General features: G+C 68.9%; 70 protein-coding genes, 2 tRNA genes and 7 pseudogenes. 49 read left to right on the top strand and 30 right to left on the bottom strand.

The features are described 5' to 3' along the window. Positions 1-559: 559 nt before the first annotated feature. Both ACWD6R_RS16320 and ACWD6R_RS16315 read right to left on the bottom strand, forming a co-directional pair. Positions 560-1,834, bottom strand: a complete 1,275-nt coding sequence (locus ACWD6R_RS16320; protein ID WP_451819275.1) for a hypothetical protein — start codon at positions 1,832-1,834, stop codon at positions 560-562. 41 nt (positions 1,835-1,875) lie between these two features. After that, positions 1,876-2,388 (bottom strand): SigE family RNA polymerase sigma factor, encoded by a 513-nt coding sequence (locus ACWD6R_RS16315; protein WP_451819274.1) that lies wholly within the window; start codon positions 2,386-2,388, stop codon positions 1,876-1,878. Positions 2,389-2,758: 370 nt separating this feature from the next. Between ACWD6R_RS16315 and ACWD6R_RS16310 the strand changes: the two are divergent. Further along, a pseudogene (locus ACWD6R_RS16310) lies at positions 2,759-3,208 on the top strand (tyrosine-type recombinase/integrase); the annotation flags it as partial. A 172-nt stretch (positions 3,209-3,380) separates the two neighbouring features. On the opposite strand, the gene ACWD6R_RS16305 reads toward ACWD6R_RS16310, so the two are convergent. Both ACWD6R_RS16305 and ACWD6R_RS16300 read right to left on the bottom strand, forming a co-directional pair. Continuing rightward, positions 3,381-3,454, bottom strand: a tRNA-Pro gene (locus tag ACWD6R_RS16305). Between the two features lie 98 nt (positions 3,455-3,552). Further along, positions 3,553-4,491, bottom strand: a complete 939-nt coding sequence (locus tag ACWD6R_RS16300; RefSeq protein WP_451819273.1) for a metallophosphoesterase — start codon at positions 4,489-4,491, stop codon at positions 3,553-3,555. A gap of 79 nt (positions 4,492-4,570) precedes the next feature. On the opposite strand from ACWD6R_RS16300, the gene ACWD6R_RS16295 reads away from it, so the two are divergent. Further along, positions 4,571-5,035, top strand: coding sequence for a GatB/YqeY domain-containing protein (locus tag ACWD6R_RS16295; protein ID WP_451819272.1), 465 nt, complete (start codon positions 4,571-4,573; stop codon positions 5,033-5,035). 82 nt (positions 5,036-5,117) lie between these two features. On the opposite strand, the gene ACWD6R_RS16290 is transcribed toward ACWD6R_RS16295, so the two are convergent. Then, positions 5,118-7,343 carry a transglycosylase domain-containing protein gene (locus ACWD6R_RS16290; protein WP_451819271.1) on the bottom strand — a complete coding sequence of 742 codons (2,226 nt, stop codon included), beginning with the start codon at positions 7,341-7,343 and terminating at the stop codon, positions 5,118-5,120. Positions 7,344-7,750: 407 nt separating this feature from the next. On the opposite strand from ACWD6R_RS16290, the gene ACWD6R_RS16285 reads away from it, so the two are divergent. Then, positions 7,751-8,098, top strand: coding sequence for a WhiB family transcriptional regulator (locus tag ACWD6R_RS16285; protein WP_037690812.1), 348 nt, complete (start codon positions 7,751-7,753; stop codon positions 8,096-8,098). 33 nt (positions 8,099-8,131) lie between these two features. On the opposite strand, the gene ACWD6R_RS16280 is transcribed toward ACWD6R_RS16285, so the two are convergent. Continuing rightward, the gene (locus ACWD6R_RS16280; RefSeq protein ID WP_451819270.1) at positions 8,132-9,502 is read right to left on the bottom strand and encodes an ArsA family ATPase; all 1,371 of its coding nucleotides are present in this window, start codon (positions 9,500-9,502) and stop codon (positions 8,132-8,134) included. Beyond that, complete coding sequence (locus ACWD6R_RS16275) at positions 9,499-10,485, bottom strand: ArsA family ATPase (protein WP_451819269.1); 987 nt, start codon at positions 10,483-10,485, stop codon at positions 9,499-9,501. Before ACWD6R_RS16275 ends, ACWD6R_RS16280 begins: the two co-directional genes overlap by 4 nt. A gap of 71 nt (positions 10,486-10,556) precedes the next feature. On the opposite strand from ACWD6R_RS16275, the gene ACWD6R_RS16270 reads away from it, so the two are divergent. From ACWD6R_RS16270 to ACWD6R_RS16255, 4 genes are all read left to right on the top strand, one after another. Then, positions 10,557-10,715, top strand: a complete 159-nt coding sequence (locus ACWD6R_RS16270; protein ID WP_019992579.1) for a DUF4177 domain-containing protein — start codon at positions 10,557-10,559, stop codon at positions 10,713-10,715. Beyond that, complete coding sequence (locus ACWD6R_RS16265; protein WP_366689322.1) at positions 10,715-11,185, top strand: RidA family protein; 471 nt, start codon at positions 10,715-10,717, stop codon at positions 11,183-11,185. Before ACWD6R_RS16270 ends, ACWD6R_RS16265 begins: the two co-directional genes overlap by 1 nt. Positions 11,186-11,356: 171 nt before the next feature. Next, positions 11,357-12,271 (top strand): NUDIX hydrolase, encoded by a 915-nt coding sequence (locus ACWD6R_RS16260; RefSeq protein WP_451819268.1) that lies wholly within the window; start codon positions 11,357-11,359, stop codon positions 12,269-12,271. Continuing rightward, entirely contained in the window at positions 12,268-13,098 is an 831-nt protein-coding gene (locus tag ACWD6R_RS16255; protein WP_451819267.1) for an MBL fold metallo-hydrolase, read from the top strand. The genes ACWD6R_RS16260 and ACWD6R_RS16255 overlap by 4 nt, the downstream gene beginning before the upstream one ends. Positions 13,099-13,225: 127 nt before the next feature. Here ACWD6R_RS16255 and ACWD6R_RS16250 read toward each other — a convergent pair whose 3' ends face one another. Next, the gene (locus tag ACWD6R_RS16250) at positions 13,226-13,900 is read right to left on the bottom strand and encodes a Crp/Fnr family transcriptional regulator (protein ID WP_030925113.1); all 675 of its coding nucleotides are present in this window, start codon (positions 13,898-13,900) and stop codon (positions 13,226-13,228) included. 424 nt (positions 13,901-14,324) lie between these two features. Between ACWD6R_RS16250 and nth the strand changes: the two genes are divergently transcribed. The 3 genes from nth (at position 14,325) to ACWD6R_RS16235 (ending at position 17,192) form a co-directional block, all read left to right on the top strand. Further along, complete coding sequence (nth, locus tag ACWD6R_RS16245; protein ID WP_451819266.1) at positions 14,325-15,113, top strand: endonuclease III; 789 nt, start codon at positions 14,325-14,327, stop codon at positions 15,111-15,113. 60 nt (positions 15,114-15,173) lie between these two features. Continuing rightward, the gene (locus ACWD6R_RS16240; RefSeq protein ID WP_451819265.1) at positions 15,174-15,899 is read left to right on the top strand and encodes an NUDIX hydrolase; all 726 of its coding nucleotides are present in this window, start codon (positions 15,174-15,176) and stop codon (positions 15,897-15,899) included. An 87-nt stretch (positions 15,900-15,986) separates the two neighbouring features. Next, positions 15,987-17,192: a MarP family serine protease gene (locus tag ACWD6R_RS16235; RefSeq protein WP_451819264.1), complete on the top strand. Its 1,206-nt coding sequence runs from the start codon at positions 15,987-15,989 to the stop codon at positions 17,190-17,192. Between the two features lie 54 nt (positions 17,193-17,246). Here ACWD6R_RS16235 and ACWD6R_RS16230 read toward each other — a convergent pair whose 3' ends face one another. The 6 genes from ACWD6R_RS16230 to ACWD6R_RS16205 all read right to left on the bottom strand — a co-directional run bounded on the left by ACWD6R_RS16230 (position 17,247) and on the right by ACWD6R_RS16205 (position 25,714). Further along, positions 17,247-17,450 (bottom strand): hypothetical protein, encoded by a 204-nt coding sequence (locus tag ACWD6R_RS16230; protein WP_451819263.1) that lies wholly within the window; start codon positions 17,448-17,450, stop codon positions 17,247-17,249. A 163-nt stretch (positions 17,451-17,613) separates the two neighbouring features. Further along, positions 17,614-18,630 carry an alpha/beta fold hydrolase gene (locus ACWD6R_RS16225; protein ID WP_451819262.1) on the bottom strand — a complete coding sequence of 339 codons (1,017 nt, stop codon included), beginning with the start codon at positions 18,628-18,630 and terminating at the stop codon, positions 17,614-17,616. Then, a complete protein-coding gene (locus ACWD6R_RS16220) occupies positions 18,627-19,166 on the bottom strand; it encodes a phage holin family protein (RefSeq protein ID WP_451819261.1) in 540 nt (179 codons plus the stop codon). Before ACWD6R_RS16220 ends, ACWD6R_RS16225 begins: the two co-directional genes overlap by 4 nt. Positions 19,167-19,213: 47 nt before the next feature. Next, positions 19,214-20,620, bottom strand: a complete 1,407-nt coding sequence (nhaA, locus tag ACWD6R_RS16215) for a Na+/H+ antiporter NhaA (RefSeq protein ID WP_451819260.1) — start codon at positions 20,618-20,620, stop codon at positions 19,214-19,216. Between the two features lie 252 nt (positions 20,621-20,872). Next, positions 20,873-22,831: an acetate--CoA ligase gene (gene acs / locus ACWD6R_RS16210; RefSeq protein ID WP_451819259.1), complete on the bottom strand. Its 1,959-nt coding sequence runs from the start codon at positions 22,829-22,831 to the stop codon at positions 20,873-20,875. A gap of 255 nt (positions 22,832-23,086) precedes the next feature. Continuing rightward, positions 23,087-25,714: a bifunctional SulP family inorganic anion transporter/carbonic anhydrase gene (locus ACWD6R_RS16205; RefSeq protein ID WP_451819258.1), complete on the bottom strand. Its 2,628-nt coding sequence runs from the start codon at positions 25,712-25,714 to the stop codon at positions 23,087-23,089. Between the two features lie 287 nt (positions 25,715-26,001). Here ACWD6R_RS16205 and ACWD6R_RS16200 point away from each other — a divergent pair, with 287 nt between their 5' ends. Then, a complete protein-coding gene (locus ACWD6R_RS16200) occupies positions 26,002-27,315 on the top strand; it encodes a hypothetical protein (RefSeq protein WP_451819257.1) in 1,314 nt (437 codons plus the stop codon). 57 nt (positions 27,316-27,372) lie between these two features. Here the strand turns inward: ACWD6R_RS16200 and ACWD6R_RS16195 are convergent, their stop codons facing one another. Then, positions 27,373-28,368 carry an ATP-binding protein gene (locus ACWD6R_RS16195; RefSeq protein ID WP_451819256.1) on the bottom strand — a complete coding sequence of 332 codons (996 nt, stop codon included), beginning with the start codon at positions 28,366-28,368 and terminating at the stop codon, positions 27,373-27,375. 102 nt (positions 28,369-28,470) lie between these two features. On the opposite strand from ACWD6R_RS16195, the gene ACWD6R_RS16190 reads away from it, so the two are divergent. After that, positions 28,471-29,292: an oxidoreductase gene (locus ACWD6R_RS16190; protein ID WP_451819255.1), complete on the top strand. Its 822-nt coding sequence runs from the start codon at positions 28,471-28,473 to the stop codon at positions 29,290-29,292. Positions 29,293-29,852: 560 nt separating this feature from the next. Here ACWD6R_RS16190 and ACWD6R_RS16185 read toward each other — a convergent pair. Next, complete coding sequence (locus ACWD6R_RS16185; RefSeq protein WP_451819254.1) at positions 29,853-30,692, bottom strand: HAD family hydrolase; 840 nt, start codon at positions 30,690-30,692, stop codon at positions 29,853-29,855. A 501-nt stretch (positions 30,693-31,193) separates the two neighbouring features. On the opposite strand from ACWD6R_RS16185, the gene ssd reads away from it, so the two are divergent. Genes ssd through ACWD6R_RS16150 form a run of 7 tightly spaced genes read left to right on the top strand, consistent with a single transcriptional unit; the run spans position 31,194 to position 36,327 of the window. Continuing rightward, positions 31,194-32,333, top strand: a complete 1,140-nt coding sequence (gene ssd, locus ACWD6R_RS16180; RefSeq protein WP_451819253.1) for a septum site-determining protein Ssd — start codon at positions 31,194-31,196, stop codon at positions 32,331-32,333. Beyond that, positions 32,330-33,478, top strand: a complete 1,149-nt coding sequence (locus ACWD6R_RS16175; RefSeq protein ID WP_451819252.1) for a TadA family conjugal transfer-associated ATPase — start codon at positions 32,330-32,332, stop codon at positions 33,476-33,478. Before ssd ends, ACWD6R_RS16175 begins: the two co-directional genes overlap by 4 nt. Then, positions 33,475-34,356: a type II secretion system F family protein gene (locus tag ACWD6R_RS16170; protein ID WP_451819251.1), complete on the top strand. Its 882-nt coding sequence runs from the start codon at positions 33,475-33,477 to the stop codon at positions 34,354-34,356. Before ACWD6R_RS16175 ends, ACWD6R_RS16170 begins: the two co-directional genes overlap by 4 nt. Next, positions 34,353-35,156, top strand: coding sequence for a type II secretion system F family protein (locus ACWD6R_RS16165; RefSeq protein ID WP_451819250.1), 804 nt, complete (start codon positions 34,353-34,355; stop codon positions 35,154-35,156). The genes ACWD6R_RS16170 and ACWD6R_RS16165 overlap by 4 nt, the downstream gene beginning before the upstream one ends. Before the next feature lie 55 nt (positions 35,157-35,211). Then, complete coding sequence (locus tag ACWD6R_RS16160) at positions 35,212-35,421, top strand: DUF4244 domain-containing protein (protein ID WP_451819249.1); 210 nt, start codon at positions 35,212-35,214, stop codon at positions 35,419-35,421. Between the two features lie 58 nt (positions 35,422-35,479). Further along, positions 35,480-35,809, top strand: coding sequence for a TadE family type IV pilus minor pilin (locus tag ACWD6R_RS16155; protein ID WP_451819248.1), 330 nt, complete (start codon positions 35,480-35,482; stop codon positions 35,807-35,809). A gap of 50 nt (positions 35,810-35,859) precedes the next feature. Continuing rightward, positions 35,860-36,327 carry an Rv3654c family TadE-like protein gene (locus ACWD6R_RS16150; protein WP_451819279.1) on the top strand — a complete coding sequence of 156 codons (468 nt, stop codon included), beginning with the start codon at positions 35,860-35,862 and terminating at the stop codon, positions 36,325-36,327. On the opposite strand, the gene ACWD6R_RS16145 is transcribed toward ACWD6R_RS16150, so the two are convergent. Next, the gene (locus ACWD6R_RS16145) at positions 36,221-38,746 is read right to left on the bottom strand and encodes a DEAD/DEAH box helicase (protein WP_451819247.1); all 2,526 of its coding nucleotides are present in this window, start codon (positions 38,744-38,746) and stop codon (positions 36,221-36,223) included. The two genes, ACWD6R_RS16150 and ACWD6R_RS16145, sit on opposite strands and share 107 nt — an antisense overlap. Before the next feature lie 78 nt (positions 38,747-38,824). Between ACWD6R_RS16145 and ACWD6R_RS16140 the strand changes: the two genes are divergently transcribed. The 17 genes and pseudogenes from ACWD6R_RS16140 to ACWD6R_RS16060 form a co-directional block, all read left to right on the top strand. Beyond that, positions 38,825-39,178: an STAS domain-containing protein gene (locus ACWD6R_RS16140; RefSeq protein WP_003967428.1), complete on the top strand. Its 354-nt coding sequence runs from the start codon at positions 38,825-38,827 to the stop codon at positions 39,176-39,178. A gap of 399 nt (positions 39,179-39,577) precedes the next feature. Next, positions 39,578-40,030 (top strand): ATP-binding protein, encoded by a 453-nt coding sequence (locus ACWD6R_RS16135; protein ID WP_451819246.1) that lies wholly within the window; start codon positions 39,578-39,580, stop codon positions 40,028-40,030. 287 nt (positions 40,031-40,317) lie between these two features. Beyond that, positions 40,318-42,747 (top strand): sodium-translocating pyrophosphatase, encoded by a 2,430-nt coding sequence (locus tag ACWD6R_RS16130; protein ID WP_451819245.1) that lies wholly within the window; start codon positions 40,318-40,320, stop codon positions 42,745-42,747. 301 nt (positions 42,748-43,048) lie between these two features. Next, a complete protein-coding gene (locus ACWD6R_RS16125; protein ID WP_451819244.1) occupies positions 43,049-43,675 on the top strand; it encodes a small secreted protein in 627 nt (208 codons plus the stop codon). A gap of 80 nt (positions 43,676-43,755) precedes the next feature. Next, positions 43,756-45,267: a DUF7059 domain-containing protein gene (locus tag ACWD6R_RS16120; protein ID WP_451819243.1), complete on the top strand. Its 1,512-nt coding sequence runs from the start codon at positions 43,756-43,758 to the stop codon at positions 45,265-45,267. A gap of 28 nt (positions 45,268-45,295) precedes the next feature. Beyond that, on the top strand, positions 45,296-46,303 hold the full coding sequence (locus tag ACWD6R_RS16115; RefSeq protein WP_451819242.1) for an ArsR/SmtB family transcription factor: 1,008 nt from the start codon (positions 45,296-45,298) through the stop codon (positions 46,301-46,303). An 80-nt stretch (positions 46,304-46,383) separates the two neighbouring features. Then, entirely contained in the window at positions 46,384-47,415 is a 1,032-nt protein-coding gene (locus ACWD6R_RS16110; protein ID WP_451819241.1) for an ATP-binding cassette domain-containing protein, read from the top strand. Further along, complete coding sequence (locus tag ACWD6R_RS16105) at positions 47,412-48,215, top strand: ABC transporter permease (protein ID WP_451819240.1); 804 nt, start codon at positions 47,412-47,414, stop codon at positions 48,213-48,215. Before ACWD6R_RS16110 ends, ACWD6R_RS16105 begins: the two co-directional genes overlap by 4 nt. A 57-nt stretch (positions 48,216-48,272) precedes the next feature. After that, the gene (locus ACWD6R_RS16100; RefSeq protein ID WP_451819239.1) at positions 48,273-49,094 is read left to right on the top strand and encodes an ABC transporter permease; all 822 of its coding nucleotides are present in this window, start codon (positions 48,273-48,275) and stop codon (positions 49,092-49,094) included. Between the two features lie 160 nt (positions 49,095-49,254). Then, a complete protein-coding gene (locus ACWD6R_RS16095; RefSeq protein WP_451819238.1) occupies positions 49,255-49,452 on the top strand; it encodes a hypothetical protein in 198 nt (65 codons plus the stop codon). 334 nt (positions 49,453-49,786) lie between these two features. Further along, a complete protein-coding gene (gene topA / locus ACWD6R_RS16090) occupies positions 49,787-52,642 on the top strand; it encodes a type I DNA topoisomerase (protein ID WP_451819237.1) in 2,856 nt (951 codons plus the stop codon). 152 nt (positions 52,643-52,794) lie between these two features. Continuing rightward, the gene (gene tmk, locus ACWD6R_RS16085) at positions 52,795-55,884 is read left to right on the top strand and encodes a dTMP kinase (RefSeq protein WP_451819236.1); all 3,090 of its coding nucleotides are present in this window, start codon (positions 52,795-52,797) and stop codon (positions 55,882-55,884) included. 119 nt (positions 55,885-56,003) lie between these two features. Continuing rightward, positions 56,004-57,209 (top strand): DNA polymerase III subunit delta', encoded by a 1,206-nt coding sequence (locus ACWD6R_RS16080; RefSeq protein WP_451819235.1) that lies wholly within the window; start codon positions 56,004-56,006, stop codon positions 57,207-57,209. Positions 57,210-57,297: 88 nt separating this feature from the next. Continuing rightward, positions 57,298-58,827: an alpha/beta hydrolase gene (locus tag ACWD6R_RS16075; RefSeq protein ID WP_451819234.1), complete on the top strand. Its 1,530-nt coding sequence runs from the start codon at positions 57,298-57,300 to the stop codon at positions 58,825-58,827. 124 nt (positions 58,828-58,951) lie between these two features. Further along, positions 58,952-59,025, top strand: a tRNA-Thr gene (locus tag ACWD6R_RS16070). 419 nt (positions 59,026-59,444) lie between these two features. After that, entirely contained in the window at positions 59,445-60,260 is an 816-nt protein-coding gene (locus tag ACWD6R_RS16065; protein ID WP_451819233.1) for a hypothetical protein, read from the top strand. A 32-nt stretch (positions 60,261-60,292) separates the two neighbouring features. Then, positions 60,293-60,376 (top strand): annotated as a pseudogene (locus tag ACWD6R_RS16060) (hypothetical protein); the annotation flags it as partial. A 67-nt stretch (positions 60,377-60,443) separates the two neighbouring features. On the opposite strand, the gene ACWD6R_RS16055 reads toward ACWD6R_RS16060, so the two are convergent. Next, positions 60,444-61,211 carry an EcsC family protein gene (locus ACWD6R_RS16055; RefSeq protein ID WP_451819232.1) on the bottom strand — a complete coding sequence of 256 codons (768 nt, stop codon included), beginning with the start codon at positions 61,209-61,211 and terminating at the stop codon, positions 60,444-60,446. 573 nt (positions 61,212-61,784) lie between these two features. Between ACWD6R_RS16055 and ACWD6R_RS16050 the strand changes: the two genes are divergently transcribed. The 3 genes from ACWD6R_RS16050 (at position 61,785) to ACWD6R_RS16040 (ending at position 63,624) form a co-directional block, all read left to right on the top strand. Then, positions 61,785-62,138 (top strand): hypothetical protein, encoded by a 354-nt coding sequence (locus tag ACWD6R_RS16050; RefSeq protein WP_451819231.1) that lies wholly within the window; start codon positions 61,785-61,787, stop codon positions 62,136-62,138. Between the two features lie 5 nt (positions 62,139-62,143). Continuing rightward, positions 62,144-62,278: a hypothetical protein gene (locus ACWD6R_RS16045; protein ID WP_451819230.1), complete on the top strand. Its 135-nt coding sequence runs from the start codon at positions 62,144-62,146 to the stop codon at positions 62,276-62,278. Between the two features lie 119 nt (positions 62,279-62,397). Further along, positions 62,398-63,624: a PIN domain-containing protein gene (locus tag ACWD6R_RS16040; protein ID WP_451819229.1), complete on the top strand. Its 1,227-nt coding sequence runs from the start codon at positions 62,398-62,400 to the stop codon at positions 63,622-63,624. Positions 63,625-63,830: 206 nt separating this feature from the next. On the opposite strand, the pseudogene ACWD6R_RS16035 reads toward ACWD6R_RS16040, so the two are convergent. From ACWD6R_RS16035 to ACWD6R_RS16000, 8 genes and pseudogenes are all read right to left on the bottom strand, one after another. Continuing rightward, positions 63,831-64,061 (bottom strand): annotated as a pseudogene (locus ACWD6R_RS16035) (transposase); the annotation flags it as partial. A 136-nt stretch (positions 64,062-64,197) separates the two neighbouring features. Further along, positions 64,198-64,551, bottom strand: a pseudogene (locus ACWD6R_RS16030) (transposase); the annotation flags it as partial. Between the two features lie 209 nt (positions 64,552-64,760). Then, positions 64,761-67,862: a restriction endonuclease gene (locus tag ACWD6R_RS16025; RefSeq protein ID WP_451819228.1), complete on the bottom strand. Its 3,102-nt coding sequence runs from the start codon at positions 67,860-67,862 to the stop codon at positions 64,761-64,763. Then, the gene (locus tag ACWD6R_RS16020) at positions 67,862-69,859 is read right to left on the bottom strand and encodes a site-specific DNA-methyltransferase (protein WP_451819227.1); all 1,998 of its coding nucleotides are present in this window, start codon (positions 69,857-69,859) and stop codon (positions 67,862-67,864) included. Before ACWD6R_RS16020 ends, ACWD6R_RS16025 begins: the two co-directional genes overlap by 1 nt. 49 nt (positions 69,860-69,908) lie before the next feature. Beyond that, positions 69,909-70,679: a DUF4391 domain-containing protein gene (locus ACWD6R_RS16015; protein WP_451819226.1), complete on the bottom strand. Its 771-nt coding sequence runs from the start codon at positions 70,677-70,679 to the stop codon at positions 69,909-69,911. Further along, positions 70,676-73,816 carry a helicase-related protein gene (locus ACWD6R_RS16010; protein WP_451819225.1) on the bottom strand — a complete coding sequence of 1,047 codons (3,141 nt, stop codon included), beginning with the start codon at positions 73,814-73,816 and terminating at the stop codon, positions 70,676-70,678. The genes ACWD6R_RS16015 and ACWD6R_RS16010 overlap by 4 nt, the downstream gene beginning before the upstream one ends. A 646-nt stretch (positions 73,817-74,462) precedes the next feature. Then, positions 74,463-75,822: pseudogene (locus ACWD6R_RS16005) on the bottom strand (IS1380 family transposase). 327 nt (positions 75,823-76,149) lie between these two features. Continuing rightward, complete coding sequence (locus ACWD6R_RS16000; RefSeq protein ID WP_451819224.1) at positions 76,150-76,602, bottom strand: hypothetical protein; 453 nt, start codon at positions 76,600-76,602, stop codon at positions 76,150-76,152. Between the two features lie 82 nt (positions 76,603-76,684). Here ACWD6R_RS16000 and ACWD6R_RS15995 point away from each other — a divergent pair, with 82 nt between their 5' ends. After that, positions 76,685-76,930: a hypothetical protein gene (locus ACWD6R_RS15995; RefSeq protein WP_451819223.1), complete on the top strand. Its 246-nt coding sequence runs from the start codon at positions 76,685-76,687 to the stop codon at positions 76,928-76,930. A 95-nt stretch (positions 76,931-77,025) separates the two neighbouring features. Next, entirely contained in the window at positions 77,026-77,316 is a 291-nt protein-coding gene (locus ACWD6R_RS15990; RefSeq protein WP_451819222.1) for a hypothetical protein, read from the top strand. Between the two features lie 396 nt (positions 77,317-77,712). Here the strand turns inward: ACWD6R_RS15990 and ACWD6R_RS15985 are convergent. The 3 genes and pseudogenes from ACWD6R_RS15985 to ACWD6R_RS15975 all read right to left on the bottom strand — a co-directional run. After that, a pseudogene (locus tag ACWD6R_RS15985) lies at positions 77,713-78,585 on the bottom strand (tyrosine-type recombinase/integrase); the annotation flags it as partial. A 54-nt stretch (positions 78,586-78,639) separates the two neighbouring features. After that, positions 78,640-79,230 (bottom strand): dihydrofolate reductase family protein, encoded by a 591-nt coding sequence (locus ACWD6R_RS15980; RefSeq protein WP_451819278.1) that lies wholly within the window; start codon positions 79,228-79,230, stop codon positions 78,640-78,642. Next, positions 79,225-79,695 (bottom strand): annotated as a pseudogene (locus ACWD6R_RS15975) (NUDIX hydrolase); the annotation flags it as partial. The gene ACWD6R_RS15980 and the pseudogene ACWD6R_RS15975, both read right to left, overlap by 6 nt. Before the next feature lie 341 nt (positions 79,696-80,036). Between ACWD6R_RS15975 and ACWD6R_RS15970 the strand changes: the two are divergent. The 8 genes from ACWD6R_RS15970 (at position 80,037) to ACWD6R_RS15935 (ending at position 89,644) form a co-directional block, all read left to right on the top strand. Further along, positions 80,037-80,225: a hypothetical protein gene (locus tag ACWD6R_RS15970; RefSeq protein ID WP_451819221.1), complete on the top strand. Its 189-nt coding sequence runs from the start codon at positions 80,037-80,039 to the stop codon at positions 80,223-80,225. A gap of 233 nt (positions 80,226-80,458) precedes the next feature. Then, positions 80,459-81,625, top strand: a complete 1,167-nt coding sequence (locus ACWD6R_RS15965; RefSeq protein WP_451819277.1) for an ROK family protein — start codon at positions 80,459-80,461, stop codon at positions 81,623-81,625. Between the two features lie 418 nt (positions 81,626-82,043). Next, on the top strand, positions 82,044-83,342 hold the full coding sequence (locus ACWD6R_RS15960) for an ABC transporter substrate-binding protein (RefSeq protein ID WP_451819220.1): 1,299 nt from the start codon (positions 82,044-82,046) through the stop codon (positions 83,340-83,342). A 106-nt stretch (positions 83,343-83,448) separates the two neighbouring features. Continuing rightward, positions 83,449-84,399, top strand: a complete 951-nt coding sequence (locus tag ACWD6R_RS15955; RefSeq protein ID WP_451819219.1) for a carbohydrate ABC transporter permease — start codon at positions 83,449-83,451, stop codon at positions 84,397-84,399. Further along, the gene (locus ACWD6R_RS15950) at positions 84,396-85,241 is read left to right on the top strand and encodes a carbohydrate ABC transporter permease (RefSeq protein WP_451819218.1); all 846 of its coding nucleotides are present in this window, start codon (positions 84,396-84,398) and stop codon (positions 85,239-85,241) included. Before ACWD6R_RS15955 ends, ACWD6R_RS15950 begins: the two co-directional genes overlap by 4 nt. 70 nt (positions 85,242-85,311) lie before the next feature. After that, positions 85,312-87,114 (top strand): glycoside hydrolase family 35 protein, encoded by a 1,803-nt coding sequence (locus tag ACWD6R_RS15945; RefSeq protein WP_451819217.1) that lies wholly within the window; start codon positions 85,312-85,314, stop codon positions 87,112-87,114. Positions 87,115-88,205: 1,091 nt separating this feature from the next. After that, on the top strand, positions 88,206-89,090 hold the full coding sequence (locus tag ACWD6R_RS15940) for an ABC transporter ATP-binding protein (protein ID WP_451819276.1): 885 nt from the start codon (positions 88,206-88,208) through the stop codon (positions 89,088-89,090). Positions 89,091-89,245: 155 nt separating this feature from the next. Next, complete coding sequence (locus ACWD6R_RS15935; RefSeq protein ID WP_451819216.1) at positions 89,246-89,644, top strand: GntR family transcriptional regulator; 399 nt, start codon at positions 89,246-89,248, stop codon at positions 89,642-89,644. Between the two features lie 180 nt (positions 89,645-89,824). Here ACWD6R_RS15935 and ACWD6R_RS15930 read toward each other — a convergent pair whose 3' ends face one another. Further along, the gene (locus tag ACWD6R_RS15930) at positions 89,825-90,505 is read right to left on the bottom strand and encodes a phosphotransferase (protein ID WP_451819215.1); all 681 of its coding nucleotides are present in this window, start codon (positions 90,503-90,505) and stop codon (positions 89,825-89,827) included. Positions 90,506-90,657: the final 152 nt, after the last annotated feature.

Raw genomic sequence — 90,657 nt, 5'->3', positions numbered from 1 at the left:
GCCCACGTCAGAGCGGACAGAAGCACCCCCGGCGCACTCCACGGGATTTACCACGCCCCCGGCGCGCACCGAAGGTGCGCTGGATCGCTGACCTGCTACTTCAGCTGTCGGGGTGGCGGGATTTGAACCCACGACCTCTTCGTCCCGAATAAGGTCCGGACAAGATCTACATCTTGCGCTTGAGATATCTGCGCAGGTCAGACCTTTGGTCTCAGTTGGTCTCACGTCGTCCAAGAGGGACTTTGGGAGAAGATCTTCTCCCAGTTTTCTCCCAGCACTAGACGGCATTTGTAACCGGTCACTCATCGACTCTGAGAGCGCTCAAGGCTGCTGCGGCGTCGGTATGGCCGGCGCTCGCTGCGCGGGTGTACCAAGTGCGGGCGCCTTCGGTGTCGTCCAGCAGCGTGGCGACGGTTTGCGGCAGCGGCTGCGAGGACGCCTGGGCAAGGTAACAGCGCCGCGCAACGCTCACCTGCGCAACACGAAGAGGCAGGCGGCCACCCCGAAGGGTGATCCGCCGCCCGAATTACCGGAAGGAGCAGGTGCGTTGCCTACGGCCCTACTTTCCGGCCCATTTCCCGCTCGTGGCGATCGACTCCAGCTGCTGCATGGTCAGCGCGGGTGTCTGCCGCGTGGCCTTCGCATTCTGGGACCCGGAGTTGAACGCGGACACCACGACCCGGAGGCCGTCCGTACGGATGGTGTCGGCGGTCCACATCACCACGCCAGCACCGCCCTTCTCGCCCGGGCCCTGATGCGTGACGACCTTCGTCCCGTCCGGCAGCACCTCCGCCCCGGACCCGAACAGCTCCCCCTCCACGTCGGACATGTTCGGCTGCACGTTGATCTGCACCAGGCTCGCGCCTTTGCCGTCATTCACGACGACGTACGCGTATCCGTCGGCACCGTGCTCTGAGGCCACCTTCGCGGACACGGGCAGCAGCGACTTGAGCTTTCTCAGGATCGCCTGGCCGTCCTGCCCCTGCGCCGGCGGCTGCTGTACCGGCTCCGGGGCCGCCTTTCTCAGAGCGTTCATCACGGGCCGCCACTCGTCGGAGATGACGAGTCCCTTCAACTGCCCAACAGTGAGCGGGGGTTCGGCCCGTGAAACGGCGGCGTCCTTCTCTGCGGGCGCGTTCCACTCGCTGGCATCGACCGTGTAGCCGTCGGGGGTCACGAGATAGGCGTGCCACCACTTGGTGTCCACGCGCTTGTCAGGGTATTCGTACCCGCGCAACACCATCAGGCGCGAACCGTCGGCAAGCGTCTCATTCCGGCAGGAGTCGTGCGGCACGAAGGTCTTGTCGGGGCATTCGAGCTGCTGCTCCGCCTGCGTGCCGTCCGGGTCGATGGCGCCGACGCTCACGCCGATCGCAGCCTTGCCCTTGCCATCGTCGAAGACGAGGTGCGCCGATGGCCCGAACCGGTCGGCCGTGCCGCGCCCTGCCTGCCCGCTGACCTTCCCCTCCGGCAGCAGCCCTACCAACCTCTCGATCACCTGCTGCGCCGAGAGCTGCGGCCCCTTGCCGGGCGACGACTTCGTCGAAGGGCCGGTCTCCTGCACCTTCGGCTGCGCGGCCACGCCCGCCCTGCCCTGCCCCGAGCCGTCGCCGAACGCCCCTGTGGTGTACGACGCCCCGAACCCCACGACGGCGAGCGCCGCGACGCTGCCGGTCACGGCCGCGACCCGCCTGCGTCGCAGCCTCCGCCGGCCGCGCACGACGCCGCCGTCCACCAGCGGGCGCCCCTCCACGGAGAAGTCCTCCCCGGTGCGGCGTAGCGCGTCACCGAGCCCGCCTTCGAACGCGTCCAGGTCCTCCCGCGTTCCAGACATGCCAAACCACCACCATTTCTCGTAAAAGTCAGTCGGACTGATCAGTGCGCGGCGAACTCTCCGATGCTGTCGCCCAGTTGCACCCTCATCCGGGCGAGTGCACGGGTGCTGCGGGTGCGTACGGCTGCGGAACTGACGTTGAGGACGTCCGCAGTCTCCGTGACCGACCGGTCCTCCCAGTACCGCAGCACGACCACCGCCCGGTCCTTCGCCGGCAGCTTCCGCAGCGCGTCCAGGAGCATGAGCCGCAGCGAGGCGTCTCCCGGCGCGGCCGTCTCCGAGACCTCGGGAATCTCGTCGCTCGGCCGCTCTCCCGACGAACGCCGCCGCTGGTGCGCCAGAAAGACACGCACAAGAACGGTCTGCGCGTACGCCGCCGGATTGCCGAGCTTCGACGACCGACCCCACACCACATACATCCGCCCGAGCGTCTCCTGCACCAGATCCTCGGCGAGATGGGTGTCGCCGCTGGTCAACAGGCATGCCGAACGGAAGAGATGCCCCATGCGGGCCGCCGCGAACTCCCGGAAGGCACTCTCCTGAGACCGTCTCATCCGCCTCCCTCCCCCTTGCCTCGTCGCCTACACCATTTAGATGCGGTGGGGGCGGCGGGATGTTTCACCCGAGTTGCTTACTCTCTCCGCGAGCTCATCGGCGAGTAGTTCCCGCAGCCCCCCGACCACCGAGGTGCCGGTCCCCTCCAGCGCTCAGAGACCGTGCGCCATCGCTCGTATGCCTCTTACGCGCGGAGGTGGACCTTCGCTCCAGGATGCCGATGCCACCGCTAGGCACGAGACACAGCTCTTGAACTGACGCCACCCGGCCCCGAAGCCAACCGGTAAGCAGGGGCCGGGGCCAACGCCGGCTCCGGCAGATTTACAGAGGGCGCCCGGTGTCGTGCTCCGTAGCACCCGTCTGCAGACCGCGGCGCACTGGCGGAGGACGGGATTCGCGACCTGGATCTTCCAGCCAGCGGCCACCGGCTGGTACCCGAAGAAGGCCCCGTACGAGGCTCATCCGGTCCCGGTACTGGCTGACCCATGGCCCGGAGCACCTGCCCGGGGCCGGAACGCCTCCGGCCGCGCGGACACGTGCTGGCTCCCGATCGCAAAGGGCCTCACCCCGCACGGTCTCCGTCACACGCACAAGACAGTGATGGAAGACCTCGGCATCCCGCCGAAGCTCATGGACGAGCGCCTGGGCCACGAGGACGGCTCGGTGCAGGCCCGCTACACCCACATCACGAAAGGAATGAGGGAGAGGCTCTTGGAGGGGCTGACCAAGCAGTGGGAAGAGTCGCTGGCTGCGAGACTGGCCATGTCGTCCGGCTCGCCGGTGGGTGTACTCAATGACCTTCTGAAAGCGCGGTCGTAGTCACCAGAGGCCCTGTCTCCGCGCTGCGGAGGCGGGGCCTCTCTGCGTTCGGGGCCAGGAGGCGCGGCGATTTCCATGATCCACTCCCCGCTCACTCCCGAGGAGCTCCGGAAACCACTCAGGGGCCCGACCCGCTCTCGCGGATCAGGCCCCTGACCTGGTGTTTCAGCTGTCGGGGTGGCGGGATTTGAACCCACGACCTCTTCGTCCCGAACGAAGCGCGCTGCCAAGCTGCGCTACACCCCGATCGCCGCCGGTCTCCCCGCGACATCGATTACTTTAGCCCACCGGCGCCCGGAGACGAAATCCGGTTTCTGCCCCGGTGGGCGAGGCGCCCCCGGGTTTCAGTCGCGGGGCGTCAGCGTCAGCAGGGTCGCCTCGGGCGGGCAGGCGAAGCGGACCGGGGTGTAGCGGTTGGTACCGCAGCCTGCGGAGACGTGGAGGTAGGCGCGCCGGTCGCCGACCGTGTGGCTGGAGAGCCCCTTGACCCGGTCCGTGTCCAGGTCGCAGTTGGTGACCAGGGCCCCGTAGAAGGGGATGCAGAGCTGGCCGCCATGGGTGTGACCCGCCAGGATCAGCGGGTAGCCGTCCGCGGTGAAGGCGTCGAGGGTGCGCAGGTACGGGGCGTGGACCACGCCGATGGACAGGTCGGCGCCCGTCTCGGGGCCGCCCGAGACCTCCGCGTACCTGTCGCGCTTGATGTGCGGGTCGTCGAGGCCGGTGAAGGCGAGCTCCAGGCCGTCGAGCTTGAGACGGCCCCGGGTGTTGCTCAGGTCCAGCCAGCCCGCCTCGTCGAACGCATCGCGCATCGGCTCCCACGGGTTGTGGACGACGCCGACCGCGGGGGCGTTGCCGTTGAGGCCGTGCTTGCCCTGGGTCTTCTCGAAGAGGTAGCGGGCCGGGTTGCGGAGCTTGGGGCCGTAGTAGTCGTTGGAGCCGAAGACGTACACACCCGGGATCTCCATCAGCGGACCGAGCGCGTCCAGCAGCTCCGGTACGGCCTCCGGGTCGGAGAGATTGTCGCCGGTGTTGACGACGAAGTCCGGGCGCAGGCCGGCCAGCGACTGCAGCCAGCCGCGCTTCTTGCGCTGGCCGCTCACCATGTGGATGTCGGAGACCTGCAGCACGCGCAACGGGCGTGCCCCGTGCGGGAGTACGGGGACGGTGACCCGTCGGAGCCGGAACGAGCGGGCTTCGAAACCTGCCGCGTAAACGAGCCCGGCGGCGGCGACCGCTGCGCCGGCTGCCGTGACTTTCAGGGGTACTCCGTAGCGTGCGCGCATGTGCCCATCGTCGCAGACACGATGCGGCGACAGGAAAACCGGCGGGCGGTGGCCACCCCGCACCTGCCACAATCAGCACATGACCACGCTCAAGTCCAAGCTCAAGGAAGACCTCACCACGGCCATGAAGGCGCGCGACGAGCTGACCTCGTCGACGCTCCGGCTGACCCTCACCGCGATCACCAAGGAGGAGGTCAGCGGCAAGACGTCGCGTGAGCTCTCCGACGACGAGGTGCAGAAGGTCATCGCCAAGGAGGCGAAGAAGCGCCGCGAGGCGGCCGAGGCCTTCGCCCAGGGCGGCCGGGCGGAGCAGGCCGAGCGCGAGAAGGCGGAGGGCGAGCTGCTCGACGCGTACCTGCCGAAGCAGCTCAGTGACGACGAGCTGGGTGCGATCGTCGCGTCGGCGGTCGACGAGGCGAAGGCCGCCGGCGCCGAGGGGCCGCGGGCGATGGGTGCCGTCATGAAGATCGTGAACCCGAAGGTCGCGGGGCGCGCGGACGGCGGCCGGGTGGCCGCCGCGGTGAAGAAGCTCCTCGCGGGCTGAGCGGACCGTACATACGAGGAGGTGGGGTGACCCGGAACATTCCGGGTCACCCCACCTCCTCGTTCATGGACCGAGCGGCCGGTCAGGGACCCTTCGTGCCGCCGTTACCCGGGCGCTGGGGTCCGTAGTTCCCGCCGGTGTTGTCCGGCGGGATGCTGTCGCCGGGGAACGGGTCGTTGCCGTCGCCCCTGTCCCGCCTCCTGTCCCGTCCCCTGCCCCGGCCCTCGTCCGTGTTGTCCGGCGGGTCCGGGATGTTGACGGTGTTGAACGACGGGGCGGGCACTCCGTTGAGGGCGTTCGTCATGGCGTCGCGCCAGATCGGTCCGGGGACCTGGCCGCCGTACACCTTGTCCTGGTACACGCCACCGATGGTGATGCGTTCCATCTCGACGCTCTGGGACGGGCTGCCGACCCAGACCGCGCCGGACATGTTCGGCGTGTAGCCGACGAACCAGGCGTTCAGACGCAAGTCGGTCGTACCCGTCTTGCCCGCGTTGTCGCGGCTCTGCAGGCCGGCCTCCCGACCGGTACCTGAGTCGGTCACACCGCGCAGCAGGGTGTTGACGGTGTCGGCCGTCGTCTGCGACATCGCCTGCGAGCAGGTGGTCTTAGGTACCGGGAGCGACTTGCCGTTCGCCGTCGTGACCGCTTCGATGGCGATCGGCGTGCAGTACGTGCCCCGGTTGGCGAAGGCGGCGTACGCGCTGGCCATCGTGAGCGGCGAGAGGCCGTTGGAGCCGAGGGTCAGTGTGGACGGGTTCTGCGGCAGCTTGGTGCCGTCGCCCTGCACCACACCGAGCTTGTCGGTCATCTGGGAGACCGGGCACATGCCGATGTCCTGGAGCATCTGGACGAAGTAGGTGTTGACCGACTTCTCCATCGCTTCCTTCAGGGCGTACGGCCCTTCCTCGGACTCGCTCTCGTTCTTCAGGTGGTACTTCGGCACAATGTTGTTGACCCACGGCTTTCCGCAGGTCTGAACCGTGTCCGGGTAGTCCATCTCGTACGGCGACGAGTACATCTGCGTCGCAGGCTTGCCACCCTCTATGGCCGCCGCGGCGAGGAACGGCTTGAACGTCGACCCGGTCGGGAAGCCGTAGTTCGAGCCGCCCATGTCCTTGTTGACCGAGTAGTTGTACTGGGTCTCGTTCGGCCCGAAACCGTACGGCTTGGACTGGCCCATGCCCATGATCTTGCCGGTGCCGGGCTGGACCAGCGTCACGGCGGTGGCGACCTTGTCCGTCTTGTAGACGTGACTCTTGATCGAGTCCTGCACGCCCGCCTGCGCCTGCGGGTCGAGCGTCGTGCGGACCGTGAGTCCGCCCTGGTTCCAGACCTTGGCCCGTTCCTCCTTCGTCTTGCCGAAGACCGGGTCGGCGAGGAAGACCTTGCGGACGTAGTCACAGAAGAAGGAGGCCCCGCTGACGGCCGTGATGCAGCCGTTCTTCGGCTTGCTGACCCTCAGCTTGACCGGTGTCGCCTGAGCCTTCTTTGCCGCCGTGTGAGTGATGTCCCCGACATCCGCCATCCGCTGGAGCACGGTGTTGCGACGCTTGGTCGCCTCCTCCGCGTCGTTGACCGGGTCGTAGCGGCTCGGCGACTGGACGATGCCGGCCAGCAGGGCGGCCTCCTCCAGCTTCAGGTCCTTCGCCGGCTTGGAGAAGTAGCGCTGGGAGGCCGCCTCGATGCCGTACGCCTGCTGCCCGAAGAACGTGATGTTGAGGTAGTTCTCCAGGATCTTCTGCTTGCCGAGCTCTTCCTCGACCTGGATCGCGTACTTCAGCTCCTGGACCTTGCGGCCGATCGTCTGCTGGGTGGCCTGCGCGACCTTGTCCGGGTCGTCGCCCGCCTCCTCGACGAAGACGTTCTTCACGTACTGCTGGGTGAGGGTCGACGCGCCCTGCGCGGTCCCGCCCGCCTGCACGTTGCGGTTCATCGCGCGCAGGATGCCCTTGAGGTCGATCGCCCCGTGCTGGTAGAAGCGGGCATCCTCGATCGCGACGATCGCCTTCTGCATGTACGGGGAGATGTCCTTCAGCGGGACGACGGTGCGGTTCCGCGAGTAGACCGTCGCAAGCATGTCGCCCTTGCTGTCCAGGATCTTGGTGCGCTGGCTCAGCGGCGGAGTCTTGAGGTTGGCCGGGATCTCGTCGAATCCCTCGACCGTTCCCTTCGCGGCGAGCCCCAGGGCTCCGGCGGCCGGCAGCGCGATGCCTGCGAGCACGACTCCGGAGAGTGCGGCGACACCGAGGAACTTGGCGGCCTGCTGGGTCGTGGTGAGACCCCCGCCCGAGCGGTTCTTTGGCATGGGGGCAGCCTACGTTCTCATTCGCCGGACACGCGTATATGCGTTGGCCTAAGCTGTTCCCAACTGTCACAGCAGTCCGGTTCCGTATCAACCCCATGCAGTATTCGGCCGTGACTCGATCACGGTTCGGCCAGCACCTCGGGCACCCCCGAATTCGCCCCATGTGTCATCGAACGTCCGTTGTGACTCAGGTGAATTGTCCCTATTTTGCAGGGATATTCTTGTATGTCCTCACCTCACTCCCCTGGGTGATCTGCCGCGTACGCATAGTCCGTTCGGGCCATTCAAGATTGGGCCCGAAGGGGGTGTTGTGCTGTCGCCACCTTCCGTAACGTCCTCAACTGGCAGCGGTGAATATGCCGCTACCGCCGTGGGGGAGCCTCGATTCGGGAGAGGACGGCGCCGGGATGGGCTGGGTAACCGACTGGAGTGCGCAGGCAGCCTGCCGCACTACCGATCCGGATGAACTGTTCGTACAAGGGGCAGCGCAGAACAGGGCCAAGGCGGTGTGCACCGGTTGCCCGGTGCGGACCGAGTGCCTGGCCGATGCGCTGGACAATCGCGTCGAATTCGGCGTGTGGGGCGGAATGACGGAACGGGAGCGTCGCGCGCTGCTGCGCAGGCGACCCACCGTCACGTCCTGGCGCCGGCTGCTGGAGACCGCTCGCAGTGAGTACGAGCGGTCCACGGGCATCCTGCCGGTGGCCATCGGTCTGGACGACGAACTGCACGAGACATACGCCGCCGTGGGGTAGACCGCCGGGGGGCCACCCGGCCGTTCGGGTGGGTTACGCAGCTCCGGCCGGAGCGGAATCGGTCGCGAGCCGGTCCCCGACGGCCCGCAGTCCTGCCAGGTCGTGCACATCTCCGGGCAGCGCCGCGACTTCGGTCACGGCGACCTCGGGGTGCAGTGCGGTGAAGCGGTCGCGGGTGCGCTGTTCGCGCGCGACCACCTGCATGCGTTCAGCGTGCAGCCGCAGCAGGCCTGCGGTCAGCTGCTCGACGGAGACGGCATCAGCCTCTGGTTCGGTGTCAGCATCCTGGGTGTGCTCGGAACGGGCGGGGGAGGGCGGCGACTCGGGGTCTTCGGGAGAGGTGACTGCCGAGTCGGCCGGGTCACGAAGTCCAGTCTTCCCGGTGGTCTGATCCACAATGCCGATGTCGTCAAGATTTTCTGCGGCTGCCAGGGCGCGCTCGGCGGAGAGCCGGGCGGCGTCACTGCCGTGGACCCGGTTGAGGACCAGACCGGCCAGGGGCATGTCCTCCGCGGCCAGCCGTTCCACGAAGTAGGCGGCCTCGCGCAGTGCGTCCCGCTCCGGTGTCGCGACGACGAGGAACGCCGTGCCGGGCGCCTGCAGCAGTCTGTACGTGGCATCCGCCCGGGTCCGGAAACCACCGAACATGGTGTCCATCGCCGCGACGAACGTCTGTACGTCGCGCAGGAACTGGCCACCCAGCAGCTTGCCGAGCGTCCCGGTCATCATCGACATGCCGACGTTGAGGAACTTCATCCCGGCCCGGCCGCCCATCTTCGCCGGAGCCATCAGCAGCTTGATGAACTTCCCGTCCAGGAAAGACCCGAGCCGCTTGGGCGCGTCCAGGAAGTCCAGCGCGGAACGCGACGGCGGGGTGTCGACAACGATCAGGTCCCACTCGTTGCGCGCCCGCAGCTGCCCCAGCTTCTCCATCGCCATGTACTCCTGCGTGCCCGCGAAACCGGCCGACAGGGACTGGTAGAAGGGGTTCTCCAGGATCGCGCGCGCCCGTTCGCCCTCCGCGTGCGCCTCGACGATCTCGTCGAAGGTCCGCTTCATGTCGAGCATCATGGCGTGCAGTTCACCGCCGCCCTCACCGGCGCTCTCGATGCCCGGAACCCGGCGCGGGACGTTGTCCAGCGAGAGAATGCCCATGGACTGGGCGAGCCTGCGGGCCGGGTCGATGGTGAGGACGACGACCTTCCGGCCGCGCTCGGCGGCGCGTACACCCAGCGCCGCCGCGGTCGTGGTCTTGCCGACGCCGCCCGAGCCGCAGCACACGATGATCCGGATGTCCGGATCGTCGAGCAGCGCGTCGGTGTCCAGCGCGGGCGCGGTGGCCGTGGCTGTGCCTGTACCGGCGTCCGTACGCGCATCGGTGCCCGGTTCCGTACCCGCTCTCATGCACCCACCCCTTGGCCCGCCTCTTCGCCCACGCCCTGCTTGCGGAGTTCGACCGCCAGGTCGTACAGACCTGGCAGATCCACGCCTTCGCCGATCAGCGGAAGTTCGTTGGCCGGCAGCTCCAGATCCGCGAGGGCCGCGCGCTGCTCGCGCTCCAGCTCGACCCGCTGGGCATGCTCGGCGGCCTGCTCGATCAGCGGACGTACCAGCGCCGCGGACCCGGTCACGCCCGCCCGGGTGAGCGCCTTGGCGATCTCCTTGCGGCGGCCCCCCGAGGCGGTACGCAGCGCGTCCTCGTCCAGCAGATGCGGCCGCACCATGTTCACGATGACCTTGCCCACCGGCAGTTCGGCCGCCCGCAGCTCCGCGACGCCGTCCGCGGTCTCCTGGACCGGCATCTCCTCCAGCAGCGTCACCAGGTGGACCGCCGTCTCCGGGGACTTCAGCAGCCGCATCACGGCCTGCGCCTGATTGTGTATCGGGCCGATCCGGGCCAGCCCCGCCACCTCGTCGTTCACATTGAGGAAGCGCGTGATGCGGCCGGTGGGCGGCGCATCCATGATCACGTAGTCGTAGCTGTACCGGCCCTGCTTGTCCTTGCGGCGTACAGCTTCGCAGGCCTTGCCCGTCAGCAGCACGTCCCGTACACCGGGTGCGATCGTCGTGGCGAAGTCGATCGCACCGAGCTTCTTGAGCGCCCGGCCCGCGCTGCCGAGCTTGTAGAACATCTGGAGGTAGTCGAGGAGTGCGCGCTCCGCGTCGATCGCGAGGGCGTACACCTCGCCGCCGCCCGGCGCGATGGCGATCTTGCGCTCCTCGTACGGAAGGGAATCCGCCTCGAAGAGCTGGGCGATGCCCTGCCTGCCCTCGACCTCGACGAGGAGGGTGCGCTTGCCCTCGGTCGCGAGGGCGAGCGCGAGGGCGGCGGCGACCGTGGTCTTACCGGTACCGCCCTTGCCGCTGACGACCTGGAACCTGCTCACGTATTCGAGCCTAACCAGTACGGCCCCGGGCTACGCACGAGCCCGTACGTGCCAGGCATTACAGTCGGCCTATGACCAAGTGGGAATACGCGACCGTGCCCCTTCTCGTGCACGCGACGAAGCAGATTCTGGACACCTGGGGCGAGGACGGCTGGGAGCTGGTCCAGGTCGTTCCCGGCCCGAACAACCCCGAGCAGCTCGTGGCCTACCTGAAGCGGGAGAAGCCGTAGTGGCGGGCGCCGTCGAGGCGAAGCTCGCCGAACTCGGGCTGACGCTGCCGGACGTCGTACCGCCGCTCGCCTCGTATCAGCCGGCCGTCCAGTCCGGTGTGTACGTGTACACGTCGGGCCAGCTGCCCATGGTGGAGGGCAAGCTTCCGGTCACCGGCAAGGTCGGTGCGGAGGTCACGCCGGACGAGGCCAAGGAGCTGGCCAGGACCTGCGCGCTCAACGCGCTGGCCGCCGTGAAGTCGGTCGCGGGCGACCTGGACCGGATCAAGCGGGTCGTGAAGGTCGTGGGCTTCGTCGCCTCGGCCTCCGACTTCACCGGGCAGCCCGCCGTGATCAACGGTGCGAGCGAGCTGCTCGGCGCGGTGCTCGGCGACAAGGGCGTGCACGCGCGCAGCGCCGTGGGCGTCGCGGTGCTGCCGCTGGACGCGCCGGTCGAGGTCGAGGTGCAGGTCGAGCTGGACGGGGCCTGAGCCGCTGCCGCAGTGAGGCGGGTACCTCCGTGATCCATGATCCCGCCCGGTCCGTGCGACCGGGCGGGATCACGCGTTTCACGGCCCCGGGTCCATGCGTGAAGCGTGTCGCGTCCCGTGCGCCCCTTGCTGCCTCTCGAACATCGTCGCGGTTCCGGATAGCCTCCGGCCATGTCCAATGGTCAGTGGTACCCACCGGAATGGCCCGACCGGATCCGGGCACTCGCCGCAGGCGAGCTCACGGCCGCGACGCCCCGGCGCGCCGCCACCGTGATGCTGCTCCGGGACCCCGCTGACACCGAGTGCGGGCCCACCGTCCACATGCTGCGCCGCCGCACCTCCATGGCTTTTGCCGGAGGTGCGTACGCCTACCCGGGTGGCGGCGTCGACCCGCGCGACGACGACCGCCTCGTCGGCTGGGCCGGACCCGCGCTGGAGCTCTGGGCCGAGCGGCTCGGCGTCGGTACGGTCACCGAGGCGCAGGCCATCGTCTGTGCGGCGGTCCGTGAGACGTACGAGGAGTCGGGTGTCCTCCTCGCCGGGCCGACCGCCGACACCGTCGTCAGCGACACCACGGGCGCCGACTGGGAGGCGGACCGCGAGGCCCTCGTCGCCCGCGAGCTGTCCTTCGCCGAGTTCCTGGACCGGCGCGGGCTCGTACTCCGCTCCAATCTGCTCGGGGCATGGGCGCGCTGGATCACGCCCGAGTTCGAACCCCGGCGCTACGACACCTGGTTCTTCGTCGCCGCGCTCCCCGAGGGCCAGCGCACCCTCTCCCATGCCCCTGAAGGCATGGGAGGTGCCCCCTCCGCCTCCACCGAGGCCGACCTCGCGCTATGGATCTCCCCGGCGGACGCCACCGACGGATACGACCGGGGCGAGCTGCTCATGATGCCGCCGACCGTGTCGACGTTGCGTCAGCTGCGCCCGTACGGCACCGCTGCCGAGGCGCTGAAGGCCGCGTCCTCCCAGGACCTCACCCCCGTACTCGCACAGGCTCGGCTGGAGGACGGCGAACTGGTGCTGAGCTGGCCGGGGCACGACGAATTCACCAAGCACATCCCGACCGGAGATGGTTCCGCATGAGCGACGCAGCAGCGCTGCCCGGGCAGCCGCGCGGCGGGGTCCTCTCCGGCCCCGCGACCGCCCGTACGGTCAACGTCCTCGCCCCCAACGCCTCGGCGATGACGCTCGACGGCACCAACACCTGGATCGTCGCCGAGCCCGACTCCGACCTCGCGGTCGTCATCGACCCGGGCCCACTGGACGACAGCCATCTGCAGGCTGTCATCGACACCGCCGAGCGCGCCGGCCGACGGATCGGCCTCACCCTCCTCACCCACGGTCACCCCGACCACGCGGGGGGCGCGGCGCGCTTCGCCGAGCTGACCCGTACGGCGGTGCGGGCGCTGGACCCGGCGCTGCGGCTCGGCGAGGAGGGGCTGACGACGGGCGACGTGATCACCACCGGAGGGCTCGAACTGCGGGTGGTCCCGACCCCGGGGCACACCTCCGACTCGCTCTCCTTCCATCTGCCCGCCGACCGGGCGGTGCTGACCGGCGACACGATCCTCGGGCGCGGCACCACGCTCGTCGCGCACCCGGACGGGCGGCTCGGCGACTACCTCGACTCGCTGCGGCGGCTGCGCTCGCTGGCGGTCGACGACGGGGTGCACACGGTGCTGCCGGGGCACGGTCCGGTCCTGGACGACGCACAGGGCGCGGTCGAGTTCTATCTCGCCCACCGCGCGCACCGGCTCGCCCAGGTGGAGACGGCGGTGGAGGCCGGGCACCGCTCGGCCACGGAGGTGGTGGCGTACGTGTACGCGGACGTGGACCGGTCGCTGTGGCCCGCGGCGGAGCTGTCGGTGCGGGCGCAGCTGGAGTATCTGGGCGAGCACGGGCTGATCTGAGCCGCTGTTACGCCCGTGGCGCTGATATCGGGGCTGCGAGGCGCCGACGCGTGGCCGAGGCGCCGTGACGCGCGAGAGGCCCCGCCGTCCGGCGGGGCCTCTCGCGTCGTGAGGGGGTGGTGTCCGGCTAGCGTGAACGCTTCGCCAGGCGCTCCACATCCAGCAGGATCACGGCGCGCGCCTCCAGGCGGAGCCAGCCGCGGCCCGCGAAGTCGGCAAGCGCCTTGTTGACCGTCTCGCGGGAGGCGCCGACCAGCTGGGCCAGCTCTTCCTGGGTCAGGTCGTGGACGACGTGGATGCCTTCCTCCGACTGGACGCCGAACCGGCGCGACAGGTCGAGGAGGGCGCGGGCGACACGGCCCGGCACGTCGGAGAAGACCAGGTCGGACATCTGGTCGTTGGTCTTGCGCAGTCGGCGGGCGACGGCGCGCAGCAGGGCCGTGGCCACCTCGGGGCGGGCGTTCAGCCAGGGCTGGAGGTCGCCGTGGCCGAGGCCGAGGAGCTTGACCTCGGTCAGCGCGGTGGCGGTGGCGGTGCGCGGGCCCGGGTCGAAGAGCGACAGCTCACCGATCAGCTCGCCGGGGCCGAGGACGGCCAGCATGTTCTCGCGTCCGTCGGGGGACGTGCGGTGGAGCTTCACCTTGCCCTCGGTGACCACGTACAGGCGGTCACCCTGGTCGCCCTCGTGGAAGAGAGCGTCGCCGCGTGCGAGGGTCACCTCACTCATCGAGGCGCGGAGCTCCGCGGCCTGCTCATCATCGAGCGCCGCGAAAAGCGGGGCGCGCCGCAGAACGTCGTCCACGAGTTCTCTCCTTGTCGGCCTGTTCAGGGAACCGTGGTCCCCATCATGCCGGACGGTAAAACAGTGCGATCAATCACAAACCAGTTTGACGCACGGGCGCGCCCCATCACGCGGCAGGGGGCCGATTGGGGGTGGATCCACAGTGACCGGGGCGGATGTCAGTGCCTGGCTCTAGGCTGGCCGGGTGTCCAACAAGCCGGTGAGAGCGCAGGCCAAGGGGGCTGATGGGGTGTCGGAAGACCGTAATTCCGCTGTGGGCGAACAGCCTGCGAGTCAACCGACAAAAGCCGCAGAACGCCCGACTGGGGAGTCGGTGAAGTCGGTGAAGTCCGGGGGGCCCGCAAAGGCGTCCAACGGGTCCGCAAAGAAGGCCGGGGCATCGGCGAAGACGTCCGGGGCGTCCGGGAGGAGGGTCGGGGCAGCGATGAAGCCGGGAAAGTCCGGGAAGCCGGAGTCGCACCTCGCGATGGTCCGCCGCGCCCGCCGGATCAACCGCGAGCTCGCCGAGGTCTATCCGTACGCCCACCCGGAGCTGGACTTCCGGAACCCCTTCGAGCTCCTGGTCGCCACGGTCCTCTCCGCCCAGACCACCGATCTGAGAGTCAACCAGACCACCCCAGCGCTGTTCGCCGCCTACCCGACCCCCGAGGACATGGCGGCGGCCGTCCCCGAGGAGCTGGAGGAGATCATCCGGCCGACCGGCTTCTTCCGGGCCAAGGCCAGGTCGCTGATAGGGCTCTCCGCGTCCCTCAGGGACAACTTCGGCGGTGAGGTCCCGGGACGGCTCGCGGACCTCGTCACGCTGCCCGGCGTCGGCCGCAAGACCGCCAATGTCGTCCTCGGTAACGCCTTCGGCGTCCCCGGCATCACGGTCGACACCCACTTCGGCCGGCTGGTCCGCCGCTGGAAGTGGACGGAGCAGGAGGACCCGGAGAAGGTCGAGGCGGAGATCGCCGCGATCTTCCCCAAGAGCGAGTGGACGATGCTCTCGCACCGCGTCGTCTTCCACGGCCGCCGCATCTGCCACGCCCGCAGGCCCGCCTGCGGTGCCTGCCCGATCGCCCCGCTCTGCCCCTCGTACGGCGAGGGCGAGACGGATCCGGAGAAGGCCCGGAAGCTCCTGAAGTACGAGATGGGCGGACAGCCCGGCCAGCGGCTGAGCCCGCCGCCCGACTACCCGGGCAAGCCCGCGCCGGCGCTGGGAGCCGGGTGACGGGGGCGCCCTTTCGGAACGAAATGCGCGACCGCAGGCGTTGTGAGACGAGGGGTGCCTATGAAGACGCACGAACAGAGCGACGTGGAGGATCACTCCGCAGGTGTGGGCCGGGACGACGCGATCGCCGTCTCGACGGAGGGGCTGCCCGAGTGGCTCGAGCCCGTCGCCCGCGCCGCACGGACCATCGAGCCCCAGCAGCTCAGCCGCTTTCTGCCGCCCGAGAGCGGCGCCGGGCGCCAGTCCGCCGTCCTTGTCCTGTTCGGTGAGGGCGAGTGCGGGCCCGAGCTGCTCCTGATGGAGCGCTCAGGCTCACTGCGTTCCCACCCCGGGCAGCCCTCCTTCCCCGGGGGAGCCCTGGACCCCGAGGACGGCGACCAGGCGACCGCAGGCCCGCTCAGGGCGGCTCTGCGGGAGGCCGAGGAGGAGACCGGACTCGATCCGCGCGGCGTCCAGCTCTTCGCTGCGCTGCCCCGGCTCTACATCCCGGTGAGCAGTTTCGTCGTCACGCCCGTACTTGGCTGGTGGCGGGCGCCGAGCCCGGTCGGGGTCGTCGATCCGGCCGAGACCGCCCGGGTCTTCACGGTTCCCGTGGCGGATCTCACTGATCCGGCCAATCGGGTGACGACGGTGCACCCCAGCGGTCACCGAGGCCCGGCATTCCTGGTCGAATCAGCACTGGTCTGGGGATTCACCGCCGGGGTGATCGACCGCATTCTGCACTTCGCGGGCTGGGAGCGCCCCTGGGACGGGACCAGGCAGGTGCCGCTCGACTGGCGCGCATGACAGGCTGACTTCCGTGCTGGGCCGTTCGGGCCTGCCCGGTCCAGCCGAACGAACGGGTCCGGTGACGAATCTGCGAGGCAATAGACGGTGAACGTGCTGGACATCCTGCTGCTGGCCGGCGCCGTGTGGTTCGCAGTGATCGGCTACCGCCAGGGCTTCGTCGTCGGCATCCTGTCGGTCATCGGCTTCCTGGGCGGCGGCCTGGTCGCCGTCTATCTGCTGCCGGTCCTGTGGGACCAGCTGACGGACGGCTCCGAGGTCTCCTCCACGGCCGCCGTGGTCGCGGTCATCATCGTGATCGTGTGCGCCTCCGTCGGCCAGGCATTCACCACCCACCTCGGCAACAAACTCCGGCGGTACATCACGTGGTCGCCCGCCCGCGCCCTCGATGCCACCGGCGGCGCACTCGTCAATGTGGTCGCGATGCTGCTGGTGGCGTGGCTGATCGGTTCCGCACTGGCGGGCACGTCGCTGCCGACGCTGGGCAAGGAGGTGCGTAACTCCTCGGTGCTGCTCGGGATCTCCCGGGTGATGCCCGCCCAGGCCTCCACCTGGTTCACGGACTTCTCCTCCGTCCTCGCGCAGAACGGCTTCCCGCAGGTCTTCAGCCCCTTCGCCAACGAGCCGATCACCGAGGTCAAGGCCCCGGATCCGGCCCTGGCCGGCAGCCCCGTCGCGGCCCGCGCCAGGCAGTCCATCGTCAAGGTCGTCGGTACGGCCCCGGGCTGCGGCAAGGTCCTCGAAGGCACCGGCTTCGTCTTCTCCGACCGCCGGGTGATGACCAACGCCCATGTCGTCGGCGGCGTCGACGAGCCGACCGTCCAGATCGGCGGCCAGGGGCGGCTGTACGACGCGAAAGTCGTCCTCTTCGACTGGCAGCGTGACATCGCCGTACTCGACGTCCCGGATCTCGACGCGAAGCCGCTGAAGTTCACCGGTACGGACCACGACGCCGCGACGGGGAACGACGCCATCGTCGCGGGCTTCCCGGAGAACGGCTCGTACGACGTACGCTCCGCGCGCGTCCGCGGCCGCATCGACGCCAAGGGCCCGGACATCTACCACCGGGGCACCGTCCGCCGCGATGTGTACTCGCTCTTCGCGACGGTCCGCCAGGGCAACTCCGGCGGACCGCTGCTGACCCCCGACGGCAAGGTGTACGGAGTCGTCTTCGCCAAGTCGCTGGACGACCCCGACACGGGCTACGCCCTGACCGCCGACGAGATCCGCCAGGACATCGCCCACGGCCGCACCGCCAACCAGCAGGTCGACAGCCAGGCGTGCGCGCTGTAGGGAAACGGACAGGGGTCGGCCCGGGTCCGTCCGTGTGATCAGGTCAGGACTGCGTCATCCGCGGGGATGGCGCAGCCGCGCCGAGACCCAGCGGGCCCGGCGGCGGAGAATGTGCGGAATGCCCAGCTGGGGATCATGCAGGTCATGCACACCGAGCACCCGGCCCTGAGGGCCGTCCCCCTCATGAATGCTCGGATCCGCCGTAGCGGTCGAGCGACGATTGCGTGCTGTGTCACCGAAGTCGTGCGTCCAGCCCATACCCCGACGTCTGCCCGTGCCTCATGGTCGGTAATCGTGCGGGCGCCAGCCAATTGGCCTATGCGCCAGGCAATTGGCTGTTCGTCGGACAACTGTGCTCTTCCGGCCACCGGTTGGTCGCGACCGGTTACCTGTCCGGCCACCCCAAGGGCCCGCCCCGGGGCTACCGGTCGGGCTCGGGATCCTTGAGCCAGTTGATGAGTTCGGTCGAGAATCCGGCCGGATCCTCCTCGTGCGGGAAGTGCCCCAGACCATCGAAAAGTCGCCAACGGTACGGCGCTTCGACGTACTCGCCGGACCCCGCCGCACTCCGCGTACGGGCCACCGGATCGAGCGAACCGTGCAGATGCAGCGTCGGCACCCGTACCGGGCGCTTCATCCGGCGGTTGAACTGGATGCCGTCCGGGCGCGCCATGGAGCGCACCATCCAGCGGTACGGCTCGATCGAGCAGTGAGCCGTCGACGGGATGCACATCGCACGCCGGTAGACGTCCACCGTCGCGTCGTCGGGGAACTCGGGCGTCCGCGGACCCGACCAGTCGCGGATCAGCCGGCCCACCAAGGCCCCGTCGTCCGCGACGAGCTGACGCTCCGGCACCCAGGGGCGCTGGAATCCCCAGATGTACGAGCCCGCCCGGGACTGCGCGAAGTCGGAGAGCATCGAGGACCGCCAGCGGCGCGGATGCGGCATCGAGGAGACCACCAGCCGACGCACCAGCTTGGGCCGCATCACCGCGGCCGTCCAGGCGAGGTATCCGCCCATGTCATGGCCGACCAGCGCCGCGTCCGGCTCACCGAGTGACCGGATCACGCCGGTGACGTCGAGGGCCAGGTTGGCGGGGTCGTACCCCCGCGGCGTACGGTCGCTGCCGCCCACCCCGCGCAGATCCATCGCGACGGCACGGAACCCGGCGTCCGCGAGCGCGGTCAGCTGATGGCGCCAGGTCCACCAGAACTGCGGGAAGCCGTGCAGCAGCAGTACCAGAGGGCCGTCGCCCAGCTCGGCGATGTGGAAGCGTGCCCCGTTGGCCGCCACATCCCGGTGGATCCAGGGACCGTCGATCCGTACGGGACTGCCGGAGCCGGAGGCAGGGCCTGTTGAGCCGGAGCCGGGGCCTGCCGGGCCGCGGCCCGGGCCGGAGCCTGTGGGGTCGAATGCGCTGGAATCGGGGACGGTCATGTGGACGAGCGTGCCACAGCGGACGCCTCGTCCTTGACTGCGGACTTTGCTCCGGCCTTCTCCGTCCGCGTGCTGCCCGAGGCAGTGACGGCCGGGAGACCGGCACTTGCGGTGATCGCCGGACGCGGGTGCGGCTTGACGCCCTGCAGCACGGCCGCCGTCTGCTTGGCCGACGCGATCGACTTCTCCGGCGGCTTGACCTTCTTGAACTTGGCGACGGCGAACAGCGCGAGCAACACCCCCAGCACGATGAAGGCGAGACCCACGATCCCGAAGCACCAGGCGAGGCCAAGTCCCGTGGTGTGGATCCAGTAGGCGGCTCCGAAGCTCAGCACGGGGATCGCGAACAGAATCAGCACTCCCGCGATGATGAACGCCACACTGCCGGTCACGCCCCGCTTGACGTCCTGCCGCACCTCGGCCTTGGCCAGGGCGATCTCGTCGTGCACCAGCGCGGACACCTCGGCCGTCGCCGAGGCGACCAGCTGCCCGAGACTGCGGTCGGCGCTGCCCGCGTAGTTGCCGGGGTCGCTCATCCCTGACTCCCTCTTCTGCTCTCCTGCTCAACACATCTGGTGTCAGATCATGCCGGACTGTCCGGCTTGCTGCTCGCCACCCCCGCCACTTGGGCAAGGCGCCGGTGCTCTGCGGCCTTCTTCTCGTAGATCGCGGCCATCCGGAGGTGGTACGCCGGATCATCCTGTTCGTAGATGTCGGGTACCCCGTCCTCGTCCTCGTCGCGCTCCTCCGCCTCGTACAGCGCCCGGTAGGTACGAACCCGGAGTTTGAGCAGCACACCGGAGAACATGGCTGCTATCAGCGACCCGAGCAGCACGGCTGCCTTGATCTCGTTCGTGATGAACGCGTCGCCCTCGAACGCCAGCTCGCCGATGAGCAGTGAGACGGTGAAGCCGATCCCGGCGAGTGAGGAGACCGCGAAGACGTCCGCCCAGGCCAGGTCCTTGTTCAGCTCCGCCTTGGTGAAGCGGGCGGTCAGCCACGTACCGCCGAAGATGCCGACCGTCTTGCCGACGACGAGCCCCAGCACGACACCGAGCGTCTCGGGCCGCGTGAAGACATTCGCCACCGCGTCGCCGGAGAGCGACACCCCGGCCGAGAACAGCGCGAACAGCGGCACGGCGAGACCGGCCGACAGCGGGCGTATCAGGTGTTCGATGTGCTCGCCGGGGGAGTGCTCCTCGCCCTCGCGCCGAGTGCAGCGCAGCATCAGCCCCATGGCGACACCGGCGATGGTGGCGTGGATGCCGCTGTTGTACATCAGGCCCCAGATGACCAGCGCGAGCGGGATGTAGACGTACCAGCCGCGCACGTTCTTGCGCAGCAGGAGGTAGAAGACGGCGAGGCCGACGAAGGCGCCGGCGAGCGCGGCGAGGTCGATGTCGTTGGTGAAGAAGACCGCGATGATCAGGATCGCGAAGAGGTCGTCGACGACGGCGAGCGTGAGCAGGAAGGCACGGAGCGCGGACGGCAGCGAGGTGCCGATGACCGCGAGCACAGCGAGTGCGAAGGCGATATCGGTGGCCATGGGGACGGCCCACCCTGCGGTCGAACCGCCGCCGATCACGGTCACCAGCGTGTAGACGACGGCCGGCACGGCCATTCCGCACACGGCGGCGATGACCGGCAGTGCGGCCGCCTTGGGATCGCGCAGCTCACCTGCGACCAGTTCGCGCTTGAGCTCGACGCCCGCGACGAAGAAGAAGACCGCGAGCAGCCCGTCGGCCGCCCAGTGCTGCACGGAGAGATTCAGTCCCAGGGAACCCGGACCGAAGTGGAAGTCGCTGAGGGCCCGGTAACTTGAGCCGAAGGTGTTCGCCCAGACCAGCGCCGCGATGGCGGCGACCAGCAGGATGACTCCGCCGACGGTCTCGGTGCGCAGGGCGTCCGCGAGGTAGTTCCGCTCGGGGAGGGAGAGGCGCCCCAGGAAGGTGCGGCGGGACGGCGGGGGTGTGGAAGTGGGCGCGGCCACGAGTGGAGACCTCCGGGTCGGTATGGCAGCGATGGCATAGCTGATGCACTTGCCGACCAGACTTCCCGGCACACCCTGTGGAGATTTCTTGATGTGTTGTTGACGTTGCTGCCACTGTACCCGGGGGTGTGCGGGGGCGTATCCAGTGATCTTCACCTTAAATGCCCGAGGGGCACCCGGCGCGTTGCCGGATGCCCCTCGGGTTCGTACACGTACGTCGGCCGACGCCCCGGCCTTCTGCCTGTGCCTCTGTCAGTCCTCGGACGACGACGTCGGCAGCTGCGTCTGGATGAGGTCCATCACCGAGGAGTCGGTGAGCGTGGTGACGTCGCCCAGCTCGCGGTTCTCGGCGACGTCACGCAGCAGACGCCGCATGATCTTGCCGGAGCGGGTCTTCGGCAGCTCGGCCACCGGCAGGATCCGCTTCGGCTTGGCGATGGGGCCGAGCGTGGCACCGACGTGATTGCGCAGGTCCGCGACGAGCTCGTCGGAGGCGGACGCCGTACCACGCAGGATCACGAACGCGACGATGGCCTGACCGGTCGTCTCGTCGGCCGCGCCGACCACGGCCGCCTCGGCGACCGCCGGGTGCGACACGAGTGCCGACTCGACCTCGGTCGTCGAGATGTTGTGCCCGGACACGAGCATCACGTCGTCTACCCGGCCGAGCAGCCAGATGTCGCCGTCCTTGTCCTTCTTGGCGCCGTCGCCCGCGAAGTACTTGCCCTCGAAGCGCGACCAGTACGTGTCGATGAAGCGCTGGTCGTCGCCCCAGATGGTGCGGAGCATCGACGGCCATGGCTCGGTGAGGACGAGGTAGCCGCCCCCGCCGTTCTCCACCTCGTGGGCCTCGTCGTCGACGACGGTGGCGGAGATGCCGGGCAGGGCGCGCTGCGCCGAACCGGGCTTGGTGTCCGTGACACCGGGAAGCGGCGAGATCATCATCGCGCCGGTCTCGGTCTGCCACCAGGTGTCCACGATCGGGCACCTGTCGGCGCCGATGTGCTTGCGGTACCACATCCATGCCTCGGGGTTGATCGGCTCACCGACCGAACCGAGGACCCGCAGCGAGGACAGGTCGAACTTGGCGGGGATGTCGTCTCCCCACTTCATGAACGTACGGATCGCGGTCGGCGCGGTGTAGAGGATCGTGACGCCGTACTTCTGCACGATCTCCCAGAAACGCCCCTGGTGGGGGGTGTCGGGCGTGCCCTCGTACATGACCTGCGTCGCGCCGTTGGCCAGCGGTCCGTACACGATGTACGAGTGCCCGGTCACCCAGCCGATGTCGGCCGTGCACCAGTAGACATCGGTCTCCGGCTTGAGGTCGAAGACCGCGTTGTGGGTGTACGCGGCCTGCGTGAGGTAGCCGCCGGAGGTGTGCAGGATGCCCTTCGGCTTACCCGTCGTACCCGAGGTGTAGAGGATGAAGAGCGGCTGCTCCGCCTCGAAGGCCTCGGGGGTGTGCTCGGCGGACTGGCGGCCGGTGATCTGGTGCCACCAGACGTCGCGGCCCTCGGTCCACGCGGTGTCCTGGCCGGTGCGCCGCACCACGAGGACATGCTCGACGCTGTCGATACGGGATACGGCGTCGTCGACCGCAGGCTTCAGCGCCGACGGCTTGCCACGGCGGTAGCCGCCGTCGGCGGTGATGACGACCTTGGCGTCCGCGTCCTGGATGCGGGCGGCGATGGCGTCGGCGGAGAAGCCGCCGAAGACCACCGAGTGCGCGGCACCGATGCGTGCGCAGGCCAGCATCGCGACGGCGGCCTCGGGGATCATCGGCAGGTAGACGGCGACCCGGTCGCCCTTGCCGACACCGAGCTCGGTGAGGGCGTTGGCGGCGCGGGAGACCTCGTCCTTCAGTTCCGCATAGGTGATCGCGCGGCTGTCGCCGGGCTCGCCCTCGAAGTGGATGGCGACCCGGTCGCCGTTGCCCGCCTCGACGTGGCGGTCCACGCAGTTGTACGCGACGTTCAACTTGCCGTCGGCGAACCACTTCGCGAAGGGCGGGTTGCTCCAGTCGAGCGTCTCGGTCGGCTCCGTGGCCCAGGTCAGGCGCCGGGCCTGGGCGGCCCAGAAGCCCAGCCAGTCCGCCCCGGCCTGCTCGTACGCCTCCGCTGTGACGTTGGCGTTCGCGGCCAGATCGGCAGGCGGTGCGAACCGCCGCTCCTCCTTGAGCAGGTTTGAGAGGGAGGAAGGTTCGCTCATACTCCCGTCTCCTCCTTGAACAGATTGGCCAGGCTTTCGTTGCTCACGACATCTCCCATTCCCAGGGTGTCCGTTGTGTCCCGGGGCATAGCTCATCAGTCCAGGGGCCGGGTGACAAGTGTCTGCCAGGAATTGGTTTAGACCTGTGTTTTCGTGTATGGGGCACGGTCCCGCTCCCCCACCTGCGATGCGGTGCAGCACAGTGCAATGGGGAAGCGGGACCACAAGGTCTCACGGACCCGAAGTGCGTGCGGTTCAGGCGCTGGTACGTTCCAACTCGCCGGAACCGGAAGGATCGCCGGGGCCCACGTGGTCGAAGACCTCGTCGATACATGTACCGGCGCTCGCGCCCTCGGTCAGGAGGTATGCCTGCGCCTCACCGACATGGAAGTACATCCCGTGGAGCTGCAGCGTGCCCTCGGCGAGTCGCCGTGCCACCGATTCGTGGGCGCGCAGATGGTCCAACTGCTGGACCACGTTGGTGAGGCAGAGCTGCTCCACGGCGTCGGCGGGCAGCCGGCCGGAGATCCGCGCCCAGGCGCGATGCCGGGACGTCATCCGCTCCAGGCTCGGCAGACCGTGCCGCAGCCACCGCCACAGGGATGTCTGCGGGTTGTCCGGCTTGGCGCCCAGCAGTGCCTGCATCGCGCCGCAGCCGGAGTGGCCGCAGACGGTGATGGATTCCACCTGCAGCACCTCCACCGCGTACTCGATCGCGGCGCCCACCGAGTCGTCGCTGGCTTCCGTGCCCGGTGGGGGCACCAGATTGCCGACGTTTCGCACGGTGAACAGGTCGCCCGGACCACTGGCCGTGATCATGCTGGTGACCAGCCGGGAGTCCGCGCAGGTGATGAAGAGCTGGGAGGGGCGCTGCCCCTCCCGGGCCAGCCGGGCCAGCTCCTCGCGCACCAGCGGAGCCGTATTGCGCTGGAACGAACTCAGACCACTGACCAGCCGCTGCGCGCCGGTCCGACGGGGAGCGGCGGCGGGTGTGGGGGATGACGGAGTACCGGGAAGAGGTTCGGCGGCCGGGGCCGCGGCGCTTGTGGTGGGAATTGCGTTGCTCGTGACGTCGGTCATGGTGTCGGCCGCCGTGGTGTCGGTTGTTCCGGGGCTGGGGCTGGGGCGGATGGCGGTGGCGTGATGCTCACCGCCGCCGGCGTCGGCTCGCGTGCCGCGGTCGTGGTGGACGCTTGCCGGCTCGGGCCGGTCGGGGCAGTGGTGATTGCGCCACGGCGTCCAGGGGCGGCAACAGGAGTGCGCCGCCGAGGCAGGCTCGGCGATCCGGCCACCGGATCTTCCGGTGAAGACGACCCGGCCGCCCTGGGCGGTCTGAGCGTTGCTCCAGTCCTGGATCGTCTCGTATGCCGCATGGTCCATGAAGAAGCCGTCCAACTCGACGACGGCATCACCGCCTTGGGGAAGCCGGCCGAGCGTTCGGCTGAGCCGTGGTACCGCGAGGAACGTCAACTGCCCGCGCACGACCACGAGATGCTGTTTGCCCTGATTCGTCACTGTGATCCGTGTCCGGGCCAGCCGGTGCAGGGCGATGACGACGGCCACCGCGATGCCGATCACCACGCCCTTCAGCACACCGAAGAGCACCACACCGGTGATCGTCGCCCCGTAGACCGGGAATTCGCGGTGCTTATGAACATTGCGGATATGGGCGAAGCTCACCATCTGGATGCCGACCATCATCACCAGCGCGGCGAGCGCGGCCAGCGGGATCCACTCCAGCGCCGTGACCAGCAATCCGGCTGCGAGCAGGACCCAGACGCCGTGCAGAACGGTGGAGGCGCGGCCGGTGGCCCCGGCCCGTACATTCGCCGAACTCCGCACCGCGCCCCCTGACACCGGCAGCCCGCCCAGCAGGCCGGACAGCACATTGGAGATGCCCTGGCCGCGCAATTCGCGGTCGAGGTCGGAGCGCCTGACCGGCGGGGCGGTCGGGGCTGCCGGGGCGGGAGGCTCGGCGCTCTGCCGTCCGGCGCGGTCGGTGGTCAGCTTGTCCACCGCGACCGCTGCGAGCAGTGATTCGAGGCTGGCCACCAGCGTCACGGTGAACACGGCGGTGGCGAGGGCCAGTACGGGGCCCTGCGGCAGTTCGGGCAGGGCGTGCGACCGCCAGGAGGGCAGATCCACCCGGGCGATCCCGGGAGCCGCCACCGCCGCCACCGCTGTTGCGATCGCCACCGAGGCGAGGGCCGCCGGAATCCTCCGTACCGCCCGCCCGATCGGCCCGGGGAGCCGTGGCCAGGCCATCAGGATGGCGATGGTCAGCCCGCCGATGAAAGGGGCGGCCGGGCTGATCCGGTCCAACTGGGCGGGCAGCGCGAGGGCATTGTCGACGGCTGAGCTCTGGGGCGAGCCGCCGAGCGCGATATGCAGCTGGGCCAGTGCGATGGCCACGCCGATACCGGCCAGGGTGCCGTGCACGATGGCGGGACTGACGGCGAGAGCGCTGCGCGCCGCACGCACCGCGCCCAGCAGGATCTGCAGCAGCCCGGCGCCGATGATGATCGCGCAGGTGGTGCGCCAGCCGTAGATCTGGATCAACTCGGCTGTGACCACAGTCAGTCCGGCGGACGGGCCACTGACCTGAAGGGGGGTGCCACCGAGCAGTCCGGCGACGATGCCGCCGACGGCCGCGGAGACGAGTCCGGCCTCCAGCGGGGCGTCCATGGCCACGGCGAGGCCGAGCGACATGGGGACGGCAATGAGAAAGACAGTGATCGATGCGGACAGGTCGGCGCCCGCGATACGGAATCGTCCGCCGCGGCGCGGCGGTGGCGGGCTGTGAGGTCGCTTGATTCCCGGGCCGTTGGACTGGCGCCAGCTGCGGGACGTGTGGTCATGACGAGTGGGGACGCAGGCAGACATGTTCCCGTCTCCTCCGGGGCAGCGCGGTCGCGGAACGTGGGGGACGCGGCCGTGGGTCACGGCGTGCAGCGGCGGGATTTCTCAACTCTCAGTAAATAGATCGTAATGGAGAGTAAAGAGCCGTGTCTACGATTGAGAGCAAATGGTCCATTCGATCACCCATTCACGTGAATAAGCAGCTTTTCGTACGGCCTGTCGTACCGATTCGCTCAGGGCCGCGTGCGAGCGTGGCCGCGCCGTGTCGGCGCATTCCACGCAAATTGCCCGAAAAGGAAGAGGGTGGGCGGATGATGGCCGCCACGAAGAGGGTTGCCCTGGGGGTCATGACCGTCGCGCTCGTTGCGGGAGCCGCCGGCTGTTCCGGCTCGGGCCCCGGTTCGGCTTTCGGGGCTGCGGGTCCAGGGGCCGAGAAGGGGGCTGCCGGGCCCAAGGGGAACGCCCCCGAGAAGACCTTCCGGCTCATCGGCGACGGCTCCACCTCCTTCACCGGCAGCCAGCCGAAGCAGCCCGTACCAATGCTCCTGAGGCCGGGTCAGAAGCCCCCGCAGTTCGTGGTGTTCTCCTGGGACGGCGTGGGTGGGGGCAGCCAGGAGCTGTTCTCCCGCTTTCGCGAGGTCGGCAAGAAGTACCACGCGAACATGACGTACTTCCTCAGCAGCGTGTACATGCTGCCGGAGGAGAAGCGGGAGCTCTACGACCCGCCCAAGCACAATGCGGGCAGCTCCGACATCGGCTTCAACGACATCAAGGGGATCCGGGACACCATCACCCAGATCCGGGGCGCCTGGCAGGACGGCGACGAGATCGGCACCCACTTCAACGGCCACTTCTGCGGCCCGGACGGCGGCGTCGGCACCTGGTCGGTCGCCGAGTGGAAGCGCGAGATCAGCCAGGCCAAGGCCTTCGTGAAGAAATGGAGGACGAACGTCCCGGACCTCGCGGACGAGAAGCCGCTGCCCTTCGACTACGACACGGAGCTGGTCGGCGGCCGCACCCCCTGCCTGGAGGGGCGGAAGAACATGGTGGCCGCAGCGCGGTCGATGGGCTTCCGCTACGACTCCAGCGGCGCCGACAAGCAGGTCTGGCCGAAAAAGAAGGACGGCGTCTGGGACCTCTCCCTGCAACTCGTGCCGGTGCCGGGGCGGGGGTTCGAGACTCTGTCGATGGACTACAACTTCATGTTCAACCAGTCCGGGACGGCCATGCAGGGCGACCCGGACCAGTACGAGTACTGGGGCGACCAGATGCGCGACGGCCTGATCCAGGCCTTCGACCGCGCGTACGAGGGAAACCGGGCCCCGCTGATCATCGGCAACCACTTCGAGTCCTGGAACGGTGGCACGTACATGCGCGCCGTCGAGGAGACCATCAAGACGGTCTGCGCCAAGGAGGGCGTGCGCTGTGTGTCCTTCAGACAGCTCGCCGACTGGCTGGACGCCCAGGACCCGGCGACGCTGGCGAAACTCCGCACGCTCGACGTCGGCCAGGCGCCGAAGGAGGGCTGGGCGGCCCATCTCGCCGCCCAGGCCTCCGGAACGGCCGGGACTCCGGGAACCGTCAAGGCTCCCGGTAAAGCCGGCACGAAGCCGGCGGAGCACTGACGCCGGTCGATCCGCCGCCCGCCGGGTCGTCGGTGGACGGGGCTTCGGGCGACCGGCTCACGCGGGCTGTACGGCGGCTGCCTGTGCGCTCCGCTCGTCGAGCACGAAGGCGGGGTCGACCTGGGCGGCCAGGTCGGCGCCCGTCTTCTCGTTGCCCCAGCTCTCCGCGTTCTTCAAGTGGAAGTGCACCATCTGCCGCGTGTAGCGCTCCCAGTCGCGCTGCTCGTACGAGTCCTCCGCGGCGTTCTGCAGAGCCTGCAGGGCCATCCGGTTGTCCGCCTCCAGAAGCTCGAAGCGGGCCGGACGTCCCTTCTCCATCGCCCGGACCCAGTCGGAGTGGCCGACCGTGACCAGCAGGTCGTCGCCGACTTCGGCCCGCAGGAAGTCCAGGTCGTCCTGGCCCTGCACCTTGTTGCCCACGACCTTCAGGGCGACCCCGAAGTCCCGTGCGTACTCCTTGTACTGGCGGTAGACGGAGACGCCCTTACGGGTCGGCTCGGCGATCAGGAACGTCATGTCGAAGCGGGTGAACATGCCGGACGCGAACGAATCCGAACCCGCGGTCATGTCGACGACCACATAGTCGTCGGGGCCGTCGACAAGGTGGTTGAGGCATAGCTCGACCGCGCCGACCTTGGAGTGGTAGCACGCCACCCCGAGATCCGACTCGGTGAACGGTCCGGTGGCCATCAGCCGGATGTCCCCGTCGTCGAGCCCGACCGTGCGGGCGCACACGTCGTAGACCGGGTTGTCCTCGCGGACCCGCAGCAGCCGCGAGCCCTCGCCGGGCGGAGTCGTCTTGATCATTGTCTCCACCGAGGCGATGCGGGGGTTGCTTCCCCGCAGATACTCCTTGATCAGGGGCAGGTGCGCACCCATGGCGGGCAGCGCCGCAGCCTCCTCCTCGTCGAGGCCGAGCGCGGCCCCGAGGTGCTGGTTGATGTCGGCGTCCACTGCGACGACATGGGCTTCATTGGCGGCAAGGTGGCGGATGAAGAGCGAGGACAGCGTGGTCTTGCCGCTGCCGCCCTTCCCCACGAAAGCGATCTTCATGTTCACCTAGGGTAGCGGTGCAACTGCGCTGCGCAGCCACACTTCGTGAAGAAGGCCACTCCGGGGTGGTAAGGGCGTAGGGGGCGCGTAGCCTCGCTACTTATGAGTACGACTGCCTCAGATCCGCTCGCCGCCCTGGGCGCCCTGCCGGGTGTCACCGATGCGGTGGACTCCGTACGCAAGGCCGTCGACCGGGTCTACGGCCACCGCGTCATGCGACGCCGCAGCAACGAGATCACCGCGGAGGCGGCGCTCCGCGGCGCCCGCGGCTCCGCCGCGCTCTCCGGCGCCGACTGGAACCTGGAGGAGGTGCGCCGACGCACCGACTTCAGCGACGAGGAGTCGCAGGTGATCGGCGCCGCCCTGCGGCTGACCGCGGAGGCGGGCCAACTGCTCTCCATCTGGCGGCAGTCGCCGCTGCGGGTCCTCGCCCGGCTGCACCTCGTGGCGGCAGGCGGGGCCGCGCCCGACGACGCGGTCGGCCGCCCGCGGCTGGCCGGTGAACCGGTTGACGAGCCGCTCATCGAAGCGCCGCTGCCCGATGCCGACGAGGTCGCCGGCCGGCTGGAGGGGCTCTCCGGCTTGATCCTTTCGGGAAGCGCGGCGCCCGCGCTGGTGACGGCCGCGGTCGTGCACGGCGAACTGCTGGCGCTGCGTCCCTTCGGCTCGTACAACGGCCTTGTCGCGCGGACCGCCGAGCGGATCGTCCTGATCGGGAGCGGGCTCGACCCGAAAGCGATCTGCCCCGCCGAGGTCGGTTACGCCGAGCAGGGCAGGGCGGCGTACGTCGCAGCGTTCGAGGGGTATCGGTCGGGAACGCCGGACGGGATGTCCGTCTGGATCGCACACTGCGGGCGCGCGGTGGAGCTGGGGGTCAGGGAATCGACGGCGGTCTGCGAAGCGCTTCAGCGCGGAGCCGCGTAACGGTCCACGAGGCTGCCGGCGCGCGCCTCAACTGGCTGGTCCGTCAACCCTGTTGCGCTTCGTCACTTTCACTGCCCGATAAAAGGGTTGCGGCGGTACCGTCCTCGGTACCGCCGCTGGCACGTCCACCCAGTTACCATGCGTCCTCGAAAATTGCCCATCAGGTCGGGAACTCAGCCCGTTCCCTGGTGCGGCTGGCCCGTAATCGACGGGTCGACGTCGCGTGGGTGCTGGGTATTCATGCTCGGTCCGTGGGGCCTTCTCTGCGTTGTCAGGTAAATCCTTTCGGATGTCCTTGGTCTCGCGGGCCGTTGAGTCCTTTGTACTCCAGAGCCAGGGCAAGCGGTAGTGCTGGCCGTACTTCTTTACTTTTGCGTTCAAATACGGACGAGTCGGGCGGGCGGTTGGGGGTGGGATCCGGACGTCGCCGGAGGGCGCCGGATGCGAGTGGGTGGCGCCCTGGCCCACGTCCCGGAACGGCGGCCGAGGGCATGTTCGGGTGCGGGCCGGGTTCGGGTGCAGGTCCGGGTCGGATGCCGGTCCCGGCCGGATGCGGGAGGTCAGCCGGATGCTGTGGCCGTGCGCCGGCGCGAGGTGTACCAGACCAGCCCCGCTGTGACGGCCGCCGCGCCCACCGCCGCCGCGGCGACGAGTGCCGGGCGCGCCGGCATCGAGAAGGCGGGCAGCCGCTGCTTGAGTCGGACCGGGCGGTCGAAGACGAGAATCGGCCATTCCCGGAGCGTCGCCTCACGCCGCAGCGCGCGGTCCGGATTGACCGCGTGGGGGTGGCCCACGGACTCCAGCATCGGTACATCGGTCGCGGAATCGCTGTAGGCGTAGCACCGCGAGAGGTCGTATCCCTCGGACACGGCGAGCGCCTTGACCGCCTCGGCCTTCGTCGGCCCGTACGCGTAGTACTCCACCTCGCCGGTGAAACAGCCGTCGTCGCCGACGACCATCCGGGTGGCGACGACCCGGTCGGCGCCCAGCAGCTCGCCGATCGGCTCGACGACCTCGGCGCCCGAGGTGGAGACGATGACCACGTCGCGTCCGGCGGTGTGATGTTCCTCGATGAGGGTCGCCGCCTCGTCGTAGATGATCGGGTCGATCAGATCGTGCAGGGTCTCGGCGACGATTTCCTTCACCTGCTGGACGTTCCAGCCCTTGCAGAGCGCGGAGAGATATTCGCGCATCCGCTCCATCTGGTCGTGATCGGCGCCCCCGGCGAGGAACACGAACTGTGCGTACGCGGTGCGCAGTACGGCACGGCGGTTGATCAGTCCGCCTTGGTAGAAGGACTTGCTGAAGGTCAGAGTCGATGACTTCGCAATGACCGTCTTGTCCAGGTCGAAGAAGGCTGCTGTGCGCGGCAAGGAGTGGTTTTCCACAAGGCAGAGCATAGGGGGACACCATTCGGCGTAAACTCTGGTGTGCGGGTTTGCCTGAGAAGGCTCTCGGGTACACCATGGAAGTCACGGATCGTTCGCGACCGTGCTAACCCGGTCCGACTCCTCCCCCCCCGAGTCGGCCGTGGGGACGACCCCCGCTCTCCCCCCCGGCGGGGGTCGTCGCATGTCCGGACGCGTTTCTGCCGCTCGGAATCAAGCATTCTGTCTCCTTCTCGGCTGCGACGGCCTGTCTTTTCGGGCCTCCCGCACGACTCCGTGTCGTCACAGTGTGTAACGGAAGTGCTGCTCTCCGGAAGTCGTCGGTTTGGGTGACCGAGATATTCACAACGGTGGAGTTGTCCACAGTTTCAGAGCAAGATCCACACGATTTTCCGAAGCGCTGCACGGTGATTCCACCCGCGAAGTCCGCGGGTTCCGGATATCGCCGGTCTCGGAACGCTCCGAGATCGCTGCGAAACCGCGGTGAAGGTGCAGTGAGAAGGGGCGGAGATCGTGGCTGACTCCATCGCACGGGATCGTCTGTCGGTCGTCGGAGAACGCCGGGGCGGACCATTGATCGTGACCGAGGACGTGGAACTGCTCGACGATCTGCTGCGGCTGTGCGCGGCCGCTGGCGCGGAGCCTGAGGTGCACCACACGCTGCCCGAGGGCAGGGGCGGCTGGGAGCAGGCTCCGATGGTCCTGGTGGGCGACGACGCGGCTCCGCGGTGCCGCGGAGCGCTGCGCAGACAGGGCGTGATGCTCGTCGGGCACGACCAGGACGCACCGGATGTCTGGCGGCAGGCCGTCGAGATCGGGGCCGAATATGTGCTGCGGCTGCCCGATGCGGAGAGCTGGCTCGTCGATCAGATCGCCAATGCGGCAGAGGGGGTGGGGCGGCCCGCTCTCACCGTCGGGGTGATCGGCGGGCGGGGCGGCGCCGGCGCGTCCACGCTGGCTTGTGCTCTCGCTGTGACGGCGGCCAGGGCCGGGCGGCGGACGATGCTGATCGACGGCGATCCGCTGGGCGGTGGCATCGATGTGCTGCTTGGCGGCGAGCGGGCCGAGGGAATGAGGTGGCCGGATTTCGCCCATTCCAAAGGGCGGGTCGGCGGTGGCGCCCTGGAGGAGTCGCTGCCCGCACTGCACGGGCTGCGGGTGCTCAGCTGGGGGCGTGACGACTGGGTGGTCATCCCGCCGCAGGCCATGGAGGCGGTGCTGGCGGCCGCCCGCAGGCTCGGCGGGGTGGTGGTCGTCGATCTGCCGCGCCGGGTCGACGAGTCGGTGGCGAAGGCGCTTGCGCAGCTGGACCTCGGGCTGCTCGTGGTCCCCGGTGAACTGCGGGCGGTCGCGGCGGCAAAACGCGTGGCGTCGACGGCCGGGATGGTCCTGGGCGACCTGCGGGTGGTGGCACGCGGCCCCTATGCGGCTGGGCTGGACGAGCGCTGGGTGGCGCAGGCGCTCGACTTGCCGCTCGCCGGTGAACTCCCGCTGGAATCAGGTTTGCTGGCGGCTCAGGACGACGGAGCGCCGCCCGGCTCCAGTGCCCGCGGACCGCTCGCCAGATTCTGTACGGCGTTCTGGGAGCGGGCGCTTGCCGGTGGAGCCGGCGGGGGCCTCGGCGGGGGCCCCGGTGGGGAAGGTGCGTCATGACCGACGGGCTCCTCGACGCCGTGCGGCAGCGGCTTGCGCAGAGCGGCGCCGCACCGACCCCGGCCGGGGTGGCGGCCGCGCTGCGCGCCCAGGGAAGGCTTCTCGGCGATGCCGAAGTGCTCGGTGCGGCAGAGGAGTTGCGCGGCGAACTGGTCGGTGCGGGAGTGCTGGAACCGCTGCTCGCCGATCCGGCGGTGACGGATGTGCTGGTCTCCGCACCGGACCGGGTGTGGGTGGACCGGGGCAGGGGGCTCGAACTCACCGGGGTGACCTTCCGTGACGCTCCGGCGGTGCGCAGGCTGGCACAGCGGCTCGCGGCAGTGGCAGGACGGCGGCTGGACGATGCCCGGCCCTGGGTGGACGCGCGGCTTCCGGACGGGACCCGGATGCATGCGGTCCTGCCGCCGGTGGCCGTGGGTTCCACCTGTCTGTCGCTGCGGGTGGTGCGCCCCCGGGCCTTCTCGCTGGCGGAGTTGGTCGCGGCGGGCACCGTACCGCCGGGTGGCGACCGGGTGCTGCGGGCGCTGGTCGAGGCCCGGGTCTCGTACCTGATCAGTGGCGGGACGGGGGCGGGGAAGACCACGTTGCTGTCGAGTTTGCTGGGTGCCGTCGGGGAGCGGGAGCGGATCGTGCTCGCCGAGGACTCGGCGGAGCTGCGGCCGGACCATCCGCATGTGGTGCGGCTGGAGTCACGCCCTGCCAACCAGGAGGGTGCTGGACGGGTGACTCTGCGGGACCTGGTGCGGCAGGCGCTTCGGATGCGGCCCGACCGCCTGGTGGTCGGGGAGGTGCGGGGCGCCGAGGTCACCGAACTGCTTGCTGCGCTGAACACCGGCCATGAGGGTGGCTGCGGGACGGTTCACGCCAACGCTGCCGAGCATGTCCCGGCGCGGCTGGAGGCGTTGGGGACGGCAGCCGGTCTTGACCGGGTGGCGCTGCACAGTCAGCTGGCGGCGGCGCTGTCGGTGGTGGTCCATCTCGTACGGGACCGGGCCGGGGTGCGCCGGATCGCCGAGGTGCATGTGCTGGAGCGGGATGCGGCCGGGCTGGTGGTGACCGTCCCGGCGCTGCGGTGGGGCGCCGACGGCTTCGTCCACGAGCGGGGCTGGGAGCGGCTGCGGTCGCTGATCGGGGGTGCGCTGTGACCGGTGGCACGGCGGTGGGGGTGCCGGAGTACGCGACGTATGCGTCGGCTGTGTGTGCGGGGGCCGCGGCCTGGCTGGTGGTGGGGCGGGGCCAAGGAACGCGGCGGGCGCGGGTGTTGTTCGTCGGTTCGGTGCTGGAGCCGGTGCCGCGGATCGGCCGGGACCGGGTCCGGCTGTGGTGCGCGGGGATGTTCCGGGAGCGGCGGGAGTGGCTGTGTCTTCCGGTGGCGTTGCTTCTCGCTGTGCTGGGCGAGTCCGTGCTGCCGGTGGCCGCGGGGGCGCTGGCGGTACCACTGGTGCGGCGATGGCTTCGTAAGCGGGCCGGGCGGCATGAGCGGGAGCGGAGAGCGGATGCCGTGGTGGCACTGTGCGGTGCGGTGGTGGGCGAGCTGCGGGCCGGGCACGAGCCGGGGCAGGCACTGCTGGTGGCGGTGCGTGGCACGGGAGCGATGGGTGCGGCGGAGGCCGCGGTGTCGGCCGCGGCGCGGTTCGGCGGCGATGTGCCGGGGGCCCTCGGGCAGGCGGCGCGCGAACCCGGGCTGGAGGGGCTCGCCGGGGTGGCGGCCTGCTGGAGGGTGGCGGTCGACGGTGGGGCGGGGCTGGCAGCCGGTCTGGACCGCCTGGAGGGCGCGTTGCGGGCCGAGCGGCGTCGGCGGGAGGAGTTGCGGGCCCAGCTGGCGGGGGCCTGGTCGACGGTGGCCGTGCTGGCGCTGCTGCCGGTGCTCGGTCTGGGGCTGGGGGCGGCGCTGGGGGCCGACCCGTTGGGGGTGCTCCTGCACAGTCCGGCCGGGTTGGTCTGCCTGTTGACGGGCGGGCTGCTGGAGACGGCCGGTCTCTGCTGGGCCGGCCGGATCGTACGGGCGGGGGAGCGGCCATGAGCGAAGGGGCCGGCGTGGTGGGGCACATCGTCCGCGGGCCGGTTCCGGTGGCGGTCGCCCTGGGCGCGGTCGCCTACCTGGCTGTCTGCCTGGCCGGGCGGAGGCGGCATCGGGTGGTGCGCCGCCGGGGCGCGGTGCTGCTGGCGGTCGACGCCGGTAGGCGGCGGCGCAAGCGGTCGGTGTCCGGGGCCCGGTTGAAGAACTGGGCCGTGCTGCTGGGCGCCGTGGTGACGGGCTGGTTTCTCGTCGGTGGTTCGTGGGGGTGCGCGGTCGGACTGGTGGCGGCGTACAGCACGTGGCGATGGCAGCAGACACGGCATCGGCGCAGACCCGCCGCGTCCGATGCGGAAGCTGTGGAGACCGAACGCCGGCTCCCGTTGGCGGCCGACCTGTTGGCGGCGTGCATCTCCGCCGGAGCCGGCCCGAGGGAAGCGGCCGAGGCGGTCGGGGAGTCGCTGGGCGGTCCGGTCGGCGAACGGCTGGCACGGACAGCGGCGGAGATCCGGCTGGGCGGCGAACCTGCCGTGTCCTGGGGGAGGTTCGGCGAGATATCGGGCGCCGGCGCGCTGGCCCGCTGTCTGGACCGGGCGGGTTCGACCGGGGCTCCGGCGGCGGAACCGGTCGCCCGGCTGGCCGAGGCGATGCGGGCGGAACGGTCGAGCGAGGCCGTGGCGCGCGCCCAGCGGGCCGGCGTGCTGATCACAGCTCCGGTGGGGCTCTGCTTTCTGCCCGCCTTTCTGGCGGTCGGTGTGGCGCCGGTGGTCATCGGCCTGGCGAACGGGCTTCTGCAAGCCCGATGAACAAAAGCATCGAATGAGTGACCAATCGGCAAAAAGAACACTTCTGGGGGTTGACATGGCATGGCAAATCAAGCGCATCAGGGGCTGGGCGCGGGGTGTGGCGCGCCGAGTCCGGACGGACCGCGGGATGACGACGTCCGAGTACGCGGTGGGGACAATCGCCGCCTGTGCGCTGGCGGCGGTGCTCTACAAGGTGGTCACCAGTCCGGCGGTCATGGCGGCACTGCAGTCGATTCTCACGGACGCCCTCGATGCCAAGGTCTGAGAGGCGTTCGGGGAGCGGAGCCGGGGACCGCGAAAGGGGAGGAGGTGACCGGGGCGCGGTGACGGCGGAGGCGGCCATGGTGATCCCGGTGCTGGTGTTGTTCGCTCTGGCTCTCCTCTGGGCGCTGATGGCCGCCGCCGCGCAGATCCGGTGTGTGGATGCGGCAAGGGCCGGGGCGAGGGCGGCGGCCCGGTCCGAACCCGAGGCGCAGGTGCTGGCTGCCACCCGTTCGGTGGCACCCGACCGGGCGCGTGTGGAGGTGGAACGGGCCGGGGAGTTGTGGCGGGTACGGGTGGCTGCGCCGACGCCCGGACCGGGTGCGCTGGCCCTGACGCTGAGAGCGGACGCGGCGGCGATGGCCGAGGACACGCTGGGGGCGGAGCCGTGACGGAGGCGATTGCGGCGCCGCCCCTGCGACAGAAGCGACGGGTGCGACGGATGCGGTGGGTGTGGCGGGTTCGACGGGCGTTGCGGGTGGCGGGTTCGCGCGGGTGTGGGGAGGGGCGTGATCGGGGGGTGGCGACAGTGTGGGTGGCGGTGACCACGGCAGCGCTGTGTGCGGTGTTCGCGGCCGTGCTTGCGCTCGGCCAGGTGGTGGTCGCTCGGCACCGGGCCGGCGGGGCGGCGGACCTGGCGGCCCTGGCAGCGGCCGACCGGGCCCTGCGCGGGGCCGAGGTGGCGTGCAGGGCGGCCGCGGAGGTGGCCGAGGCGCAGGGTGCGGCGGTGGTCCGGTGCGCCGTGCAGGGGGAGATCGCCGATGTGACGGCCCGGGTGCGGTTCGGGCCGTACGCACCCGAGGTCAGGTCCCGGGCGGGCCCTCCGACGGGCGATCCCGGTCCGATTCCGGGCTCGGCGGCTCCCCCGCCTGCGCCGGGTCCGCCGGGGCGGAGCGGAGAAGTTCGGTGAGGAGGCGTACAGCCCCCCGCTTGTGCAGCGGGTCGTTTCCGTTGCCGCACTTGGGGGACTGGATGCACGACGGGCAGCCCGCTTCGCACTCGCAGGACGCGATGGCCTGGCGGGTGGCGGTGAGCCAGCTGCGGGCGGTGTGGAAGGCCCGCTCGGCGAATCCGGCGCCGCCCGGATGACCGTCGTACACGAAGACCGTCGGCAGCAGGGTGTCCGGATGGAGGGGTACGGACACGCCGCCGATGTCCCAGCGGTCGCAGGTGGCGAAGAGGGGCAGCATCCCGATCGACGCGTGTTCGGCGGCATGCAGGGCGCCACCGAGGATCTCCGGGTTGATGCGGGCGGCGTCCAGCTGGTCCTGGGTGACCGTCCACCACACCGCGCGGGTGCGCAGCGTGCGGGGCGGCAGATCGAGCTTGGTCTCGCCGAGGACCTCGCCGGTGATCAGTTTGCGACGCAGGAAGGAGACGACCTGGTTGGTGACCTCCACGGAGCCGTAGCAGAGCCTTCCGTCACCCCAGGGGATCTCTGTGTCGGTCTCCAGGACGGTGATGGAGGTGGTGTCGCGGGCTGTCGTCGAGTACGGCGGACTGGCCTCCTCGACCAGCGCCACCGAGTCCTCGAGATCCAGTTTCCGGACCAGATAGGTGAGGCCCTGGTGGAGATGGACGGCCCCTTCGTGGACGGCGGTGTGTGCGGCCGACTCGTCGACGGTGCCCAGCAGCCGACCGGTTCCCTCCTCGACGATCTGGACTGGGCGGCCGCCCTCGCCACGGATGTCGGTGAGATCGGCGGCCCGCTCGCGCCGGGTCCAGTGCCAGCCCGACGCCCGCTTGCGCAGCAGTTTCGCGGCCTCCAGCTGCGGCAGCAGCTCGGCCACGGCCGGCCCGAACAGCTTCAGGTCGCTCTCGGTGAGCGGAAGCTCCGCGGCGGCCGCGCACAGATGGGGGGCAAGGACGTACGGGTTGTCCGGGTCCAGAACGGTCGACTCCACGGGCTGCTGGAACAGAGCCTCGGGGTGGTGGACGAGGAAGGTGTCCAGCGGGTCGTCGCGGGCCACCAGGATGGCCAGGGCGCCCTGGCCGGAGCGCCCGGCGCGGCCCGCCTGCTGCCACAGCGACGCCCTGGTGCCGGGGTATCCGGCGATGACGACGGCATCCAGGCCCGAGACATCGATACCGAGTTCGAGGGCGGTGGTGGCGGCCAGACCGAGCAGCCGGCCGGAGTGAAGGGCGCGCTCGAGGGCGCGGCGTTCCTCGGGGAGGTAGCCCCCGCGGTAGGCGGCGACCCGGGCGGGCAGCGAGCGGTCCACCTCGGCGAGGCGTTCCTTGGCGATGACGGAGATGAGCTCGGCGCCGCGCCGGGAGCGCACGAAGGCGACCGAGCGGACGCCCTGGACGGTCAGGTCGGTGAGGAGGTCGGCGGTCTCGGCGGTGGCCGTACGGCGTACGGGGGCGCCCTTCTCGCCGTGCAGCTCGGTCAGCGGTGGCTCCCACAGGGCGAAGACCATCTCGCCGCGGGGCGAGGCGTCGTCGGCGACCTCTATGACCGGGAGGCCGGTGAGGCGGCCCGCGGCGACCGAGGGCTGCGCGGCGGTCGCCGAGGCGAGCAGGAAGACCGGATCGGCTCCGTATCGGGCGCACAGGCGGCGGAGCCGGCGCACCACCTGGGCGACATGGGAGCCGAAGACGCCGCGATAGGTGTGGCACTCGTCGATGACGACATAGCGCAGGGCGCGCAGGAAGGAGGACCAGCGCGGATGGGACGGGAGGATCCCGCGGTGCAGCATGTCGGGGTTGGTCAGGACGTAGTTGGCGTACTGACGTACCCATTCGCGTTCCTCGACCGGAGTGTCGCCGTCGTAGACCGCGGGCCTGACCGCGTTGCCGAGCGGCGCCGCGAGGTCCTTGACCGAACGCCGCTGATCGGCGGCGAGCGCCTTGGTGGGGGCCAGGTACAGGGCGGTCGCGCCACGGCCGTTGGGGGCCTCCGAGCCGTCGAGCAGGGCGCTGAGGACCGGGGCCAGATAGGCGAGCGACTTGCCGGAGGCGGTTCCGGTGGCGATCACGACGGATTCGCCGTCCAGGGCGTGCTCCGCGGCGGCCGCCTGGTGTGCCCACGGGTGGTCGATACCGGCCTTCTGGACAGCGGCGATCACTTCCGGCCGGATGCGATCGGGCCAGATGGCATGGGTACCCGTTCGCGGGGGCAAGTGCTCCGTATGAGTGATGCGCGCGGACCGGCCCGCCGCTGCGGCGAGCCGGTCGAGGACCATGGCGGGAGAGGGGCGGGAGTCCCTGCTCTCGGGTGGTCGACTGGGGCGGTGATTCTTGGCCATCGGCATCGAGTGTGTCACCGCCGTGACGGACAATGGTCCCAAGGCGTCGTGCATGGCTGCTGGTAAGTGATTGAATGCCATCGCGGCTGGCGATCCGTCCCCTGGCTCCGTCGGGGAGACCGAGGGGCGACCGCTCGATAGCAAGGTGCTGGAGGATCCGTGGACCTGTCCTTGTCGACTCGCAATGTGTCCGGCCCTGGTGGCGACCGTACGGTCGTCGAGGTCGGTGGCGAGATTGATGTGTATACCGCGCCCAAGCTGCGCGAGCAGTTGGTCGAGTTGGTGAATGACGGCAGCTACCACCTGGTTGTCGACATGGAAGGTGTCGACTTCCTCGACTCCACCGGCCTCGGCGTGCTCGTGGGCGGCCTGAAGCGTGTCCGGGCCCATGAGGGCTCACTGCGCCTGGTCTGCAACCAGGAGCGCATTCTCAAGATCTTCCGGATTACTGGTCTGACCAAGGTGTTCCCGATCCACACCACGGTCGACGAGGCTGTCGCGGCCACCGACTGACGGCTGACCGCCTGCTTCCGGATCGGCCGGAGGTCGGTCCGGCAGTCGGCCGGTCCGGCAGTCAGTCGGCCGGTCCGGTGCACAGCCGGGTCGGACCGCGGCCCGTTCGGCGGGCGGCTGGTTCGGTGGAAGTCGTGGTGCCGGGTCATCGGCATTCCGGCAGCCGGGCCGGGCCGTCGGCTGTGACACGCCCGGCAGCGGGCTGTCGGCCATCGGTACGGACGGCTTCCGGGCGTCGACGGGGTATCCGTCGGCAGCCGGTGGGCCGGCTGCCGACGGTCGCACGTCGGCTGTCGGGGGCCGGTGGCTCTGCCGGCTTCCGGAGGAAGAGAGAGTCGGGGGTACCGGGCAGTGCGCCCGGCCCCTGAGATGCACGCCCGTACGTCTGAGGGGGATCGCATGGCCACTGTTGAACTCCGCTTCAGCGCCCAGCCCGAACACGTCAGGACGGCCCGCCTTGTGGCGGCCGCCGTGGCGCGCCGCGCCGGGGTCGACGAGGCAGTGCTCGACGAGGTCCGACTCGCCGTCGGTGAGGCCTGCAGCCGCGCCGTAGGGCTGCACCGCAACCACGGCATCACCGCTCCGGTCAAGGTCGTCCTGACCGAGGAGGAGAAGACCTTCTCCGTCGAGGTCGGTGACGAGGTGCCTGGCCCCGGTGGGGAGACCGGAGCCGCCGAGGCGCCCGGAGCGGGGCCCGGCCAACCGGATACCGAGACCGACGCCGACAGTGAGGACGAGATGGGTCTCGCGGTCATCAGCGGCCTCGTCGACGATGTGGAAGTCAGATCGGGAACCGACGGCGGAGTCATCCGCATGAGCTGGCCGAAGACGCCCGCAACACTGCATCCCTGAGGCGCCGGAGGCGTCACAACGGGCCGGCCCGTCGCGGCGCCGCCCCGATCCGTAACTCCTTATCCACTCTCCGAGGCCCTGCCGAGCAGGGCCTTTTTTCATTCCTGCTTGATCAGCGATCTACGGACAATGCTTCTGCCCCATTACTGCATTCGGATCAATCCGAGGGCGCGATCATTTACCGATCGGCGGGTAAAGTCGATTTACATTTACCGCGGACTGTTTTGATCAGGTTCTGCTCCCTACAATCCGTCCACGTCTTGAGCGCTGAGCGTCAAGGAGGACGTATGGCGGGCTTCATCAACACACCACTGGCAGAACTGCCCGAAGTTTCCGCACTTTCCGACCGACCCACCTCTCTCGCGGCCGCGGTACTCACCGATGACAACCGCGTCATCGTGATCGTCATCGCGATCGTCGCCGTCGCCGCACTGATCGTCGCCCGGCTGCTGGCCCGCCAGGTGCTGGCGGCCGGCGAGGGCACCGACCGCATGAAGGAGATCGCGGCAGCCGTCCAGGAAGGCGCGAACGCCTATCTGGCCCGGCAGCTGCGCACTGTCGGCGTCTTTGCCGTCGTGGTCTTCTTCCTGCTTCTGCTGCTTCCGGCCGACACGTGGTCGCAGCGCGCCGGCCGGTCGCTGTTCTTCCTGGTGGGTGCGCTTTTCTCGGCGACCACCGGATACATCGGCATGCGTCTCGCCGTCCGCAGCAATGTGCGGGTGGCCGCCGCCGCGCGTGAGGCGACTCCGGCGGAAGGCGAACCGGAAAAAGATCTCACCGACGTATCGCACCGGGCGATGAAGATTGCTTTCCGCACGGGCGGCGTGGTCGGCATGATCACGGTGGGGCTCGGGCTGCTCGGCGCCTCGTGCGTGGTTCTCGTCTATGCCGCCGACGCGCCCAAGGTGCTCGAGGGCTTCGGGCTCGGTGCCGCGCTCATCGCCATGTTCATGAGGGTCGGTGGCGGCATCTTCACCAAGGCCGCCGATGTGGGCGCCGACCTCGTGGGCAAGGTCGAGCAGGGCATCCCGGAGGACGACCCGCGCAACGCCGCCACCATTGCCGACAACGTGGGCGACAACGTCGGTGACTGCGCGGGCATGGCGGCCGACCTGTTCGAGTCGTACGCCGTGACGCTCGTCGCCGCGCTCATCCTCGGCAAGGCCGCTTTCGGCGACGCCGGACTGGCCTTTCCCCTGATCGTGCCGGCGATCGGCGTGGTCACCGCGATGATCGGCATCTTCGCGGTCGCCCCGCGGCGCGCCGACCGCAGCGGGATGACCGCCATCAACCGCGGCTTCTTCATCTCCGCGGTGATCTCGCTCGTCCTGGTGGGGGTGGCCGTCTTCGTCTACCTGCCGTCCTCGTACGCCGACCTGGACGGCGTCACCGACAGCGCGATCACCGCGCACAGCGGTGACCCTCGGGTCTTCGCCCTGGTCGCCGTCGCCATCGGCATCGTGCTGGCCGCGCTGATCCAGCAGCTCACCGGCTACTTCACCGAGACCGGCCGGCGTCCCGTCCAGGACATCGGCAAGTCCTCCCTGACCGGCCCGGCCACCGTCGTACTCGCCGGGATCTCCATCGGTCTGGAGTCCGCCGTCTACACCGCGCTGCTGATCGGCCTCGGCGTCTACGGGGCGTTTCTGCTCGGCGGTACGTCGATCATGCTGGCGCTCTTCGCGGTGGCCCTCGCCGGAACCGGGCTGCTCACCACCGTCGGGGTCATCGTCGCCATGGACACCTTCGGACCGGTCTCCGACAACGCGCAGGGCATCGCCGAGATGTCCGGCGACGTCACCGGCGCCGGTGCCCAGGTCCTCACCGACCTGGATGCCGTCGGCAACACCACCAAGGCCATCACCAAGGGCATCGCCATCGCCACCGCCGTGCTGGCGGCGTCGGCGCTCTTCGGCTCGTACCGCGACGCGATCGCCACGGCGGTCGACGACGTGGGTGCCAAGGCCGGGGAAATGACCCTCAGCCTCGACATCTCGCAGCCCAACAACCTGGTGGGGCTGATCCTCGGGGCCGCGGTCGTCTTCCTCTTCTCCGGCCTGGCCATCAACGCGGTGTCCCGGTCCGCCGGGTCCGTGGTCTACGAGGTGCGGCGGCAGTTCCGCGAGCACCCCGGGATCATGGACTACACCGAGAAGCCGGAGTACGGGCGCGTCGTCGACATCTGCACCAAGGACGCGTTGCGTGAGCTCGCCACGCCCGGGCTGCTCGCGGTGCTGGCGCCGATCGCGGTGGGCTTCACCCTCGGTGTCGGGGCGCTCGGTTCGTACCTCGCGGGCGCGATCGGCACCGGGACGCTGATGGCGGTCTTCCTCGCCAACTCCGGAGGCGCGTGGGACAACGCCAAGAAGCTCGTCGAGGACGGTCATCACGGCGGCAAGGGCAGCGAGGCCCACGCCGCGACCGTGATCGGCGACACGGTCGGCGATCCGTTCAAGGACACGGCGGGACCGGCGATCAACCCGCTGCTCAAGGTGATGAACCTGGTGGCGCTGCTCATCGCGCCGGCGGTGGTGCAGTTCAGCTACGGGGCGGACGCGAGCGCGGGCGTGCGGGCGGTGGTGGCGGTGCTCGCCCTCGCCGTCATCGTCGGCGCGGTCTATGTCTCCAAGCGTCGCGGGATTGCCGTGGGCGACGAGGACGACTCCGACGACGGCGGCGCGACTGCCAAGTCGACCGACCCGGCTGCCGTTTCATGAGGCGGGTACAGGGAAGAGAGCGACAGCTCTCGGGCTGTACCCGAACACCCCGGGGCAGCACCTGATCAAGCAAGGGCATGACCTGGTCAAAGAACGGGTGGGCGGCGCATTCCGATGCGCTGCCCACCCGTTTGCCGTTCGCCTGCCGCGCGCGTTCACCCGTTCGCGCGTGAGTTGTATCTCCCTCATTTCCCTTGGTGCAAATGGCTACAAAAGGCCCTCCATCGGACGCCCGGCACCCGGATGGAGGTCATTTGGCGTGTAAGTTCCGGGGCCGAGAGCCTTGGAAGGGACCGATCCGGTGAACAAGAAGCTTGCAGCCGCACTGTCCGGCGGTGCGGTACTGGTACTTACGCTGTCGGGCTGCAGCGACAACAGCGGCAGCGACAACAAGGTCAACGACTGGGCCAAGAAGGTCTGTGACCAGGTCAAGCCCCAGCTGCAGAAGATCGCGAACGCCAACGCCGCCATCCAGCAGCAGACCGCCGACAACAGCAAGCCCGCCGATGTCCAGAAGACCGACTCGGCCGCCTTCCAGCAGATCTCGCAGGCGTACAAGGCGCTGGGCACAGCTGTGGACTCGGCGGGTGCACCGCCGGTCGACAACGGCGCGACCACGCACAAGGAGGCAGTGAAGGAGCTCAACGCCTCCTCGGCCGCTTACGCGGAACTGCAGAAGAAGGTCGACGCGCTCGACATCAAGGACCAGGCGAAGTTCGCCGACGGCCTGAAGGGCATCGCCGACGAGCTGAACAAGATCAGCACCAATGGTGACCAGGCGCTGAAGCAGCTCCAGTCCGGCAAGGTCGGCATCGCGATGGCCAAGCAGCCGGGCTGCCAGAAGCCGACGGCTTCGGTCCCGCCGGCCGCCACGCCGTCGAAGGCGCCCGAGAAGTCGGCTTCCGCGTCGCCCAGCAAGAAGCCCTGACAACGGCGGTACGACCGGCCCGGCAGCTCCGATGCTGCCGGGCCGCTGCCGTTGTCGGTGGGAGCGGCCACAATGGGCGGGTGAGTACGACCAGTCTCCCCGCGCCCGACCGTTCGCCCCGGCTCCGCGAAGCCCTGCTTGCCGCCGCCTTCACCGCCGACGGTCTCCTCGACCTGCTCGGCGCGCCCGCCTATGCCGCGCTCGCCCGCAGCGAGACGGTTCCGGCACTGCGGGCCACCCGTGGCGGCTCCCCGCTCGACACGCTGGTGCGGCTCTTCCTGCTTCAGCGCCCCGTCCCGTACGAGCGGGCCCGCGCCGCGCTCCCGCTGGACGAGTGCGTCGAGGACGGCTGGGTGATCCGTGCGGGCGACGAGGTGCGCGCCGCCGTCGATGTGCGGCCGTACAGCGGGCCCGAGGCGCAGGACTGGTTCATCGTCTCCGACCTGGGCTGCGCGGTCGGCGGCGCGGGTGGCATCGGTTCGCACGAGGAGGGGGTGGTCCTCGGCGTCGGTGGGGCGTCGTCCACACTCGCCGGGATCACCGTCCGTACGCCGGTCGCCTCCGCGCTCGATCTCGGTACGGGCTCCGGCATCCAGGCGCTGCACGCCGCGCAGCACGCCATCCGGGTCACGGCCACGGACCTCAATCCCCGCGCCCTCGCCTTCACCCGGCTGACCCTCGCCCTGTCCGGTGCCGCCCCGGCCGATCTGCGCGAGGGTTCGCTCTTCGAGCCGGTCGACACCGAGACGTACGACCTCATCGTGTCGAATCCGCCGTTCGTCATCTCGCCGGGCGCCCGCCTCACGTACCGCGACGGCGGCATGGGCGGCGACGACCTGTGCCGGACGCTGGTGCGGCAGGCCGGCGACCGGCTGAGCGAGGGGGGATACGCGCACTTTCTCGCCAACTGGCAGCACGTCGAGGGCGAGGAGTGGCAGGACCGGCTGCGCTCCTGGGTGCCGCGCGACTGCGATGCCTGGGTCGTCCAGCGGGAAGTGCAGGACATCACGCAGTACGTGGAGCTGTGGCTGCGCGACAGCGGCGACCACCGTACGGACCCCGGGGAGTACGCCGCACGGTACGACGCCTGGCTGGACGAGTTCGAGGCCCGCAAGACGAAGGGCGTCGGCTTCGGCTGGATCACGCTCCGGAAGTCCGTGGCCGCGGCCGACGGTAATCCGTCGGTCGTGATCGAGGAGTGGCCGCATCCGGTGGAACAGCCGCTCGGCGCGGCCGTGGAGGCCCACTTCGCGCGCCAGGACTATCTGCGGACGCACGATGACGCGGCGCTGCTCGCCGACCACTTCACGCTGGCCCCGGAAGTGATGCAGGAGCAGGTCGGACTGCCGGGCGCGGAGGACCCCGAGCATGTGGTGCTGCGTCAGAACCGCGGCATGCGGCGCGCGACGAAGGTCGACGCGGTCGGCGCCGGTTTCGCGGGCGTCTGCGACGGGACGCTGCCCGCGGGCCGGATCCTGGACGCGATCGCCCAGTTGATGAACGAGGACCCGGTACTGCTGCGCGACCGTACCCCGCAGGCGATCCGGCTGCTGGTGGAGGAAGGGTTCCTGGAGCCGGTGGGGGCGGCCTGATGAGCGCGGAGCGGACGGTGACCGCCGGGTGATCCGGATCGAGCTGGACGAGGCGGCGCTCAGCGCGACCCGGATCGCCATCAGCCCACTGTGGGACGTTTTCTGCAGCCTGCATCTGGCCAAGCCGCACCGTACGCCCTCCTGGCCGTACGAGAAATGGGTCGGGCGGGCCCGTGAAGTGCTGCGCGAGGACGACCGGACCGCGGCGCTGCGGCTGCTGACCGACGGCCCGCTGAGCTTCCCGGACTTCCTGCTGCCCCGGCCGGTCGGCGCCTCGTCCGTCGAGACGGAGCTGGACATCATCAGGGCCACGCCGCCCGAGGTCGTACGGGCCGGGGTCGAGGAGCACTATCCGGGACTCGGGGACCATCCGCGCATCCGGCCCTACCTGGCGGATCCGGAGGCGGCCTGCGCCGCGCTGGCGGATTCCTACGCCGCGTACTGGGAAGGGGCGATGGAGCCGCACTGGCCGACCGTGCGGCGCCTCGTCGAGGACGAAGCCCTCATCCGCGCCCGGACGTTCGCGACCGAAGGCATCGACGCGCTCTTCACCGGACTGGAGGCGCGGGCCAGGTGGACGCCGCCCGTCCTTGAGCTGACCAAGCACATCGACGCCGAGTACCGGGCGGGCGAGCGGCGGCTCCTGCTGGTACCGCTCGTCTTCGCCGAGGGCTGCCGGCTTTACTCCACCGACGATCCCGAAGTCATCGCCGTCTCCTTCCAGGCCCAGGGCGCGGGCGCGCTCCGCGAGCCCGCCGGGGCGGGACCGGAGGCCACCGACCGGCTCGGTGTGCTGCTCGGACGGGGCCGGGCATCGGTGCTGCGCCAGCTCGGCGGTCCGCTCACCACGGCCGGGATAGCCGACCGGCTCGGGCTCGCGCCGAGCACGGTCTCGGAGCACTTGTCCGTCCTCGCCGACGCGGACGTCGTCACCCGCCACCGGGTCGGGCGCAGCGTCTACTACCAGCTCACGGACACCGGCCGGGCGCTGCTCGCGCTGCTCTCGGGCGAGGACGTGCTGCGCGCCGTGTCCTGACCGGGCCGGGATGTGAGCGACGATTCGGCCGCCCCCGAATTGATGGCAGGTGCGGTACGGGCGGGCTTAGCGTCCGCGCCATGCTTGCGATCGAGGCGAGGAATCTCCGCCGCACCTACACCAACCGCACCGGCTTTCTGCGCCCCCGCCGTACCGTGACCGAAGCCGTGCGCGGCGTCAGCTTCGAGGTGGCGCGCGGCGAGCTGTTCGGACTGCTCGGCCCCAACGGAGCGGGCAAGACCACCACCATCAAGATGCTCAACACCCTGCTGCTGCCCACCTCCGGCACGGCCCGGGTCCTCGGCCACGACGTGGCGTCCGACCCCGTCGCCGTACGCCGCAGGATCGGTTACGTCTTCGGCGGCGACCGGGGCCTGTACGACCGGCTCTCCGCCCTCGACAACCTGCGCTACTTCGCCGAGCTGTACGGGGTCGAACCGCGCGACCAGAGGCGCCGGATCGCCGAACTCCTCGATCTGGTCGGTCTGGCCGGCCGGGAGAAGGAACGCGTCGAGGGCTACTCGCGCGGGATGCGGCAACGCCTGCACATCGCCCGTGGCCTGCTGCACAAGCCCGATGTCCTCTTCCTCGATGAGCCGTCCATCGGCGTCGACCCGGTGGCGGCGCGCGATCTGCGCCGTACCGTCGCCGATCTGCGGACCGGTGGCACCACCGTCCTGCTCACCACCCATTACATGGCCGAGGCCGATGAGTTGTGCGACCGGATCGCGGTGATCGCGGGTGGCACGATCCAGGCGCTCGGAACCCCGGACCGGCTCAAGTCCCGGGTCCAGGAGCGCGACATCCTGGAGATCGAGGCATGCGGAGCGGCCGACGAGCACCTCGACCGCATCCGGGAACTGCCCGGGGTGCGCGGAGTGGCGGCCGAGGAGCGCGGCAGCCGGCAGGCCGTCATGGTGCAGACGGAGCGGGGCGCCGAGCTGCACTCACGGGTCCTGGCCGCGCTCGACGGGATCCGGATCGGACGCGTCGTCACCCGTGAACCCACCCTGGAGGACGCGTACATCGCGATCGTCGAGGAGGCGGAGAGCGGTGCGGACCGTGCGTCCGGGGGCGCGGCGGCCGACCGGTCCGAGGAGGTCGTGGCATGACCACGATGACGACCCTGCCGCGGGTTCTGCGCCTGACCGTCGTCGGTGTACGTACCCATGTCTCGTACATGAGCCGCTCACCGCTCGAAATCACCTTCGCCGTCCTCGTTCCCCTCGTCTACGCGACCCTTGCCGTCTACCTCTTCCGTGCCGCGGACGACCCCGACCGGCTGCTGACGGCTGCCGTCGGAGCGGGGCTGATGGGCATCTGGTCCTCGGTGCTCCTCGGATCGGGCGGAACCGTACAGAACCAGCGCTGGCTCGGCACCCTGGAGACGCTGATCAGCTCGCCCACGCCGCTCCCCCTCGTCCTTCTGCCGATCACGCTCGCCACGGCCGTCATCGGCACGTACGCCATGGGTGCGACCGTGATCTGGGGCGCCGTGCTCTTCGATGTGCCGCTCGACTTCGCCCACCCTTTGCTGTTCCTGGTGGCCGTACCGGTGTGCGTCCTGTCGCTCGGGATGATGGGGCTGCTCCTCGCCGCCACGTTCGTGCTGCTGCGCAACGCCAACGCCCTCGCCAACCCGCTGGACGCGCCCGTGTGGCTGCTGTCCGGGATGCTCGTGCCCATCACCGTGCTGCCGGACTGGACGCGTCCGGTCTCCTGGGTGCTGCCCACCACCTGGGGTTCGCGGGCCGTGCACGCAGCGACCTCCGGCGGCCCGTCCGCCGGTGAGGTGCTGGCCCCGATGGCCGTGGCCCTCGCCCTCGGCCTGTTCTACGCGCTGATCGCCGTGCTGGTACTGGGGAGGGTCGAACGCCGGGCACGGGCCGCGGCGACGCTCTCCCTCGCCTGAAGCCGGACGGCCGGACGGCCGGTCAGCCGCACAGCCCCGAAGCCCTGGAGTTCCCGCATGTCCTTCCTCGCCCCCTCCCGCGCCCTCACCCGGAGGATCGTCCGTACGCTGCGACTCGTCGTGGTCGGCGGCGCCATCTCCTACCGGGCACTCTTCAACTGGACTACGCCGCCCATGTTCATCGGCACCCTGCTGGTCGGCCCGCTGCTGCAACTGCTGTTCTTCGTCTTCCTCGGACGGCAGCTGGGCGTCGCCGACGACCGCTTCTACCTGCTGGGCAACGCCGTTGTCGCCGCCTCCACCGCCTGCGTCTACGGCGGCACCATGGCCGTCGCCAACGAGCGTCGCTACGGCACGCTCGGCGCGGTGCTGCTGAGCCCTCGGCACCGGGCTCCGCTCTGGTTCGGGCGCGCCCTGCCGTACGTACTGAACGGCCTCCTCATCAGTGTCTTCACGCTCACCGCCACCACTCTCCTGCTGGGTCTGCGGATTCCGGTTGGGGCGCTGCCCGGTCTTGCCGCAGTGCTGCTCGCCGCCTCGGCCGGGTGCTCCGTCTTCGGCCTCGCCCTCGGGGCGCTGGGACTGCGTTTCCGCGATGTGTTCCTGGTGTCCAATGTGGCCGCTTCCGTACTCCTGCTGCTGACCGGCGCGAATGTGCCGCGCGAGACCCTGCCGGAGTGGATGCGGGCCGTCGGCGACGTTCTCCCGCTGACCCATGCCGCCGAGGCCGCCCGGGAGCTGTCCGCAGGTGGTGGCCTCGACCGGGGACGGCTCGGCGCCGAGCTGGCGACGGGGGCCGGATACGCGGTGCTCGCCGTGGTCCTGTTGGCGGTGTTCGAACGTGGCAGCCGGCGTCGCGCGACCCTCGACCTGATGTGATCCGGCCAACGAGCGCGGCCCGGGCGGAGCGCACCCCCGTGGACCGCGGCACTGGAGTTCACCCGGGGTTCGCACCGGTGTCGCCCCCGAGTGACAGCCTCCCCCTGACTCGACACGGGCATCGGCCCCGGGCCGGGCGGTCACGGAGAGGCGTACGGGCATGGAGAGCGGACCTGCAGTATTCGCCGGAACGACGTTCGCGCTGTTCGGGACCGCGCTGCTGGTTTGGACGGGGGCGCGCGTCGCACACCGCGCGCCGGTGGCGTACAGGGTGCGCCCCGTTGTTTCCGCCACACTCGCCACTCTGTTCGGCGTACTTTTCCTCGTCCTCGGTGTGGGGTGCTTCACCCGCATCTGATCCACGGCTGCCGCCTCGCCACCCGCGTCGCCGCCGTGTGATCACCCGGCCCGGGACGTGAACACACCCGGCTGTCCCGCCACTCTCCTCCGGCGGCCGCAGTACCGCCACGGCGCCGCGAAACCCGCAGGCAGCGACCGCGCGCGCCGCGTATCGGGCACTCCGGGCGGCAGGAATGGCGGAAGTCGGGTTACCGTTCGAGTGGCCGTTGCGGGCTTTTGCCGTTTGACACGGGGGCGGGTTGTACCGTCACACTCCGCAGCGACAGCACCGTCGGCAGCGTCATCGCGCTGCCCGGATGCCCATTGAGTGTCGACCGGAGAGAAGAGCGAAGTTGTCCCCGACCAGCGAGACCGCACAGGGCGGCCGCCGACTCGTCATCGTCGAGTCGCCTGCCAAGGCGAAGACGATCAAGGGCTACCTCGGCCCCGGATACGTCGTCGAGGCGAGCGTCGGGCACATCCGTGACCTGCCGAACGGCGCCGCAGAGGTCCCCGACGAGTACACCGGCGAGGTCCGTCGGCTCGGCGTCGACGTCGAGCATGACTTCCAGCCCATCTATGTCGTCAACGCGGACAAGAAGGCGCAGGTCAGGAAGCTCAAGCAGCTGCTGGCCGAGTCCGACGAACTCTTCCTCGCCACCGATGAGGACCGCGAGGGCGAAGCCATCGCGTGGCACCTGCAGGAAGTGCTGAAGCCCAAGGTCCCGGTCCACCGGATGGTCTTCCACGAGATCACCAAGGACGCGATCCAGGCCGCCGTCGCCAACCCGCGCGAGCTGAACCAGCGCATGGTCGACGCCCAGGAGACCCGCCGTATCCTCGACCGCCTCTACGGCTACGAGGTCTCGCCGGTCCTGTGGAAGAAGGTCATGCCGCGGCTCTCGGCAGGCCGGGTCCAGTCCGTCGCCACCCGACTCGTCGTCGAGCGGGAGCGCGAGCGCATCGCCTTCCGTTCCGCCGAGTACTGGGACCTGACCGGCGCCTTTGCCACCGGCCGTACCGGTGACGCCTCCGACCCGTCGACGCTGACCGCCCGCCTCAGCGCGGTCGACGGCCGCCGGATTGCCCAGGGCCGCGACTTCGGTCCGGACGGACAGCTGAAATCCGGCTCCGGCCAGGTGCTGCACCTGGACGAGACGAACGCCCGGGCCCTGGCCGCCGCGCTCGCCGGCTCCGCGTTCGCCGTGCGGTCCGTCGAGTCGAAGCCGTACCGCCGTTCCCCGTACGCCCCGTTCCGTACGACGACCCTCCAGCAGGAGGCGAGCCGGAAGCTGGGCTTCGGGGCGAAGGCCACCATGCAGGTCGCACAGAAGCTGTACGAGAACGGCTTCATCACCTACATGCGTACCGACTCCACGACGCTCTCCGACACCGCGGTTTCCGCGGCGAGGGCGCAGGTCACGCAGTTGTACGGCGCCGACTACCTGCCGGACAAGCCGCGCACGTACGCCGGGAAGGTCAAGAACGCGCAGGAGGCGCACGAGGCGATCCGCCCCTCCGGCGACCGCTTCCGCACACCCGCCGAGACCCCCCTCACCGGCGACCAGTTCCGGCTCTACGAGCTGATCTGGAAGCGGACCGTCGCCTCCCAGATGAAGGACGCGGTCGGCAACTCCGTCACCGTCAAGATCGGCGGCCGGGCGAGCGACGGCCGGGACGCCGAGTTCTCCGCGTCCGGCAAGACGATCACCTTCCACGGCTTCATGAAGGCCTACGTCGAAGGCGCCGACGACCCGAACGCCGAGCTCGACGACCGCGAGCGCCGGCTGCCGCAGGTCGCCGAGGGCGACGCGCTGTCCACCGACGAGATCTCGGTCGACGGCCACGCGACCAAGCCGCCGGCCCGTTACACCGAGGCCTCGCTGGTCAAGGAGCTGGAAGAGCGCGAGATCGGCCGTCCGTCGACGTACGCCTCGATCATCGGCACCATCCTCGACCGCGGCTACGTCTTCAAGAAGGGCACGGCGCTCGTCCCGTCCTTCCTCTCCTTCGCCGTGGTCAACCTGCTGGAGAAGCACTTCGGCCGGCTCGTCGACTACGACTTCACCGCGCGGATGGAGGACGACCTCGACCGCATCGCGCGGGGCGAGGCCCAGTCCGTGCCGTGGCTGAGGCGTTTCTACTTCGGCGAGGGCGACGACGCCGTCAGTGGCGCGGCCTCCGCCGCGGGCAACGGCGACGGCGACCACCTCGGCGGTCTCAAGGAGCTCGTCACCGACCTCGGCGCGATCGACGCCCGGGAGATCTCCTCCTTCCCCGTCGGCAACGACATCAAGCTCCGCGTCGGGCGGTACGGCCCGTACATCGAGCGCGGTGAGAAGGATGCCGAGGGCCACCAGCGCGCGGACGTGCCGGAGGACCTGGCGCCCGACGAGCTGTCGGTCGAGTACGCGGAGGAGCTGCTGGCCAAGCCGAGCGGCGACTACGAGCTCGGCGCGGACCCGGTGACCGGGAACCAGATCATCGCGAAGGACGGTCGGTACGGTCCGTACGTCACCGAGGTGCTGCCCGAGGGCACGCCGAAGACCGGCAAGAACGCGGTGAAGCCGCGGACCGCGTCGCTCTTCAAGTCGATGTCGCTGGACACGGTGACGCTGGCGGACGCGCTCAGGCTGATGTCGCTGCCGAGGGTGGTCGGCGAGGACGCCGAGGGTGTCGAGATCACCGCGCAGAACGGGCGCTACGGCCCGTACCTGAAGAAGGGCACGGACTCGCGTTCGCTGACGTCCGAGGACCAGCTCTTCGACATCACGCTCGAAGAGGCTCTCGCGATCTACGCCCAGCCCAAGCAGCGCGGGCGCGCCGCCGCCAAGCCGCCGCTGAAGGAACTGGGCACGGACCCGGTGAGCGGCGCTCCGGTCGTCGTCAAGGACGGGCGCTTCGGCGCGTACGTCACCGACGGCGAGACGAACGCGACGCTGCGGACCGACGACAGCGTCGAGGACATCACGCCGGAGCGCGGCTACGAGCTCCTCGCGGAGAAGCGCGCCAAGGGACCCGCCAAGAAGAAGACGGCGAAGAAGGCCCCGGCGAAGAAGGCGCCCGCGAAGAAGGCGACGACGGCCAAGAAGACGGCCGCGAAGAAGACGACGGCCGCGAAGAAGACGACGGCCGCGAAGAAGACGACGGCCGCGAAGAAGACGACCGCGGCGGCGAAGAAGGCGACCGCGTCGTCCGTGGAGGACTGACCGCACCGGCGGTCAGCGCGTTCCCGAACACCCGAGGGGCTGGACATTCCAGCCCCTCCGGCGTGCGGGGGAGCACCTCCGCACCCCGCTCGGGCGCCCATATGTTCGGATGGGGCCGTCGCCGACCGCACCGCTCCGGATAGGCTGGGCGGATGACGCGAGCCGAGCAGCCAACGGTCGTGAGCCCCACCTCCGACACACTTGCCGCAGACTCACGCCAGCGCGCCGTACGAGCCCTGTTGCGTGTTCCCCCGCTGAAGCGGTTGTGGAGCGCCCAGCTCGTCGGCAGTATCGGCGATGCACTCGCCCTTCTCGTGCTGGTGCTGCTGTCGCTGCAAGCGGCGGTCCTTGAGGGCTCATTCGGATCCGGATACCGCGGGGCGGCCTTTGCCGTCGCCGCCGTGTTCGGTGCCCGAATCCTTGCCACGCTCCTCTTCGGAGCCGTACTCCTGGGGCCGCTGACGACGCTCACCGCGCCCGGTGGACCGCTGGACCGGCGGTGGCTGATGATCGGGGCGGACGGCCTGCGGCTAGCGCTGCTCGTCGTCGCCCCGCTGTGGATCGACTGGATGCCCGACAGGGCGCTCATGATGATCCTCATCACCGTCTTCGTCACCGGCGCCGGCGAACGGCTGTGGACGGTCGCGAAGGAGAGCGCCGCCCCCGCGCTGCTGCCCTCCCCGCCCCCCGAGGGCGCCGCGGTACGCCCGCTGCCCGACCACCTCGACGCCCTGCGCAGGCTCTCCCTCCGTACGGACTTCGCCGCCGTCCCCGCCGCCGCGGCCGTTCTGCTGATCGCCACGCTGATCGGCAATCTGCTGTCCTCGGGGCTGGAGTGGTTCTCCTTCCACCAGGCGGCTCTCGGTTCGTACGTCGCGGCCGGGCTGTTCTCCGCCTCGATCTCGACCCTCTACTTCCTCGAAATCCCTGGTTCGCCGACGCCCCGCCCGCGCTCGCCCCTGGAGGGTCTGCGACGGCCGTCCACCGGCAGCGGCCCGGACAAGGGCCGCACCGGCGCCGTCCCGCTGATCGTCGGCGCGTGCGCGGCCGTCGCCGGAGCGATCGCAGCCGCAGCCGCAGTCGCCGCACTGCACGCCTACGACCTCGGTGGCGGACCGGCCACGTTCGCCCTGCTGATCCTGGCTCTGACGGGCGCCACAGGCGCCGGTATCCGTACCGCGGAGAAGGTGCTGCCCACCCTGTCGCGGCGCCGGCTGCTCGCCATCGCCACCGCCGTCACCGGGGTCGCGCTCCTCGCGATGGGTCTGGTGCCGGACACGGCGACCGTGGTGTTCCTCGCGGTCCTCGCCGGTTACGCGGCGGGTGTCGCGGCCAACACCGGCCACACGCTCGTCGACCAGGAGACCGAGGAGTCCCGCAGGGCCAGGACGACTGAGCACCTCCAGGCAGTCGTCCGGGTCCTGATCGCGCTCGGCGCGGTCGCGGGACCGCTGCTGGCCGCAGCGATCGGCACCCACCGGCTGATGGCCGGCGACTTCGTCTTCGCGCACGGCGGCGCAGCGTTCGCCCTCATGCTCATCGGTGCCCTGCTGCTGCCGGTCGCCGCGATCGTCCTCGCGAAGACGGACGACCGTTCCGGGGTGCCGCTCCGCCGTGACCTGCGCGAGGCCCTGCGCGGCGGCGAGCCGGCTGTCGCCCCCGCCGCCACCGGCTTCTTCCTCGCCCTGGAGGGCGGCGACGGGGCCGGCAAGTCCACCCAGGTCGAGGCGCTCGCCGAGTGGATCCGGGCCAAGGGCCACGAGGTCGTCGTCACCCGCGAGCCCGGCGCCACGCCGGTCGGCAAGCGGCTGCGCTCGATCCTGCTCGACGTGTCGTCGGCCGGGCTCTCGAACCGGGCCGAGGCACTGCTCTACGCCGCCGACCGCGCCGAGCACATCGACTCGTTGGTCCGTCCGGCCCTGGAGCGCGGCGCGATCGTCATCTCCGACCGCTACATCGACTCGTCCGTCGCCTACCAGGGCGCGGGCCGCGATCTCTCCCCGACCGAGATCGCCCGGATCTCGCGGTGGGCGACGAGCGGACTCGTACCGCATCTGACGGTGCTGCTCGACGTCGACCCGGAGACCGCGCGGGAACGGTTCACCGAGGCGCCCGACCGGCTGGAGTCCGAGCCGCCCGAGTTCCACGCCCGGGTACGGTCCGGCTTCCTCACGCTGGCCGCCGCAGACCCGACCCGCTACCTGGTGGTGGACGCCGGCCAGGAACCGGAATCGATCACCACCGTCGTACGCCACCGGCTCGACCAGCTTCTGCCGCTCTCCGAGGCCGAGATCAAGGCCCAGGAGGAGGCGCGCAAGGCGGCCGAGGAAGAGGCCAGGCGCAAGGCCGAGGAAGAGGCGGCGCGCAAGGCGGAGGAGGAGCGGCTGGAGCGCGAGCGCCAGGAGCAGCTCGCCAAGCTCCGCGTCGAGGAGGAGGAGCGGGGGCGCCGCGAGCTGGAGGAGGCGCGGCAGCGCGAGGCCGAGCGGCAGGCGGAGGAGGCCCGCCGGCAGGCCGAGGAAGCCCGTCGGGTCGCCGAGGAGGAGCGGGTCCGGCGCGAGGCCGAGGAGCAGGCGCGCGAGGCCGAGCAGGAGCGGCTGCGCAGGCAGGCCCAGGAGGAGGCCCGGCTGCGCAAGGAGGCCGAGGTGCGGCGGCTGGAGAAGCAGCGCAAGGCGGAGGAGGCGCTGCTGCGGGCCGAGGCTGCCCGGCGGCAGGCCGAGGCCGAGGCGGCCGCGTCCGCTTCCGTCCCGGACAACGAGCTGACGGTGCCGACGCCGGTCGTCAGCCCGAACGAGGTGACGCAGCCGGTGCCGTCACCGGTCGACACGTCTTCGGACCAGGCCGAGACGACGATGATCCCGAGGATCGCCGATACGTCCGAGCGGCCTGCGGTACGGGACGCCACGGGCTCCGCGGACGAGACAGCGGTACTTCCGCCGGTACGTGACGAGCAGCCGGCGGACCGGGTTCCGCGGGGCATCTTCCGCGACGAGCGCCCGGCGGACGCCGTACCGGAGGGCGAGAACGAGCGCACCCGGGAGCTGCCGCAGGTCAGCGATCCGCACGCCGCCCCCGAGGCAGCCGAGGACCGGCGTCCGGGCCGGGGCCGCCGGCGTCGCCCGGAGTGGGCCGAGGAGACTCCGCTGGACGATCTGCCGACCCTGGCCGACGAGCTGCTCGGCGACCACGACCGGGACGACGAGGGCCATGGCACCTCCGGACGGGGCCGCCGCCCGCGCCGCTGAGAGCGGCCGCGGCGGGTGGCCCGGGGGGTGAGGGGCGGACCGGATCGCCGGGAATGTCAGACCCTTCCCCCACAATGGGAAGCCGGAGCCGTAGACCACCACCGGAAGGGCGGTGACCGATGACCGTATGGGACGACCTGGTCGGCCAGGACCGGGTGCAGGAGCAGCTCGGTGCCGCCGCCCGGGACGCCGATGCGCTGGTCACCGCCATTTCCGCGGGGGATCAGGTGCCGCCGGGGTCGAAGATGACCCACGCCTGGCTGTTCACCGGACCGCCGGGTTCCGGGCGGTCCACCGCTGCCCGCGCCTTCGCCGCCGCCCTCCAGTGCACCAGCCCGGACCGCGCGCTGGGCGGCGCACCGGGGTGCGGTTTCTGCGACGGCTGCCACACCAGCCTCATCGGGACGCATGCCGACGTCGAGGTGGTCCGTACGGACCTGCTCTCCATCGGCGTGAAGGAGACCCGTGCGCTGGTCCGCCGCGCCCAGCTGTCCCCGGCCGTGGGCCGCTGGCAGGTGATCATCCTGGAGGACGCCGACCGTCTCACCGAGGGCGCGGGAAACGTGCTCCTGAAAGCGGTCGAGGAGCCCGCGCCCCGTACGGTGTGGCTGCTCTGCGCACCCTCGCTCGAAGACGTGCTGCCCACCATCCGGTCCCGCTGCCGTCACCTCACCCTGCGCACGCCCCCCGTCGGCGCCGTTGCCGATGTGCTGATCCGGCGTGACGGAATCGAACCGGAGCGGGCCGCGGCAGCCGCTCGCGCCACTCAGGGGCACATCGGCCGCGCCCGCCGCCTGGCCACCGACGAGAAGGCCCGTGCGCGCCGCGCGGCCGTGCTCAGGCTTCCGCTCCGGGTGGAGGACATCGGTGGTTGCCTCAAGGCCGCCCAGGAGCTGATCGACACCGCCACGGAGGACGCGAAGCAGGTTTCCGAGGAGGTGGACGTCAAGGAGACGGAGGACATGAAGGCGGCACTCGGCGCGGCTGCCGGAGGCCGGATGCCGCGCGGCACGGCAGGGGTGATGAAAGAGCTGGAGGACAAGCAGAAGCGCCGCAAGACCCGTACCCAGCGCGACAGCCTCGACCTCGCCCTCACCGATCTGACCGGCTTCTACCGCGACGTACTGGCGCTGCAGCTGGGTTCGCAGATCGCCCTCGCCAATGTCGATGTACGGGACGCACTCGACCGCATCGCCGGGTCCTCGACGCCCGAGCGCACCCTGCGCCGGATAGAGGCGGTGATCGCCTGCCGCCGGGCGCTGGACCGCAATGTGGCGCCGCTGCTCGCAGTGGAGGCGATGACGATGGCTCTGCGCGCCGGCTGATCCGTCCGCGGTCCTCGTCGCGCACCGCCGATTCATCCGAATGGGTAACGAAACGGGCCAGTCGCCCCTTGAGGGCTACGCTCCGGGCATGGATACCAGGCGTCTGCTCCGTACCTTCGCCACCGTGCTCGGCACGACCGGCCTACTCATCTCCGGCTGCAGCAACGGCAGTTCGACGACGAGCCCGTCGGGCCCGACGACCGCCGCACCCGCGGCGCTCCAGCCGTACTACGCGCAGCATCTGAGCTGGCGGGACTGCGGCGTCCCTGGTTTCCAGTGCGCCACGATGAAGGCGCCGCGCGACTACCGGAAGCCGGACGGCGGCGACATCAAGCTGGCCGTCTCCCGGAAGAAGGCCACCGGTCCGGGCAAGCGGATCGGCTCCTTGCTGGTGAACCCGGGCGGCCCCGGCGGCTCGGCCATCGGCTACCTCCAGAGCTACGCGGCCCTCGGCTACCCCGCCGCGGTCCGCGCCCGCTACGACATGGTCGCCATCGACCCGCGCGGCGTCGCCCGCAGCGAGCCCGTCGAATGCCTCACCGGCCCGCAGATGGACGCGTACACCCAGGTCGACCAGACCCCCGACGACCGTGCCGAGGTCTCGGAGCTGGGCACCGCCTTCGACAAGTTCGCAGACGGCTGTGAGCAGCGCTCCGGCACGATCCTCCCGCATGTCTCCACCGTCGAGACGGCCCGCGACATGGACATCCTGCGGGCCCTGCTCGGCGACGAGAAGCTGACGTACCTCGGGGCGTCGTACGGCACCTTCCTCGGTGCGACGTACGCCGAACTCTTCCCCGGCCGGACCGGCCGTCTCGTCCTCGACGGTGCGATGGACCCGTCGCTTTCGTCGCTGGAGATGAACCGCGACCAGACGGCGGGCTTCGAGGTCGCGTTCCAGGCCTTCGCCGCGGACTGCGTGAAGAAGCCGGACTGCCCGCTCGGCACCACCTCCACCGCGGACGCCGCGACCCGGCTGAAGCAGCTCTTCACCGACCTCGACGCCAAGCCCGTCCCGGCCGGCGACTCCCGCAAGCTCGGCGAGTCCCTCGCCACCACCGGTGTCATCGCCGCCATGTACGACGAGGGGACCTGGCCCCAGCTCCGTAGCGCCCTCGCCGGCGTCCGGGCGGGCGACGGGTCCGGCCTGCTCGCCCTGTCCGACAGCTACTACGAGCGAAAGCCGAACGGCACGTACGCGAACCTGATGTTCGCCAACGCGTCGGTGAACTGCCTGGACGCGCCCCCGGCCTTCACCGGCCCGGACGCCGTCGAGCAGGCCCTCCCCAGCTTCGAGAAGGCCTCCCCGGTCTTCGGCAAGGCCTTCGCCTGGGCTGCCCTGAACTGCGCCCACTGGCCCGCCGCGCCCACCGGAACCGCGCACCGCATCACGGCGAAGGGCACGTCCCCGATCGTCGTGGTCGGCACCACTCGTGACCCGGCGACCCCGTACAAGTGGGCCCAGTCCCTCGCCGCCCAGCTCTCCTCGGGCAGGCTCCTCACGTACGAGGGCGACGGTCACACCGCGTACGGCCGCGGCAGCCACTGCATCGACACGGCGATCAACACGTACCTCCTGGACGGCACCCCGCCGGCCGACGGCACGAAGTGCTCCTGACTCCCTGCGGCTCTCCCTGCCGCTGACCTGCGCATATGGCCCCTGAGGCGGGTGGTGCGGAGCACCCTCGGAAACTGTGTAAACTTAGCGACGCTGCTGCTCGCACCATAGTGCGACAGGGCGTGCCGCCTTAGCTCAGTTGGCCAGAGCAACGCACTCGTAATGCGTAGGTCTCGGGTTCGAATCCCGAAGGCGGCTCTGTAGAAGCCTCAGGACTCACTCGCCGTGACCTGGGGCTTTTGCTTTTCCTTGATCAGTTCGTGGACTAGACCACTCTCCCGACCGGACTCCGAAACGGCCCGATGGGAACGAAATGGGAACGAGGGTTGCAATGCGTAGGTCGCGAGTTTGAACCGGTCCGGGGAGGTCAGCGTGCAGTGGATGCAGGTCTTCGACGGCGCAGGCTGCGGCTGGACCAGCCACCAGGACCCCGACAAGGCCACTGGCACGCTGCGGACGGTCGAGGACGCTGCGGCGTGGCCGATCTCCCACCCGCGGTGCACGCGTGGCTTCAGGCCGCGTCCCGATCACGTGCCTGGTACGGCTACCGCACTCGTGATCACCGGGCCGGAGTGGCACCCCGTTCGCCGAACCGCCCCGGTCAAAGGGGGAAGTACGTGATGCAGGAACTGCGCTTTGATGACCTGCGATTCGCCGTGAGCACCGGCAACGATCAGGTCTGGCTGCATCGGGGGCTCGGCGGCCATGAGCTGCGGGTCCAGCTCAACGTCGCGGCGACGCCTTTCAAGGAGGCTGGGCAGATCCTTGCTCTAGAGGCCGACCTGTTCGGCTTCGGGCCCACCTCCGGACCGCGATCCGTCCTGGCACGCACGACCTTGAACCTGGCCTACACACAGGCCATCACCGTGCACCGGGTCCAGCTGTCCTTCCTGTTGACGTCCCTGCAGCTGCACGCGATCGAGGACGGCAGGGGCAGCGACATGCGCTTCGAACTCGACCTCAATGCCACGCTGCCGCAGGCCGTCGGCTACCCCGCCTGCGCGCCGGAGACCTTGGGCATCACCATCGCCAAGAGCCGGTGGGAGGAACAGATCGCCGCCCTCGGCCCGTCCTCCGCGTTCGAGATGGCAGTCCCATTTCCCCTTGCTGACGAGCCGCGCGCCGAGGTCGGCCGAACCCTGCGCGAGGCACAGCGTCTGAACACGGTCGGCGAGATCCGAGCGAGCATCCTGGAAGTGCGCCGCGCACTGGAATGGATCCAGCAGAACGCGGGGTGGGACAATCCGGGGACGAAGAAGGCCGCCGAACAGTGCAGTCAGAGCGAACGATGGTGGCGGATCCAGGCGGCGCTGTATAGCCAGACCAGCGGAGCAATGCACAACGACGCGATCACCCGCGACTTCCAGTACAGCCGGGCGGAGGCCGAGACGCTGCTCGCCATGACGTCGGCACTGCTGCGCAATGTGTCCTGATGCTGCCTCGGTTCCTGTAACCCGACCCCAAGGTCACCGAGCTCTGCAAGGAGCTCGGAATCTCCCGGCAGACCCTCTACCGGCACGTCTCACCGGGACGGCGAAGCACGACCTGACGGGGCGCGGGTGATCGCCCGCAAGTGCGGACCGCAGAGGCTGCATCGTGGACCCAGCGGCCATCACTTACGTGGCGTCGGTCTGGGGGTCGTCGTCCCGGTCGGTCGCCAGTGCGGCCGGCAGCGGCAGCCCATACTTGTCGCACAGGAATCGGGTCTGGCAGTACCGCTGGGCGACGGCGGCCACGCTGCCGAGGACAGCGGCATTCATGCTGACACCGGTGGAGGCACCCACGAACGGCACGACCTTGGCGACTTCTTGAACTGACACCCTGGAGCTGGCCGGGCCCAGCTGCTGCATCAACTTCTCAAGGGCGGCCAGGAGGCGGGGGTCCTGGCGGAGCTTGTCCGACCACCTTATGCGTCCCTTGACCGCGTGCGCCGCCCGTGCGGTCTCACACAACGGCTTGGCTTTGGCCGCCTGTGCCATGAAGGACCGGCGTACCAGGCGTTGGATGAAGATCTGCTCACCGGGATCTTTGGCGTCGTAGCTGTAGGAGTACGCGATGCGCGACGCGATCGACGTGCTCAGGACCTGGACGACGAGGATGCCCGCTGTCATCGCGACGAGGGTACCGGCGACGGGGGCCGTAGCCAGCGCGCCCATGGCCCCACCTTCCAGCGCGCCGGCGGTCCGCCACTTGAGGGTGTTGCGGGTCAGCAGCCGGTCGCAGACCTTGAGGTCCTGCTGCCGTGGTTCGGTGAAACTGATGAGTTCGAGACCTCGCTTGCGGGCGAGCTTCTCGACGTTCTTGGGGTCGTTGAGCTCCAGGGGCAGGTTGTTGACCAGCTCGAGCAACGCCGCCGTGGCTCCGAGCGCGGGTCGCATGGCCATGTCGGCGACCGCGTCGCCTGCGCGGCGGATCGGTTCTGTGACCGCCTCTGGCACAGCGTCCGTAAGCCGTCTCACGGCGTTTACCGCGACCTCACCGGTGCGACCGAGCACGCCGCTTGCCCAGTTCGGCAGACCACGGCGGTTCTTGCGGCGCTGCCAGTGCTCGTTGAGCGTGTCCTATACGTGCCCCTCGTACGCGGTCATCGGGGTTGAACCGTCGAAGAGTGAGTCGGCGTAAGTGCTCATTGAGGTTCTCCATTTCGAGTGTGATCGCTGGGTCCACGCTGCCCTACCAGCCGACACGTGGGTGAAGCCGCAGTGCGGGGGCCGATGTCCGAAGTCGACTGCACCGACCACCTGTGGGTTACGTAGTGTTCGCGCGAGCACGGCGCTTGACCCGCAGACCGGCGCCAAGCACCGCCAGCCATGGCGCATCTGACCACCGTCCAAGTGAAGGTCACCCCCGTGCCGGCGGGGAGCAGGGGCGTCAGTTCGTCTCTGCCACGTCCGTGACCTTTCCGGTGATCTTGGTGCCGGAACTCGCGGTGGACAGGGACGAGGGGATACCGGACAGTGCAGGCCGCTGCCCGCAGCATGGCCACCCTCCTCGCGCCCCTGCTCCTGCTCACCGGGTGCGGGAGCGGCGACCCTTTCCTCTCCTCGCAAACCGGCAAGACCTACGAGGAGGCCGAGAGCGCGGCAACCCGCGCCGGCTTCAAGCACATCAACGGCATGACCTCCGCCGGTCGCCTTCTCTTCCTGGGCCGTGAGGCCGACGGCGCACTATGGACCGTCTGTGGCGACAAACGCTTCCTTCAGGGGCGCGAGGAGGGCGCCCATGGCATCACCTTCGTGGTGGTGAAGGACCCAGCGCACTGCCAGGACGGCCAGGTCACCGCCGAGGCGATGAAGCACTACCAGGAATAAGAGAGGTGGAGGACGCCGCGAGGGAAGCCAGAGCCACGCACGACGCTGGTGGACGGGCACCCGGAGACGATCTCGACGGCGACGGCTGGCTGGACGACCCCTGCACCGATGAAGGCGTCCCCCTCGCCGAGGAGTGCTGACCTGTGCACACCGCGAGGGGCGCCGGCCTCACTGATGCCGAATCCTGCTGCGCCCGAGATTCTGATTTTGAGAGGGTGTGCATGTACGAGTCGGACCGGAGGGGACGGAGCCACCACCCTTGATCATTCTGGACACCAACATCCTCTGGGGCGTGACGCTGGACAACAGCACCGCCGACCTCCTCCGGGCGCTCGCGGCGGCCGATATCCACGTCGCTGTCCCGTCGGTGGTCTTGGAGGAGCTGGCCTCACAGCGGACTCTGGAGTACGTCGCGGCGCACGATTCGGCGACTTCGGCGATCGCCCAGCTGGAGCGGCACGTTCCGTGGGGAGAGGTGCCCAGCCTCGGCCAGGCCGACAAGGAGCGGCACCGGGAGCACTGGCGGGACGTGTACCGGCGCATGGTCGAGGTCATCGAGCCGAGCGCGGAGGCACTGCGGACCGCGCTCTTCCGGGAGTCCAACGTCCTCCCGCCGTGCAAGCGGCTCGGGAAGGGCGACAAGACCGGTTCCCGTGATGCCGCGATCTGGCTGACGGCCGTCGAGTACGCACGCGACCACGAGGACGAGACGGTTTACTTCGTCAGCGCGAACACGAAGGACTTCGGCGACGGCACGGAGTACCCGGAGCCGATGAAGACGGACCTCTCGGGTATCGAGGACCGTTTCGTTCACCTCACCTCCCTGGACGACGTCGTGGAGCTCTTCGCGAAGCCGGCCGAGCTGGACGAGGGCTTTCTTCCTGCGCTCCTGGCACGCGAGGAGTGGATCGAACTGGTCACGGACGCGCTGTCCGACCACCTGCCCGAGTACGACCCCAACGACGACACGGGATGGCTGAACCCCCGTCTTCCTTACACCCCGCTCGGGGACGGCGAGAGCGCGGGGGAAGTCCGCTCCGCGTTGGGGTGGTTTGACCCGCCCACGCTCACCTTCGACGGCGCCTCGGACATGACTGCCCACAGCATCGGCGGACAGGACTGGTACACGGCCACGGTCCGGTGGTTCGCCTCCGGCTTGATGATGCTGACCGGACCGTGGCTCACCCCTGCGGCGAACACCCTGGAGACCCGCGTACTCGTGACCCAGGACGAGAACGGCGCACGCATGTCAATCCTGCACAGCCAGCCTCCCCGGGCACTCACCGCCGAGGAGGTCAGTCGGGTCCCCAACACGTGGACCAACTGGCGGCAGGAGCTAGATGCGCGATTCCCGCCCAACCGGCTGCCGAGGCAAGCCTCCGCCGGGACGCCGTTCCTCCCTCAGCCCGGCTCGCCAGCTGACGCTTTCTCCACTCTGCTCACGCTGGCCATCGCCGGCTGGGCGAATCGGAAGAAGTCGAAGTAGGCCGCCTCCTGGCCGTCATCGGGGGCGGCGGAGCCCTTGGCCGCCGCAGCCCGAGGGGCGTAGCCGGGCCCAAGGCCTAGTAGGGCTTTGTTAGGTGGCGTCGTAGGGCTGCCATGGGGTGGGTTGTCGGCAGGTGGGGCAGGTAGGGCAGGTGCCGGTCCAGGTGGCCAGGAGGTGCTGCAGAAGGTCCAGAGCCTGGTAGAGGGTCAGGCCCTGGCAGGGACTTTTGGGCAGGTCCGCTGTTCGGTCAGGAACAGGTGGGCTGCGGTGACGAGGGTGACATGTCGGTGCCAGCCGGTGGACGAGCGGCCCTCGAAGTGGTCCAGGCCGACTGTGGTCTTCAGCTCTCGGTAGTCGTGCTCGATGCGCCAGCGCAGTTTCGCGAGCCGGACCAGATCACGGCCCGGGATGTCGGCGGGCAGGTTCGAGATCCAGTACTTCATCGTCCTGTAGCCAGGACGTGTTCACGCAGGCTGACCGGTCGGGTGTGGTGGTAGGGCGGCTCGTAAGGCTCGGCCGCCTCGGCATGGGCGGTCATTTCGGCCTTGACCTGCAGTGCGTATGGCAGGCGCCGGTCCTGGAATATTGCCGTTGCACCCCGGCCGATGTGGTGCCGTTCTTGACGAAGCCGGTGTCGTCGATGACCAACACACCTTCTGATGTGCCGAGTTGCTCTGCTGCGTAGGACTGCAGGTTATCGCGGAGACGGTCGGCGTCCCAGCGGCTGTGGGACAGCAAGTGCTGGAGTCCGTCCGGGGTGGCATGGCCGGCGTACTCAGCAAGCTGCCAACCGTTCTTGCGGCCTACCGGGCCCAGCAGCCCGCGCGCGTAATTGTGCATCCGGCGTCGTGGTTCTATCCGGGCGAAGCAGGCTCCGGTCCGCAGGAATAGATTCTCGAGTTCGTGGTCCCAGGCACTCGTGGGCACATCATTGATCACGCCTATGGACTGCTCGGCCCGCTGCCACTACATGCGGCGCGGCCACCCGTTCGCGGGACGGTCCGCCAAGACCGCCCCGCACCCAAACCCACCCCGCTACAATCCCCACACTCAAGCCATTGACCAGCGGTAATGGAGAAGTCCGGCTGGAGTACTAGGCCTACCTGAACGAGCCGCTACGCCTTAACTGGGTTGGGTTACGGCTGAGCGTCTCGTTCCATGACGGCAGTCGCTGCCTCGATGCCGTTGACGACCTCGTACTCGAGGTCATTGATCCCGATGTCATGCTTGACCGTGTCGAAATGGATGCGGGCGGAGGCGATTTTGCCCTGCTCCGCGGGACGGAGCAGCTCGAGCTCGTTGACGCCCTTGGTCTCGAAGACGATGTAGCGGCTGCCATCGGTACGTTCAACGGTCAGGGCCCAGTCGGGGTTGTACCGGCCCAAGGGCGTCGGGATTGTGAATGAGGACGGGAGTTTCACGAAGGTCTTGACCTCGGGGCGTTGCAGCAGCGCGAGCGCGAATTCCTTCTCCGTCTTCGAGTCGACGACCAGGTACTGGTAGACGGACTTCTTCTCGAACGAGATCGCGTTCCCCTCCGCATCGGAGATGATGTTTCCTCCAAGGCCGGTGTACCCGGCGACATCGGCTTCGCGAAGCAGGCTGAGCGCGTACCGGCGGTCTGCTTCGGGGCGGGAGGAGTCCACCAGCTCGTAGCGCAGCCCCTTGATCAGGAAGTCAGCCTTGGTGATGTTGAGCTGGCGAGCTACGCGGTCGACGTACGCCTGTGGGTTGGCGCGGAACTGTCCGAGCGTGCCGGACTCGGTAAGGACGTGAGCGAGCGTGGCACGGGTCAGCTGGGTGCGGTCTGCAAGAACGGACAGAATGTCGGGCAGGTCCTCGCTATCGGCGTAGGTGACATCCGCGCGCCGCGTGGCGGCAGCTTCCGCGGTGAGGCCACTCTGGTCTATGCGCTCCACGCGGTGCGTGACCCACTCACCCCGACGCTTCGGCACTGGAAGCATGTCGCGCAACGCCTTGACCATCGAGGCACGAAGGTCGACCTCATCGACCTCGACGCGGTACTCCGTCCGGTGCTGGATGCGGTCCCACAGCTCCTGGAACTCCGGGCTTTCCAAGCGTTCCTGGACGAGGGGCACTGCGACGCGTTCGACGGCCTTCTTGACGTCGATAGGCTTGGCCAGGCGCTTGATCAGACCGAGCACTGCCTTGGCAGCGGCCTCGGAGTCCACGGAGTCGCTGACAATCTTTGTGAGGCTCGCGTCGCCGGTCTGCAACGCCTCGCGCAGGCTGTCCTGCACCTTTCCCTTGGCATCGATGTACCCCTCGGAGAACAGGGCCTGGTACAGCGTTTGCGCGGCGGCCGAGCCCACGGGAACGACTTTCCCGTCCTCCGTCTTGAAGGACAGGCGTGCGAAGCCGTCCACAGTGATGAGACCGAACTGAATACCCAGGTCGTCGGCCATCTCGCGCTGGAGACGATCGGCGAACTCCTCATAGGACTCGTTCGCGATCACAGTGAGGCGGTTGATGTCGAAGCCGCGTACACGGTTACCGGCACCGTCCACACACAGGCGTAGACCGCGACCGATGGACTGGCGCCTCCATCGATCGGTGCCCATGTTCCTCAGCACGCAGATCTGGAAGACGTTGGGGTTGTCCCAACCTTCCTGGAGTGCAGAGTGGCTGAAGATGAAGCGGATGGGCGTGCCCGGGGTAGTCAGCCCGACCTTGTCCCGCATGATCTGCTCGTAGGCCAGGCCGGCCTGCTGGCGCCCCTTATCGGTGGCCTCCTTGGTGTCGACCAGTACCTCGGCGCCTCCCTTGCGCCTATCTACGGAGAAGTACCCTTGGTGGGCCTCCTGCGCGACCTGGTCGGCAGCGCAGCCGCTCAGCAGGGTGTTGAATTCCGGCTCGGAGGCGATGCGCGCGTACTCGTGCTCAAAGATCCGCGCGTATTCACCGGGAACCGCCTCACCGTCGGGGCCGTATTCGCGGTATTTGGCCACGGAGTCGACGAAGAAGAGGCTGAGTACCTTGATGTCGCGTCCGTGAATCGCGAACTCTTGCTCCTTGCGGAGGTGCTGTCGGATGATCTGGGCGATCATCTGGCGGGCTCGCTCATCAACGCTGACCTCGTCGCCGATGCTGTCGCCGACGTTCAATGGCTGTGCGACGGTGTCAAATGCAATGCTCTCCTGCCCCGAGGCTGCGTTGATGGCGACCACAGTGAGGTCCTTGTACAGGTCGCGACCGGTCACGTCCGCGAGGTTGTTTCGGGACGTGGTGTCCACGGTGACAGCCTTGCGCTTGATCTCGTTGCCCTGCTCGATGTCCGCCTCGACGCGTGCCGTGATTGCACCGGCCTTGCCCCGCGTCACTCCGAGCAGCTTGACGTACGGGGTTGTCCCACTGGCCGAGGTGACCAGAGAGTCGACTTCGATCTGCTTGACCAGCTGGCTTTCGTAGGCGGCAATGGCGTCCAGGCGGTATACGAGATTGGCCTTGTCAGCCTTGTGATGGGTGGCCGAGTAACGCAGGGTGGCAAGGGCGTTCAAGCCCTCCAGCGCGCTGCGACCCGCACCCTTCTTCTTGCCGGTACCGGTGTCGCCGTACACGCTCTGCGGCTCGTCGACGATGATGATCGGGTTCGTGTCCCGGATCAGGTCAGCGGGCACCTCGAAGTCGAGGTCCTCTGCTGGCTGGTAGATCTTGTTGGTCGTCTTGTTGATCGCCGCCACTGTGACGATCATGATGTCGATGCTTGGCGAGGTGGCGAACGAGCGCACGCGAGACGGGTTGCTGCCGTCGAACTGGTAGAAACTCATCGGAGGGTTGCCGTAGAGGGATCCGAAGTGCTCGCGCAGCATCCGGAGGGACGTCTCGACACCCTCCTTGATAGCCACCGACGGCACCACCACCATGAACTTGGTGAATCCGTAGAGCTGATTGAGCTCGTAGATGGTGCGGAGGTAGACGTACGTCTTGCCTGTGCCGGTCTCCATCTCGATGGTGAAGTTCATCGAGTCCAGCGACGGCTCCGGAGCGAGACCAGAGCGGTTCTGCACTTCGTGCAGGTTGGCCAGAATCGTCTCCGGATCCAGACGCAGCATGTTGCCATAGCCCCGGTCGGAGAACCCTTCGAAGCCAGCGTGAGCGGCCGGGTGGGCGTGCACAGTGAACTGGGAGGCCATGACCTCCTGGCCCCTGAACAGACCCGTGACCGCGTCGATTGCCTGACGCTGGTAGTCGAGGTCCGCGTCGAAGGAGAACTTCATCAGATGCTCCGTAGCGTGGTGAAGCCGGCCTGCTCGAGAGCGGCGGCGAAATTGAGCTTGGCGGCAGAGTCGATGAAGCCCGTGTCACGGACGACGACCGTGGTGTCGGCGTCGCCCGGGTCTTCGTCACGCCAGGCCACCAGGGCCTTGGCGACCTCGTTCGCGCGCGCGACCGTGATGTCGGTGCCGAAGTAGGCGAACAGCGTGCCTGCCAGGTTATACAGGGTGCTGCAAGCAACCTCGCGCGTCTCCAGCGGCATGGTCAGATCCACGCCAAGGCGCAGCATCGTCTCGACCAGCAGGTCGTCCGTGGTGCGGCCGGTGACGAGGTTGTCTACAGCTCCGAGCAGGTCGAGCTGGTCGGGCGTTCCGTCCCATGCCCTCACGTTGCTGGAGGCCAGGCGGTAGGACCGGAGGCCGGTGTCAATGTCCGCGGCGTCGAGGGCCTGCTTGGAGGCGATCTGCTGGCCTGCGCGGCGCAGTCGCTCCCTCGTGATGTCTGCGATCGTGTCGTAGCCGTCCTGATCGACGTGCTCGTCGAGCTGGACCAGGATGTAACGACGATTGCCGCCATCGGCGGCGTTGAGGTCCATGACGGCGTGGCCGGTAGTGCCCGATCCCGCAAAGAAATCGAGGACCAGTGCCTCAGAATTCGACTGCGTGACCAGGTCGATCCACCGAGCGATGACATTCTCGTCCTTGGGGAAAGTGAAAACCCCCTTGCCCAGAAGGGTATCCAGCCGCTTTGACGCTGCACGTCGGTCGGTATAGAAGACGGGCAGCACTGACTGCGTACTGGTCTCGTCGAGGTAACGCTTGTACGTGGGGCGCGTGGTCTCGTCGGATCCGAACTTGATGCGTCCTTCGGCGAGGAGCTTCGCCATGCGCGGCTGCTCGTAGGCCCAACCGTTCGGGTGCATGTTGGCGGGCTTGCCCGTCACCGGGTGGAGAACGTCGTAGCAGAGGTTGGGACGCGGGTTCGGGCTGCGCAGGTTGTCGCCGAAGTAGACCGTCCCCGGACGTCCGTTGTTCCCGTCGATCTGGCTGTAGTGCTCGGAAGCCCTCCGGGGGTCGTCCGATGCAAGGCTGGCCCACCATCCCCTCATCAGCTTCGTCGCGACGGCTTCGACCTCGCCGGAGTCGGCCCATGCCTTGCGTCCAGCGGCGAGGATCGAATCGACGCCCGGCTTCGGCTCGCGCCATCGCACATTGGCCAGGGCGCCGATGTCCTTGACATAGATCAGCATGTAGTCGGTGGACTGCGAGAGGAAATGGGCGTCGTTCTTGCGCCCGCCCTGCCAGGTCACGCTCGCGATGAAGTTCTCCGCACCGAAGACCCGATCCATCAGGAGCTTGAGGCGTGCGTGCTCCACGTCGTCGATGGCTACGATGGCGACGCCCGTTTCCTTGAGCAGGTGGTGGGCCACTAGCAGGCGCGGGTACATCATCGACAGCCAAGCGGTGTGCCTGGAGGCACCGGCCTTGCGGTCCTGGGCGCGGTCGGAGCCTTCGCCGCTCTGGAGCACGCCGGCGTCGTCACGCTGACCGGCCGCCGTCTCGTGCTCGGACCGGGAGGTGGTCCGCCTGTCGTCGTAGATGAAGTCGTCACTGCCGGTGTTATAGGGCGGGTCGATGTAGATTACGTCGACCTTGTTGGTGTACCCGCGCCGCAGCAGACGCAGGACCTCGAGATTGTCGCCCTCGATCACGATATTGCGGGTGCTGTCCCAGTCCACGGATTCCTCGGGCTTGGGCAGGAGTGTGCCTGTCGCGGGGAGGGTGGACAGGCGGCGGGCCTCGGCCATGCCGGGCCAGCGCAAGCCGAATGCCTCTGCAGTGGTGGGGGCGGCGTCGTTGCCCAGCAGGTCGCGGAGGACGTCGACGTCGACGGTGCCGTCGACGACGGCGTCAGGGAAGAGGCGGGCCAGAACGTCGATGTTCGACTTGGCCTCGCCGGGGCCGGGCAGGTCGTTGATCGGTTCGAAGTCCAGGGTCACAGGGAGGGCCTTCTTCTGCGGGGTGCGGGGCGGAGTAAGGAGTCGTTTGTTAGGCGATGCCGGAGTTGTGGTCGGCACTGTAAAGGGTGCCTCTGACACTTGAGATCCGTGCACGTAGAGCCCGTGCTTCTGTGTTGAGCTGGATGCGTAGCTGCTGGTTCTTCGCCTGTTTGGCATCCCGCACGACGGTGGCTAGCTTGGACTCCAGCTCGGTCAGCTGTCGGCGCAGTGCGATGGCGTCCACTGGCGGCAGGGCAGTGCTGGCGGGTTGTCCGTCCGCAGCGGCGGTGCGTACGAGGTCGCGGTACAGCGCCCACATGTCTGTGCGATCGAGCCGGTCCAGGTGCAGGGTGCCCGGTTTGATCGGCCCAGCAGGCACCATGACGTGCGCGTCGATCACGGAGGTTGACCGGGTGGGGTCCGTGCGGCTGACATGGCTGATTGCCAGGGATAGCACCGTGGTGCCGTTAGGCGTACGTGCGAGCAGTACTACAGGCTTGGCCATGCTGCGGTGGATGAGCTCGATCACGCGGGTGCGGTCGGCTGCTGTCGTCGTGTCTGCCAGGGCGACCTCCAAGACCGGGATATCGACGACGGCACGCTCGGTGTCCTGATGCTTGGGTACCTGGATTGTCTCCGGGCGCAGGATCCCGACCAGCTGTGCTGAGACCACGGCCTTCGTGAGCAGGCGTGCATCGGCGGGTGCCTGATCCTCGAACTGCGCCGACAGCATCTTCTTGGTGATGCGGTGCTGCTGGCGTGCCGCCTCGGGCAAGCCGAGCAGACTGGCACCGTCGTACTCGTGGAGTATGTCGGTCACGGGATAACCGCCACCCAGGCGACCACGTCCACGGCTTCCAGGCCGGGCGCGGTGGCGTCCGTCCCGAGCTGGGAGGGGCCTGAGGAGAACAGGGAGGCCACCATGTTCTCAGCAGCCTTGCCGGAAGCGGCTCGGACTGCCACGTCCAGCAGGTCGCGGTAGTGCTTCATGGATTTGCCGGACCTGGTCGCCTTGTCGAACTCTTCAAGGACGCTGGCGTCAGGTTCAGTGCTGCCCAGGCAGTGGTGGCGCAGGACGTCCAAGGCCAGCTTGGGTTCCTCGATGGTGTGGGCGAGCCTGCCGTCGTCGGTCACGTAGGCGAGCACGTAGGGGGCCAGCGGGTAGGCCTTCGAGAAGGTGAACGCGTCGTCTCGCACACGCAGGAGGAAGACCGCTCCAGGAGCGAGCTCCTCGTCGGCCAGAGCCTCATCGAAGCGAGTGACGCCGAACAGGGCCAGGGGCCACCCGGTGATCTCCCGGATCTCTTCGCGTTGGCGGGCGGCGGCGTCCATGCGGAAGTCAGAGAGGGTCAGGTCGGTGATGCTCAGGCCACCGGCGAGATTTTCCATGCTCGGAACGGCGTTCTGCATCTGCTGCAGCTGCCTGCGCCGGTAGTCGAGGTCGTTCATGTCACCGGACGTAACGTTCAGGACGTTCTCCTCTCCGGTCGCGGAGACGTCCAGGAGGGTCATGCGGCTGGACACGCGCGTCTCAAGGTTGATGTAGGCATCCAGGTCCATGTTCGGCCAAAAATTCACGAGTTGCACGCTCGTGTTGGTGGTGCCCAGACGGTCCACGCGCCCAAATCGCTGGACGATGCGCACGGGGTTCCAGTGGATGTCGTAGTTGACCACCGTGTCGCAGTCCTGAAGGTTCTGGCCTTCGGAGATGGTGTCGGTGGCGATCACGATGTCGATCTGCGGTGAACCCAGGTCGCCGCCCTTAGAGCGCGGGGAGAAGGCGGAGAGCACGTCGATCATGTGGGTGCGCTTCAACGGGAGTGTGGTCCTTGTGGCCTGACCGGTAATCAGAGCCACGTGCACGCCCAGCTCGTCGCTGGCCCAGCGGGCCACGTGCTCGTAAAGGTACTCGGCGGTGTCGCTGAACGCGGTGAACACCAGAGCCTTGCGGTTGCCGTCATTGGTGGGGTGCTCGGCCTTGTCACGCAGAAACTGCTTAAGCCGGACGAGCTTGGCGTCGCGGGTGACATCGACCGCCTTCACCTCGGCCAGCAGGGCAGCCACGGTGTTCCGGTCCTGCTGGAGTTCCTGCCTCCACCTAATCCGGTCGATGTCGGCGAGGAACACCTTGACACTGCCGCCGACGGTGTCCTCGAACTGGGGATCGTCAAGGTCGATGGTCTCCAGGTCGGCGAAGCTGTCGATGGAGGTTCCCTCGCTCCCGGTCGCCTCGTATGCGTCGATACTGGCGATCGCGCTATCGATGGTGGCGAGAATCTTGCCGAGGGTCTTACCCAAAGAGTTGACCGAGGACTCCAGGCGCTTGAGCAGCCCCACCCGCAGCAGGTGGACCACGTTGTTCTCGCGGTCGGTCTGCTTCCACACGCGCTGACCGCCGGTGCGCACCTTCTGGTCGTACATGGCGGCGTACTTGCTCTCGTACTTCGTGCTGACGTAGGAGGTGGGCTTGTAGGCAGCCAGGTTCAGGCGCAGGATCGACCGGTTGATCTGCTCCAGCGGGATCATCGTGCCGGCCGAGTCGATAGGCGGAGTCAGGTTGGTCGGGGCCAGGCGAACGGGGAACTTTCCCACGTCCTTGGTGCCGTAGTACTTCTCGATGTGCTTACGTGAGCGGGCGATCGTGACCAGGTCCAGCAGACGGATGTAGTCCATGCCGAGTGTGCCGACCAGGGACTTCGTGCTCCGGGTGGCCGCGGGCGTACGCTGCCAGTCGTTAAATTGCTTCTGCGCCTTGACCAGGGTTGCCTCGATGCTTTTGATCCCGTCTCCAGCCAGGGCCTGGTCGTTGCCCTCGGTGGCGAAAAGGACCTGGTTCTTGAGGTCGGCCAGGCGAGTGTTCACAGGCGTGGCGCTGAGCATGAGGACCTTGGTTTTGACACCGACCTTGAAGACCTCGTTCATGAGGCGCTCGTACCGGGTAGTCCGGCCCTTGACCTGTGGGTTGTTGCGGAAGTTGTGGGACTCGTCGATCACGACGAGGTCGTAGTTGCCCCAGTTGATGTTGGCCAGGTCGATATCCCCGGACAGACCGCCGGTGCGACTGAGGTCGGTGTGGTTGAGGACGTCATAGTGGAAGCGATCCTCAGCCAGCGGGTTGCGGCTGTCGTTGCTGCGGTAAACGGTCCAGTTCTCCCGCAGCCGCTTGGGTGCCAGGACGAGCACGCGGTCGTTGCGCAGCTCGTAGTACTTGATGACTGCGAGGGCCTCGAAGGTTTTCCCCAGGCCCACGCTGTCGGCGATTATGCAGCCGTTGTGGCGCTCAAGCTTCTCGATCGCGCCGAGCACGCCGTCGCGCTGGAACTTATAGAGCTTGTTCCATACGACGGAGTCGTAGAACCCGGTCTTGCCGCGCTCGGCAGTCTCCTCACCGGACTCCTCGACGAAATCCTTGAACAGGGAGGTCAGGACACGTAGGTAGACGGACTCGGGGGCTCTGTCCTCGACGAGAGCTCGGGCAGCGTCGAGGAACTCCTCCTGGACGGTTCGGGTGGTCGCATCGTCGTGCCACAGTCGCTCGAAGTTGACTACGGCGTGTGCCACCTTGTCTGCGTCCGTGGACTCCTGGGGGAAGTACAGGTCCGGGGATGCAACCAGTCCGAGGCTCGCGGCCTCGAGACCTGCGCCGTCGACTACATAGGGGAACGGGCCATCCACGCTCGTCCAGGTGCCGCGGGTGCGCCGCTTGAGCGTTCTCGCCTGGAGATGTTCTTCGGCCCAGGCCATGAACGCGTGGGCGATGCGGTGCTGGTCCAGCCGTGCACGTTTGAGGTTCTCCTCCTCAAGGCCGTTGAGAGGCAACTCCTCGAGGCTGTGGCCGTGCAGGATTAGACGCAGGTCGACGTCGGTCAGCTCGTCTTGGAGCGCCTCGTAGACGAAGAGGGAGAACGACTCTGACAGCGAGTCCAGGCGCGTGGCGCCGGTAAGGTGCTTGCGCAACCGGTCGATTGCACGGCCTGCGTCGCTGGGGACCATGAAAGCTGAACCTCCAGGGTGAGTACGTGGGTTCATTGTTGTGCGGGGGCGTGAGCGACGCCGGCGCTATCGACGCCGTGTGACTGACCGATCACGTGGCAGTTGCCCGAGGTGGGCGGAGTGAATGTCGAGCCCGGGGGCTCCAACACCTCTGGCCCGGTCGGCACGCGAATCCCCCGGCGGTCTCAACGCCGGAGGCGCAGGCGCGTCCGTGTACCTGCTCTAACGCGATTGCCCGCGTCATCGTGACGGCGCGGACCACGAACAGGACCACCGCTGAGCAAAGAGCTGGTCAGCGGACTTGCCCGCTCCAAGCCGGCTGCCGTGGATCTGCGCCTCCAGGTCCAGGGTCCCGTGGTGCCCGACCTTCCGCATGATCCCGGTCAAGTCGTCCACCAATCCCACCTCTCTGGGGTCCAACCGCAGGGTACAGCGGGATCGCTCCCGCCTTTGGCCTAACCTCGCCGTTTCGGTTGGGCTGAAGCGGCGTCGCTGACCGCCAACTGTGGGGTGGTCGAGGCAATTTTGTTGCCTGGGCATCGCGAAGGCCCGGCGCGGTGGTCGGGTTCTCCAAGGTCCTTCGGGTCATGGGCGGTCAGGGATTCGCCGGTCAGCCGACGGGGCGGGGTAGTGCGGCGAGGCGGTGGAAGGCCGTGGTCAGTTCGTTTCTCCAGGGCCAGGTCGCTGATATCCGTAGATGGAGTCGGCGTCCGCCGCGGGTGAGGCGGGCGGCTGCGTGCAGCAGCCGGTAGCGGAGCTTCTTGGGTTCGGCAACGGCCAGGTCGCCGTCCATCAGCAGCACGCGGGTCCAGGCCAGCAGGTCGATCGCGGCCAAGGACAGCTCGAGCCAAGCGGCGTTGATCGCGAAATGCCGGGAGGGGAAGCGGCCGAAGCCGGTGGTCTTGCCGCAGCGGATGTGGTCCTCGACGGTGGCGTGTCCGCGGTGGCGGACCTCCAGGAACTGTGCGGAGCCGCCGCCTGAGTACGGGGTGTCGGTGAGGAATACCTGGTGTCGCAGGCCCTCGTCCTGGTCGAAGAGGGACAGTTGTGCGCCGGGGTGCGGTCGTTCGCGACGGACGGTGATGCGGGTGCCGGCCGGGTAGCCGGCAAGGTCGGCCATGCCGGTCAGCTCGGCGACCTCGGCTCCCTCGCGCAGTGTTCCGTTCTGGTCCAGGGCGGGATGCCAGAGTTGCTCGGGCAGCGAGCGGATCGCTTGGCGGACGGGCTCGGTGACCGCGTATCCGACCGAGAACCGCAGGTCCAACCCGTGCTCGCGCACGGTTCGGATGTGGGCGAGGAAGGCTTTCGCGGATCCGGCGCTGTCGGCGCGGACCAGGATCGCGGTGCCGTGCCGGTGAGTGTCGGGGATCTGCGCGAGGGCGTCGTCGAACACCGCGATGTGGTCGGCGGCGGTGTTGGCTCCGGAGTTGCCGGGCCGCAGCCGGCCGGACATGGCCTCGCCGGTGTTCGCGAGGAAACACAGCAGCGGGTGGAAGCCGAAGCCGCCCTTATAGGCAGGTGCGGCTTGTTCCTTCTCCGAGTGGCAGGTGATCAGCGTGGCGTCGAGGTCCAGGACCAGTCCGGGCAGTTCGCGCCCTGCGGCCCGGACAGCGGGTATGCCCTCGCCGGTCTCGGTGGCCTGCATCCAGGCGACCTCCCGGGCTGAGGCGCGGGCCGCTCGCAGTGAAGCGAGTGCGGCGTTGTCGGTGTCGGCGAGCAACCGCCAGGCCGTGGGGGTGGAGGCGACCGGGCCGAACACCTCGGCCTGGTCCCGCAGCACGGCCAGATCCGTAATGGCCTCGCCGCCGTCGGCAAGCATCATCGCGAGATCCGTCATGATCCGGCCCGGGTCGTGGCCCGTCCCGCGTTGCATCGGCGAGATCGGCCAGCAACCGCGATCCAGCATGTCCAATCACCCTCGCCCCGTCAGTGGACACCACGAGCCTGGGACGAGAACCGATACCCTTCACGCAGAAAGTGCCTTCCTCCGGCGACGATCAAACCCCTAGACAAGGTTCATCGTCCCAGCTCAGGAAGGCACTTTCACGTATCCGGCCAGCATCCGGACCAGCCCCAACCGAAACGGCGAGGCTAGGTGCTCACGCGTGGAATGCAGCCAAGGCGTAGCGGGGAGCGTGCACTCTGCCGCGCCCGCGCTCGACCTACGCGACCTCGCCGGGTGTGTCCTCCGCGACCAAGTCAGATGTTGCACCCTGAATGGAACGACGCCGTGGTACAGGCTGGGGCGTCATCGATCCCCGCCGAGACCCGCCACCCTGCCGAACCTGGGTGGAAACTCAACTGAGCGGCGCAGAAGTCCAGCGTTTCTCTTCCGCGTCCCACCGGTAGGACACGAACTCGCCGTCAATGGCCCCAAAGCAGGTCCATCCCTCGATTCTCCAACTGATCACGAACCTGATGTCACTTTGCGGAGCGTCTGCTGCGCAAAGATCCGGGAGCTGGCCCAGTGCCTCGGCAGGCACGCTGGGTGAAAAAGTGATCCGCCAGCCCTGTTCCGTTCTCAACTCGATGTAACGGCTTTCAACTCCACCTAGCTGTCGAGCCTGGCGCCGTAGGAACCGCCGCACTGCGGAGCGTGTTGCGTCGTCCAGTCTGCCAGCCAGCCGATTGCCGAAGTGTGTAGCGACCGCGGCAAGAAACGGCGCCGCCGCTAGGACGGCACTGGCTTCAAGGCGCGACAGCAGGTCGTAATGCACGGGCTGCTGAGCAAGTTTGCTCTTTTTGGTCACTGCTCCCCCCTTCGAGACGAGCATGCCAGTCCGAAGCGGCGGAGATGCTACGAATGGTGGACTGGCGCCAATCCATCCCTGCATGGATGAGGACTCTGTCGCCAGCACCTGCGGCCTGTTTCGCACCGGCCGAGGGCCCGACAACCGCACCCTGCTCGCCACCACCGGCAACGACCGCACGGTGCGGATCTGGGATCTGGGAGCCGCAACCACCTCGGTCATCCCTGTGAATTTCGTAGCACTCGACCTCGCTCGCGTCAACAGTGATCTCGCGATCGCCGGACCAGAGGAAGTCCTGGTGATCAGGCTGCACAGCGGCATCGCTTGATCGGGGTGGCCGCTACTTTGCTGCTGCCGACGATCACGACGCGGTTAGGGCTGTAGTACGCGAGGACGAGAACCGACCGCGATCCGCCATGACTGTTGCACTCAGCGCACCCCATACTCCCACCCGAGATCGTCGCCATCGAGGCAGAACGCTGCGGCCCCTTCCGCGACGCTTTCGGCCTGTGCACCGGCTGCGGACTGCGCGGCCGCATCCAGCACCGCTGCGCCGCCGACGACCCCGACCGCGCCCGCGAGTCACCTCGCGCCCCCTACGCTCAGCCCTGGAAGTGGGTGCCTTGCCCGCACGAGTGCAGCCACGTCGGCCAGCCGGAGATCCGCCCCAGCGTCCTGTACGGACTGGTCCCGCAGCTCAGCCCGAACCGCTAGCCTGTCCTCAGCGGCAGCGGCCGCGTAGAGACGGCCAAAGAGGCCCTACCCCCAGCGGGGTAGGGCCTCTTTGCGTCGCAAGGGGGATGCGTCGGAGACGAGTTCGCCCGGCGCCGTGGCCTTGCCGCTTGCTCCGCTGCCACTGCCGTGCCCCGCCGGCGGGCCGCCGTTGGGAACGTCATGGGAACGGAAGGATCGGTAAGCCCCATGAACGACCGGGGACGCCTGAACAAGCTCCCCCCGTTTGACCTGCGAGAACGGTAAGACCGGGGATTGGCGGGGGAGGGCAGTGACGATCTCTGGCGAGCTCGTAATGCGTAGGTCTCGGGTTCGAATCCCGAAGGCGGCTCTGTAGAAGCCTCAGGACTCACTCGCCGTGACCTGGGGCTTTTGCTTTTATCGGACGCGGCGTCGGGCGCGGGCCGCGCGGCGGTCGGTGGTCTCAGTTGTGGTCTCAGACACAGGCTCCGGAGCGGTTTCCGGCGTGGGCAGGAACGCGTCTCCCATCCGGCGCATCGCGTCCTTCGAGAGGTGCGACCGCCCCTTCACGTAGCGCCGGGTCTGACTGATCTGTGTATGCCGCAGGATCTCCATGATGGTCGGCATGTCGACGCCCAGTTCGTTGAGGATCGTGCCTGCGGTGTGGCGACTTCCGTCGTACAGGCGCCGGTCGTCGGTTCCCGCCTCGGCAAGCAGATCCTTGAACTCTTCCCAGTCGGCCCGAGGGTCGAGCGGCCGGCCGTCCGGCCGCGTGAAAACGGCGCGGTGTTCCTCCCACGCTTCCCCGGCAGCTGCCCGCATCTCCTCCTGTCGTGCCTTGTGCTCCAACAGGTGGGGGATGAACGGCGGCGGGATCGGCACGGGGTTCGTGCTCTTCTTGGTCTTGGGGCGGGTGAAGAGCAGCCCGCCGCCCTTGCGCTTGGGGCAGGCGCTCGCGTGGTTTGTGCAGGTCTTGATGCACGGCTTCGGGCACCCGCGCTTGTAGCCCTTGTGCGTGGTGCAGTCAGGTGGGCACGCCTCGAAGCGGTGGGGGCGGGCGCCGCACGCGTGAGCGTCCGTGCAGCCGTGACGCCAGGTGAGTCGCTGAAGCTGCCACTGGGGGTGGAACAGCTCGGGTTCGAGATCGACGTACGGCCATCGCAGCCCCCGAGTTTCGCCCTGCCGGAACCCCACGCCGACGCCGAGGATCCACCGCATGAAGGTGGGGCGCTTGGCTGCCGCTTCGAGGAATGCCCTGGCTTCTTCCCGCGTGAACGGGTTCGCCTCGGTCGCCACCTTGCCAGCATCTTCCTCTGGTCCGCACGATGATCCGAAAGAGGGCCCTTAACCTTCAGCGCGGCGGCGGTACGTGTTGATCAAGACGCCGGACGGTGTCGGCTGCGTGGCGGTAAGCGTCAGGCGGCGAGGGCTCTTGCCATCGGCGAAGAGCTGCTTCCCGCTACCCAGGATGAGAGGAAAGACCAGCAGCCGGTACTCGTCGACGAGGTCGTACTCGATCAGGGTTCCGAGCAGTCCTCCGCTGCCCAGCACCACCGTCTCGGTCTCGGATGCGGCCTTAATACGGCTGACCTCCTCCGCCAGATCAGCGCCGAGGAGGGTGGAGTTCGCCCACCTCAGATCCCTGAGCGTGTGGGAAGCCACGTACTTGGGCATCGCGTCCATTGCGGCCACCGCGGGGTCGTTCATGTCGGCATGCGGCCACGTGGCGGCGAAGATCTCGTACGTCCTGCGGCCCAGGAGCAGGGCTCCGGCACTAGCCGTGGCCTCGCTCATGAACCGCTCCACCGCCTCGTCGACATAAGGCAGCACCCAGCCGCCTTGATCGAACCCACCGTCCCGGTCCTCGTCGGCCGAGAGGACCGACTGCATGACGCCGTCCAGCGATACGAAGTTGACCACGGCCAGCTGTCCCATGTGCTGCTCCCATCTGTGTGCTTGCTTCACCGATGTTGACCACACACAGGAGCGGGACTCATCGGTCGCGCCGACACCCTCCTTGATGACCCCGGCCGGGAACTGCCAGGTGATCCCGGCTGCGTCGTCGTCCCGTCGGCACACCAGCAGGACATCACTGTCGCGGACGACTACTGCGATGCCCACGCGCAGTGCCTGCGCGCCCGGCGGCGTCGAGTGCGCCGGGGCGCGGTCCTTCGCCACCAGGAGCGCGAAGCGCTGCCGTGCCGCCTCGGGGGCCTGCTCGTGGGCGGTGTCGAGGAGCTGCTGCATCTCCCTGCGAGGTACGACGTTCTCGTCGGAGTGCCAGGCGGCCACAGTCCTCACGGCGATGCCCAGGCGCGCGGCGAACCGCTCGTTGCTGAGACGTAGAGCGGACTGCAGCAGGCAGGCGTACTGGCCGGTCCAGCGCTCGATCACGTCCACAAGCTGTCCCCTCCTCCCCGCCAGCAACCTGCTCGTCGTCGACGAGGCCGACGCCATCCTGCTCCAGCGCCGCCGCGAAGTCGCGTTGGGAGCGGCCGAGCTCCTTGAACAGGCTGTGCAGAGTCTCCGCAAGCACTGGGAGCGCTGGTCCGGCAAGGGAGGAAGCAGGTAGCTGAGGGTCATCTGGCGGGAGAGAGGGAGTTGTCATGAGCTCGTTTCTACCCGGGAGAACGCCTGGTCGGGGGGTGTTGCGGCCTTCTGGCAACACGTTGCTCCAGGCGCAACGCAGATGTCCGTCGGCACTCTGAAGGTCGTCCATCGGCCAGAGGAGGAACACCAGCATGTGTAAGCGGCTCATTCGGCGCGTCGTCGAGGAGGCGAGGTGCAAGGTGCAGCGCTTCGGCGGGCACACCCAGCGCCTGGTGAAAGAGGGGCTTGCAACGGCCGCCCGCGGGGCCGTCCACGGCATCTTCAGCAGCATCGGCGGTCTGGCCGTCGCGGCTGTCGTGTGGTGGGTCCAGAACCGGTGACTCAGGAGGCGTGCCATCACGCCAGTGCCGGGTGGAGCAGTCGCTGGAGCGTGGTCCTCGCCGACGCGGTTGCCGCCCGGGAGCTTGCCGCCGGTGAGCCGGCGGCGGCACCCGAGGACTCTGCTGTCCTCCTACCCCCTTGCTATTTCTTTTCTTGACGCGCAAAAATATCTCCATCAAACTCTTGGCAACACTGAGTCGGCCATGTGATGGAGAGGCGTGATGTGAGCGCGATGACGGCCCTGGTCCCGGACCAGACGGGAGCCGAGATCTTTGCCCAGGTGCTGACCGCCGGCCCGATCTCCAGAACGGTGATCGCGCAGCGGCTCGGGCTGTCACCCTCCACGGTGACCCGGCTGCTCTCGCCGCTGATCGAGGACGGCTATCTGAGCGAGACCGGACAGCAGAGCGCGTCGGGTCTGGGCCGCCCCCAACGCCTGTTGCGGGTCAACACCGAGCAGCACCTGGTCGTCGGGATCCAGATCGCGCGCACACATGTTGCGGCCGTGCTCACCGACCTCGGTGCACGTCCGCTGCGCCGCCTGGAGCACGCGCTCGATTCCCTGGAGCCCGCTCATGTGCTGTCGGTGGCGGCGGAGCTGACAGCCCGGCTCATCGCGCAGGCACCGAGTGCCGACGCGAGGGTGCTGGGCGTCGGGGTCGGCGTGGGCGGCCACGTCGACGCGGCGAGCGGGGTGTGCCGTTCGGCGGTGCGGCTCGGCTGGACGGATGTCGCCGTCGCTGCTCCGCTGAGCGCGGCCACCGGGCTTCCGGTGGTGGTGAACAACGACGTCAACGCCCTGGTCATCGCTGAGCGTTGGTTCGGCGAGGGCCGGGATGTCGGTTCGTTCGCCGTGATCTCGGTCGGACGCGGCGTCGGTGGTGCGCTGATGCTCCACGGAGTTCTCCACTCAGGTGTCGGTGGACTGGCCGTCGAGTTCGGGCATCTGCCGATCGAGCCGAATGGTCCGGACTGCGCCTGCGGCAACCGCGGCTGCGTGGAGGCGCTGGCCTCCTCCGATGCGGTGCTGCGGATGTTCCGCGAGGCCGGTGGCCGGCCCGAGGCCGACTACGACGCCGTTGTGGAGCTCGCGCGGTCGGGGTCGGAGGTCGAACGACGTGCCGCGCTCGATGCGTTCGCCGTGGCCGGCGACGCGCTTGGACGCGGACTGGCATGCCTGTGCAACCTGCTCAACCCGGGACTGATCGTGATCGCCGGTGAAGGCGTGGTGGCCTATGAGCACTTCGGGCCCGCCATGACTGCGGCGTTGGAGCGCCACGCCGTCTCCACCGCGGCCCGCGACTGTGTGATCAAGGTCGACGAGGCCAGCGAGACGTTGTGGGCGCGGGGTGCCGCCTGTCTGGCCATCAGGGAGAGCGTCCGTGCCCGGTTGTCCTGAGCGCCTGCCCCGTCCCGCCTCCTTCGCCGAAACTTCCGGAGCCGCCGTGCGAAGCCGATAAGACATAAGTCATTGCGAGGAGGGCCGTCGCCGCCGGAATTCACATGACGCGAGATTCGACGCTCACCCCCTGACGTCGTCCGCCGGCTATTACTCGGCCGATTTCTGTTGATGCGCCGAAACGAACCCCGCTGTTCCCTGAATTCGCAGGTCAGGACCGTGAGTTGACGAAGCGTGCCCTGAAACTGTGCCGTCTTCATTGTGCTGAAAAACAGCGTGCAAGAGTGTTGACCAGCCCGCCGTGGTGCGCTGAATAATTCTCCGTAATTCCCGAACGCGATTGTTCGACGCCTTCTCCGGTCTTGTCTCTTCTGCTTTATTCGCCATCCCGTCATCACGGCCGTCTCATGAGGAAGTCATGCGTACGTTCACATCCAGATCCGCCGCCGGTGCGGCAGCCCTCTCCTTTGCCCTGCTGGTGACCGGATGTTCCGGCTCCGGCGACGCCGGCGATTCGTCGAAGGCCGGTCCGGTGTCGATGGAGTTCTGGGGCTGGGCCCCGGGCTACGACAAGATCACCGCCCAGTGGAACGCTGCCCACCCGGACATCAAGGTGACGTTCAAGCAGATCCCGTCCGGTGCCAAGGGCGGCTACGACCAGATGACCAACGCGATCACCGCGGGCAAGGCCCCGTGTCTGGCGCAGGTCACCTACAACGACATCCCGTCGATGCTGGTCAAGAAAGCGCTGATGGACATCACCCCGTATGCCTCCGGCGACACCGGCAAGTACCTGGACTGGACGGTCGCGGCGTCCTCGGCCGGCGGCAAGATGTACGGCGTCCCCGTCGACACCGGGCCGATGGCCCTGTACTACCGCGCCGACCTGTTCAAGAAGTTCGGCATCGCCAAGCCCCCCGCGACCTGGGACGAGTACGCCGCCGACGCCGCCGCGGTCCACGCGGCCGACCCGAAGGTCGCCTTCGGCACCGCGCCCCAGGACGCCTACGACATGGCCGCCCTGACCTGGCAGACCGGCAAGTCCTGGTTCGGCACGCAGAACGGCTCGTGGCAGGTCTCCATCGACAACCCGGGCACGCAGCAGGTCGCCAAGTACTGGCAGGGCCTGAAGGACAAGAAGTTGGTGATGAACAACGGCAACGCCTGGGACCCGACCTTCGACAAGGCGTCGGAGGCCGGCAAGGTCATGACCTTCGTCAACGCCGCCTGGGCCGTCCCGGGCATCAAGGGGGACCTCAAGGACCTCGCCGGCAAGTGGGCCGTGGCCCCGATGCCGACCTGGACCGCAGGCGACCGGACCAGCGCGAACTCCGGCGGTTCCGCCACCTCAGTCCTGACCGGCTGCAAGACGCCCAAGGAGGCCGCGCGGTTCGCCGCGTTCCTGTCCAGTGACCCGGACGCGGTCAGCACCGGCATCAAGGTCGGCGGCCTGTACCCGGCGGCGAAGGCCGGTCTGGACAACCCGCTGCTGTCCCAGGGCGACCCCTACTTCGGCGGACAGAAGATCTACGACGTCTTCAAGCAGTCCGCGGCGAACATCCCCACCACCTGGGTCGTCGGGCCGACGTTCGGTCAGGTCGAGGCGGACTACTCGGACGCGATCGGCAAGGGGAGCTACACCCAGGCTACTGCCACGGTTCAGCAGAAGACCGTCGAGAAGATCAAGAGCCTGGGGCTCTCCGTGACCGGCGGCTGATGTCGGGGGGACGTCAGGTCGCCCGAGGGTTTCGCGGTGCCGCTTGGGGGTGCGGCACCGCGGGGCCCGCCCCCGTCCATACCGCAACCGCGCGAGGAACGACACCATGAGCACCCAGACAGCATCACCGCCCACACCCGCGCCCGCGCGCGTGGTGGCAGGGCCGAGCCGCCGCCGCCGGACCGCACTGAACGCCGCCGGGTTCCTGGTTCCGTTCGGCCTCCTGTTCACCGCGATGATGCTCGCGCCCATCGGATACGCGATCTATCAGAGCTTCTACAAGGTCGATCGCCAGGGCCTGTTCGGCGGTGCGCAGACCACGCGGTTCGCGGGATTCGACAACTTCTCCGACGCTCTCCACGACGGCGACTTCATCGCCTCGCTCGGCCGGGTGGCGCTGCTCGGTGCCTTCCAGGTGCCGGTGATGCTCGGGCTGGCCCTGATCCTCGCGCTGCTGCTGGACTCGCGTTCGGCCCGATTCAGGAAGACCTTCCGGCTGACCTTCTTCCTGCCCTACGCGCTGCCCGGTGCGATCGCTGCGGTGATGTGGTCGTTCCTGCTGGTCAAGGACCTCTCGCCGTTCACCGGGCCGCTGTCGGCGATCGGCGTCCACACCGACTTCCTGTCGGCCGGCTGGATCCCGGTGTCGATCGGCAACATGATCACCTGGGGTTGGACCGGTTACAACATGCTGATCATCTACTCGGCGCTGCAGGCCGTGCCCGGCGACGTGATCGAGGCCGCGACCCTCGACAACTGCACCGGCTGGCGCCTGGCCTGGTACGTCAAGATCCCGATGGTGCGGCCCGCCCTGGTCCTCACAACAGTGTTCTCCATCATCGGCACCGCACAGCTCTACACCGAGCCGGCCGTGCTCGCCGCCGCGCGGATACCCGGCGCCTCCAACAAGTTCAGTCCGATCATGAACACCGCGCTCACCGCATCCCAGGCGGACCCGAACCTGGCCGCCGCCGAATCGGTTCTCCTGGCCCTCGTGACGCTGGTCCTCTCCTTCGGGCTCCTGAAGTTCACTCAGCGAAGGACGGCCGACGCATGACCACCAACCGCAGCCCACTCACCGGCCGCCTGGTCGTCAACGCGCTGCTCGGCCTGATGGCCCTGTACACCCTCATCCCGCTGTGGTGGCTGTTCGTCTCGGCGACCAAGGGCGAGGGATACCTCCACCAAGGCAGCCCGCTCTGGTTCTCCCACTTCGACCTGGGCGGCAACCTCGACCGCGTCTTCTCCTTCCAGGGCGGGGTCTTCTCCTCCTGGCTGGCCAACAGCGCGCTGTACAGCCTGGTCGGCGCGGCGGTCAGCACGCTGCTGTCGGTCATGGCCGGGTTCGCCCTGGCCAAGTACCGGTTCCGCGGCCGCGAGGCGATCTTCAACGTGATCCTGGCCTCGGTGCTGATCCCGGCGCCGATGTTCGCCCTGCCACTGTTCCTGATGCTGGCCGAGCTGCGGCTCACCGACACCTACTGGGCCGTCCTGCTCCCCAGCTTCGTCAGCCCCTTCGGCGTCTACCTCTCGCGCATCTACGCGTCGGCGTCCGTCCCCGACGAGTTGCTGGAGGCGGCGCGCATCGACGGCGCCGGTGAGCAGCGGACCTTTTTCCGCATCGCGCTGCCGGTCATGACCCCGGCCCTGGTGACGATCTTCCTGTTCCAGTTCGTCAGCGTCTGGAACAACTACCTGCTGCCCGCGCTCATGATCAACGACGCCTCGAAGCTGCCGGTCACCGTCGGCCTGGTGCAGTGGCGCTCGGAGTTCGCCAACGGCGTCCCGCCGATGCTCCCGATCACCGGGGCGTTCGTCTCGCTGGTCCCGTTGCTCGTCGCCTTCGTCGTACTGCAGCGCTTCTGGCGCAGTGGTCTCACCGCAGGCGCCGTCAAGTAACCGCAAACCCCACCGACCCAGGCGGTGCCTGGCGCCGCATACAAACAACGATGACCGAAAGCAGCGACGTATGAGCACGCGACCCGACCTGACCGTTGACGGCCACCGCTTCCTGCGCGGCGGCCGCGAGCACCGCGTGGTCTCCGCCGCTGTGCACTACTTCCGCATCCACCCCGAACTGTGGCGCGACCGGCTGCAGCGCCTGCGTGCCATGGGCTGCAACACCGTCGAGCTCTACATCGCCTGGAACTTCCACCAGCCCGCCCCCGGCCCGGCCCGCTTCGACGGCTGGCACGACGTCGCGGCCTTCATCCGCGAGGCCGACTCGCTCGGCCTCGACGTCATCGCCCGCCCCGGCCCCTACATCTGCGCCGAATGGGACCTGGGCGGGCTCCCGGCCTGGCTGCTCGCCGATGAGTCCCTGCGCCTGCGCACCGCCGACCCCGCCTACCTGGCCGCGGTCGGCCAGTGGTTCGACCAGCTGATCCCGGTGCTCGCCGAACTCCAGGTCTCGCGCGGCGGCCCGATCGTCGCCGTCCAGGTTGAGAACGAGTACGGCAGCTACGGCAACGACGCGGCTTACCTGGAGCACCTGAAGGACGGCCTCGTCGCGCGGGGCATCGACTGCCTGTTGTTCACTTCCGACGGCCCGGAGGCGCGCATGCTCGCCGGCGGCACCCTCCCGGGCGTGCTGGCCACCGCCAACTTCGGCTCGCGTCCCGCCGAGGCCTTCGCCGCCCTCGCCAAGTTCCAGCCCGACGCCCCGCTGGTGTGCATGGAGTTCTGGAACGGCTGGTTCGACCACTTCGGCGACCCCCACCACGTGCGGGACAGTTCGGATGCCGCCGAGGCGCTCGACGGGATCCTCGCCGCGGGGGGATCGGTCAACATCTACATGGGCCACGGCGGAACCAACTTCGGTTGGTGGGCCGGCGCCAACCACACCGGCAAGACCCTCACCGACCCCGGCTACATGCCCACGATCACCAGCTACGACTACGATGCGCCGATCGGCGAGGCCGGCGAACTGACCGAGAAGTTCCACGCCTTCCGCGAGGTCATCGGCCGCTACGTGCCGCTGCCGGACACCGAACTGCCCGCCCAGCCGCCGCGGGTCGACCCGCAGACCGTCCCCGCCACCCCCGTCGCGGCCCTACGCGACAGCCTGGACCTTCTCTCCGTCGCGACGCACCGCCCGGCCCCCGAACCGATGGAGAAGCTCGGCCACCATCGCGGGCTCGTCCACTACCGGCACCGCATCACCGGGCCCGGCGGTCCGGCCACGCTGACCGTCGACGGCATCCGGGACCTGGCGCAGGTTTTCCTCGACGGGCGCCTGGTCGGCGTACTCGAACGCGACGACCTGTCCCCGACCGTCGAGCTGACCATCCCCGACGGCGGCGCGGAGCTGGAGATCCTCGTCGAGCCCTTCGGCCGGGTCAACTACGGCCCCCACCTGGCCGACCGCAAGGGCCTGGTCGCCGGCGTGCGCCTGGACTACCAGCACCTGTTCGGCTGGGACATCCGAGCGCTTCCCCTCGACGACCTGACGGCCCTGCCCGCAACCCCTGCCGCCGGGACCGCCGACGGCCCCGCCTTCCACCGCGCCGTCGTCGACCTGCCCGAGGCGGCCGACGCATTCCTCGCCGTCCCGGGCAGTCACCGCACCCTGGTCTGGCTCAACGGCTTCCTCCTCGGCCGCCTGCGGACCGAGAAGGGCCCCCAGCGCACCCTCTACGCCCCGGCGCCCCTGTGGCGTGCGGGCGCCAACGAGGTCCTGGTGCTGGACCTCGCCGGGGCCGCCGCGCCACTCACCGTGGAACTGCGGGCACAGCCCGACCTCGGGCCGATTGCGGCAGCACCCCAGTACTGACCGAGAGCAACACTGACGTCCAGTAGGCAGGAGGAGCGGTCGGCGTTCCTTCATCGCTTCGGCGAGCCCTCCGGGCCACCACCCGCCACGCAGCGTCCGGGCCGCTCCATCCGTGGTGAATCTTTTCCGCTTTTTCTCTTGACTACGGACAAATAAGGAGGAAGCTAACTAATACACCAGGCGACCGGTGAGAGCCACACCGCCGATGGAGACGTCCCATCGACCCGAGTGACACCCATCTCGGCAACTGGCTAGGCTCCCGGCAGAGCAACGTATCGACATCGGAGTCGTCGGCGACGACTGACGCTTATGGGCCGATATGGGGCACCGGGAGCCACCGTATGCGCGGTCCCGGTCTGTACGAGCCGACGAAACGCTGCGCGACGTCCTGCAACTGGCTGGTCGGCTGATTTCCGGCAGCGTGCCCGTGGCCCATGCGTGCCCGTGCCCCCGTGCGTGCCCGCGGCCCCATGGCGGTGTGCCGTGAGCGGAGCTCCTGGCGGGCACCCGAAGGACCCGGCTCGGGGATCGGCGACCGGCGGAACCACCCCGTCGTCCACGTGGCACGCCGCCGACACCCCCGCAGGGTTCGAATCCCGGAGGCGGCTCAGGGAAACCCCAGGACTCACTCACCGCGACCTGGGGTTCTTCCTTGTCCGGACGAGGGGGGGGTGTCATCTGTGCGCGGCGCCCGCCCCCTCTCGTACCACGACCTGTGGTGGATCCCGAATGATCCGTACGGCTCCTTCATGGCCGGCGGCATCCACGGGCAGCGCCTCTTCGGCCCGCCGGGGCTCGACCTCGTCGTCGTGCATTTCGGCTGCCAGGCCATGTCGCTTTCGGTGCCCCGGGCACCGCTGGGCCAGGCACGTTCCTCGAGATCGGTACCCGTCTCGGGGGCCGGGGCTGAGACGTCCGTGGGCGCGGGCGCATGCGGAGCCGGCCGCGGGGGCCGGCCCGGCGCCGTTTGGCAGTCATGAGCGGCTAACACCATGATTTCACTAGTTGACTAGTTGATTCTGAGGGAGGGTGTGCCCGACATGACCACTCCGGACACCGCCGGGAGCCCGTGAGCCCTTGAGGCGCAAGGGCTGGGGAAGAAGTACCGGCGCGGATGGGCGCTTCAGGACTGTTCGTTCAGGCTGCCCGCCGGGCGGATCTGTGGACTCGTGGGGCCCAACGGGGCGGGAAAGAGCACCCTGTTGGGCATCGCGACCCGGCTGGTGGAGGGCACGACGGGCGAACTGCGCATGTTCGGGGTGCCGGTGGACTCTCCCGGCGTCATGCCGCGATACGCCTTCCTCGGCCAGGAGAAGGCGTTGTTCAAGCGCTTCACCGTCGCCGAGACGCTCAGGATGGGGCAGGAGCTCAACCCGCGCTGGGACCAGGCAGCGGCCGAGCGGATCGTGCGGGCCGGCGATGTTCCGCCGCATGCCCGGATCGGCACCCTGTCCGGGGGGCAGCGCACCCGGGTGGCGTTCGCGCTCGCCTTCGGCAAGCGGCCCGACCTGCTGCTGGACGAGCCGATGGCCGATCTCGATCCGCTCGCCCGGGACGAGATGAGCGCGTTGCTGATGGCCGAGGCCGCCGAGCGCGGCACGAGCGTACTGATGTCGTCCCACATGCTCACCGAAGTGGAGGACATGTGCGACTACCTGCTGGTCGTCTCCGGCGGGCGGATCCGGATGGCCGGTGAGACAGACGAGCTGATGGCGCGCCACAAGCTGGTCACCGGAGCGGTGGGGGAATCCGGGGAGCTGCCCGCCGGGCTGGCACTCCACACCGTGGTCGAGACCCGCACGACAGGCCGTCAGTTCAACGCCCTGATACGGACCGAGGGTCCCGTGTGCGGCGACTGGCGGTCGATGGAACCCAGTCTGGAAGAGATCTTGCTCGCCTATCTCCGTTCGCCCGAAACGCCGCCGTTGCTCACCCCCAGCGCCCAGTCCGGCCGGCGAGCGGAGCGTGCGGCATGAGCAAGGCAGAGGGCATATCGGGCCTTCTCCAGGCACCGGTTCGCGGACCGTCGTCCGTACTGGGCGGCGGCATAGGCTGGAAGGGCGCCGCACGCGGAGGACGCCGTCCGCCGCGGTGCGGGAGGACAGGGACGGCAGGAAAGGGGGGGAGCGAAGTGGGCGAAGTGATGGTGTTCCGCATTGACCGCCGCTGCGGCGTCCCCACCTACCTGCAGATCGTCCGGCAGGTCGAACGGGCCTTGCGCATGGGCGTGTTGGCCGTGGGTGACCGCTTGCCCACCGCGGCACAGGTGGCCGCGGCCACCAAAGTGAACCCGAACACCACGCTGAAGGCGTACCGGGAACTGGAACGGGCCGGTCTCGTCGAGGTCCGCCAGGGTGCGGGGACGTTCATCACGCACCCCCTGGCCGAGCCCCGGACCAGCCCCGATTCCCCGCTGCGTGCCGGGCTCACGGACTGGATGTGCCGGGCGCACGAGGAGGGGATGAGCGGTGAGGACGTCCGCAGTCTGATCATCGCGGTCTTCGAGGAGACATTCGCGCGACCGCTGTAGGACGAGAAGGGCCTGCTGCTGACCGAATAGCGTTCGGTGATGAGCTTCGGCAACTTCGCGCGCAAGGTACGCGACACCACCCTGCCCCATGGGCACCGGGTGGTGTCGCTGCGTTCGTGCGTGCAGCTGTACCGGCCGATCGGGTTCGAGGCGACGGTGGCCTATCCGGAGGCGAAGGCCTCATCCTGCCCATGCGCTGATCAGGTCCGCCGCTTCGTCGATGGACTCCCGTTCGTCCTGCGTCAGGTTCGGGTCCGCCGCGCGGCGACAGACCGCCTGGGCCAGCTGGGCGCCCGGGATGCCGCCCCGGTCGGCGAGGCGGGGGAGCAGAGCGGTGAGCAGGGAGCGCGCGCCCGTTGCCTGCGGGGAGGTGCGGTCGACCGCCACCTGGGCCAGGATCAGCGACGACATGGCCCGGTCCAGGGCGGGCGGCCCCTCCGCGGCGGTCCGCCAGTCGATCACCACCGGGCCGTCGGGCGTCAGCATCACCTTGTCCGGGTGCAGGTCCAGGTGGAGGATCCGGTCCTCGGGATCCGGGGAGAGCCTGGCCGGGATCGTGTGCAGGTCGGTGAGGAGACCGGCGAGGATCGCGGCTCCCTCGTCCCCGGTGAGTGCGCCGGAGAGCAGGGACTCCCGCATGGTCGGGCCGGTCAGGCGTTGCAGCACGAGGTCGGAGGGGGTGGCGGCGGCCGGGATCGGGCCGAGGCGGGGGACCGGGTAGCCGAAGGCCGAGAGGTAGGACATCACGGCCAACTCCGGTCTGGCGTCACTGCTGTCGCGGTAGCGGCGCAGGACCCACGCCTCGTCCATCGCGTACACATCGGCAGATCGTCCCGTGCCCAGCAGGTGGCCTATTCGCATGAGGGGAACCTACTGCTGTGGGCGGATGCCGGGGAGATCACCAGCGCATGTGGACGTCAACACCGGTGCGTTAGGGCTGTGACCTGCGATGCAACCCCGGTGTGAATGAGGAACGGGACCCCTGGTAGATCGTCTTGCGACCAAGCTCGAAG

Source organism: Streptomyces sp. NPDC005151 (genome assembly GCF_053599875.1).
Note: the sequence above shows the minus strand (reverse complement) of the source record. Positions and strands in the feature narration are given on the sequence as shown.

Excerpts from the sequence above, each read along its gene's own strand:
- ACWD6R_RS15980 (WP_451819278.1), bottom strand. The coding sequence starts at position 79,230 with ATGGGACAGCTGGCCGTGGTCAACTTCGTATCGCTGGACGGCGTCATG.
- ACWD6R_RS16220 (WP_451819261.1), bottom strand. The coding sequence starts at position 19,166 with ATGAGCGACCCCGGCAACTACGCGGGCAGCGCCGACCGCAGTCTCGGG.
- ACWD6R_RS16255 (WP_451819267.1), top strand. The coding sequence starts at position 12,268 with ATGAGCGACGCAGCAGCGCTGCCCGGGCAGCCGCGCGGCGGGGTCCTC.
- ACWD6R_RS16130 (WP_451819245.1), top strand. The coding sequence starts at position 40,318 with ATGGCGGGCTTCATCAACACACCACTGGCAGAACTGCCCGAAGTTTCC.
- ACWD6R_RS16295 (WP_451819272.1), top strand. The coding sequence starts at position 4,571 with ATGACCACGCTCAAGTCCAAGCTCAAGGAAGACCTCACCACGGCCATG.
- ACWD6R_RS15930 (WP_451819215.1), bottom strand. The coding sequence starts at position 90,505 with ATGCGAATAGGCCACCTGCTGGGCACGGGACGATCTGCCGATGTGTAC.
- ACWD6R_RS16135 (WP_451819246.1), top strand. The coding sequence starts at position 39,578 with ATGGCCACTGTTGAACTCCGCTTCAGCGCCCAGCCCGAACACGTCAGG.
- ACWD6R_RS16290 (WP_451819271.1), bottom strand. The coding sequence starts at position 7,343 with ATGCCAAAGAACCGCTCGGGCGGGGGTCTCACCACGACCCAGCAGGCC.
- ACWD6R_RS16110 (WP_451819241.1), top strand. The coding sequence starts at position 46,384 with ATGCTTGCGATCGAGGCGAGGAATCTCCGCCGCACCTACACCAACCGC.
- ACWD6R_RS16320 (WP_451819275.1), bottom strand. The coding sequence starts at position 1,834 with ATGTCTGGAACGCGGGAGGACCTGGACGCGTTCGAAGGCGGGCTCGGT.
- ACWD6R_RS15995 (WP_451819223.1), top strand. The coding sequence starts at position 76,685 with ATGGATGAGGACTCTGTCGCCAGCACCTGCGGCCTGTTTCGCACCGGC.
- ACWD6R_RS16095 (WP_451819238.1), top strand. The coding sequence starts at position 49,255 with ATGGAGAGCGGACCTGCAGTATTCGCCGGAACGACGTTCGCGCTGTTC.
- ACWD6R_RS16100 (WP_451819239.1), top strand. The coding sequence starts at position 48,273 with ATGTCCTTCCTCGCCCCCTCCCGCGCCCTCACCCGGAGGATCGTCCGT.
- ACWD6R_RS15960 (WP_451819220.1), top strand. The coding sequence starts at position 82,044 with ATGCGTACGTTCACATCCAGATCCGCCGCCGGTGCGGCAGCCCTCTCC.
- ACWD6R_RS16190 (WP_451819255.1), top strand. The coding sequence starts at position 28,471 with ATGAGTACGACTGCCTCAGATCCGCTCGCCGCCCTGGGCGCCCTGCCG.
- ACWD6R_RS16145 (WP_451819247.1), bottom strand. The coding sequence starts at position 38,746 with ATGGCATTCAATCACTTACCAGCAGCCATGCACGACGCCTTGGGACCA.
- ACWD6R_RS16195 (WP_451819256.1), bottom strand. The coding sequence starts at position 28,368 with ATGAAGATCGCTTTCGTGGGGAAGGGCGGCAGCGGCAAGACCACGCTG.
- ACWD6R_RS16240 (WP_451819265.1), top strand. The coding sequence starts at position 15,174 with ATGAAGACGCACGAACAGAGCGACGTGGAGGATCACTCCGCAGGTGTG.
- nth (WP_451819266.1), top strand. The coding sequence starts at position 14,325 with ATGAAGCCGGGAAAGTCCGGGAAGCCGGAGTCGCACCTCGCGATGGTC.
- ACWD6R_RS16315 (WP_451819274.1), bottom strand. The coding sequence starts at position 2,388 with ATGAGACGGTCTCAGGAGAGTGCCTTCCGGGAGTTCGCGGCGGCCCGC.
- ACWD6R_RS16160 (WP_451819249.1), top strand. The coding sequence starts at position 35,212 with ATGGCATGGCAAATCAAGCGCATCAGGGGCTGGGCGCGGGGTGTGGCG.
- ACWD6R_RS16080 (WP_451819235.1), top strand. The coding sequence starts at position 56,004 with ATGACCGTATGGGACGACCTGGTCGGCCAGGACCGGGTGCAGGAGCAG.
- ACWD6R_RS15970 (WP_451819221.1), top strand. The coding sequence starts at position 80,037 with ATGTGTAAGCGGCTCATTCGGCGCGTCGTCGAGGAGGCGAGGTGCAAG.
- ACWD6R_RS16025 (WP_451819228.1), bottom strand. The coding sequence starts at position 67,862 with ATGAAGTTCTCCTTCGACGCGGACCTCGACTACCAGCGTCAGGCAATC.
- ACWD6R_RS16165 (WP_451819250.1), top strand. The coding sequence starts at position 34,353 with ATGAGCGAAGGGGCCGGCGTGGTGGGGCACATCGTCCGCGGGCCGGTT.
- ACWD6R_RS16270 (WP_019992579.1), top strand. The coding sequence starts at position 10,557 with ATGACCAAGTGGGAATACGCGACCGTGCCCCTTCTCGTGCACGCGACG.
- ACWD6R_RS16280 (WP_451819270.1), bottom strand. The coding sequence starts at position 9,502 with ATGAGAGCGGGTACGGAACCGGGCACCGATGCGCGTACGGACGCCGGT.
- ACWD6R_RS16285 (WP_037690812.1), top strand. The coding sequence starts at position 7,751 with ATGGGCTGGGTAACCGACTGGAGTGCGCAGGCAGCCTGCCGCACTACC.
- ACWD6R_RS15945 (WP_451819217.1), top strand. The coding sequence starts at position 85,312 with ATGAGCACGCGACCCGACCTGACCGTTGACGGCCACCGCTTCCTGCGC.
- ACWD6R_RS16260 (WP_451819268.1), top strand. The coding sequence starts at position 11,357 with ATGTCCAATGGTCAGTGGTACCCACCGGAATGGCCCGACCGGATCCGG.
- ACWD6R_RS15955 (WP_451819219.1), top strand. The coding sequence starts at position 83,449 with ATGAGCACCCAGACAGCATCACCGCCCACACCCGCGCCCGCGCGCGTG.
- ACWD6R_RS15950 (WP_451819218.1), top strand. The coding sequence starts at position 84,396 with ATGACCACCAACCGCAGCCCACTCACCGGCCGCCTGGTCGTCAACGCG.
- ACWD6R_RS16185 (WP_451819254.1), bottom strand. The coding sequence starts at position 30,692 with ATGCTCTGCCTTGTGGAAAACCACTCCTTGCCGCGCACAGCAGCCTTC.
- ACWD6R_RS16055 (WP_451819232.1), bottom strand. The coding sequence starts at position 61,211 with ATGGCCATGCGACCCGCGCTCGGAGCCACGGCGGCGTTGCTCGAGCTG.
- tmk (WP_451819236.1), top strand. The coding sequence starts at position 52,795 with ATGACGCGAGCCGAGCAGCCAACGGTCGTGAGCCCCACCTCCGACACA.
- ACWD6R_RS16075 (WP_451819234.1), top strand. The coding sequence starts at position 57,298 with ATGGATACCAGGCGTCTGCTCCGTACCTTCGCCACCGTGCTCGGCACG.
- ACWD6R_RS16175 (WP_451819252.1), top strand. The coding sequence starts at position 32,330 with ATGACCGACGGGCTCCTCGACGCCGTGCGGCAGCGGCTTGCGCAGAGC.
- ACWD6R_RS16205 (WP_451819258.1), bottom strand. The coding sequence starts at position 25,714 with ATGTCTGCCTGCGTCCCCACTCGTCATGACCACACGTCCCGCAGCTGG.
- ACWD6R_RS16200 (WP_451819257.1), top strand. The coding sequence starts at position 26,002 with ATGATGGCCGCCACGAAGAGGGTTGCCCTGGGGGTCATGACCGTCGCG.
- ACWD6R_RS15965 (WP_451819277.1), top strand. The coding sequence starts at position 80,459 with ATGACGGCCCTGGTCCCGGACCAGACGGGAGCCGAGATCTTTGCCCAG.
- ACWD6R_RS16300 (WP_451819273.1), bottom strand. The coding sequence starts at position 4,491 with ATGCGCGCACGCTACGGAGTACCCCTGAAAGTCACGGCAGCCGGCGCA.
- ACWD6R_RS16225 (WP_451819262.1), bottom strand. The coding sequence starts at position 18,630 with ATGACCGTCCCCGATTCCAGCGCATTCGACCCCACAGGCTCCGGCCCG.
- ACWD6R_RS16105 (WP_451819240.1), top strand. The coding sequence starts at position 47,412 with ATGACCACGATGACGACCCTGCCGCGGGTTCTGCGCCTGACCGTCGTC.
- acs (WP_451819259.1), bottom strand. The coding sequence starts at position 22,831 with ATGAGCGAACCTTCCTCCCTCTCAAACCTGCTCAAGGAGGAGCGGCGG.
- ACWD6R_RS16150 (WP_451819279.1), top strand. The coding sequence starts at position 35,860 with ATGCGGTGGGTGTGGCGGGTTCGACGGGCGTTGCGGGTGGCGGGTTCG.
- ACWD6R_RS16230 (WP_451819263.1), bottom strand. The coding sequence starts at position 17,450 with ATGGGCTGGACGCACGACTTCGGTGACACAGCACGCAATCGTCGCTCG.